The sequence below is a fragment of the Algibacter mikhailovii genome, assembly GCF_014651495.1.
Taxonomy (GTDB): Bacteria; Bacteroidota; Bacteroidia; order Flavobacteriales; family Flavobacteriaceae; genus Algibacter_E; species Algibacter_E mikhailovii.
The window spans coordinates 1-115,343 of the sequence record NZ_BMWZ01000004.1 but is presented as its reverse complement, the minus strand read 5'-3'; the positions used below and the strand labels follow the sequence as shown (position 1 = coordinate 115,343).

The window sequence follows — 115,343 nt, the reverse complement described above, 5'->3', positions numbered from 1 at the left end:
AATTCCATTTGAATCTTCTATTAAAATTTAAAGTCATTCTATTTTGCAATTATCCATAGTTATATTGAATTATAATGTTCGGTACTTTTTAGAGCTTTGCTTAAAAAGTGTTGAAGCGGCTATTCATGATATTGATGCTGAGGTTATTGTTGTTGATAATGATTCAAAGGATGGAAGCTGCACTATGGTGAGGTCCCTTTTTCCCAATGTTAAGGTTATTGCAAATACGTGTAATTATGGGTTTTCCAAAGGAAATAATATTGGAGTTTTACAAGCAAAAGGCGAGTATCTCTGTATTTTAAATCCAGATACTGTGGTGTCTGAAGATACCTTTTCTAAAGTATTAGAATTTGTAAAAACTAAAAATAACGTTGGCATTGTTGGTTGCGAATTAATTGATGGGCGAGGCGCTTTTTTACCAGAAAGTAAACGTAAAATACCTTTTGTAAAAGGGGCTTTAAAGAAATTAATAGGGCAAACTGATGAGTATTATGAAAATTCGATTAGCGCTAAGGAAAGTGGTGAAGTCGCTATTTTAGTAGGTGCTTTTATGTTCTTAAAAAAGTCGGTTTATAACGAAATAAAAGGCTTTGATGAAGATTATTTCATGTACGGTGAAGATATAGATATTTCATATAAGGCTTTAAAAGCTGGGTATTCAAATTATTATTTCGGCGAAACCACTGTTTTGCATTTTAAAGGGGAAAGTACTTTAAGAGATAAAAACTATGCCCAACGCTTCTATGGTGCCATGCAAATTTTTTATAAAAAACATTTTAAAAAGAATGTCCTTTTTGATTGTTTAGTTTGGGCAGGTATCAAACTTGTTTATGTGTTTAGAAAACCCGTAGAACAAAAAACAAAGCAGGTGAGTCAGTATGTTTATGTATCTGATAAAATGGATGAAGAAGTGAAATATGTATTAAACACTGATTTAGTTTTTAAGCCAGGCCTAAAGGACCTAGGTGTTCTTAAAAAGGAAACGGAGTTAATTTTTAATGCAAATGTGCTTAAGTACAAAGAAATTATAGAATTCATGAATACTAATTACGCTAATATGGGTAAATTAGTAACCTATAAAATACGCCCAAAAGGTTCTAATTTTATCATTGGAAGTGACAATGCCATCAGTAGAGGTGAAGTTGTTGTTTTTTGATTATTTGGAGTGTTTTGATGTGTATTTTTATTAATTTTGCAAAATTAAATTAAAAAACTAGTATTATTTTATTGATATGGCAAAGTTTGAGCTGAAGTTACCGAAAATGGGAGAAAGTGTTGCCGAGGCAACAATTACATCTTGGTTAAAAGAGGTAGGGGATACCATTGATATGGATGACCCTGTATTAGAAATTGCTACAGATAAGGTAGATAGTGAAGTGCCTAGTGAAGTTGATGGTGTTTTAATTGAACGTTGTTTTAATGTTGATGATGTGGTGCAGGTTGGTGAGGTTGTCGCTATATTAGAGATAGATGGTGATGAGAGTGAGACTGAATCCGCGGTTAGTGCAGAGGATGAAAAGCTTACGGAGGATGAGCAAAAAGCTGTTGAACAGGTGGAACAAACGATAGCCATAGTTAAAGATGCTGTGCAACCAGTGTTATCGAGTGGCGATAGATTCTATTCGCCTTTAGTAAAGAATATAGCCAAAGCAGAAGGTGTATCTCCGGAGGCCTTAGATGCTATTGTAGGGACAGGAAAGGATGGGCGTGTTACTAAGAATGATATTTTAGATTACATTCAAAACAACGACAATAACCAAAATAAGGCAGTTGTAAAAGAAGAGCAACCAGTTGTTGAAAGCAAGCCTGTTGAAAAAGTTAAGACCGAAGCACCAGCTCAGATTTCAAATGGAGAGGATGAGATTATTGAAATGACCAGAATGGGTAAGTTAGTAGCTAATCACATGGTTGATTCTTTACAAAAATCTGCGCATGTTCAAAGTTTTATCGAGGCTGATGTTACTAATATTTGGAATTGGAGGAAAAAAGCCAAAGCAAGCTTTTTAAAACGCGATGGTGAAAATTTAACATTCACACCTATATTTATGGAGGTTATTGCGAAATCTTTGCGTGATTATCCAATGATGAATATTTCCCTTCAAGGAGAGTCTATTATAAAAAAGAAAAATATTAACCTTGGAATGGCAGCAGCATTGCCTGATGGTAATTTAATAGTTCCTGTTATAAAAAATGCAGACCAACTTAATTTGGTTGGTATGACCAAACAAGTAAATGATTTGGCGCAAAGAGCTAGAATGAATAAGTTGAAACCAGATGAAATTCAAGGTGGAACATACACTGTAACCAATGTGGGGTCTTTTGGAAGTATTATGGGGACACCTATTATTAATCAGCCGCAGGTTGGTATTCTAGCATTAGGAGCAATACGCAAGGTGCCTGCAGTTATTGAAACGCCAGAAGGTGATTTTATTGGTATTCGTTACAAAATGTTTTTATCCCATTCTTATGATCACCGCGTGGTAAACGGAGCTCTAGGAGGTATGTTTGTTAAAGCAGTTAAAGATTATTTGGAAGCTTGGGATGTCAATAGGGAAATCTAAATTAAAAGAATAAACAAAAGTTAAACCTGACCTTTTAAAAGTTGGGTTTTTTTACTTTTACAAAAAATTATTTAACATTAGAATTAATGCAATTAAACCTTAGTAAGCCCATCTGTTTTTTTGATTTAGAAACAACCGGCATCAATATAACTCATGACCGTATTGTTGAAATTTCTATTTTGAAGGTATTTCCTAATGGCACTGAAGAAAGTAAAACGTGGTTGGTCAATCCTGAAATGCAAATTCCGGAAGAAGTAATTGCTATTCATGGAATTTCTAATGAGAAAGTTGCTAATGAACCTACCTTTAAAGTATTGGCTAAAGATATTTATAATATGATTAAGGATTCTGATTTGGGAGGATTCAACTCCAACCGATTTGATATTCCGTTATTGGCTGAAGAAATGTTGAGGGCTGATATAGATTTTGATATGAAAAATCGATTGGCAGTTGATGTACAGACTATTTTTCATAAAATGGAACAACGAACCTTAAGTGCAGCTTATAAGTTTTATTGTAATGAAAGTTTAGAGAATGCGCATAGTGCTGAAGCTGATACTAATGCCACTTATCAAATTTTGAAAGCTCAAGTTGCTAAGTATAAAGAATTAGAAAACAATACTAAGTTTTTAGCCGAGTTTAGTTCAAGAAAAAGATTTGCAGATTTTGCTGGATTTATAGCTTATAATAAGGAAGGCGTTGAATGCTTCTCATTTGGGAAACATAAGGGTAAATTGGTTACAGAGGTTTTAGAAAAGGAACCAGGTTATTTTGGCTGGTTGTTAAATGCTGATTTTCCGTTGTACACTAAAAAGGTGTTGACAGCAATTAAATTAAGAAGTTTTAATAATAAGTTAGGATAGGGGTGTGTAAATTGGCAAGCATATTAGAGATTTTATGTACTAAAAGCCAAATTTAAATTTTTAATCAAAATGAAGCTTATTTGCATTGGTAGAAATTATACCGAACACATAAAGGAGTTAGAAAATGAAAAGCCTGAGGATCCAGTAGTTTTTCTAAAGCCTGATACAGCAATTTTATTGAAAAAACAGCCTTTTTTTATTCCTGATTTCTCTGATGATGTGCATTATGAAGTAGAAATTCTAGTGAAAATAAATAGATTAGGTAAGCATATTGATAAAAGGTTTGCTCATAAGTATTATGATGAGATTGGCTTAGGCATAGATTTTACGGCACGTGATTTACAGCGCAAATTGAAAGAGAAAGGATTGCCGTGGGAAAAGGCGAAATCCTTTGATGGAGCCGCTGTATTAGGACAATGGATTCCAAAAAATGAGTTGCAGGATGTAAATGACATTCAATTTTCCTTAAAAAAGAATGATGAAATTGTACAAAATGGAAATTCGAGCCACATGCTTTGGAAAATTGATGAATTAATAGAATATGTTTCGAAATATTTTACTTTAAAGATAGGAGATATTATATTTACAGGTACACCAGCTGGAGTTGGCAAAGTGATGGCTAATGATAGATTAAAAGGATTTATAGAAGAAAAAGAATTGTTTTCAATAATAGTTAAATAAAAATGGAACAGCATTATAAATTATTTAGAGTGAGGGAATTGGCAGATAATGATGAGGATTTTGTGGGAGCTTTAGCGGCAGCTTTTATAGAAGAAGTCCCTGTTGATGCTGAACGTCTTAAAAAGGCCGTGGCTGCAGAAGATTATTATGACGCCTATCAAGCAGCTCATAAAATGAAACCAACGGTTGATTTATTTGAACTTGGGGTGTTAGATACATTAATAGAAGTACAAGACTGGGGTAAGTTTGAAAAAAAGGGCTTGGATATTTCAACCCAGTTAGCCATTGTTATTTCTGCGGTAGATAAAGCTACTGCTGAAATAAAAACTGATTTTGGTTTGTAATGTTAGCAGAAATCATCACTATAGGTGACGAGCTTCTTATTGGTCAAGTTGTAGATACCAATTCTGCCTTTATTTCCAAGCAACTTAATAAAATAGGGGTTTCGGTTTATCAAATTACTTCCATTCAAGATGATAAAGTACATATTTTGCAGGCTTTGGGAGAAGCCGAGCAACGGGCTGATATTATTATTTGTACAGGCGGTCTTGGGCCAACAAAGGATGATATCACAAAAAAAACAATAGCAGAATATTTTAATGATACGCTTATAAGAGATAGTAGCGTTCTAAAAAATATAGAATCTATTTGGAAACAACATGTGCGAACAGAGTTGCTTCAAGTCAATAAAGATCAGGCATTGATACCTTCTAAGTCCAAACCTTTAATGAATACCTTAGGTACCGCTCCCGGCATGTGGCTTGAAAAGGGTGAAAAAACATTTATTTCGTTACCAGGTGTGCCTTATGAAATGGAAGCTTTGGTATGTAAGCAAGTGATACCAAAATTGAAGGAGAGGTATAACTGTCCCTATATTCTTCATAAAACGCTAATAGTTTATGGCTTGGGCGAAAGTGCTTTAGCCGCAAGGATTGAGTCCTGGGAAGATGCATTACCAAAACATATTAAACTCGCTTATTTGCCAAACTTAGGAAAGATGCGCTTGCGATTATCTACAAAGGGCTTTGATGAGGCTCAATTGCAATTGGATGTTCAAGGTCAAATAGATAAAGTAATACCTCTAATAAAGGAGGAGTATGCCGGTCTAGAGGATGAAGATGGGTCTGTTGAGATTGTTATAGCAAAACATCTTACAAAACGCAATCGTACACTTGCTATCGCAGAAAGTTGTACCGGAGGTTCTGTGGCGGAACGATTTACTTCCAATTCGGGGGCGTCTACATTCTTTAAGGGTGGGGTTGTAACCTATTCAACGCAATCAAAAATTAATGTTTTAAAGGTTTCAGAAGCTGATATTGCATCCCATTCTGTGGTTAGTGCTCAAGTAGCTGAAGCTATGGCAATAAATTCTAAAGCATTATTTCAATCAGACTATGCTGTTGCAACCACAGGAAATGCTGGTCCAACAAAAGGAGATTCAGATGCTGAGGTTGGTACGGTATATATTGCTATTGCTACAAATGCTGAAGTTTACTCCAAAGAATTTAACTTTGGAAATTCAAGACTTAAGGTGATAAATAAAGCTGTAAATAAGGCCTTAGAAATGCTTCTAAAAGAAATTTTTAAAAATTGATAAAAATTAGGTTGTCATAATATAAAGAATTTGTATATTTGCACCTCGATTTTAAGCAACAAAGAATTTAAAGTTATATAGAATGTCAAGAGTTTGTGAACTTACAGGAAAGAAAGCCATGGTTGGAAACAACGTGTCTCATGCATTAAACAGAACTAAACGCAAATTTAACGCGAACTTAGTTAAGAAACGTTTTTACATTCCAGAGGAAGATAAATGGGTAACTTTAAAAGTTTCTACATCTGCATTAAAGACAATCAACAAGGTTGGTATATCTGCGGCAATTAAAGAAGCAAAATCTAAAGGGTTTTTAAAATAAAAGCTGTATTTAAAAGGAAAAAGACATGGCAAAGAAAGGTAACAGAATTCAAGTAATCTTAGAGTGCACGGAGCACAAAGAGTCTGGGCAAGCAGGAACTTCAAGATATATTACAACAAAAAACAAAAAGAATACGCCAGATAGAATGGAGATTAAAAAATTTAATCCTATTTTAAAGCGTATGACAGTTCATAAAGAAATTAAATAATTATAGATCATGGCAAAGAAATCAGTAGCATCATTACAAACAGGATCTAAAAGATTAACAAAGGCAATCAAAATGGTTAAGTCTCCAAAAACAGGAGCTTACATGTTTGTTGAGTCAATAATGAATCCAGATCAAGTTAACGACTTTTTGAAAAAATAAAAGGTATCGTTTTAAAATATTAAAAGCTGCTTTCTTTTTAGAAAGCAGCTTTTTTATTTTTATATTTGGGAGTTCACTGACATATGAGCAGTTAGCCTAGAATGGTAGGGTAATTGATGACTATAGGTTGAAGTTATGTCAATGATTATTCTTTTGATAAAGCCGTTTTCTAAGCTGAGTTTTATTAATAAGTGTACTTTCATTAAAGTGTAAAGTTTGAATTAAATAACCAACCAACAAAATGAGTTTTTTTAAGAAAATATTTTCCTCAGACAAAAAGGAAACGCTAGATAAAGGATTGGAAAAATCTAAAACTAGTTTTTTAGGTAAATTAGGTAAAGCGGTTGCAGGAAAATCGAAAGTTGATGATGACGTTCTTGATAATCTAGAAGAGGTTTTGGTTTCTAGTGATGTGGGGGTAAACACCACGCTTAAGGTTATTGAACGTATTGAACAGCGTGTAGCTCAAGATAAATATCTTGGTACTGATGAGTTAAATGGAATTCTACGTGAAGAAATTGCCGCTTTATTAAGTGAAACAAATTCAGGAGAGGAAACGGAATATACCATACCTGATTTACCGAAACAGGAAAATGGTAAGAAAACACCATATGTACTTATGGTAGTTGGAGTAAATGGTGTTGGTAAAACAACCACCATTGGTAAGTTGGCCTATCAATTTAAAAAACAAGGATTAAAAGTAGTTCTTGGTGCAGCTGATACTTTTCGTGCCGCAGCTATAGATCAACTTCAAGTATGGGCGGATCGGGTAGATGTAACTATGGTACGCCAAGATATGGGTAGTGATCCTGCGTCTGTAGCTTTTGATGCCCTTGAATCCGGGGTAAATCAGGATGCTGATGTTATTATAATCGATACCGCAGGTCGTTTACATAATAAAATAAATTTAATGAATGAGCTAACTAAGGTAAAGCGCGTAATGCAAAAAGTGGTGGGAGATGCACCTCATGATGTATTATTGGTCTTAGATGGTTCAACAGGTCAAAACGCTTTTGAGCAAGCGAAACAATTTACCGCAGCGACAGAGGTTACGTCTTTGGCAGTTACAAAACTTGATGGTACTGCTAAGGGTGGGGTGGTTATTGGTATTTCAGATCAGTTTCAAATCCCAGTGAAATATATAGGTGTTGGAGAAGGGATAGAAGATTTACAGGTGTTCAATAAGTACGAGTTTGTTGATTCTTTTTTCAAATAAATAATATTTTAATTCTAGACTTCTTTTAGAGACTTCATTTGTTCTCATGTTTTAGTATTTTTATAAAAAATGCTATAATATGAGAGATATGTTATTACTTCTTTGTTTTACAATGCTGATAGCGTGTAAAAATACAGAGGCAGAAAAGGTTAATACTGAAGGATCTAAAAATGCTTCAAAGGACTTACGAGAATTTAGAGTTTTAGATTCTAAAAATATTACTAAGAAAGAAATTTGGCTTACAATATCCCCTTTATTAGAGGATTTTGGAGAAGCTGATTATCTCCGTTTGGAATCTTATATTTTAGATAAGGAAATCTCAGATCTTCAAAAATTTAGAGCGGAAAATAAATTTACTTATGAAGAGTTAGTCAAATTTTATCTTTACCGAATCAGAAGATTTGATAGGGAAAATCCCTTGTCTTTAAATGCTGTAATAGCTATAGACCCCACTGCAATTGATGAGGCTAGGCTGAGAGATCGTGAATACTTAAATAAAAAGTTAAAGCACCCAATTCACGGTATGCCAATATTATTAAAGGATAATATAAATGCTGAAAACATGGCTACAACGGCTGGAGCAGTAGCTTTAAAATATAATATTACCTCAAATGCATTTATTACCACAAAATTAAAATCAAAGGGGGCTATAATTCTAGGAAAAGCAAATTTAAGTGAGTGGGCTAATTTCTTTTGTGAGGGGTGTCCAAATGGATATTCGGCTATGGGTGGACAGACCTTAAACCCCTATGGCAGAAGAGTACTTGATACTGGTGGTTCGAGTTCTGGAAGTGCCGTTTCGGTTGCTGCCAATTTTTGTGCGGCGGCCATTGGAAGTGAAACATCAGGTTCAATTTTATCACCGGCAAGCCAAAATTCTAGTGTTGGCTTAAAACCTACAATTGGATTGGTGAGTCGAAGTGGGATAATCCCGATTTCATCGACATTAGATACTGCCGGGCCGATAACTAAAACGGTCACCGATAATGCCATTGTACTTGATGCTATATATGGATTTGATCCATTGGACTCAAAGTCCATTGATTTTAAGAATATACAGACGTACTACAGTCACCTATCACCACAGTTTATTGCTCGTAAGCGTTTCGGAGCGCCTAAAGCATTATTTTCAGATGCTTTATACGCCAATGCTATAGAAGTGCTAAAAAAACTTGGCGCCGAAATAGTTGAAATTGAAGAACAAAAACTAGAGTTACCTCATTTTATAAGTTTGCTAAACTTAGACATGAAAAATGATTTACCTAAATATTTAGAAACCTATGCCAATAAGGACCTAACCCTGAAAACGGTATCTGATGTCATTGAGTTTAATTTAAAAGACTCTATAAAAAAGATGCCTTACGGCCAAAAACGATTCATAGGTATAATAAATGACCCAGGAGATAATCAATATTTGACGCAACTAAAAGATACATTAAAAACTATAGGTAGACTATTTTTTGATGGCCCAATGACTAATCATAAACTAGATGGTTTTCTTTCCATTAATAATTTCCATGCAGCTTATGCTGCTGTTGCAGAATATCCAGCGATAACTGTGCCTATGGGGTATACTGACGTAGGAGAACCAAAAGGACTGACTTTCATAGGGAGGCCTTTAACCGAATATGAACTATTGCAATATGCTTATGCATATGAACAAACTGCTTTAAAAAGAATTGGACCAAAGAATTATTATTGAATTGGTTGAAAGGGGCTATCTAAGTTTTTTGCATTAATTTATTTAGACTGCTAATCATATTTCATTCCGTATCTTTGCGCCCAGATTTATAAGATTTATGCGCACAAAAACTCTAAAGAAAAATAGAATCAATGTTGTAACACTTGGTTGTAGTAAAAACGTTTATGATAGTGAGGTGTTAATGGGACAGCTTAAGGCTAGCGGAAAAGACGTTGTACATGAAGAAGAAGGCAATGTGGTTGTTATAAACACCTGTGGTTTTATTAATAACGCCAAAGAAGAAAGCGTGAATACCATTTTGGAGTACATGCAGAAAAAGGAAGAGGGCGAAGTAGATAAGGTATTTGTCACGGGATGTTTAAGCGAGCGGTATAAACCAGATTTAGAGAAAGAAATCCCTAATGTAGATCAGTATTTTGGTACTACCGAATTGCCGGGATTACTAAAAGCATTGGGTGCAGATTATAAGCACGAATTAATAGGAGAGCGTTTAACAACTACGCCAAAAAATTATGCGTATTTGAAAATAGCCGAAGGATGTGATAGACCTTGTTCATTTTGTGCCATACCTATTATGCGTGGAAAACATAAAAGTACGCCTATTGAAGAGGTTGTAATTGAAGCGGAAAAATTAGCTGCAAATGGTGTTAAAGAATTGATTTTGATTGCTCAAGATTTAACTTATTATGGACTCGATTTATATAAAAAACGAAATCTAGCTGAATTGTTAGAGGCTTTGGTGAAAGTTGAGGGTGTGGAATGGATTCGTTTGCATTATGCTTTTCCAACGGGTTTCCCTCTGGATGTTTTGGACGTGATGAAGCGAGAACCAAAGGTTTGTAATTATTTAGATATACCATTACAGCATATTTCAGATTCTATTTTAAAAAGTATGCGTCGTGGAACCACTAAAGCTAATACTACTAAATTGATTGGTCAGTTTAGAGAAGCGGTCCCTGAAATGACCATACGCACAACGCTTATTGTGGGATACCCAGGAGAAACAGAAGAAAATTTTCAGGAGCTTAAGCAATGGGTTCAAGATATGCGTTTTGAACGTTTAGGCTGTTTTACATATTCCCATGAGGAAAATACGCATGCCTATAATTTAGAAGATGATGTGCCAGAAGAAGTGAAGATTGACCGAGCAAACCAAATCATGGAAATTCAATCTCAAATTTCTTGGGAATTAAATCAGCAAAAAATTGGGCAGACTTTTAAGGTTGTTATTGACCGAAAAGAAGGGAATAATTTTATTGGACGAACAGAATTTGATTCGCCAGATGTAGATAATGAAGTTCTAATTGATGCTACTAAAACATATTTAAAAACAGGAGAATATGCTAAGGTGAAGATTATAGAAGCTGAAGATTTTGATCTGTACGGCGAGGTTGTGAATTAATATTGAGACCATATTAATGCTGCCGGTAACTTGTATATTCCGAAGTACTTCTAAAGTTTCTTATCTTTTGGTATTAAATTTAATCTATGGATTTTTCGAAATTTCTATATAACATAAGTTCAGTGCCACTTAATCTTTTGGATGAATCTATTCCAAAATCAAAATATGTGCCAATAGATTTATCTGAATCTAATCAAGAGCTTAAGGCTATCGATGTGTCTTTGGTTTCAGAATTTGGCCAGTTTATAAATAATTATTTAAAAGAACATGATGCTGTGGTAGCTTATGGCGGTTATTTGGAGGAGCGCAACCTATACAAAAGAAGTGCCTATTTTAATAGCCAGGCGAACCAAGAAAGGAATATCCACCTAGGAATTGACTTATGGCGTGAAGATGGTACTTCAATTTATGCACCGCTAGAAGGCGAAGTTCAAGGTTTTAAAAACAATACCAATTATGGAGATTATGGTCCTACCATAATTTTAAAACATAATATATCTGGTGTTACCTTTTATACCCTTTATGGGCATTTAAGTTTGGCTTCTATCAAAACGCTTCAGATAGGAAAAACTTTTAAGCAAGGAGAAAAAATAGGAGCCTTGGGTGATGCTGCCATCAATGGAGATTATCCGCCACACTTACATTTTCAGATTATAAAAGATCTACAAGGTTTTACAGGAGATTACCCAGGGGTAGCAAATAAAGATAATTTGGAATTTTATAAAGAAAACTGTCCAAACCCAAATTTGTTATTGAAGTTTTAAACAAGACTTGATTTTTAAATCAGTTTATTTCGTTAAATATGAAATAGGCACTTCTAATAGCGCCTTCCATATACCCTGGAAATTTAGAAGCTGTTTCTGCACCAGCAATAAAAAATTTACCATTTAAATACGGCTGCTTGTATAGTTTATGTCCATTATTTTGATGTGGCAGCACATGACTATTGTAATCAGCATGTGTGTAAGAATCATTTCTCCAAACTTTTTCCTCGTAAGAAATAAAGGTGTTAACAATATCACCATAATATTTTTTAAGTTGCTCTAGTACCATCTTTAGGCGTTCTTCTTGCTTTAATGAATAGTATGAACTATTTAAAAAACCTTTTAAAGCAAAGAGATTATCTTCATAATTAGAGTGATCATAGAATTCAGGAATGGGTCCAACATTACTAAAAATTGTACCACTTGTATTGGGAGCACGCCAAAAAGGAACTTTATACCTCAAACCTACTTTGATTGATTCGCCCATCCAAGTATGGGTATGTTCCATGATATCTTGAATTTGTATAGGAAGAGGAGGAACCGTTTTTATAGTAGATTGTAATAAATATGGCGGCAATGTTGAAATAACCCATTTAGCCTTAAAGGTATTTTTATTTGTTTCGACAGTAAGCGTATTTTGATGTTCTACTATTTTCGAAACCCTTTGCTTATAATATATGTTATCTTCTGATATGGATTGGGATAAACGCTCAATGAGTTTAGAAGTCCCATCCTTAATTCTGTAACTAGAATCTTGGCTTTTAGGAAGTGTTACTAATTGATATGGGGCTAATGACGTTGGTTCATAAATAGCTTTATCTCCAAATTGTTGTTTAAAAGTATGAAGTTCAAGTTCTTCTAAAAGAGTTTTTAAATAGGTATGGCTATTTCCTAGCCATGTAGCACCCATTTCTATTGGAGTTTCTTTTAATTGACATACCGAATGAATTCTTCCTCCTTTTCTCCCTCTAGCTTCAATGATATTAATGGTGTACCGAGAATTCTTAAAGAGGTGACCAAGTGTTAATCCGGTTAAGCCTGCTCCAATTATTACGATGTCTGATTTTATAATATTCATAAAGTCCAAAGATTTATTGAAACAGGATTATTTGTTGAACGAAGGTAGATGTTATCGTCTAGATAATCAAGTTGGTGGAAAATAACAATCACAAAAAATCCTGATAGAACTCTATCAGGATTTTTAACTACTAAATATTTTGAGATTAAGGTTTATTTCAGAACTATTTTGTTATGTACAGCAGAACCATCTTTGGTTGTTAATGTTAATATATAGATATTACTCTTAAGGTTTGTCCCTAAATCAACCTTTATAGAATTATTAAATCTTTCAAAATTATAGCTTCCAATTTTTGCGCCAAGGTTATTGTACAATATAATTTCATCTATTTCTGTGTTTCCAACTTCTATGTTTACGATGTGATCTGCACTAGGGTTAGGGAATATATTAAATGAATACTTTTCATTTTTGTCAAGACTTAAACTTGACTCAGGTAAATCAAACGGATGCTGGAAACCTGTTACTCCTGTAAAATCAATTTTATAAAAATCATTTGGTGCTGTTACAAAGAGTGTGCTTAAATCACTTCCCCCAAAGGTGCAATTCGTAATGTTTTCGTCAAATGCAATCGAATTTATTTTGGTTCCAGAAGCGTCAAAAATTTGAAGTGATTTTTTGGCAGTAACATATAAGTTTCCATTAGTATCTATGGCCATACCGTCTGCGAGTGATCTAGTATCTGTATTGTCATAATCTGTTAATGTTGCAAAAACACTTTTATTGCTTATTAAACCTGTACTTGGGTTAATATCAAATTTATAAATATCATAGCTTTGAGAATCACTTACAATTAGAGTTTTACCGTCGTTTGAAATAATGACGCCATTCGGAAAATTAAGTGTGTTATCAATTAATGTCTTTGTTCTGTTTGGTTCAGGACTTATGTAATAAATTTCTTTTGTATTGGGCGTTGAAACATATATTCCTCCCTCTTTGTCAATACATAAGTCATTTGGATTAGTAAATCCGTTGGCATAAGTTTCAAGCAGAACTCCTGTGGTAGTTTTTTCAGTTACTTCGCCCCTTTGAAATTCGCAAACAATAAGATTCATGTCTTTATCAAACATTAAACCATTTGTTCTTCCTGTTGCGGTGTAAGCCGTGGAAAATGTGTTATCTGTTATAGAATATATTTCCACCTTTCGTGTTTGAATATCCGAAAAATAAATTTTATCATCTCTATCCCAAACAGGACCTTCTGCAAAACCAAATTGTCCGGAGCTTAATTTTACAGGGGTTTGAGCAAAAATTTGAAGACATGATCCTAATAGAATGGTAAGTAAGTGTAATTTTGTTCTCATAGTTAAATTTTTGTACGAAATTATACTTTTATGAAACTGCCTATTTATCATAAATTACCCCTTGGTAGATATTTTTTACCCTTGATTATTATAATATATAGGGCGATTTTTAAAAGAATCGAGAAGAATTCTTAATTAGTTTTTTTATGATGTTTTGGTTTTACCAGGCTATGTGATTGGTTTTAATTTTGGAGCCATTTGGGGTAAAATAAAAGTGTTTAGCACTTAATTATTTTGAATCCGAAGCAATTTTACATTAATATTTACAGTCATTTGTTATATCCTTTTAACCCCATTCTTAATAAAGGTCTTTCCTTTCCAGGAGTTAAATAATAGAGAATCATATTTACCATTATTAAATTCATAATTAATGAGAATAGGGTATAAAAAAATCCCGATAGATAATATCGAGATTTTTATTAGTAAAATTTCTATTTTTTCTAGAACACTAGTCTTCAACCAATACCCATTCTCCTTTGGCTATTAAAGGTTCTGCTTGTTTGTATTTAACGGTTTTACTTTCTCCGTTCATAACATGCTTTATTGTAACTCTATCATTACGACCAATTTTTGGTTTATCGCGAACAATCGTTTCAATAACCTCTTGTTGACGTTGGGTATTACCTGCAGCTCTATTTTGAGCCGAACGTTCATCCAAGTTCGGAATTTCGTCTTTTTGAGTTTGCAAGTTTTCTTTTTTACGCGTTTGTCTTGCTTCGTGAATGGTATCCTTAGTTTCTTGTGGTAATTCACCTTTAAATAAAAATGATATAACATCTTTATTGACTTGGTCAATCATGGCTTTAAATAATTCAAAAGCTTCAAACTTATAAATTAAAAGCGGGTCTTTTTGCTCATGAACGGCTAATTGTACCGATTGTTTTAACTCATCCATTTTGCGTAAATGCGTTTTCCAAGCATCATCAATAATGGCCAAGGTGATGTTCTTTTCAAAATCGGTGATTAACTGTTTTCCATTAGTTTCATAAGCTTTTTCAAGATCTGTAACCACATTTAAACTCTTGACACCATCTGTAAATGGAACAACAATACGTTTGAATTTATCACCCTGATTTTCATATACATTTTTAATAACAGGGAAAGCAATATCTGCATTACGAGTCATTTTTTCTCTGTAATGTTCAAAAGCAGCTTTGTAAATTTTTGATGTAATTTCTTGTGCCGAAAGTTTACCAAATTCTTCCTCAGAAATTGGTGAACTCATAGAGAAATAACGAATCAATTCAAACTCAAAGTTTTTATAGTCGCTAGCTCCTTTATTAGTTTCAGCGATACCCTCCGAAGTATCGAAAATCATATTAGCTAAATCTACTCGTAAACGTTCTCCGTTTAAGGCATTATAACGACGTTTGTAAACCACCTCTCTTTGGGCATTCATGACATCATCATATTCTAATAAACGTTTTCTAACACCAAATTGATTTTCTTCAACTTTTTTCTGAGCACGTTCAATAGATTTTGAAATCATAGAATGCTGAATCACTTCACCTTCCTTCAATCCCATTTTATCCATCATTTTTGCAATTCGCTCAGAGCCAAATAAACGCATTAAGTTGTCTTCAAGAGAAACGTAAAATTGAGAACTTCCCGGATCTCCTTGACGACCAGCACGACCACGTAACTGTCTGTCCACACGGCGCGAATCATGACGCTCTGTTCCTACAATGGCTAATCCACCGGCAGCTTTAACTTCGTCAGATAATTTAATATCTGTACCACGACCAGCCATATTGGTGGCAATTGTTACTTGTCCCGCATTACCTGCCTCAGCGACAATATCTGCCTCACGTTTGTGTTGCTTTGCATTTAATACGTTATGAGGAATTTTACGAATACTTAACATTTTGCCAAGTAATTCAGAAATTTCAACCGATGTTGTACCAATTAAAACAGGGCGACCAGCTTGAGATAGTTTTGTGACCTCGTCAATTACTGCATTATATTTTTCACGCTTCGTTTTAAAAACTAAATCATCTCTATCGTCACGAGCAATAGGACGGTTGGTTGGGGTTTCAACAACATCTAATTTGTAGATTTCCCAAAATTCTCCAGCTTCAGTAAGGGCCGTACCTGTCATACCAGATAACTTGCGGTACATTCTAAAGTAGTTTTGTAAGGTTACTGTGGCAAATGTTTGTGTAGCATCTTCAATTTTTACATTTTCTTTTGCTTCAATTGCTTGATGTAGACCGTCAGAGTAACGACGCCCATCCATGATACGACCTGTTTGTTCATCTACAATCATTACTTTATTATCGATGACTACATATTGGGTGTCTTTTTCAAATAAGGCATACGCTTTAAGTAATTGATTTAAGGTGTGTATACGTTCAGATTTAACGCCAAACTCTTTAAATAGGTTTTCTTTTAGCGTTGCTTCCTCTTCTACAGCAAGTCCTTGTCCTTCAATTTTTGCAATTTCAATACCTATTTCTGGTAAAATGAAGAAATCAGGATTGTCTTTACCAGAAATGTATTCAACACCTTTGTCTGTTAATTCAACTTGATTATTTTTCTCTTCGATAACATAGTATAATTCGGCATCAATTTTAGGCATTTCCCTATTGTTATCCTGCATATAAAAGTTTTCTGTTTTCTGAAGAAGTTGTTTCACACCTTCTTCAGATAAAAACTTAATAAGTGCTTTGTTTTTGGGAATCCCTCTGTAAACGCGTAATAATTGGAAGCCACCTTCTTTAGTATCTCCTTCTTTAATCAGTTTTTTCGCTTCTGCTAAAACTCCCGTTAAATATTTACGTTGTACCGATACTATATCATCTACTTTGGGTTTTAATTCTGTAAATTCATGACGATCACCTTTTGGGATTGGACCAGAAATGATTAAAGGTGTTCGAGCATCATCCACTAGGACAGAATCTACCTCATCAACAATGGCATAATTGTGCGGGCGTTGTACTAAGTCTTCTGGCGAATGTGCCATATTATCACGTAAGTAATCAAAACCAAATTCATTATTGGTGCCATAAGTGATATCCGCATTATATGCTTTTCTTCGCGCATCAGAGTTAGGTTGATGGTGGTCTATGCAATCAACACTCAAGCCATGAAACTCAAAAATAGGAGCCATCCATGCACTATCACGTTTTGCTAAATAGTCATTCACAGTTACTAAGTGCACGCCTTTTCCAGCTAAAGCATTTAGGTAAACAGGTAAGGTTGCTACTAATGTTTTTCCCTCACCAGTTTGCATTTCAGCAATTTTTCCTTGATGCATAGCAATACCACCAATAAGCTGAACATCATAATGTATCATGTCCCAGGTTATTGGTTTTCCGGCGGCATTCCAAGAATTTGCCCAAACGGCTTTATCTCCTTCTAATAAAACGTATTCTTTTTCGCCAGAAACCATTCTGTCAAATTCATTAGCCGTTACGGCTATAGCGGTATTGTTTACAAAACGCTTAGCAGTCTCTTTAACAACTGCAAAAGCTTCAGGTAAAATGTCATTTAATACCTCTTCACTAATTTTATATGCATCGTCCTTAAGTTTATCAATATCTTGATAGATATCTTCACGTCTGTCTATGTCTTCAGTGTTTTCAGCTTCTTCCGATAAATTTGCTATTTGATTATCGATATCTTTGGTTGCTTCTGCTATTTTAGCTTTGAATTCGGAGGTCTTTGCTCTTAACTCATCATGTGATAAAGCTTCTAATGCTGCTTCAAAGGTTTTGATTTTATTTACTATGGGATTGATGGCTTTGACATCTTGTTTGGATTTGTCGCCAACAAATACTTTTAATACAGAATCTAAAAAACTCATGGGTTATATATTATATGTTACACCTTGCTTTCGCATGGTATTCTTTATTTTGTTATTTCATTTTTGTTATGCCTAAATCTAAGCATTCAAAGATACATTTGTTTAAAGATTAGGGCAAAAAAAAAGCCTCAATTCGAGACTTTTTTAACTATTCTTTATGCTTTATTTAATATTCATCTTCATTCCAGAGGTAGTCCTCATCAGTGGGGTAATCAGACCAGATTTCTTCAATAGAGTCATAAGAATCTCCTTCGTCTTCAATGGATTGCAGATTTTCAACAACCTCGAGCGGAGCACCAGTTCTAATGGCGTAATCTATCAATTCGTCTTTCGTTGCTGGCCAAGGTGCATCACTTAAATAAGATGCTAATTCTAAAGTCCAATACATGTGATTAAGTGTTTAATTTTGTGCAAAAATAATTTTTTAGTTTAAACACACAAGAAAAAAATGAATTATTTAATCATTACTTATAAGAACGTATCTTTTTGTAATCCAAACATCTAAAATTATTCACATAGCCCTGTCTATAAGACTAAAGCTATTCACTTAAGATTTTAATGAGAAACAATAATTTGTCTTTTGGTACTGAAAATTGAGTTAGCAATTATTATGACAGCTTCTAGTCCCATTGCGTTACTATTAATTCTTTAAGTGTTCTACCGGAAACTTTAGAAAAATTATGCTATTCTTTCTCAGGAATCCATTTAATTTCATCTGCTTGCAAATCAAAAGTCAACTTTCGTGCCAACACAAAGAGGTAGTCAGAAAGGCGGTTTAAATACATCAAACTATTGGGGTCAATCGTATCTATTTCATTAAGAGCTGTGGCTAAACGTTCCGCCCTGCGGCAAACACAACGCGCAATGTGACAGAATGACACCGTTTGATGTCCACCTGGAAGCACAAAATGCGTCATTGGCGGTAATGCTGCGTTCATGATGTCCATTTCTGTCTCTAATCCTTCAATATCTTCTTTGGATATTTTTGGAATGGTTAAACGTGACTTTCCATTCTTTAAAGTGGCTTTTTCCGGGTCGGTAGCTAGAATAGCTCCAACCGTAAATAGTTTATCTTGAATTTGTATAATTAAAGCTTTGTAGGCCTCATTAATATCTTGGTCTCTTATTAGACCTAGATAAGAATTTAACTCATCAACCGTTCCGTAGCTTTCAATGCGAATATGATGTTTGGGGACGCGCGTTCCTCCAAATAATGCCGTGGTGCCTTTATCTCCAGTTTTTGTATATATTTTCATGTTACGAAGTTATGGTATTTCAGAGAGCTTTACAATGGGTTTGTTCGTGTATTACTTGTAAATGAGAGCTTTGGTAATTAAATTTTATTGGTCATATTTGCAAAATGTTATAAACGAACATAGGTTTTGTTAAAACGAGACGATCAAATTTAGTCATATGAAAAGAATTATTTTATTATTTCTATTTCTTTCAACAACTTTTATAGCTAGATCTCAATCTTATATTGGTTTTTTGTCAGATAACTACAGCGGTGTGCACGCGGTAATTTCTAATCCTGCCCAAATAGTTGGGACCCCCTATAAATTAGATATTAATCTTATTGGCGCAAGTGCCCTTCTGGGTAATGATTATTATGGTGTAAATGTATTTGATGCTTTAAAGGATGATTATGATATTAATTTAGAGGCCAATAAATACCCACTCGTTGATAATAGGGCAGGGGCAAATGTCGATGTTTTGGGGCCTGCAGTTATGTTTAACCTCAATAGAAACAGCTCTATGGCCCTTTTTACAAGAGGGCGGTCTTTTGGAAATGTTAACAATATTAGTGGTAGTACCATTGAGGCCATTGCAGATAGTTCAACAAATGATTTTTCTATCAGTGAAGATGACATCAATGGTTTAGGTAATGGCTGGCTGGAATTTGGTGTAACATATGCGCATATCATTTTAAATAAAAATCAACATGTCTTAAAAGGAGGTCTCACCCTAAAGTATTTAAAAGGTGCGGGAAGTGCTTATGCAGTAGGCGAAAATGTGACTCTTGATTATGATTCTGAAGGTACAGATTTAGGAGGGGGTGAAACTACAGGGAGTATCTCTTCAACAGGCTTTCTTAATTATGCACGTTTTGCTGAATTTGATAATGAAAATTACAATTATGATTTGCCTAGTGGGGCCGATGGTTTTGGAAGCGATTTAGGTTTTGTTTATGAATGGCGACCAAATTATTTAAATATTGATTTGGATATAGATAGTCCTAAAAACAAGCAAAGTTCCTATAAATTAAAAATAGGGTTGACTGTAACCGATATTGGTTATGTGGATTATAAAAATGGTATTCGGCAAGGTTTTAATATTACTAAGGAAAATGTAAGTGAAGAAGATTTTGATAATGCCGAGGATTTAGGGTCATTTTTAGAGGCTAATTACACACTTACAAATTCTAGTAGAGGTTATAAAATTGATTTACCTACGGCATTACATTTAAATATTGATTGGATGTTAAAAAGTAAATTATTTTTAAACCTGAACACAGATTATTCTTTAATGTCTAAAGATAGAAGAACGGCGAATTTTATTTCCAATATTGTATCATTAACACCGCGCTATGAAACCAAGAGCTTTAGCTTTTATTTGCCTTTAAGTGTAATTGATAATAGTGGCTTTAGAATGGGGGCTGGTATAAGAACGGGACCATTCTATATTGGTTCAGGTTCTATTATCTCAGCATTGACTAGTAGCAACAATAAAGAGGCTGATATTTATGCCGGTTTCAAAATTGGTGTATTTGACAAGGATAAAAGTGATAAGGATGGTGATGGAATCATTGATAAAGAAGATGACTGTCCTAATGTAGCCGGGCCTGTTGAAAATAATGGATGTCCTTGGGGGGATAAAGATGGAGATGCTGTTTTAGACAATGTTGATGCATGTCCTGATGAATTTGGACCAGAAGAAAATAATGGCTGTCCATGGGAAGATACCGATGGGGATGGGGTGCCAGACAAAGATGATAAATGTAAGTTTGATGTAGGTACCGTTGCTAACATGGGATGTCCTGAGGCAGAGGTTACCGAGGCTGTTCAGAAGGAATTAAATGATTATGCTAGAGTTATTCTATTTAATTTTGGTAATGCAGAAATTAAGGCAGAATCAACTCAAACCTTATTGGAGATTGTAAAAATTTTAAATGAATATCCAAGTGCCAAATTTACTATTGAAGGTCATACTGATAGTATTGGAAGTTATGAGGTGAATCAGAACGTATCAGATGAAAGGGCTAAAGCCGTTAAAGCTTTCTTAGTGGATAACGGTGTAGACTCGAGTAGATTAACGGCCATTGGGTATGGAGAAAGAAAACCAATAGCGACTAATATGTACAAAGCAGGTAGGGCGAAAAATAGGCGTGTAGAGATTAATTTGGTGAAGTAGGGAATTAGTAAGATTTAGCTTTTTAGAATGTTAAATTCTAATAGTGAAGTCTTCTTTTGCTTGTTCGGTTCTAAAAAAAACGAATCCCCAGAAAAACGTGTCTATTGTAACGGTTACTTTTGGGTGTTTCTTAATCATTTCCCAGGCTTCTGTCATGCCTTGAGACCAATAGATATCATCAAAAATAAATACAGAATTGTTATTTGTATTATCAAGTAGGCTTTCAAAATAACTTAGGGTAGCTTCTTTTTGATGGTTACCATCAAAGAATACTAAGTCGTAAGTATTTGTTTTTAGGTTTTTAATTTCATTATTAAAATCGCCTGTTATTATTGATACATTGTTGATGTTATATCTTTTTAATTGGTTCGTAGAAAAAGTTGCGGTAGCAGGACAGCCTTCAATAGATGTTATTTTTGTTTTAGGATTGCCTAAACTAATGGCGTGAGTTGCTATTCCTAATGAGGTGCCCAGCTCTAAAACCTTATCAGGTTCCAAGTAATTAGTCAGTCTATAAAGAAGTTTTGCTCTTTTATTACTTGTTCCTGCTTTAGCTGCTATATTAGAAATATGGCGTTCTTTTTGTTTCATAACACGAGAGCCAGCACCTAAGTCAGATACTACTATTTTGGAGGTGTTCGTGAGTAGGGATTTTCTATAGTTTTTCAGTAAAATATAATCTTCAAAATTTGTCTGATCATAAAAACATTGAGTAACGAGGTTATAAACAAAAGGAGAATGCACCCCATGCTGATTGCTCGACCTCAAAAGAAATTTAATGTACTGAATTGTTTGATAGATCATTTAAGAAGTGTTCTTAAAAAGAAACGCACACTGAGATAGTTTTTTAAGTGAACGAATATTTTTATTGCACAATAATTGTGGGTCACTAATAGGCTTTTATTCTTCAAGTTTTGATGATAATTCAAACCAACGCTCTTCCTTTAAATTTATGGTATCAATGATTTTTTGTAAATCTTCAGACATTTTATTGATCTCATCCTGCGTTAAATCGGGGTTGTTAAATTTGCCTTCTAATTCTTTTTTATCGTATGCTAACGAATTTAGTTTGCTTTCAATATTTTTAAGCTCCTTTTCTTCATTGTAAGATAGTTTTAAAGCTTCATTTTTCCTTTTTGATTTTTTCTCTTTTTTATCTTCCTTGGTATTCGCAATAGCAGGTTTGCTATCTTCATACACTCTATAATCTGTATAGTTTCCGGGGAAATCTTCAATAACACCTTCTCCTTTGAAAATAAAAAGATGGTCTATCACCTTATCCATAAAATACCGGTCATGAGAAACCACAATGACGCATCCTGGAAAATCTAATAAAAAGCTTTCTAATACATTAAGTGTAACGATATCTAAATCGTTTGTGGGCTCATCAAGTATTAAAAAATTAGGATTTTGAATGAATACCGTACATAAGTACAGGCGTTTACGTTCACCACCACTTAGTTTTTCAACAAAGTCATACTGCTTTTTTCTACTGAATAAAAAGCGTTCTAGAAGTTGTTGTGCGCTAATTTGTCGACCTTTTTTTAGGGGGATATAATCACCAAATTCTTTTATAACATCAATTACTTTTTGCTCGGGTTTAATGGTAATGCCGTTTTGAGTGTAATAACCAAATTTTATGGTGTCCCCCTTAACTACCTTTCCCGAATCGGGTTGTGCTGTTTGTGTTAGTATATTTAGAAATGTAGTTTTACCGGTCCCGTTTTTTCCAATAATTCCGACGCGTTCGCCTTTCTTAAAGGTATATTCAAAATTATCGAGAATGGTTTTGTTTTTGTATGCTTTAGATACTTTATGAAATTCAAGGATTTTACTGCCCAGACGTTCCATATTCAATTCTAGCTGTACTTCATGGTCATTGCGTCGTTGATGCGCTCTTTGTTTGATATCGGCAAAGTCATCAATTCTAGATTTAGATTTGGTAGTTCTAGCCTTAGGCTGTCTACGCATCCAAGATAATTCTTTTTTGAACAGTTGTTTAGCTTTTCCAACTTCAACAGCTTCTCTTTCAATTCTAGCATCTCGCTTCTCTAGGTAATAGGAATAGTTGCCTTTGTAGCTATACATTTGTCCTTCATCCAATTCCAAAATTTCATTGCAAACGCGTTCAAGGAAGTAACGATCATGCGTAACCATAAAAAGCGTAATGTTTTCCTTGGCAAAAAACGCCTCTAACCATTCAATCATTTCTAAGTCCAAATGATTTGTAGGTTCGTCCAAAACCAATAAATCAGGTTTGTTAATTAATGCATTGGCTAAGGCGAGTCGTTTTTTTTGTCCACCAGACAATGCACCAATCTTTTGATTTAAATCTTCAAGTTTAAGCTTAAATAAAATTTGTTTGTAAAGCGTCTCAAAGTCCCATGCTTGGTATTGCTCCATGGCTTCAAAAGCGGCTTGGTATGAGTCTGCATCATCCGGATTTAAAAGCGCCTTCTCATAATTTGAAATAATTTTAAGAATGGGATTGTTGCTTGTAAAGATCGTTTCTTCTATAGTTAAGTCTGGATCAAATTTAGGGTCCTGTGACAAAAAAGAAACTGTTATGTCTTTTCTAAAAATGATGCTGCCACTATCTGGCTGATCTTCACCTGAGAGGATATTTAATATGGATGTTTTTCCGGTACCATTTTTAGCAACGAAGGCTATTTTTTGATTTTTATGTACGCTAAAGGAAATATCTTCAAAAAGAGAAAGCTCTCCATAAGATTTTGAAATGTTTTCAACAGTTAAATAATTCAATGGACATAGTTTTTTGCAAATAACGGATAAAAAACCAAAATTCCCGTTATTAGTTTTATTGTTCAAGGTGAAAACTTATATTTGTGAAAAATCAAAAGGGCTTAAATGAAGAGAAGTTTTCTCGTACTCATAGTATTGTTACATGTTATATTGTTTTCTTGTATTCCTACAAAAAAACTGACGTACATACAGCCGCCGGAAGAGGTTGTAGATTCTTTAATGGTGATTCAAGAACAGCAAGCACCTTATCGTATACAAGTTCATGATATTCTGAATATTAGAGTAAAGGCTCTTGATCAAGAAAGTGTACAAATTTTTAACCCGGTAGGTGAAGAAAACTTAAATGCAAATGGTGAAGAACGGGCATATTTTGATGGTTTTTCTGTTGATGTCCATGGTAATATTAGAATCCCGATTTTAGGGTATGTGAATGTGTTGGGGTATACCACAGAAGAGTTAGAAAAGGTTTTAGAAAAAAAACTTTTAACTGAACAATTTAAGGAAACCGCGAATATATTTGTATCAGTAAAATTAACAGGGTTACGTTATACTGTAAATGGTGAAGTTGAGAGCCCTGGTTCTCAAACGATATATGAGAACCGATTAAACATTTTTGAAGCACTTGCAAACGCTGGCGATATTACAATGGTTGGTAATAGAGAAGATGTATTAATTATTCGTCAATATCCTGAAGGTCAAAAAGTCCATCATCTAAATTTATTAGAAGATCAGGTGATGTACTCGCCATATTACTATATTCAGCCTAATGACATCATATATGTAAAGCCCTTAAAGCAAAAATCATGGGGAACAGGTTCAACCGGTAGAGAGACTTTACTTACTATAGTATCGACGTTAACTCTTTTAACAACTACCTTATTACTAATTGATAGACTTTAAGTTATGTTAGATTATGATAGTCATAATACAAATGATGAGGGTTTACATTTCTCATTCGATTTTCAAGGGTTCTTTTTTAAGGTTTTGAATTTTTGGAAAATTATAATTATATGCATAGGCTTGGGGTTACTCGGAGCATACCTAATTAGTACGAGAAAGCAGAATATTTACAAGTTAGGTTCACTTATTTCTATAGAAAACGATAGAAGTCCTTTTTCTACGGCAACTACAAGTATTTCCTTTAATTGGGGAGGTGTATCTGGAAAAGTGGGGCAGGTCATGACTAGTTTAAAAACGAGAACCCATAATGAAAAGGTAGTCGATTCCTTAAAGCTTTATATAGAGTACCTCAAAGAGGGGAAGTATCAAAAAATAGACGTGTACAAAAAGGTACCATATATCTTTAAACCGAATATGAAGGCTCCTCAGCTCTTAAACCAGTTTATAGGCATTCGTTTATTAAATGAAACAACTTTTGAGCTATTTACAGAGTTTGAGCAAGATCAAGGAAAAGGACAATTATATGGCTCTAAAGATTTTGAAGCCATTTACAATTTGCCAGTAGGCCCTTATACTAAAACATTTAAATTTGGTGAACCTATAAGACTTCCATTTTTGAATGGCGTTTTAGAGCTGAACAGCCTTGATGTTATTAAGCCCAATGTAGAGTACTTTTTAAGATTTAAGAACTTTGATCAAGTGGTTAATAGCTTTCAAAAGAGCATTAAGGTTGGACCTTTTGAGAAATCTACATCCATTATTGAACTGTCAATTATAGGTTATAATAAGAGTAAAATTGTTGATTTTTTAAATGCCACATCAACTATTTTAAGTCATACGGATTTAGAAAGAAAAAATGCATACGCTACCAATACCATTAATTTTATAGACAGCACTCTGACTTCTGTAGACCTAAGCATTAAAGACATGAGTCAAAAAATGGATAGCTTCAGAAGACAAAATGATATTATTGATGTAGAGGCTGATATGGAAAAAATATCTACTAGTTTACAAGTCTCTCAAACCCAGCAGGAAGAAATTAGGATGAAGCTCAACTATCTAAATTCTTTAGAAGTTTACTTGAAAACAGAAAGTGACTATTCTGGCATTGCAGCTCCGACTTCAGTGGGTATTGAGGAGGGTAATATCATAACTAGTGTCAGTCGAATTATAACCTTATCTACAGAACGAAAGACAAGAGAATATACCACAAGAGAGGAATCTAGCATTTTTAAGAATATTGACCGACAAATTGAAGCGGAAAAAAATGTGCTCATGGCTACTATTACTTCAACCAAAAGTACCTTGCGTTCCCAGTTAGAAAGTCTTTTAAAAAATATTACAAGTTTAGAAGGACGATTGTCAGAACTACCTAATGATCAACAAGAATTTTTAAAAATACAACGTCAGTTAAATATTAGTCAAGCGGCTTATGATCAGTATGTTGCAAGGAGAAGTGAAGCGGCAATTGCAAGGGCTGCAAATATATCTGATATAACAGTAGTTGACAATGCTAAAGATATTGGAGGGGGTTTAATTGGTCCAGATACTTCATTAAACTATATGATGGGGCTTTTGGCAGGTTTATTTGTACCCTTGGTTATTCTTTTTATTATCTATTTTCTAGATAATACTATTCATGGAGCAGAAGAAGTGAAACGTTTGTCACAGATTCCTATTTTAGGGGTGGTAGGGAAGGATAAACATAGAAATAATCTGGTGGTTTTTGAAAAACCTAAATCAGCTGTTGCAGAATCTTTTAGAGCGATTCGTTCTAGCTTACAATTTGTAATTAAAAACAATAATACGAAGCATAACGCGAGAACCATTCTTCTCACCTCTTCTATAGGTGGTGAGGGAAAAACATTTTGTTCAATTAACATGGCAACTATATATGCTATGTCAGGTAAGAAAACCATCTTAGTAGGATTAGATTTAAGAAAACCCAAAATATTTGGTGATTTTAATCTCTCCAATAAAAAAGGGGTCGTCAATTATTTGATAGAAGAACGAAGCTTAGAAGAAATAACAAATGAAACAGCCATAAAAAATTTTGATATTATAACAGCCGGACCAATTCCTCCAAACCCATCGGAGTTGCTTATAAGTGAACGGATGAATACTTTAATAAATGAACTTAGAGCTAAATATGAGATAATTATTTTAGATACACCACCGCTTGGAATTGTTACAGACGCTCAGGATTTAACAAAGTTTGCTGATACAAATATTTTTATTCTAAGATTAAATTATACTAAAAAGGGCATGTTACAATTTATTAACGCCAAGTATAGGTCTAGAGAAATTAAGAATTTAAGTTTTGTTTTAAATTTCTATAAACACAATACGAGTAAGAAAATGGGGAATAGCTATGGCTATGGCTATGGTTATGGTTATGGCGTTTATGGGAATAGTTATCATGAGCAAGGTGAAAAGTTAGGTTTTATTAAGAAAATGAAACAGCTATTCAAGAAAAAATCGTAATTACATAATAATTACAAATAGATAAATCCATTTTACTTTGAATGACAAGTGGTTATATACAATATCTTCTAAAAAGAAATTAATAGACTTTAATTTTAAAGAAATTTGGCAGTACCGCGATTTGCTGCTACTTTTTGTAAAACGTGATGTGATTACCGTATACAAGCAAACCGTTTTAGGGCCGCTGTGGTACGTTATACAGCCTTTGTTTACCTCTGTTATTTTTACCTTGGTATTTAATACTATAGCTAATATTGATACGGGAGGTATCCCGCCATTTTTATTCAATCTAGCTGGTGTGGTGTCTTGGAATTACTTTAAAGAGTGTTTGACGGGTACAGCGGATATCTTTAAGAAAAACCAGGCCATTTTTGGTAAAGTGTATTTTCCTAGAGTTATCATGCCGTTGTCTATAGTATTATCTAATCTCATAAAATTTGGTATTCAATTGACCATTTTTGTCGTATTCTATCTGTATTTTATTACGCAAGGTAGTACCGTAAGACCAAATATGTTTGTCTTGTTTTTCCCTGTTATTGTTTTGGTTATGGGATTGTTAGGTCTAGGTTTAGGTATGATTATTTCGTCTATGGTAACAAGATATAGAGATTTATCCTTTTTATTAACCTTTGGCGTGCAATTACTTATGTATATCTCATTAGTCACCTTGCCCTATAGTTTATTTGCAGATAATAGTTTTGCTTGGGCTGTAGATTATAATCCGATGGCTTACGTTATAGAATTTTCTAGATATGTATTATTAGGAGAAGGGACCACCTCATTATTCGGGGTTGTATATACGCTGGTTTTTGCAGTAAGTGTTTTTCTGTTAGGTATTTTAATTTTTAATAAAACAGAGAAAAGCTTTATAGATACGATTTAGTATGAAGAAGGATGTAATTTTAAAGGTAGAAAACATATCAAAGCAATATCGTCTGGGGACCATTGGCACAGGAACCATTAGTCATGATTTGAATAGGTGGTGGCATGTTATTCGGGGTAAGGAAGATCCTTATTTGAAAATTGGAGAGACTAACAATAGGGCTACAAAAGGTGATTCTCAATACGCTTGGGCTTTAAAGGATATTAGTTTTGAAGTGGAACGTGGTGAGGTTTTAGGTATTATAGGTAAAAATGGGGCAGGGAAGTCAACACTGCTAAAAATTCTATCGAAAGTAACAGGACCAACCACTGGAGAAATAAAAACTAAAGGGCGAATTGCCTCTCTTTTGGAGGTGGGTACAGGTTTTCATCCTGAAATGACAGGAAAGGAAAATATCTTCCTAAATGGGGCTATTTTGGGTATGACAAAAGCTGAAATTAGTACCAAATTAGAAGAGATTATAGAGTTTTCAGGGTGCCAACGTTATATTAATACACCGGTGAAACGTTATTCCTCAGGTATGAAAGTGCGATTAGCTTTTGCAGTTGCGGCGTTTTTAGAGCCAGATATTTTGGTGGTAGATGAAGTATTGGCGGTTGGTGATGCCGAGTTTCAAAAAAAAGCTATAGGCAAGATGCAAGATATTTCAAATTTTGACGGGAGGACAGTTTTGTTTGTCAGTCATAATATGGGAGCTATTAAAAGTTTATGTTCTCAATGTTTAGTTTTAAAGAATGGACAAGTTCAAACTTTAACTAATACCGATAAAGCAATTAATGAGTATCTACTTCTTAATGAACAGGCTAATAGTGGAGTTAACTATTTTAACAGTGATAAACCTATTGTAAGAATGACAAAAGCCACTATTAAGAATGAAAACTTAATATGTACAAACTTTCATAGTGGTGATTCATTAACTGTAGAGGTGGAGTTGGAGAAGGAAACATTAGATGATATTAATCTTTTTATTGGTTTATATAATGAGTATGGCGAAAAAATAGCACATTTTGGAAATAGTTATGCTAAAAAACAAATTGCAAAAGATGCTAGCAAAGTTATTTTTAAAATAAAAAAACTACCCTTTGTTTCAGGACTGTATACAATTAACCTGTCCTTGCACTTAATGGGAAAACCTCATCACAGAGAATTAAGTGCTTTATCATTTCAAGTGGATCCTGGGGACTACTATGGCGTTGGTAAAAATGTAATTAGTGGCAATGGAAATTTCTTAATAGATAGTGTATGGACTTAAAAAAAAGTTTATACAAACTAAAGAGAAGGCTTTTTCATTTTGTTAGAATAACAGAAAAAAACAAACAAAGCCTAGTATTAAATATTTCCGGAAATACAATATTTATAGTTAAACTATATTATTTTCTTTTTGATCATAGTTTCGACAGGGAAATGCAAAGTGTGTTTTTAGGAAAAAAAATACATCATGAAAAGTTACAAAAAAAGCTTCCTAATATTTCAAAGTTAAGAAGAGAAATACATCGCATAGAAAAAGGGTTAATTATACCAAATAGAAAGTCTTTTTTCGCAAATGGCTACATAGATTCAACTGTTGATGCATTTATTAGTACTTATGAGTATTTAGATGATTTAAATAGAAAGTGGTCTAAAGAAGTTCTTGATTTGTATTTTAACGAAATAGGACTGGGGAACAAAAATATAGATTTAGCTCGGTCGAAATATTTAGACTTTTCAAAGTCATTGATGTCTAAGGAGAAGAACCATAAGAGTACGCCTTTCCCCTTTGCAGATTTATCAACTGTAACTATCGATGTGGAAGATTTATTTAGTTTGGCAAAGAGAAGACATTCCGTAAGGTTCTTTCAAGATAAGAAGGTTGAAAAAGAAGTTTTAGAAAGGGCCATAAGCATTGGGTTAGAAGCTCCAAGTGCTTGTAATAGGCAGCCATTTGAATTGTTGTTTATAGATGATAAAAGCTTAATTAAAAAAGCTGTAGAATTGCCTATGGGCGTGACAACGTTTAAGGAGGAAATTCAAAATCTGGCTATAGTTATAGGTGATTTAAGTTATTATTTTGATGAAAGAGATAGGCATTTAATATATATTGATGGATCTTTATTTACTATGGGCTTTTTATTAGGTCTAGAATCCCAGGGCGTATCGTCATGCGTAATTAATTGGCCTGATATAGAATCTCGAGAAAATGATTTTCATAAATTGTTTAATATCCCAAATCATAAAAGAGGTATTTGTTTTATAGCTTTAGGGTATGCAAAAAATGATGGGTTAATTCCTTTTTCAGAAAAAAAAGACTATTCTAAAATTTTAAGGATAAATGAGAAATATACAAATTGAAAATACGGGATTTGTCAATAAAGGTGCTGAGTTAATGCTTAGAGCAATTGTACATCATTTTAAAGATAAAAATACAAGATTGGTTTTTAAAGGATCTCAAAAGAATGCTAATAGAGCACAAAAAGCTTCTCTTAATTTATATTCTCCTTTTCAGTTACAACGTTTTAAAGTTGATTTCACTTCTCTTTTTCCAAAAGAAAAGTTTATTAATGAAGGACTTGTTAATGTTAAAGATGTTGATGTTGTTTTAGACGCTGGTGGATTTCGAATAGGAGATCAATGGATATATGAAGCCACAACAAAAGGAATAATAGATAATAAATTAAAACATTATAGAAAATTAAAAAGAAGGGGTTGTAAAATTATATTTCTTCCTCAAGCTTTAGGCTTATTCACAAAGCCTTTAGCTAAATATTATATGCAAGAATTGTACAAATTAGGTGATTTGTTTTTTGCAAGAGATAATAAATCATACATGGCTGTAAAAGAACTGGTAGATGATTCTTCAAAACTTGTTTTATCTCCCGATTTTACAAATTTATATAAACCACAATGCAGTATTGATTATTCTTCTTTGTCGGATAAGATATGTATAGTGCCAAATGTAAAAATGATTACCCATACTAATGGGGAAATAGCCCAGGAATATATTAGGTTTTTAGAAAAAATTGTTTGCTATTTGTCGGAAGAACTCAATGAACAAGTATTCTTCCTAAATCATGAAGGAAACAATGATTTAGAATTAATAAAAAAGATTAATAAAAATAATTTTGATGTTTACAACAATAAAAATGCAGATGAAATAAAGCTAATTATAGGGAGTTCGAAGATGTTGATTTCTTCAAGGTTTCATGGTGTAGTTAGTGGTTTGTCTCAAGCAACTCCTACGTTTTGTACAGCATGGAGTCATAAATATCAGGAGTTGATGAAGGATTATCAATCAGAAGATTGCATATTAGATATCTTGGATATTGAAGCATCGAAAAGAATTTTAAAGGAAATGTTAGAATTAGATAACTATAAACAAAAAGTTTCACTCTTAAAAGAAAAAGGAAAAGGAGAATGTCTAAAAACTATCCATATGTGGGATAGAGTCGATAGATTAATTTTTAAAAGCTAACGACCTACTAATTAGTTTGCGTATCTAGCATGATGAATTTATGGAAGATCTTGTTTCAATAATTATTCCTACTTATAATCGGGCTAACCTTATAGAGGAGACGTTAGATTCTATAATTAGGCAAACCCATCAAAATTGGGAGTGTATTGTAGTCGATGATGGTTCGGAAGATCATACCGATAAAATCATACTAAAATATCGTGAAAAAGACAAACGCTTTCATTTTTATAAAAGACCATTAAATCGATCGAAAGGAGGAAATGCAGCTCGAAATTTTGGGTTTAAAAAAAGTAGGGGAGCTTATATAAAATGGTTTGATTCAGATGATTTGATGGACCATGATTTAATAGAATCTCAATTAAATGATTTAATTAAAAAAAATAAGAAGATAAGTGTTTGTTTATTTGATAGATACTCTTCAGATTTTTCAAATATAGAGATAAAGGCTAAACCAAATTGTATAAAGTTGAATGCTTACTATGACTTTGTTACAACTAAGATTAAAATTAATTTGCCCACAGTATTATGGCATAGAACAGTAATAGAACCTTTTGAGTTGGATGAATCATTAACAAAATCACAGGAGTATGACTTTATACAAAAAGTTTTAAAGAATAATTATAAAGAAGTTCTTTTGCTAAATATGTCTTTAGTACGAGTTAGAAATCATGCAGATTCAATTACAGGAAATTACTTTTTACAAGACACAAAAAAAGTAAAATCAAGTATGGAGGTGAAATTAAGAGTATTGAATGACATAACTTCGGATACTCCTATTTTGGTAAAAACAGATCTTGTTAAGCTTTATTTTAAGGCGTTGTTTAAGGTGTTTAAGTTCAAAAAAACTAAGCTGTTATATTATTATCTTTTTAAGATATATGGTTTAAAAGAATTACAAATAAAGTTTATGGTCATTAAGGTTGGTATATTGTACTTTATTTATTTTTTTACTGGAAAAGGAGCGGTTTATTATAATAAAATACTATCCAATGAATAAAAGTGCCTTTGTAGTTTATGTTTTTGGTTCTTATCAGAAATATATTCCGTCATATATATATTTTATTAATTTAAATTACCCTGAAGCAGATATTTTAATTTTTTATCAAAATGAAATTGACTCAAAAATTAAGGAGGCCATTGTCAATCTATCCAACTATAAATTGTTTGAAAATGTTTTTCCTGAGCACAACAACATTAAAGGCGGGGGACCAAAATTGTTGCGTTGGGTTTTGCCAGAAGAATATTTTAGAGATTACAAATATATATATATTGGTGATGTTGATATACTTATATTAGATGAGAATAAATCTTTGTTTGATTTTCATAAACAACAAATGAAAGATTTCAATTTACCATTTAGTAATAAAGTAAGACCATTGCCGGGAGGAGGCTTGTCAAAAAGATTAACAGGATTGCATTTTTTCGAAGTTAGGCCTTATTATTATAAACTTGCTGCACTAGCTTCTAAGATTCTTGGTGATGTAGAGTTTTCTAATAATTATTTAACTGGTTTAGAAAGAAATGAGCACGTGCTATACAAATTAGTAAAAGATTCTTTTGGGTTTGAAGATGAAGAAGTCTTCAAAATGGAAAGGCCTTGGCATGGTTACCACATAGGTGTTGTTAGAGGAAGAAAAATCCTAAATAAGTATCAGATAGAAGAAAACTCAAGTCTAGAGTTTGAGGAAATTAAGCGTCAACTTCAAGTTGCTCTTAATGATAGCAAATTTATAAAACTATTTAAACAGATATATTGTTTTGAGTTGTATTGGTCATATAAGCAGTTTGGAATTAAACTGCCTTTAACCTTAAAATTTAGATATTCATATTATACTACAAACGAGAAGCTTTCTGAATTTATTTTTAAGGTTAAACGAAAACTGTTTTAATGCTCTTTAATTCCCTAGATTTCGCATGGTTTTTACCCCTAGTGTTTATACTTTATTGGTTTTTTGCTAACAAAAACCTAAAGTATCAGAACTTCTTAATTGTTGTTGCTAGTTACGTTTTTTATGGATGGTGGGATTGGCGTTTTTTATTTCTAATAGCGTTTAGTACTATTGTTGATTATTTAATAGGTAGAAAATTATCAACCGAAGGCAGGTTAAACAAACGAAAGGTTCTGTTATACTTGAGTATATTGGTTAATTTAGGCTTACTAGGTTTTTTTAAATACTATAACTTCTTTTTAGATAATTTTATAACAGCGTTTAAATTCTTTGGGAAGTCTCTTAGTATAAATTCATTAAATATTATCCTTCCGGTAGGTATAAGTTTTTATACGTTTCAAACCTTAAGCTATACAATTGATGTTTATAAGCGTAAATTAACACCTACACATAATTTTATTGCGTTTACAGCCTTTGTTAGTTTTTTTCCTCAATTAGTAGCAGGTCCTATTGAAAGAGCTACAAACCTTTTACCTCAATTTTATAAAAAAAGAGAATTTGTTTATGAAAAAGCCGTAGAAGGGCTGCGACAAATATTATGGGGCTTGTTCAAAAAAATGGTTATTGCCGATAATTGTGCGGTTTATGCCAATATGATCTTTAACAATTCAGATGATTATTCAGGTAGTACCTTAGTTTTAGGGGCCGTTTTCTTTTCATTCCAGATATATGGTGATTTTTCGGGATATTCAGATATTGCCATTGGTACATCCAAATTGTTTGGGTTTAGGCTCATCAAAAACTTTAGTTTTCCATATTTTTCAAGAGATATTGCTGAGTTTTGGAGAAGGTGGCATATCTCATTATCCACTTGGTTTAGAGATTATTTATATATTCCACTCGGCGGTAGTAAGGGGAGTATTTATAATAAGATAAGGAATGTTTTTATTATTTTTTTAGTTAGTGGGTTTTGGCATGGAGCAAATTGGACTTTTATTTTTTGGGGACTTTTAAATGCCTTGTATTTTATTCCGCTTATGTTGTTTAATAAAAATAGAAACCATGTAGAATCCATTTCATCAAACGTGCCTAGTATTTTGGAATGTATTAAAATACTTATTACCTATGGCCTTGTCGTTTTTGCTTGGGTCTTTTTTAGAGCAGAAAATATTCAACATGCAATAAGTTATTGCATAGCTATTTTTGACTATAATTTATTTTCATTACCCCCTTATAGTATAAGAAAATTAATCTACCCAACGTTGTTTTTATTAGTTTTGTTTAATGCTATTGAGTGGTTTGGTCGAAAAAAGGATTTTGCAATTGCTCAATTAGAAACGGTAATGGGAAGGCCTTTAAGATGGGTGTTTTATGCGATGCTAATTTTTTTAATTGGTATGTATATGCAAACAGAAGAAACGCCATTCATCTATTTTCAATTTTAAAATATTAATGAAGAAGTTTTTTGAAGATCTATTAAAATTAACTGTGATAGTATTTCTATTCTATTGTATTGGCTTATTTGTTTTTAATAGTCTTTTTTCGCAAAGAAGTAGACCAAACTTAATTACTAAACTTGGGCATAATAATGTTAGATTACAAGAAGTAAAGCAATGCAATGATTTGGATATTTTATTTTTTGGTTCATCTCATGCTTATAGAGGCTTTGATACAAGGAAGTTTATAGAGAAAGGTTATCGTGTTTTTAATTTAGGGTCTAGTGCGCAAACACCTTTGCAGACGGACGTGCTAATGGATAGATATTTAAACAGTACAAACCCAAAGCTGGTTATTATCGAAGTTTACCCTATGCTTATTATTGATGAAGGTGTTGAGTCTTCTATTGATTTAATTAATAATGATTTAAACGATTTTAATTCATTTGAACTTGTATTAAAACAAAAAAACATTAAGGTTTTAAATTCATTTTTATACCGTTCTTTACATGATTTGCTTTTTAGTAAAATAGATTTAGATACGTTGCCACTTGGTAAAGAGTATCATTACCATGAAGGTGGTTATATATCTAGAGATTTAAGCTATTATAAATATGAAAGGTTTGATAATGAAACTTTAAATTTTCCAGAAGATCAATTGAAGGTTTTTGATCGGGTTTTAGAAAAGCTAAACCAAAGTGAAATAAATTATATTTTAGTTCAAGCACCAATTACAAATGCAAAATATAATTCAATCTTAAATAATGCTTATTTTGACTCGTTAATGCAAACCAAGGGAAAGTATTATAATTTTAATGAACTTGTTAAGTTAGATGATTCATTGCATTTTTATGATTACCACCATTTAAATCAAAATGGCGTAGATGTTTTTAATAAAAAATTTATAGATTTAGTACTCAATGAGTAAGACTAAAAAAATAGATGTACTGCATGTAGTGCGTACCTTTGGTGATAAAAACCAGCCGTACACCACCCACTTATTGAATAGTATTAATAGTTATAGTAACTTAAAACATATTGTTGTTTCTGATCTTGTTTACGAATTACCAAGTAATATAGAGGTTCTATCAATTTCATCTTCTAGAATTAATAAGCTTCAGGTAGGGAGTATTCCTTATATCGTTAAAAGTCTTGCAGATAATAATTTAAAAGATTCATTAACGGGGCTTTCATTTAAAATGAAAATTAAATTTCTTTTAAAATGGAAAAAATTGATTCTAAGTGACTCAAGGCTGATTCATCTGCATCATTTACAAGTAGTCGATTCGCGAATCTTGACATATTTAAATACCAAAAACATTCCAATAGTATGTTCCTTGAGGGGGAGAGATATATTAATTAATACAAGAAATAAAGAAGGTAGCAAAGCTTTTAAAAAGAATCTTAATTCTATTAATCATATACATGTTATTAGTTCTTTCCTAAAAAAAAGATTATTTGAACTTACTAATAGTATAAGTACATCAGTAGTATACAGGGGAGGAAACTTGCCTTTAGAGGAAAACATTAAAAAGGTGTTTAATATTAACTTAAATAAGCCGATTAAGGTTATTGTAATTGGAAGACTTGTTTGGGAGAAAGGACATGTTTATTTACTTGATAGTATTAAACGATTAAGGGATAGCGGTATTGATATAAAAATGGATATCTATGGTGAAGGTATATTTTATGAATTCATAGAATATAGAATTTCTCAATTAGGACTGACTGAATATGTTTGTCTTAAGGGGTACTTGGAAAACGAATTACTTCGAAAAAAATATAAAGAATATGATTTTTCTATTCAACCATCACTATCTGAAGCATTATCTAACGGATTGCTAGATTTGACTTTTCATAATATACCTTGCGTTATTTCGAATGTAGGCGGGATGCCTGAAATTATAGAAGACGGTATTAATGGAATTGTATACGATATAAATAATACTGAGGCAATAGATGAAGCAATACTAAAAATTGTAGATTTAGATTTTGAAGCGTTGTGTTACCATAATGTAGGGCTAAGGAAGAAGTTTTCATTAGATAATGAAATAAAAGGTTTAGAAACGATTTACCAAGAATACTTAAACTAAATGAAAATTATCATTTTTGATGGCACCTTTAGAACAACAGCATTTATTAATCGATTAGTAGAGGGGCTAGTAAAATCTCATGAGGTTTATGTTTTAGGCTTTAATGAAAAGTTGACGCATAAGATAAATGGGGTACATTATGTAAAGTTGGGTTCAAACTCGAGTAAAATTGCATTTATAAAAACAGCTTTATCTATAGCTTTATCTCAAGGATCCATAAAATTACTGTTCTCTACATTATTGAATATTGTGAAATTTAAAAGAAAACGAATTCAAAATCAGAATTTTAATTTAGCGGTTCGTAAGATTAATCCAGATTTAATTCATGCACAATGGGTGTCTAATATCACTATTTTAGAGTCCATACTTTCTCAAAATAAATATGCAGTAGTTTTAAGCCAAAGAGGTTATCACATAAATGTACGCCCTTTTATTGACGATCAGAATTATAATTATTTAAAACAGTGGCTTCCTAAACTGACTGGGTTTCATTCGGTTTCAAAAGCCATCTCTAGAAATGGAGATTTAATTTATGCAAGTGCTTCTAAGATTGATCATATTGTGCATAGCGGTTTAAATTTATCGAAGATTACATTCAAAGATGCATACAAAAGAAGGGAACGGTTGAGGCTAATTTCTGTTGGAAGATCACATTGGAAAAAGGGATATTGTTATGCAATAAAAGCTTGCGAATTATTAAAAACTAGAGGTATTGATTTTAAATATACGATAATTGGAGCAGGCGAAAATGAAGAGTTAATTTATTTACGGGAGTTTTATAATTTAGGAGATAGGCTGGAGTTGTTGGATGCCTTGCCTCAACAAACCGTTTTCGAGGCTATTAAAAAGGCAGACGCCATGTTATTACCCAGTATAGAAGAGGGAATTGCCAATGTTGCCATTGAGGCCATGGCCTTAGGAACCTTAGTGATAAGTACGAATTGTGGTGGCATGCCAGAGCTTATAGAACATGAACAAGAAGGCTGGGTGGTGCCGGTAAGAAACCCAGAAGCACTTGTTGATGCCGTAATAGGTTTTAGTAAATGCTCTGATAAGAAATTGGATAGTATGCGCCTAAAGGCCAGAGAAAAAGTTGAAAAACAATTTACAGAAAAAAATATGCTGAAAGGCATGGAACTTTTATACAAGGCATGTTTGAATGAAAATAATTAAAACAGACATCATTCCCATAAAGCAGCAGTTTGCTAAAGTAAAAGCGCCACATGAGCTTAACTTGGAGGCTATTTGCGTGTTTACGGCTATTGGATTTTTTCTGGATCAAGACACGTATTGGAAAGATGAAGTGGTCTTAAAACCAGCAAGTATTCATACTATTGATGATGATGGGTTTTTAATTAAAAGCGAACCTTGGTTTACATGGCATTATACGCCCGCCGAAGTAACGTTTGATACTAGTTTAAATACGTTTGCTAGCTTGTTTGAAGATATTATTGATAGACAAACTAGGAATAAGCAGGTCATTCTACCGCTCTCTGGAGGTTTAGATAGTAGGACACAAGCTGTAGCGTTAAAGCAGCTTGGCAAATCTGTTAGCGCTTATAGTTATAGTTATAAAGGCGGGTATCCAGAGGCGAAACTATCAAAAGAAATAGCGAAGGCCTGTAGTTTTGAATTTCAAGAATTTGAGATTCCAAAAGGTTATTTGTGGGATAAAATAGAGGATCTTGCTAAGATTAACGGCTGTTATTCAGATTTTACACACCCACGTCAAATGGCCATTTTTGAAGATTTTGATGCTATGGGTGAGGTATTTTCTTTAGGGCATTGGGGAGATGTCCTTTTTGATACTATGTGCGATGCTAACTTATCTAAAGAAGAAGAACTTGAATTGGTTTTAAAAAAAATCATAAAAAAAGGAGGGGTAGAATTAGCAATTCTCCTTTGGGAAAATTGGAAACTAGAGGGGGATTTTGAATCTTATTTACGTCATAGAATAAAAAGCTTATTAAGTACGATAGACATAAGAAATTCAAGCGCAAAAATAAGGGCTTTTAAATCTATGTATTGGGCACCAAGATGGACTTCTGTAAATTTGGCTGTTTTTGAAGAAAAAAAGCCTATTACCTTGCCATATTATGACAATGCTTTATGTGAATTTATATGCTCGGTGCCTGAAACATTTTTGGTCAATAGACAGATTCAAATAGCCTATATAAAGAAAAGAAATAGAGAGCTTGCTAAAATTACTTGGCAGGAAAACAAACCATTTAATTTGTTTACCTACCATTTGAATAAGACACCTTTTAACTTGCCTTATCGCATATTGAACAAACTAAATCGAGGGTTCAGAGAAGTTTTTGGAGAAAAGTACATCCAAAGAAACTGGGAGCTACAGTTTTTAGGAAACAAAAATAAAAAGCTATTAAACACCTACCTTTATGATAACGTGTATTTATCTTTCATTCCAGAACATATTGTGAGGTCAGTCCAGGACAAGTTTCAAAATATAAACAGTGTATACTATGCGCACGCTATAAGCACACTATTAACTTTAAGTTTATTTAACAAATCACAAAAAAACAAGTAGTATTATGTGTGGTATACATGGTGAGTTTTTTAATAAAAGGAGTTTGACTCCAAAAGAGCAATTTCTTGTTTTTAATGATAAGAATTATCATCGTGGGCCAGATTTAAGTGGCTATTGGTCTAATAGTAGGAACTGTCAGTTAGGTTTTAGACGTTTATCTATACTTGATCTTTCCGCACTAGGAAACCAACCCATGAAGTCCCAAAATGGAAAATATGTAATGGTTTTTAATGGTGAGATTTACAATTTTGTAAAATTAAGAGAAACCTTAGTAAACCATGGTTATATCTTTAAGACAACAACAGATAGTGAAGTTTTAGTAAATTGCTTCGAACATTATGGAGTTTTAAAGACGCTCGACTTAATAGACGGCATGTTTGCTGTAGCACTATACGATACTGCAAAAGATAAATTAATTTTGGCCAGAGATTTTGCTGGTATTAAACCCCTATTTTATAGTTTTAAAGCAGGTCAGCTTGTTTTTGGTAGTCGTTACGATCAAATTTCAAAACATCATTTAAACAAGGACGCTAAAATTGACAAGCGCGTTTTAAAAACCTATCTGGCTAAACACTATGTGCCTGCTCCTTTAGGTATTCTTGAAAATACATATCAAGCGGAACCTGGTCAGATTGTTGAGGTAGAACAAGGCCAATTAAAGAAAACCTATTACTGGAGATTACCTGAAAAAATAGATGAGGCCGATTTGATTACAGATAAAGATGAGGCCTTAGAACTTATTAAAACGTCGCTTAAGGATGCGGTTTCGGCAGAATTGATGGCTGATGTACCACTAGGAAGTTTTTTGTCTGGAGGTATTGATTCACCATTAATTACGTATTTCGCTAAAAAACTTAAACCAGATGTAACAGCTTATAGTATAGGAAGTGATAGTGTTAAGCATGACGAATCTGAAGACGCTAGCGCATATGCAGCATTGATTGGTTGTGATTTTAACATTGATAACTTAGACTCCAAATTGGTTTCTAAGTTTTTCTTGGATGCGATGGCGCACTTAAAGGAACCTTTTGCCGATTTCTCACTTATCCCTGCCTATGCTTTAACAAAAGGAGCTAAAAAAAGAAGTACAGTAATGCTTTCTGGAGATGGTGGAGATGAATTGTTTTTTGGGTATGAACGTTTTTATTCTGTTATAAAAAATCTGCCTTATAAAAAAGTGCCTTTAAAGTTGAGATATTTCTTTTATGGTTTGGACAAGGCATTATTTAGAAATAAGCATGTAAATAGTTGTTTTTTGAGTTCTAATTTATCAAAGGCTCATGAAAACCTGCATTCACGCTTTAGGCCCGAAAAGATTCATGCCACTTTTCCTAATTTGAATGATATTGAGCTATATGATTTGGCATGCTATGATTATAAAAATTCATCAAAAATTTTGGACATGCTTCATGAGATGCGTAAGGCTGAGTTCTATGATATGATGCAAAAAACACTAACTAAGGTAGACCGGATGAGTATGGCTAACTCACTTGAAGTAAGAGTGCCTTTTTTGAAAAAATCTTTTATTGAAACGGCATTAAAGATCCATCCAAATTTATCTTATGGAGCGAATAAAAAGAAGCAAATTTTAAAGGATCTATTAAGATCAGTACTACCAAAATCACCTATTAATAACGTTAAAAGAGGTTTTTCTGTGCCTTTAGGTCAATGGATAAGGGAAGATTTAAAACAGGTCATTTATGATGCCATATTTGAGGATGGCTTTATTAAGACCTTTGAAATAGATAAAATAGCACTTAAACATATTTGGGATGCCCATCAAACAGGTGGTAAAGACAATAAATGGTCCATATTTACAATATATTCTTTAGCAGCATGGCACGACGATCTAAAAAAATAAAAATTCTTTTTACTATACCAAATTTTGATACTGCTGGTAGTGGAAAAGCACTTCTAAAAGTAGCTCTAGGTTTAAATAAAGATCTTTTTGAACCTCATATCTGTTGTATGCATAAAAAAGGAGCGTTTTTTAAAGAGGTTGAAAAAAGTGGCATTCCTGTTCATGTGTTTGAATATACAACTTTAATGAAACCTTATGTAAAGGGAATTATGAGATGTTTTCAGATAAGTAGGGTATTCAAAAAAATTAACCCCGATATCATTCATAGTTTTCATTACGCGGCAGATTATTCTGAGGCCCTTGCTGCAAAACTGGCGGGTATTAAATGGGTGTATACTAAAAAAAACATGAATTGGGGCGGTCGCTCCAAAAACGGATGGTTGCTGCGCTCTAAATTGGCAACGCGTATTTTAGCTCAAAACACGGATATGATTTCGGAGTTTTTTTCTAAATTTAATTCCGTTGACTTGGTGCCAAGAGGTGTAGATATCAATGAGTTTTTTCCAGCTGAAGTTAATAGTAACAAGGATTTTGAACCATACGGTATCCTAGAAAATGATAGGCTCATTATCTGTGTAGCTAACTTAGTACCGGTTAAAGGAGTAGAGTTTTTAATTAAGGCTTATATGCGACTTCAGCAGAAAACTGATGGTTGGAAATTATTGATTGTTGGTGATTATAACAATGATTATGGTAAGAGTTTATTAGAGTTGGCTTCAAAACAAATAGAATCGAAACATATTGTTTTTACAGGAAAGGTCTTGAATGTTAAGGGTTTTTTACACCGCTCTGAAATTTTTGTATTACCTACACTGGATAAGGGTAGAAAAGAGGGCTCTCCAGTGGCAATTCTTGAAGGAATGTCTTGTGGTTTAAATGTTATTGCATCAGATATCCCTGGTATTAGAGATCAATTAAAAGGGTTTCCTAATCATATTTTTAAAGCTGGTGAATTGGATGCTTTAACAGAGCGGTTAAGTATAGCAGTGAAGAATTCTGTCATAGAAAATAGATTAAAAGGAGAAGCGTTTGTTAAACATGTTCACAACCATTATACATTAAAACATGAAATACAACATACAGAAGCCGTGTATTTAAAATGTTAATTTTATGAGCTCATATACTAGAATACCGTCTTTAGATGGCTTACGTGCGGTATCTATACTGTTGGTGCTTATTGGCCATGCGTATGGACATTACTTTAAAGCTTATATAGATCTTGCAAATTTGGGAGTGCGCATGTTCTTTGTAATATCAGCATACCTCATAGTTGGTATTTTGTATCAAGATGTTCAAAAAAACAGGTTTTCAATTAAATGGTTTTATTTTAAAAGATTGATGCGAACATTTCCAGCATTTTATACGTATTTAGCGGTGATTCTAATTTTACTTGTAGGTGTTGGTTTTTTTGAACTCAATCAATTTTGGAGAGCTCCACTCTTTTTAGAAAATTACCACCCAAGATACTTATGGAAATATCAACAATGGTTTGTTGGACATTCCTGGTCTTTAGCCGTAGAAGAGCAGTTTTATATATTAATAGCATTCTTGTTTTACTTTTATAATAAAAGTAAAATTTCTAAGAATGGATTGATACTAATATTGTTTGCTTGTATGATTATTGCACCCATGGTAAGAAGTAGTTATATGATTATTGGAGGGATACCAAAGATATTGACAGGTTCAATTCATAGATCGTTTGAGACTGTGGTAGATTCCCTTGCCATTGGAGGACTTCTGGCTTTAGTGTCTTCCAAAACTATTGGTGAATATAAATGGGTAGGTTTTTTTAAACACAAAAACGGATATTTATTTTTAATTATAATAGCAATACAATTTTTAAACAGTTCCTTTGTAAGAGAGCTATTTGGTTTGAAAATTAGGTTTGTTTATAATCTATTTGGTTTGTCCATAATTAATGTTTTACTCGCTGTAATTGTATTTAATAGTATAAATTTTACAAGAAGGACAATGTATGTTCATCTGTTAAATTCAAGGGTAGTTGTATTTATTGGTATGTTAAGTTATTCCATATATTTATGGCAACAAGTATGGTTGTATAAATGGGATTTTCCTATCTATTGTAAAGGTATTGGAATACTAGGTTCGTCCTTAGTCTCTTACTATCTCATAGAAAATAAATTTATGAAATGGAGAAATCAAATACTTGTTAAAACTAATAGAAATAAAAAAGCATAATATGAAAATTGCGTTAGTGCTTTCTTCAACCCCAGCATATTCGGAAACCTTTTTTCGTTCAAAAATAAGAGGCTTACAGATAAGTGGGCATCAGGTTTTATTAATTACGGCAAAAAAAGATGTAAACTTTGATTTATGTGAGCAGTATGTGCATCCAAAAGTTTATAAAAATAAAGTTCTACAACTTATTATGATGATAAAGGTGTATTTAGGTTTAAGTTTTTATATTAAAAATGTTCTGAATTACTTTAAATCAGAAAGAGAAGAACATACACCTTTTAAACGCATTCTTGAGAAAATATACATAAATGCGTCGTTGCTTAAGCTTAACGTAGATTGGTTACATTTTGGCTTTGCTACAATGACTAAAGATCGAGAATTGGTAGCACAAGCTATTGGCGCTAAAATGGGTGTAAGTTTTCGAGGTTTTGATATTAATGTGTACCCACTTAAAAACGCAGATTGTTACACAAAGTTATGGAAGCATGTTGATGCAGTACACAGTATTTCAATAGATTTATGGCAAAAGGCATGCGGCTTAGGTTTACTTAAAACAACACCTTACCAAATAATAGCTCCTGCAGTAGATAAAAGTATAACGGCCAAAGAGGCTAAGGTAGAACAGGGTAATGCTCCAGTTGAAATTATTACTATTGGACGGTTGCATTACATTAAGGGTATAGACTTATTAATAGAGACAGCGAAACGCTTGAAGGATTACGGACTCGTTTTTAAGTGGCGCATTGTGGGTGGAGGTGATAGCTCTGATTTTGAGCGTTACCGTTACCATATTTATCAGTCTGGATTGAAAAACATAGTTGTTTTAGAAGGAAAAAAAATACACGAAGACAGCTTAATACTTTTAGAACAGGCCAATTTATACGTACAAACTAGTTATGACGAAGGATTTTGTAATGCGCTTTTAGAAGCGCAGGGCAAAGGCAAAATTTGTATTGCCTTTAATGTGGGAGGTATACCGGAAAATATAATACATGGAAATACCGGTTTTTTAGTTGATAAGGTTTCATCGGATGCTTTAATGAGTCAAATTATTAAAACTATAGCTTTACCTTTACAAGAGAAAAAAACGATTTCGAAAAATGCCGTTAATAGGGTGAAACGAGAATTTACTTTAGAGAATCAGCAACAGGCTTTTTTAAACTTCTACAACGCTTTTATCTAGTATTTATGTTAAAAATTTATTTTGATAACTCACATTATGACGCTAGGTTTAGAGGTCAGTTGTTCCCTCTTTTAAAGCCCTTTCTTAAGGTACCAAACTTTACGGATAGTGAGCGTATTGTAACTTATGGTGTTTCAGAACAAGATTATCTATTGGTAGATAGTTTAGCGAAATCTGATATTGCTGTATTAACCATGTCGTGGGATTATTATGCCCAACAAAAAAAAATGGATTTAGCAAATCTGTTTATTAATGAAGTAGCAAAACTTGATAAAATAGTTTGGACAGTAAGTTTAGGAGACTTAGGTTATAAATTACCACTTTATGAAAATGTCCTTGTATTTCGCATGAGTGGTCTAAAATCAAAATTGCCGACCACTCATAAAGGTATGCCGGTTTTTATTGATGACCCATTAAAAAAACAGTTTGACCAAGATGACATATTTCCTATATCATACAACAAGACACCTACAGTTGGTTTTTGCGGTTATGCTGACAATGATAAAAAGGAAGTCATTAAATATACGGCCAAAGAATATTTGAAGAAAGGAGTTAATAGTTTTAGAAAACAACCCTTTGAAAGGCAACCTATATTTGTGGCGCCATTAGAGCGATTTAAGTTATTGAGAATCTTTGTTGAAGCTCATGTAATTAAGAGTTCTTTTATTTATAGAAAGAAATACCGAGCAGGAGCAAATACCGAAGTATTAAGAAAAAAAACTACCCTAGAATATTTTAATAATATAAAACAATCGCAATATATATTGTGTATAAGAGGGGCTGGTAATTTTTCAGTACGTTTTTATGAAACTTTGGCTATGGGTCGTATTCCAGTTTTTATAAACACCGATTGTTTAATGCCTTTAGAGCATATCATTGATTGGAAAAAGCATGTGGTTTGGTTAGAGGCGCATGACAGGGATAACGTTGCTCAAAAAGTTTTAGCTTTTCACAAAGCTTTATCAAAAGATCAATTTGAGAACATCTGCAGAGGTAATAGGAAATTATGGCAAGATAAATTGAGTTTAGGAGGGTTTTTTAAACTACAAAAATTAAAAAATTAGAGAGAATTAATATGCCTTTTAAGTTTTTAAAATATATACAGCCAACACATTATTTCAGATTAAAAAGCCGATATGGTAAAACAGTTTTTCCAAAGGTAGAGCATTTGCCCAAAGCAATACTTGATCGATTAGAGGTTGATAATAATTATAAAAGTAAGTTGGCTAGAGATTATGATTTATCCTGGCAAGCCATCCAAAAAGGATACATTGGAGATGGAGAAACTTATACCGATTTTGAAAGGTTACCTGTGGTTGATGAATATCGATTTATTCGCAAAAATTTTCATGCCTTCTGGGTGATTCATGTATTAGTATTACGCTTATTAAGTTTTAAAAACCCGTTTGTTGAATTATCGGCATTCTTTAAAACAACAGATGTAAAAAGGAACCACATTGTAAAGGGAGCATTTCCTTATGATTTGTATGATACTTTTAAGTCTCCGTTAATTGAAACAAACCCCTTAATTAGTGTTATTATACCCACACTTAATAGGTATGATTATTTAAACGATGTTTTAAAAGATTTAGAAAATCAAACATATTCTAATTTTGAGGTTATTGTGGTAGATCAATCGGATGCATTTGATAGTCGGTTTTATGAATCGTTTAACCTAAGGATTCAATTAATTCATCAAGAAGAGAAGGCGCTTTGGTTAGCAAGAAATACGGCTATTAAAAAATCTAAAGGCGATTTACTTTTATTGTTTGATGATGATTCTCGTGTCGCTTCGAACTGGATACAGGAACATATAAAAACGTTGGATTATTTTCAAAGCGATATGTCTTCTGGGGTCTCTATTTCTAAAGTAGGAGCAAAGGTTCCTGATAATTATACTTTTTTTAGAATAAGTGATCAATTAGATACAGGAAATGTATTAATAAAAAAGGAGGTTTTTAAACAGATTGGACTATTTGATAGACAGTTCGAAAAACAACGTATGGGTGATGGAGAATATGGCTTAAGGGCCAATTTATTTGGGTGTTTAAATATTTCTAATCCCAAAGCAGAGCGTTTACATTTAAAAGTAGGAAGCGGTGGCTTAAGAGAAATGGGCAGTTGGGATGCTTTTAGAACAAAAAATATATTTTCACCTCGACCAATACCTAGTGTATTATACCTCTATAGAAAATATTTTGGAATAAAATCGTCTTTATTTGCCTTACTAAAAACAGTACCTATTTCGCTCGTGCCATACAAGTTTAAAAATAATCAAAAACTATTAATTTTAGGATACTTGATATTAGTATTGTTGTTTCCTTTAATTTTCTTCCAGATTTTAAAATCATGGAAGTTGTCTTCAATTAAATTAAGAGAAGGCGCAAAAATTGAAAAACTATAAGGTATGATCCAATTAAAGTTTTTATCCCAGGATGTTCTGAGACTAATTGGTAAAAGAAAAGTGAGATATCTTTATTTTTTCTTTACTCGAGGTTTTGCTGGTGTTTTATTATACCGCATGGAGCGACTATGTTATCTGATTTTTAAAGATTTGTATCCAGGGATTAGATTGCTTTTTCTTCCTATTATTCTATTGTTTCAGTCTTATTCGAATATAGATATACATTATAAGGCTAATATTGCAGGTGGATTGTTAGTTTTACATCCTTCAGTGGGTTGCGTTATTTCTGGACAAGCCATGATAGGGAGTAACTTGACCGTTACAGGAGGCAATGTAATAGGCATTAATAAATCAAAAAAAGGAATTTTTAGCATTGGAAATAATTGTACGTTGGGCGCTAATGCCACTATAATAGGACCATTAGTTATAAATAATAATGTTAGGATTGGAGCTAACGCTTGCGTTACTAAAAGTTTCGATAAAAGTAATATTGTATTGGTAGGGGTGCCAGCCAAAGAATTAATAGGTTAATGAAGACAACGGGGTTGAAAGTAATACATGTTATAGACACTTTAGAGATTGGAGGGGCTGAAAAAATGGCGATTTTAGGTGTCAATTCCCTGTTTGATAAGAACATCAATTCAGCATTATTGTTATTAGTTGATAGAGGTGCACTATATAATGAGGTGCATAAAGGAGTGAAGCTTTTTGAATTAAAACGAACCAAGTTGCTATCCTACCAATATTTGAATAAATGTTGTGAATTCATTAAGACTTTCGATATTGTTCATGTACACATGCGATATAATTATAAATATATAAGACTGGTACAAGTACTTTTCAATCTTAAAATAAAAGTTGTTTTACATGATCACTATGGTAGTATAGATAAAGAGGTTAGCGTCCCCATGTTTCTTAAAATTTTTAAGCCAAGATATTATATTGGTGTTAGTAAGAGTCTAACCTCTTGGGCAGGACTTAGTTTAAACATTCCCGAAAAAGGCATCTTCTTGTTACCAAATTGTATTTCGAAAAAAAAAGTTAAACATTTGGTTGGCAAGAACAAAAAAGGATTGGTGGTGGTTGGCAATATTAAGCCTATAAAGAATCAATTATTTGCCATTCAGTTGGCCCATGCACTGAATAAACATGTAACCATATATGGTAAAAATCAAGACGACGCTTACTTTGAATTATTAAAAAAGGAAATAGCCTTATTAAATTATAAGGATTATGTGCACTTTAATGACCATACCACAGATATTCAAGGCGAGTTGTATAAATATGAGTTAGCACTTCATACAGCAAAATCTGAAAGCGGCCCCTTAGTCCTCATTGAATATCTTGCCCAAAACTTAAGGTTTCTTAGTTATAGTACGGGTGAGGTCTTTAAAACTATAGGTGAAGAATATCCTGATTTATTTATGGATAATTTCGCGATAACAGAATGGAAGAGGGAAGTTTTGAAGGAGATCGAGCCTTATGATTTAAATGCCATATACAAAAACCATTTCAGTGAAACGAAATATACTCAGGACTGTATTAATATTTACTCGAAAATTATGATGTAATGAAGCTTTTAATAATATCACATACAGAACATTATACCGATAATAATGGTGTTATAGTGGGGTGGGGGCCAACCTTAACTGAGATTAATTACTTAGCTACAATTTTTGATGAAGTATATCATATTGCAACACATCTTGATAGTGTTCCCCCTCCTAGTTCATTACCTTATACTTCAAGTAACATTCATTTTATTGCAATACCTTACACGGGTGGAAAAAGATTAATAGATAAGTTTGATATAGTGTGGAACGCACCATGTACTATTTTAAAAGTATTTAAAACTCTAAAAAAGGTTGATGTATTTCAGCTTAGAGCGCCTACGGGTATTGGTGTTTATTTAATTCCAATACTCATGTTTTTTTCCAATAGGAAAGGATGGTTTAAATATGCAGGCAATTGGAGTCAAGAGAACCCGCCGTTTGGTTATGCCATTCAGAGGTGGTTTTTAAAACGACAAAAAAGAAAAGTAACCATTAATGGAAAATGGCCAAAACAACCTGAACAATGTTTAACCTTTGAGAATCCGTGCATAACAGAAAAATATCAAGATGAAGGTGTAAAAGTACTGGTTGAAAAGGAATTTAAGCCCCCCTTTATTTATTGTTTTGCTGGGCGGTTAGAAGACGAGAAAGGGGTGAGGCGAATAATAGAAGCCTTCGCTTTGCTTGAGGATAAGACAAAGGTTAAAGAAGTTCACTTAATAGGAAATGGTGAAAATATACAAGAATACAAGGTTTTAGCAAGAAAAACGGAGATTGCATTTGTTTTTCATGGGTTCTTAAATTTTAATGATGTATTTAAAATCTTTAAAAAAGCACATTTTTTCTTATTACCCTCCTCGGCATCTGAGGGATTTCCAAAGGTCATTGCAGAGTCCTTGAATTTTGGTTGTATACCTATAGTGTCGGACGTCTCATCAATTGGACAATATATAAAAAATGGTGAGAATGGATTTGTTTTAGACCCAAATACCGTAAATAATTTAAAGGACATCCTTGAAGAGATTCATAGATTTAAACCACATGAACTTAAAGAAATGCAAAGTGAACAGGCTTTAATAAAGTTATTTACATATCAGTACTACCTTCACAGAATTAAAACTGATATTATTTAATTTCTGAAATTTTAAAGTTAGGTTATACTAAATAGATAAACCATATTATTAAATATCAAGCATTATATTTGCTCAATAATTTAGTGTTTTAATATTAATTTGAAAAATAAATTCAGTTATACAGCTTTAGTTGGTTTTCACCTTTTTTTAGGAACGCTCATTTTTATCAATAAAGGTTTAGGTAAAATCTATTTTATTGCAATCTTGATTTATTTTCTGCGGAAGATAATTTTAGCATCAAATGAGGATAAGGATAAATATATCCTTATGGGCTGTGCCTATTTTGTAGGAGCCGAGGTGTTTTTTAGAATGACTAAGAGTGCGCTGTCCTACGAAGCTTGTAAGTACATTGTAATATTATTTTCTTTGATTGGCATTATATATAAAGGGGCTTCAGGACGAGCTTACCCTTACTTTATTTATCTTATTTGCTTAGTGCCGGCTATTTTTGTGGCCTCCATGACTTTGAGTTTAGAGGCTAATTTTAGAAAAAATGTTTTATTTGTATTAAGTGGCCCAATTTGTTTAGGTATTGCTAGTATTTTTTGTTTTGATCGAAAAATTTCAAGACATCAACTAGAAGATATACTGTTGTATGCTCTTTTGCCATTAATTTCCCTAACAACCTATGTTTTCTTGTATAATCCTAGTGTAAAAGATGTGCTTTCGGGAACAAGTTCAAATGCTGCGACATCAGGTGGCTTTGGGGCAAATCAAGTATCAACAGTTTTAGGTTTAGGTATGTTTATTATTGGAGCTAGAATAATTTCGGGGTCTTCAAAATTATTGGTCACTATACTGAATGTATTAATTTTTGTGGCTATTTCTTTTCGTGCAGTTGTTACTTTTAGTAGGGGTGGGGTAATTGTTGGCTTGCTATGTATTGTATTCTTTTTACTAACGTATTTTGTAAGTTCGCCAGGACGTATTAAGGGAGCTTTGTTAAAAAGAGTGGTCTTTTTTTTTACTATTATTCTAATAACATGGGGTATTAGTTCAAATCAAACCGAAGGCTTGATAGACAAACGATATGCTAATGAAAATGCTCTAGGTGTAGAAAAGGAAGATGTGACTACCGGTCGTTTTACACTTTTTATGGATGAGATTGAAGGATTTGTGAAAAATCCATTTTTAGGACTCGGCGCTAGTAGGACAAAAGATAAAAGAATTGAAGAGCAGAGAGAGAGCCTCCCAACCCATAATGAGGTGGGACGTGTTTTAGGTGAACATGGATTTTTAGGTATTGTGATTCTTCTCATTTTAATATTTACACCTTTAATATATAGGTCTCAAAATAAAAGAAACTATTATTTCTATGCTTTTTTATGCTTCTGGTTTGCTACTATTAATCACTCTTCTATGAGAATTGCAGCACCTGGCTTTATTTACGCTTTGGCCTTATTAAATATTACCAATGAAAAACCTGCTTTACATAGGAAATAACTTATCTGCTGATAATAAAACGCCAACAACAGTTGAAACTTTAGGGCGGCTTTTAACCTTAGAAGGTTTTCAGGTAAAAATGGCATCTAGTAAACCTAATAAACTAAGCCGGTTAGCTGACATGCTTCTTTCCGTTTATAGATCGAAAAATAATGTTGATTTTGTGCTTATTGATACCTATAGCACAGTAAATTTCTACTACGCTTTGCTGGTAAGTCAATTGTGCAGAATATTAGGGTTGAGGTATATACCAATTTTACATGGTGGTAACCTGCCAGAGCGATTAAAATCTTCTGAAAAGCTGTCTAAATTAGTTTTTAAAAATGCCTATAGAAACGTTGCACCATCTCTATTCACAAAATCAAGATTTGAAATAGAAGGTTATACTAATGTTATTTGTATACCTAATTCTATTGAGCTTGAAAATTACACGTTTTATGAGAGGCCTATAGATTCAATTAATTTACTTTGGGTACGTTCATTTTCTAAAATCTATAATCCAAAATTAGCTATTGATGTTTTAAAAACTTTGAAAGACGAGGGCTTTAGCTCTAAACTTTGTATGATAGGTCCTGACAATGATGGAAGTTTAGAGGAAACCAAAAACTATGCTGAAAAACTTAACCTAAATGTTGAATTTACAGGTAGGTTAACTAAAAAAGCATGGCATGATAAAGCCAAGGACTATAATGTATTCATTAATACTACAAATATTGACAATACTCCTGTTAGTGTCATTGAAGCCATGGCTTTGGGTTTGCCAGTAGTATCCACTAACGTAGGAGGTATGCCTTTTTTAATTGAGGATGGGGTAGATGGCATATTAGTAAAACCAAATAATGTTAATGTTTTTAAAGAATCTATTCTGAGGCTAACTAAGAACTCCGAAGATCCCAAAAGAATGGCTGAAAATGCTAGAAAAAAAGTTGAACAATTTGATTGGGACATGGTTAAAGAAAAATGGATTTCTCTATTGTCTTAACATTTGTTATCAAGATTAACTTGTTATCTTAGCAAAAAAAAAAATGATCTTGTTATAATGCATAATCAAAGTATTCATTTTAATATCTCTGAACGTAAAGTTCTTCTGCGTATTTTTGATATTCTTTCAATGCTTTCGGTCTTATATTTAGTAAGTCATTTGTTTGATTTTGATTATTTTACCATAACAAAGGAGAATTGGACTTGGGTTTTCGTATTGATTCTTTATCTTTTTGTTTTCGGTGCTATTTTTGAACTTTATGACTTGCAGAAGGCTAGTAAGGTGGAAAAAACAGCTACTAGTATTGTTTTTACAGTCTCTACCACTGTATTGTTTTATTTATTAACACCCTTTTTTACGCCAGTTCTTCCTAGTAATAGGTTACAAATTTTGTTTTTTTATTTCGCCATATTAGTAGCCCTTTTTTTATGGCGATTGGTATATATTAATTTCATAGTCTCACCTCGATTTTATAAGAAAGTATTAATCATTGGGGAAACTTCAAATATTCAGACTGTAGTTGAGACGTTAAGAGAATCTGATCCTAATTATAAAATTGTTGGGTTCATCAACTGTGATACCACTAAGTCTGAAGCTATAAAATTTAAAGGAGTTATTGAGTACGATGCGAATCAAATGGATAAGGTGATTCACACGGAGAATATTTCTGAGATTGTAGTTGCTAGTTATAGTGCCGAATTGATCACTTCAGACTTATATTATAAACTTTTACGACTTTTGGAAAATGGTTTTCCGATAAATGAGTATACACAGGTTTATGAAGACATGACTCAGAGTGTACCGGTAAAATTCGTAGGAAAGGATTTTTATCGTTATTTTCCATTTAGCAGAAACAACCAAAATAAATTATACATCTTTTTTCATAGATTATTTGATGTTCTTATATCCGTATTTGGTTTATCCGTTGGACTATTGCTTTTACCTTTAATTATGATGGGTAACATGCTTGGGAATAAAGGCGCTTTGTTTTATTCACAGAATCGTGTTGGTAAAAACGGCAATGTATTTAAAATTTTAAAGTACAGAACAATGGTGGAGAATGCGGAAGAATTAGGTGCTGTTTGGGCTAAAAAAGGCGATTCTAGAATAACATCTTTTGGCCGGTTTTTGAGGAATACAAGGCTTGATGAAATTCCACAATTTGTAAATATATTGAAAGGTGAGATGAGTCTTATCGGACCAAGACCTGAACGACCACATTTTGTTAAGGAGTTATCTCAGATGTTGCCGTTTTATGAAACAAGGCATATGGTTAAGCCGGGACTTACTGGTTGGGCACAAGTGAAGTCAAAGTATGCTTCAAGTATTGATGATAGTTTGATTAAGCTACAATATGATTTGTATTATATAAAACATCGTGGCTTTTTACTCGATTTAAATATCTTAATTAAAACCTTAAGTACCGTGATTTTCTTCCGTGGACAATAGTTATTTAGAGTAAAACCAGACCAAAAAGAGATATCTTACAAAAAGGGCTATTAGAAGGGGTATTAAGCCTATAGCATAAACTTGGACTCCAATAGTCCAATGCAAAACGAGAAGGCAGAGTAGAATAATTAAAAGTTTAATATACTTGATAAACCAGAGACTTACTTTGTTTTTTAAAAGTTGAGGAATACAGAGAACATTAAGGGCAAAAGCCCATAGTAAATTGTAATTCTGGTGAGTACCTTTATGATCTGTAGCAAACCATAATAATAATATAAGAATACCTATACAACCAGTAACACTAAATAATGTTAGATCCAACCATTTGCTTTGTTTATGACTGTTATAATCTTTATAAGTTATAAAGAGAATAAGCAGACCTAAAATTCCAAGAATGCATAAGGGACTGGTTACAAAAGAACTACTTTTCCATTTGTTCTTTTTAGCATATAACACATGGTTTTGCTTAACCAATGCTTCACCGTTTGGTCCTTTGGAGGCCACCTCAAAGAATTTATAAATATTCTCAGGCAGAAACATATGATCTTCAGTTGTAGCCTGTCTATCGATAACAGAACCTAAAGCCAAGTCAATGCCAAAGCTTCCCCAAGAATTTTTATTGAGCTTATTGTGTATTAATGTTCTAAAAGAGGCATCTTTAAAATCAGCAGGTTTTTTAAATATTATCGTGTTATTGAGTGTTGCATTGGTGACATCTTTAATCTTGGTAGCGCAATTATCGAAAAAGAATTCATATAAATAGCCCCTGTTTTCAGGTTTATAATTAAAGATTAAATAATCAAAAAGCTTTTGTTTCTCCTCCGTGGTAAGGTTTAAAACTTGTTCATAGATACTTCTGTCAAAATAACTATAGATATTATAAAACCTGTTAAAATCTGTTTTACTCAATAAGTAATTAAGTTTTCCTTGAGCAAACTTTAAATAGAAATTTGGAGCTCCAAAGTCATATTCGCCATAGCCGTAAACCACATCAATATTATTTTGACGGTCTTTAATTCTAAATGCACTATGACCAAATGCATCATTTAAAGAGGCTCCTGGCCCCACCGTAAGCACACTAATTTCAGCGTTTTTCGATAACTTTAATTGTTGGGCTACCGAAACATTAAAAAAAAATATAATTGAGACTAAAAGTATTATTTTTTGCATTACCTAAAGATACTAAAATCAAGTTTTAATGAGAACACATTGGAATATAGAGCTACACTTTGGTCTCCAATATCAGTAAAAGCATAATCTATTTGGATACCACTATATTTAAAACCTAATCCAAAACTAGGTTGAAAGGTTAATTGATCAGTATTGTTGAATTGTAATTCATTTTGAAAATTCCCCATCCCCGCTCGTAAATAAACCATATCAATATAACCAAATTCAAATCCTAATGCAGGATTGATACTTGCAAAAGAAGTAGATATAACATCATTGGTTTCGGCAAATCTCATGTTTAAATTTACAGAGGTGAGTAAGGTGTAATCATAATTAAAATCTATTAATTTTGAAATACCGATTTGTAATTTTGGAATAGTGATTTCTGTAGTTTCAGGTAATTCTTGATTTTGACCAACCACAGCGCCTTGAATTTTAGAAAATTCATCTTCGTCAATAGCCCAAGTATTGAATGTTGTGGTAATGTCTCTTGCCATTAAGCCAAATTTCCATTCATTAGGCGTTTGAAACTGAATACCAAAATCTAAACCAAAACCCCAAGAGGATGCAAAATCTCCAATAATACGTCTAATCACTTTCGCATTTATACCATAATTAAGACCCTGTACAGGCAAGCGACGCGCATAAGAGAAAGTTAATCCATAATCAGCGGTAGAAAATAAACTAATTCTATCGTAATTAATGTTGCCCTGCTCATCAATAAGTTGTGTTGTATTTAAAATGTCATCTACTGCAAAGCGAATTAAGGAAAATGCAACAGCACTGCGGTCATCTAAAGGCATGGCAAAGGCGGCATAATCATAATTTGCTATGTTCGCAAAATAACTAGAATGCATCAACGATAATTGATTGTCTTCCAAATGTACTAACCCAGCTGGGTTCCAATACCCTGAGTTTACATCGCTAGTATGGGAAGTCACGGCATTACTCATTCCTAATGCCGCAGCATCTACACCAATATTCATAAACTCATTAGAATACTTTCTAACAGTTTGACTGAACAGGGACATAGATAAAACACAAAATAATGTGGTAAAGCAAAGTCTCAATCGCAATTTTTTTACAAAGATGCACATAATTTATAAACCTATAAACTTCAAATTGCCATAGATATTGTTTAATACTTATTTAATACTAATTAGAGGCTCATCCATAAGGTAAAATACCAGAATCTGTCAACTATTATCATAATAACATTGGCCTTGTTACATGTGTCTTTTTTTATTAGGTTTTGGCATAAGAGGAAAAATTTATTTCATTTTAATTTATAATTGGCATTGGGCGAAAATTGTTTGTTATTTTTACAAAATATATTCTCAATATGGTGGTGGTTTATGCAAGAATATCTTGTTTAAACTCAACTATTTTAAAACTGTAAGTACGGCTAGATGAAAAAGCACATTCCGAATATTTTGACACTTTTAAATCTTTTCTGTGGTAGTATAGCCGTTATTTTAGCTGTAAATAACAATTTTGTTGCCTCTGCTTTGTTTGTTTTTCTAGGAATTTTCTTTGATTTTTTTGATGGTTTTGCTGCGAGAAAACTTAATGTTTCAAGTGAATTAGGGTTGCAACTTGATTCATTGGCAGATATGGTGACTAGTGGTTTGGTTCCCGGAATTGTGATGTTTAAATTATTGGAACTTTCTATTTCAGACTGGACTGTTACGGGAATGGCCAATGACTATAGTGTTCCATGGTTACCTTCCCTAGGCCTTCTTATAACACTTGCTTCAGCTTACCGATTAGCTGTGTTTAATTTAGACGATGAGCAACAAGCTTATTTTAAAGGGCTGCCTACGCCGGCAAATGCCTTATTAATTCTCTCTCTGCCTCTAATATTGGAATTTCAAAATAATGATTCGATAAATTCAATCATTCTTAATAAATGGTTTTTAATAGGCTTAACGCTAGTGAGCTCTTATATATTAAATTCAGGTATTAAGCTTTTTGCTTTAAAATTTAAGACGTTCAATTTTAAGGATAATAGCACGCGTTACATTTTTATGATTTTATGTGTTGTGCTCCTCGTTGTTTTAAAATTTGCTGCGATTCCTGTAATTATATTGCTTTATATATTAATGTCGGTCTTAGATAATTTAACTACAAAATAAATGGCGTCAGGTTTTTTTGCACTACTAGATGATATTGCTGCTTTAATGGATGATGTGGTGGTAATGAGTAAAATATCCACTAAGAAAACAGCAGGTATTCTTGGTGATGATTTAGCGGTAAATGCCGAAAAAGCTACAGGGTTCCTTGCGTCAAGGGAATTACCAGTGTTGTGGGCCATTACAAAAGGTTCTGCGCTTAATAAGCTTATTATTTTGCCAATAGCTTTTTTACTTAGTGCCTTTGCGCCTTGGGGAGTTACCTTAGCATTAATCTTAGGTGGGGTTTATTTGGCTTATGAGGGCGTGGAAAAAATTTATCATTTTATCTTACATAGGAGGGATGACAAAAATCTTCAGGATGAAGCCGGTGATGTCAACTTAAATTTATCAGAAGAGGAAATGATGCTTGAGGAAAAAGCAAAAGTGAAATCGGCTATTTTTACGGATTTTATTTTATCTGTTGAAATAGTGATTATAGCGCTGGGAACCGTTATAGGTAAACCTATATTGTTTCAAATTATGGTTGTTTCAATAGTTGCGATTATTGCTACCGTTGGTGTTTATGGTATTGTGGCGCTAATTGTTAGAATGGATGATTTTGGTTTGAAACTCGTTAAAAAGAATAATAATAAAAGAAGTGTGTCATATTTAACGGGGAATCTATTAATTAATACGTTGCCATGGGTGATTAAAAGTTTATCCGTAATCGGAACTATTGCATTATTATTAGTTTCGGGCGGTATATTTGTTCATAATATTGATTTTTTTCATCACTTCTTAATTGCTATACCCAGTTTTTTAAGAGATTTTATAGTTGGCTTACTAGTAGGTTTTGGCGCATTATTAATTGTAAATGCGTTTAGCTTTATTAAGAAGCGATTAGCTTAGAATAACTTGAATATTTCAATATCATCAGGCTAGAGTTAATAATTGAAGTTTTTATTCTGTTTTCTTGTTTTTTGGCAAACGTTTAGCCTTTTTAAGGCTTTCATTAAGGATCCATTCAATTTGACCATTAGTGCTGCGAAATTCATCAGAGGCCCATTTTTCAATGGCCTTCATCATATCTTCATTTAACCGTAATGCAAAAGCCTTCTTTTTGGCCATAGTCAAGTTTAATAAATTGTCACAAAGCTGTTATTTATTGGTTCAAAGTGCCAGTGTTTAACACAGGGGAAGCGTCTTTGTCTCCACAAAGAATAACCATTAAATTACTAACCATAGCAGCTTTTCGTTCTTCATCTAGGTCTATTATTTGTTTTTTTCCAAGTGCCTCGAGTGCCATCTCTACCATGCTAACGGCGCCCTCAACAATTTTATGTCTTGCAGCGACTATTGCCGTTGCTTGTTGTCTTTTTAACATAGCGTTTGCTATTTCTTGAGCATAAGCGAGATAGCCTATTCTGGCTTCCAAAACTTCAATTCCAGCAATAGACAATCGTTCATGAATCTCTTTCTCTAATGCCTCGCTAACTTCATTTACACTTGATCTTAATGTAATGTCTTCAGTGTGACCTTCATCAGCAAAATTATCATAGGGATACATACTGGCTAGTTTACGCACCGCAGCATCAGTTTGTACACGTACAAAATTTTCGAAATTATCCACATCGAAAGCCGCTTTATAGGTGTCTTTTACACGCCAAACTAAAATGGTACTAATCATAATAGGATTTCCCAGTTTATCGTTCACTTTTAAACGTTCACTGTCAAAATTACTCGCTCTTAAAGATATCTTCTTCTTTGTGTAAAACGGATTGGTCCAATAGAAACCGTTTATATCTATGGTGCCTACGTATTTACCAAAGAGAAGTAAAACCCTCGAATTGTTCGGTTGTACCATTATAAATCCTGGTGCGATAAGGATGGCCATAAATATGGATATTAGAAAAGTGAAATTTTTACTGATCACCAAAGCTATAATACCTCCAATAAATAACAAGAAAAACACAAATAGCATTAAGTAGCCGTTGGCGGGTGTAATCTTTTTTTCTTCTTTCATAGCGTATGGATTTAAAATGATATTATTTTGATATCATAAAGATATAATAAATTTAGTTATATATACAACTTATAAACAAGATATTTTGAATTGTAGAGATTACATTAAACGATTAAATAGGAGTATTCAGGCAGTGGTCCTATAGCAATAAAACGTTGCTTTATTGGATAAGGACTAGAAATTTATGGGAAAGATAATAGTAAAACTTTCAGCTGAAAGCTTTTGAAATAGGCTAATATAGCGACAGGACCTAATGTTCTTTAGTCGCGGACCTTCTTCCTACGAAGCTCAAAGTTTTGACCTAAATATACTTTTCTTACCATTTCATCATCGGCAAGTTCTTCTGGCTTACCTGCCTTAAGAATACTGCCTTCAAACATTAAATAGGTTCTGTCTGTAATGGCTAGTGTTTCTTGAACGTTGTGATCGGTAATAAGAATGCCTATGTTTTTTTTGGTAAGTTGTGCTACAATTCGCTGAATGTCTTCAACAGCAACGGGGTCAACCCCTGCAAACGGTTCATCTAAGAGAATAAAATTGGGATCCGTAGCAAGCGCTCTAGCAATTTCGGTACGTCTTCTTTCGCCTCCAGATAATAAATCCCCTCTACTTTTTCTAATGTGACCTAAACTAAACTCGTCTATTAAAGATTCCATTTTGTATTCTTGCTCCTTTTTACTCAGTTTCGTTAGTTGCAATACGCTCAAAATATTATCCTCAATACTTAATTTTCTAAAAACGGAAGCTTCCTGAGCTAAATAGCCTATACCATTTTGTGCGCGTTTGTACATAGGGTATTTAGTAATCTCAGTGCTATCTAAGTAAATATGGCCTCCATTAGGCTTAATTAAGCCAACTATCATATAAAAGGAAGTGGTTTTTCCTGCGCCATTAGGTCCCAAAAGACCTACAATTTCACCTTGATGAACTTCAAGAGAAACATCCTTTACCACTTTACGTCCTCCATAGGACTTCATTAAATTGTCAGCTTTTAAAATCATAATTGCAATAACGTGAAATTATATTAATTGTAAAAATAATATATTCCGTATAACGGTCTATTTCTCTTGAAATTGTATACTTTCTGACTATGTTGTAAATCCAAGATATTTAAAGAAATACAAAACGTTTCTTTTAATCAGTTTCATTTCTATTTCACAAAAAAAAATACTATTCCTGCCATGTTAGGCTTGTTTTTTTTCTGCTCTTTCTTGATTTCTAACAACAATTTTAGAAATATAAATACTTACTTGATAAAGAATTAGAATTGGTATGGCCACTATAACTTGACTCGCTATATCTGGTGGTGTAATTATAGCCGATAGTATAAGTACTATTACCAAGGCATATTTTCTATACTTTCTTAAAACCGCAGGAGTAACCAAACCTATTTTTGTTAAAAAGTAAATTATTATGGGTAACTCAAAAATTAAACCTGATGCCAAAGCTGAAGATCTAACAAGCGCAATATAGGAGCTAATATCTATTTGGTTGTCCACTTTAGTTGAAATGCTATAGTTAGCTAAAAAGTTTAAAGACAATGGCGTTACAATGAAATACCCAAAAAGTACGCCAATGAAAAATAGACATGAAGAAATAATTATAAAGCCACGTGAATGTTTCCGCTCATTACTGTGTAAACCTGGACTAATAAATTTCCAAAGTTGGTAAATAACATAAGGGAAAGATATAATAAAACCGCCTAATATGGCAGTCCAAATATCAGCTGAAAACTGACCTGCCATAGTTCTGTTTTGTAATATCATGGGCATTTCTTCGGCACAAAAGGTTGTGTCAATACCTATTAAATTAGACGTTTTACACAACATGTCATAAGTTGGAAAACTCATGTCTAGCGGTGCGAAAATTATCGAGTCAAAAATAAATCGGCTAAAAATAAAGGCAAAGGTAGCCACTATAACTACGGCCAAACAAATTCTTATTAAATGCCAGCGTAAATCCTCTAGATGGTCTAAAAAAGACATCTCATTAATATCTTTTTTTGCCATTATATTATACCTTCTTTTATTAAATGATGTAAGTGTACAACACCTTTGTATTTACCGTTGTCTTCTACTAATAAGTGAGAAATATCATTGTTTTCCATAATCTCTAAAGCATCTACAGCCATGGCGTCAACATCTATACATATGGGGTTTTTACCCATGATATCTTTAGCTTTTAATTTTGAAAAATCGGGCACTGTGCTTAGCATTCGTCTTAAATCACCATCCGTAACAATGCCTATAACCTTATCATTTTCTGTGACTGCAGTTACACCCAACATTTTGTTCGATATTTCAATAATAACATCTTTAATACTTGTCTCTGCGGTTACCTGTGGTTTTTCATTTGCAGAGGAAATATCATGTACTCTTAAGTATAATTTTTTACCTAAAGCACCGCCTGGATGATACTTAGCGAAATCTTTACTTGTAAACCCTCTTAATTTTAATAAGCATACGGCTAACGCGTCTCCCATGACTAGTTGAGCAGTGGTGCTCGTTGTAGGGGCTAGATTGTTAGGGCAAGCTTCTTTTTCAACAAATGTATTTAATACATAATCGGCTTGTTTGCCTAAAAATGATTCCACGTTTCCTGTTATGGCAATCATTTTATTTTTTGCACTTTTAATTAACGGAACAAGTACCTTTATTTCTGGCGTATTGCCACTTTTAGAAATGCAAATAACAACATCGTCTTCAAGAATTAGACCCAAGTCACCATGAATTGCATCGGCAGCATGCATGAATACAGAGGGCGTCCCTGTAGAGTTTAAGGTAGCCACAATTTTGTTTGCAATAATAGCACTTTTACCAACGCCTGTTATGATAACTCGGCCTTTTGAATCGTAAATAAGTTTTACCGCCTCTGAAAAATCATTGGTGAGTAAAGTAGTTAAATTTGAAATAGAATTACTTTCCATTTTTATGGTGTCCTTGGCTATTTCAATAATAGATACATTCTCTTTCAAAATTTACTATTTTTGGTTTGATGTTTAAAGAATTTATTATCTTTAGTGATAATGAAATTGAACATTATTATAATTTAGCTACAAAACTAAGGAAAAAAAAATGAGGGGTCTTGAAATACAATATTAATTTGTAGGTAACAATTTATTGTATTTTTTGAAGTTTAATTAGTAATAAATTTTTTTTAAAAATTGATGTTAATAGCAAAAGAAGAATTACACGCTGCACTTAAAAAATACTTTGGATTTACAAAGTTTAAGGGGTTGCAAGAAGATGTAGTTGAAACCATTTTATCAGGAAAACACGCATTCGTTATAATGCCTACAGGTGGCGGTAAATCACTGTGCTACCAATTGCCAGCATTAATGCAGGAAGGTACAGCAATAGTTGTATCGCCGTTAATTGCTTTAATGAAAAACCAAGTAGATGCCATAAGAGGAATTTCAAAAGAGAATGGTGTTGCTCATGTTTTAAACTCTTCACTTAATAAAACTGAAATAAAACAAGTTAAGGAAGATATCGTTAATGGTGTGACAAAACTATTATATGTTGCGCCTGAATCGTTAACCAAGGAAGAGAATGTAGAGTTTTTGCGTACAGTAAAAATTTCATTTATGGCTATAGATGAAGCACACTGTATAAGCGAATGGGGACATGATTTTAGACCAGAATACAGGAATTTAAGACATATAATAAAGCGTATTGGAGAGCACATTCCAATAGTAGGTCTTACGGCTACTGCTACTCCAAAAGTTCAGGAGGATATAATTAAAAATTTAGGTATTGGCAATGCCAAAACGTTCAAAGCATCATTTAATAGACCCAATCTGTATTATGAGGTAAGACCGAAGACTAAAGATGTTGATGCTGATATTATTAGATTTATAAAACAGCATGAAGGGAAATCGGGAATTATTTATTGCCTAAGTAGAAAACGGGTTGAAGGTTTGGCTCAAGTTTTACAGGTAAATGGCATAAATGCCGTGCCATATCATGCCGGGTTGGATGCAAAGACAAGGTCTAGTCATCAAGATAAATTTTTAATGGAGGATGTAGACGTTGTGGTCGCAACTATTGCTTTTGGAATGGGTATTGATAAACCTGATGTCCGATTTGTGATTCATCATGATATTCCTAAGAGTATTGAGAGTTATTATCAAGAAACAGGTAGAGCTGGTAGAGATGGCGGAGAAGGGCATTGTTTAGCATTTTACAACTACAAGGATATTGAAAAGTTAGAGAAATTCATGTCAGGCAAACCTGTTGCTGAACAAGAAATTGGTCAAGCTTTATTGCAAGAAGTTGTTGCATTTGCCGAAACATCTATTTCAAGGCGAAAGTTTATTTTACATTATTTTGGAGAGGAGTTTGATAACGCTACTGGAGAAGGTGGCGATATGGATGATAATGTTAGATTCCCTAAGAAGCAGACTGAGGCTAAAGATGATGTGAAATTATTATTAGAAATTATTAGTAAGACCAATGAAAAATATAAGTCAAAAGATTTAGTTAATGTTATTATTGGTAAGGAAAATGCTTTAATTAATTCGCACAAAACGAATGAACAACCTTTCTTTGGGAGTGGGAAAGGAAAGGATAACAAATACTGGATGGCGCTTCTTAGACAGGTTTTGGTTTCTGGATATTTAAGGAAAGATATTGAAACTTATGGCGTTATAAAACTTAAGGACTCAGGTAAAGCATTTATTAAGAAACCTGAATCTTTTATGATGACTGAAGATCATATTTTTGAAGGAGAGCAAGAAGATGGTACTATTATAACAGCGGCAAAAGCGGGTCCGGCGATTGCAGATTCTGTTCTAATGGGTATGTTAAAGGATTTGCGAAAAAAGAACGCAAAAAAACTAGGTGTACCGCCATTTGTTATTTTTCAAGACCCTTCTTTAGAAGATATGGCATTAAAATATCCCATAAGTTTAGCAGAGCTAGGTAACGTGCATGGGGTAGGCGATGGTAAGGCTAAAAAGTACGGAAAAGACTTTGTTAATCTTATAGCCAAATATGTAGAGGAAAACGATATTGTTCGCCCGGATGATTTGGTTGTAAAATCAACCGGCAGTAACTCCGCTAATAAATTGTATATCATTCAGAATGTAGATAGAAAATTACCTCTTGATGATATTGCAGCTTCAAAGGGTATGACTATGGAAGAATTCATCAAAGAAATGGAGGTCATAGTATATTCTGGTACAAAATTAAATATTGATTATTGGCTCCATGATATTCTAGACGAAGATCAACAGGAAGAGATTCATGAGTATTTTATGGAATCAGATTCTGATAATATTAACGATGCTATTGATGAGTTTGATGGAGATTATGATGATGAAGAACTGCGATTATATAGAATTAAGTTCATTAGTGAGGTAGCTAATTAATGGCCCTTTATATAGGTTGATTTCCCCAATCTTAAAATTTAATAGGCCTGAAGGTGCATTCAAGGACGTTATTTGTCAGTCGTTATAATTACATATGAATTTGGAGGCTTTTGGGCCATGGTCTATAGGTTACTTAATAGGGAGCAATGAGAACCAATTTTGCGCAAGATTTCTACAACAAAAGGAATAGTGTTTTTTACGATGGATTTTCTTTTCTCTATTTATATCAAAAAGTCCTTCGGTGTTAAAACATTTTTTTTTCCATAAATACTTCTTAAAGCAATATTCATACTTCTCACTTAGTTTCATATCTTTGCACTTTCTTAAAAATTAGAATCATGCAAGACGGATTATACGCAAAATTTAATACAACAAAAGGAGAAATCTTGGTAGCTCTGGAATACAAAAAAACACCAGGAACAGTTGGTAACTTTGTAGCATTAGCAGAAGGAAATTTGGAAAACTCTGTAAAACCTCAGGGTACACCATATTACGATGGCTTAAAATTTCACAGAGTAATTCCTGATTTTATGATCCAGGGTGGTTGTCCACAAGGGTCTGGAGCAGGTAATCCAGGTTATCAATTTGATGATGAATTTCACTCAGATTTAAAACATGACGGTCCTGGAGTATTGTCTATGGCAAATGCTGGTCCCGGAACAAATGGGAGTCAGTTTTTTATCACACATGTTGAAACGCCTTGGTTGGATAATAAACATACCGTTTTTGGAAAAGTTGAAAAAGGGCAAGATGTGGTTGATGCTATTGCTCAAGGTGATAAAATAGAATCATTAGAAATTGTGCGTGTTGGTGAAGAAGCCGAAGCCTATAATGCCATTGAGTCATTTAGAACTTTTGAGGGATCAAGGGAAAAAAGATTGGCAGAAGCTAAAGCTGCGGCAGAAGCTGAATTGGATAAAATTGCTGCTGGATTCAAAAGTACAGATAGTGGATTACGTTATCAAATTCTTCAAGAAGGTGATGGGGTGAAAGCAGAAAAGGGAAAAACAGTTTCAGTGCATTATAAAGGGCAATTATCTGACGGCACTGTATTTGATTCATCTTATAAGCGTAATGAACCTATTGATTTTCCTTTAGGTGTTGGACAAGTTATTCCGGGATGGGATGAAGGTATTCAACTTTTAAATGTTGGATCGAAAGCACGATTAGTAATTCCTAGTCATTTAGGATACGGTAGTGCAGGAGCTGGAGGGGTTATTCCTCCCGATGCTACTTTAATTTTTGACGTGGAGTTGGTAGGTGTAAAGTAAAACCGAAGCCTTTTTTGATTTGTCAAAACTGTAAGGCGAACAACTTAGTTAAATCTAAAGTTGAAAATTTTTAAAGCAATTATAATAGAAAAGCACCTATTTTGTAGGTGCTTTTCTATTTTTTTATAGTATTCACACTTATAGACCGTTTTTTTTATTATTTAACGACTTTATTTTTCCTTATTAGTGTATTACCGTAATTTCGCGTGGTGAAAAGTGTAAAGCAGACCAATTTATATCCTAAGGTTTTAAAAGAATTGAATTATTCCTTTGCGGATGTATTCATTTTTGATGGTTTCATTATATCAGAAATTAAACAAGGGGTTAATTTTAGTTGGAATAATCATGCAAAATATATTGTTGATGATATCACTTGTTTCCTTGGCACTGATGGGACTGAACTCATTTATATATCAAACCGTATTCATTCATATTCGGTAGTGGCCATAGATTGGTTAAAGTTTTTTAAACAGCAATATGGTCTAAAGGGCTATTATGTAGTTTCTAACAGTCAAATGAGTAAGCTTAATCTATTAGTAGAACAATTATTTTTTAAGGAAAAAATAATGCATTTTGATTCTTTATTTTCTGCAGTGCATTGGGTACGAACTGAATCTCTTGAAATTGCGTAGTCATTCTTATATTTGTAAGTATGATAAATCAAGAAATAGAAAAACTTAAATACCCTATTGGACAGTTTACTTGTCCAAACCCAATTACAAAGCAACATCTTGAAGACTGGATTTCAATTTTAGAACATTTTCCAAGTCGATTAGAGCATCTCGTTAAAGGACTAAACAATGAACAGCTGGATACACCTTACAGAGCGGGTGGTTGGACAATAAGACAAGTTGTTCATCATATTTCAGATAGTCATCATCACAGTTATACTCGCTTTAAATGGGCTTTAACCGAAGATAAGCCGGTTATTAAGGCTTATTTTGAAGATCGCTGGGCAGAGTTAGTAGATTCCAAGACGGCGCCAATTGGGATGTCTTTAGACCATATAAAGGCTATTCATTTCAAATTAGTGTATTTGATAAAAAAATGTTCGTCAGAAGACTTGAAAAAAAGTTTTATTCATCCCGAAACGAATGATGAAGTCAAACTTGTTTATAATATTGGTAATTACGCATGGCATAGCAATCATCATTATGCACATATTGAGAATTTAATGAAACGAAAAGGTTGGCTTTAGATGATTAGATCGGTGCATTTAAATGATGCTCAGGCATTATTAGATATTTATAATTATTATGTACTTCATACTACAGTGACTTTTGATATTGAACCGCTATCAATTGATGCGTTTATTAACAAGTTAAATCATATCAATAAAGATTATCCCTTTATTGTTTTTGAGGTGGATGATGAAATTTTAGGATTTGCCTATGGCAGCCGATTCAGACCTAAACCAGCTTATAATTATGTCGCCGAATCTACAGTGTATGTAAAGCATGGGGCTCAAGGTAAGGGGATAGGTTCAAAATTATATGCTCAACTTTTAGAAGAACTAAAACGAACTGAACTTCACACCGTTTTGGGCGTTCTTACAATTCCTAATGAGGCTAGTGTTAAACTGCATGAAAAATTCGGGTTTAAAAATGTAGCTCTGTTAAAAGAAGTAGGCTTCAAATTTGAGGCATGGCAAAATGTTGGCATTTGGCAGTTACATTTGCGCTAATTTTTCCACTTTATGTTACAGCCAATACTAGGTTTTTGATTGACCGTATTTTGTTTATTCTCTAGTAGGCAATCTAAAGCATGTCTTAAGTCTTTTCCGTTCACAGGCAGATTATTGCCAGGTCTGGAATCATCAAGTTGCCCCCTATAAACTAATTCCAAATCCTTATCAAAAATATAAAAATCTGGTGTACATGCCGCATTATAGGCGTTCGCTACTTCCTGGGTTTCATCGTATAAATATGGAAACGCATAGTTCTCAACTTCTGCATGCACTTTCATTTTATCAGGTGAATCTTGTGGATAATTAATAGCATCATTACTTGAAATAGCCACAAATGAAATACCTTTTGAAATATAGTCATTAGATAATGCAACCAGTTCTTTATTAACATGAATCACGAAAGGGCAGTGGTTGCATATAAACATAATGACTGTGCCTATATTGCCTTTTAGATCGTTTAGACTCACATGTTCTCCTGATACTGTATCTTGTAAATTAAAATGAGGTGCTTTTGTTCCAAGAGGAAGCATATTTGATTGTGTACGTGCCATAGTTTAGAATTTTATTCAAAGTTCGTGATTATTTGTATTTTTAAGCAATGCAAGATATAATATCTTTTGAAGAATTTAAGAAAATAGACTTTAGGGTAGGCACTATTCTTGAAGTTTATGACTTTCCAGAAGCCAGAAAGCCAGCCTATAAAATGACCATTGACTTTGGTCCATTGGGCATCAAAAAGACCTCCGCTCAAATTACCACACTTTATAAAAAAGAGGATTTGGTTCAAAGACAGATTATAGCAATAGTCAACTTTCCAAGAAAACAAATTGGTAAATATATGAGTGAATGTTTGGTTTTGGGAGCAGTAGATGGCAAAAAGGTTATACTTTTGAAGCCGAATTCAGAAGTAAAAAATGGAACCCCGGTAAATTGATTTATGCAAGAATTAGATAAGGTTAGAATTAACTTTGACAGTAATGGTTTATGGGTTTTAAATATAGCCTTAGGTATAGTAATGTTTGGCGTGGCATTAGGGATAACTTTTGATGATTTTAGTGCGCTAAGAAAACAACCAAAACCAGTTTTAATTGGTGTTTTAAGTCAATTCGTTTTATTGCCATTTATTACATTCATTTTGGTCGTTTTATTACAACCACAACCAAGTATTGCCTTAGGAATGTTTATGGTTGCAGCCTGCCCAGGAGGTAATATTTCTAATTTTATGACACATATGGCAAAAGGTAATACGGCGCTTTCAATTAGCCTAACTGCCATCGCAACATTTTTAGCGATAGTAATGACACCCTTTAATTTTCAGTTTTACAGCGGCTTGTATGGGCCTACCGCTGAAATATTACGTACTGTTCAATTGAATTCATATGAGCTAATTAAGCTAGTTGTTTTGATTTTGGGGATTCCTTTGATTTTAGGCATGTTATTGAGATATAAATATGAATTGTTGGCTTTAAGAATATCGAAGGTCTTGAAGCCTTTGTCTATACTTATTTTTGTCGCGATTGTTATTATTGCCTTTTCCAAAAACCTGGATGTTTTTAATACTTATATTCACCATGTTTTAACTATTGGAATATTACATAATATTATAGCTATTCTTTTAGGATATTCGGTTGCCCGATTATTTTGTTTGTCTTTTAAAAACAGAAAAACCTTAGCCATAGAAACAGGTATTCAAAATTCAGGACTTGGTTTATTACTGATTTTTACTTTTTTTGATGGTTTAGGAGGCATGGCTATTTTAGCTGCCTTTTGGGGTATTTGGCACATTATTTCTGGGTTATTATTAGCGCTATATTGGTCTAACAAAAATGAAGTAAAGTGAAAATTATTTGGTTGACTTTTATTAAATCCTATGTGAGTCTGGGATTATTCTTCTACTTTAAGAAAATACACGTTTTTGATGTGGCTCATATTCCTAAAAAACAACCGGTTTTACTTTTAAGTAATCACCAAAATGCTTTGCTAGATGCCTTAATTATAGCTGTAAAATGTGACCGTTTTGCTTATTTTTTGACCAGAGCAGCAGTATTTAATAAGCCTGTCATAACTGCAGTTTTAAAAAGTTTACAAATGTTGCCAGTATATAGGATTCGAGATGGTTGGAGTAATTTATCCAATAATAATGTCATTTTTGAGACTTGTTCTAAATTGTTGAATAATAATGAAACGGTTGTTATATTTCCAGAGGGCAATCATAATTTAAAAAGAACAGTAAGACCGTTAAGTAAGGGGTTTACACGTATTATAATGGATACTTTAGAGAAATATCCCAATATCAATTTACAGTTGGTTCCTGTCGGGTTAAACTTTAGGAATCCCAGTAAATTCCCGGATGAATGTGCTATTTATTTTGGAGAGCCCATTCAGGCAAAAGATTATATGGTTAAGAATAGGAACAATGGCGTAGCAGAGCTGAAAACAAAAGTGCAATTTGAAATTTCTAACTTAACAACACATATTCCTAATGATGACTATAAAAATAAACTTGAAAGATTAGAGGCATTACGGGTTGATTTTCTGGATCCACATCGCGTAAATCAATGTTTGGCGTCAAATTTTGTTAATTGTACGGTTGGAAAAAAGAATAGCTTAAGTACACTCAGTAAAATATTTAAGTTTTTACTAATATGTAATACACTACCGCCGTACCTAATTTGGAAGTTTATTGCTGAACCGAAAGTTAAGGAAAAGGAGTTTCTGTCTACGTTTAGGTTCGCCATGGCTATTACCATATTTCCACTTTATCTGCTTATTGTATTCATGGTTCTAGGTTCAATAGTTGGCTTTGGGGCTATATTGCCGTATATAGTATTCGTTTTATTATTGGCACTAGGAACCATAAAGTTATAGTTGTTTTCTGAAGTATGCCCGAGGTATTTGAAGCCTGTTAGATTGTTTCGAATCATTAGTGGTTTTTTATTAATAGCAATTTTGAAGTGAATCTATAGGCAAAAAAAAACCGTTACATACTGATGCAACGGTTTTTAGTAATATTTATGTTTTAATTAGATATCATCAAAATCAATATCCGTGAAACTTTCAGGTGTTTTTGTTTTAACTTCAGCTACAACCTCATCTTCATTAGTATTATAGTCTTTCTTGAAATCTTTTTGATGACGTTCACTTATAACCTCATCGCCTTTTTCATTAATGATATAGTCAGTCATTTCAGCAAGAATCTCTTTAAATTCTGAAAAGTCTTCTTTGTAAATATATATTTTATGCTTTTTGTAATGAAATGATCCGTCATCATTAGTGAATTTTTTACTTTCTGTAATCGTTAAGTAATAATCCTCTGCCTTTGTAGCTCTTACATCAAAAAAATAAGTGCGACGTCCTGCTCTTAATACTTTTGAAAAAATTTCCTCTTTCTCCATCATACCGTTATTATACATAGTTGAATTTTAGTTTAAACAATTTCATTTGTTTATCAAAAATCCATAAAAAAACGTAACTAAACAACAATTTTTATAGTTTCTTTTTAAAACATTGATTTTACTAATTGTTTATTAAATGTAATTTTTTGTAAAATATTATTGGACAATAGGTTATGTTTATTTCGATGTGTTTTCGCTTAATTGTTTTAAATAAAGGTCTTTGTAATAGCCATCAATAGTAATCAGTTTCTCATGGGTACCTTCTTGCACAATTTCGCCATCTTCTAATACAATAATTTTGTCAGCATTTTTAGCTGAAGAGACCCTGTGACTAACAATAATAGACGTTCTACCCTTTGAAATTTTATTAAGATTCGTAAGGATTTTTTCTTCAGTCTCAGTGTCAACAGCAGATAGACAATCATCAAATAAAAGAATTTTAGGCGATTTAAGAATGGCCCTTGCTATGGATACACGTTGTTTTTGTCCACCCGAAAGTGTAATACCACGCTCGCCGAGAACAGTATCATAACCTTTATTAAACTTAATGATGTTTTTGTGTACTTGGGCATTTTTAGCTGCTGCAATGACTTCATCATCCGTAGCATCTTGATTACCAAATTTAATATTAACTTTTATGCTATCTGAAAATAAAAAGGCATCTTGAGGCACATATCCAATACTATTTCTTAATTCGTTTAAATTAAGTTGATCAATTGCCGTATGATTGACCACAATTGAACCTTTATCCACATCATAAAGTCTACCAATTAAATCAAGAATAGTAGATTTTCCAGACCCAGTTTTTCCTAATATAGCTATGGTTTCACCTTGTTTAATATCAAAACTAACACCTTTTAATGCTAGAATGTTGGTGTCATCATATGTAAAGTAAACATCTCTAAAACTTATATCACCTGTTATTTCTGTATGCGTTTTTGTATTGTTTTTAATCTCGGGCTCTATTTTTAAAAACTCATTAATTCTTTTTTGTGAAGCTTCCGCTTGTTGCACGATAGATGTTACCCAGCCAACGGTAGCCACTGGCCAAGTAAGCATGTTTACATATATTATAAATTCAGCTATAGTACCAATGCTTTCTATTTCCCCATTTATGTATTGTGTACCACCTACATAAATGACAAGTAAATTACTGGTGCCAATAAGTAAAATCATCATAGGGAAAAACCACGCTTGTACTTTGGTGAGGTCTATTTGTTTTTCTTTACTTTCGGCCGCTAATGTTTTAAAGTTAACCGAGGTTTGCGGTTCAATACCGTAGGCTTTTATAACCGATATCCCACTAAAAGATTCTTGAGTAAATGTAGATAGTTTTGATAGATACTCCTGCACTATGGTACTACGCTTATGTATTTCCTTGCTTAATTTGTAAATTATAACAGAAAGAATAGGTAATGGTAGTATGGTGTAAAGTGTCAATTTTGGCGACGCACTAATCATATAAATAATGACTATAACAAACAGAGCAATAGTATTAATACTATACATAATGGCTGGTCCTGCATACATTCTTACCCTACCAACATCTTCAGTGATTCTATTCATTAAATCTCCTGTTCTGTTTTTTTTGTAAAAATTTAAGGAGAGTTTTTGATATTGTTCATAAATCTCATTCTTTAGATCAAACTCAATATAACGAGACACGTTAATAATGGTTTGCCTCATAAAAAAGGTGAGAATACCACCAATGATTGCAGCTCCAATTATTAATAATATAACTTCCATTAATTCAGATTTCACGGTAGCTATAGAAATATCGTCCTTAAAATAAGTTTCAATAATTACAAAGATTTCTTTTACATATCTTGGTGTATACAACAAAAATATTCTGGCCACAATGGTAATAATGATACCAATAATAAGATGTGTTTTATATTTTAAGAAGTATTTATTTAAATGCCGTAATTCTATCATTTATTCGATTGTAAAAAGAAGGACAAATATAGGGCATAATTGATAAGTATGTTTATTGAACGGAACTGCTATTTGTTAAAAATAGCTTAAAGTATAGCGGTTACAATAAAATGAATAATTAGCTAAATATTTTTAAATATAGTGTTATTTTTGCGCCAGAATAAATGAAATACTTTTAGTTTTTTTTAATTAAAGTTCTTTGTAATGATGTTAAACAGACGACATATTCGTGTAAAAGTAATGCAAACTTTATATGCTTTTAAAGGCAGTGAGAGTGATGATTTAGCAAAAGATCAGAGGTTTTTACTTTTTAGTATAGACAATATGTATAATTTGTATCTTTTATTATTATCACTATTAATTGAAGTACAGAAAAGAGCTGAAAACGACTTAAAAAAGAAACAAAACAAACACCTAGCAACTAAAGAGGATAAAGATCCCAATAAAAAGTTTGTTAATAACCAATTACTTGCACTTTTAAAGGATAATCAAGGTTTAAAGGAACAATTGGAGACACACAAAATATTCAACTGGGAATTAGATGGGGAATATGTGGATGTGATTTTTAAGGCTATTGTGGCTAGTGAATTGTATAGTGAATACATGGAAACTAGAGTGTCTGATTTTAAGGAAGATAAAGATTTTGTTGTAGATATATTTAAAGAGATTATTGCACCAAATGATAAACTCTATGATTATCTAGAAGATAAGAACCTAACTTGGTTAGATGATCTGCCTACTGTAAATACTACAATTTTGAAACTTTTGAGGAAAGCTAAAGCATCAACTGTTGATAGCTATTTTATACCTAAATTATATAAAGACATTGAGGATAAGCAGTTTGCTATTGATTTATTTAGAAAAACGCTTTTAAACAGAACAGCCCTAAATAAGGAGATAGAACAAAAAACAAAAAACTGGGATGCCGAGCGTATTGCTAATGTTGATTATGTGCTTTTACAAATGGCCATATGCGAATTGAAAAACTTTCCATCTATCCCTGTAAAGGTTACCATTAATGAGTATCTAGAAATTTCAAAAGAATATTCAACACCAAAGAGTAGCATCTTTATTAATGGAATCTTGGATAAAATTGTTAAAGAATATGAAGCCTCAGGCGAATTAAATAAGATAGGTAGAGGTTTAATGTAAAATTCTGTTAAGAACAATACAAAAATTTTTAATAGACCAAATAATTCCTATTTTTACCAACGAAAAATTTAAAATTTAAGACCATGAACAAATTAATTTTAGGATTAGGTGCCTTATGTTTAGTTGCCTTTACCTCATGTAAAGAAAATGCAGCAAAAAAAATCGAAGCAAGTAATGTGGCAGCAGCAGCTGAGCGTGATGCAAGTGCTTCTAAATTTCCAGTTATTGAATTTGACAAAAAGGAACATGATTTTGGAGAAATAGAATCTAGAGCTGCAGTAGAGACTACCTTTAGCTATACTAATTCTGGTGATGCACCATTAGTAATTACTGATATTAAAAGTTCTTGTGGATGTACAGTTCCTCAAGATTGGAGCAGAGAGCCATTAGCACCTGGAGCATCTGGAAAATTTACGGTTAAATTTAATGGTAGTGGATCTAATAAAATAACAAAAACAATTACTGTTACGGCCAATACAGAAAAAGGTTCAGAGGTAGTTAAAATTACGGCTTTTGTTAAGCCAGACCCGAACAAAGCAAAACCAACAAGCTAAAAGCTAAATTTAAATTAAAATGGGAGAAGGAATAGGTAGTTTATTGCCGTTTGTATTAATGTTTGTAGTAGTGTATTTCTTTATGATTGCACCACAAATGAAAAGAGCAAAAAAAGAAAAGAAATTTGCGGCTGAATTAAAACGCGGTGATAGAGTGATAACTAAAAGTGGTTTGCATGGCAAGATTGCTGAGTTAAATGATAAAGATAATAGCTGTGTTATTGAGACTATGGCAGGAAAACTTAAATTTGACAAGTCCTCAATTTCAATGGAAATGAGTACAAAACTCAATGCGCCAGCTAAGTAATAATTAACCTTAGGTTAGAAACAAAAAGAGCTTCCAATTATGGAAGCTCTTTTTGTTTTTATATTAACTCTAGAAATGTATTAAAACAGACCATCAATGGATAAGTACCGTTCTCCAGTGTCATAATTCATGGTAAGAATAACATCTGTTGATTTAAAATCGGATAGTTTTTTTCTAACAGCAGCCAAGGATGCCCCTGAAGAAATTCCTACTAAAATACCTTCTGTTTTTGCTATGTTTTGAACTTCAGAAAACGCCTCTTCTTTAGTTATAGGTATAGCACCATCCAAGGTCTCTCTATTTAATACTTCTGGAAAGAAGCCCGGACCAATACCTTGAAGTGGGTGAGGACCAGCCTCACCGCCTGAAAGGACTGCTGAATCCTTTGGCTCAACGGCAAATACTTTTAAATTAGGAAAGGTCGCTTTTAAAACTTCAGACATACCTGTAATATGTCCCCCTGTTCCTACACCAGTGATTAAATAGTCAAGGCCGGTTGAGAAATCTTTTAGTACTTCTTTTGCTGTGGTCTGCCTATGAATTTCTGGGTTAGCCTGATTAGTAAATTGGGAAGGCATCCAAGCATTTTTATTATTTTCTACCAGTTCATTGGCCTTTGCTATGGTACCTCCAAGACCTTCTTCCTTAGGCGTTAAAACAAGGTTTGCCCCATAGGCGGCCATGAGAGCGCGTCTTTCAATAGACATTGATTCAGGCATAACCAAAGTAAGCTTGTATCCTTTAACAGCGCATACCATAGCTAAACCCACCCCTGTATTACCAGATGTAGGTTCAATAATGTCCGTCTTTTTTGATATCAATTCCTTTTTTTCAGCATCTTCAATCATGGCAAGGGCTATTCTATCTTTTATACTACCTCCAGGATTCGATTTTTCTAGTTTCATCCAAACATTGGCATCTGGAAATAATTTACTTAACCTTACTGTCGGCGTGTTTCCAACGTTTTCAAGAATATTATTTAGTTTCATTGTTATATTTTTTAATTAACAGTTTTTGTACTTGTCGTATAGTCCCTTAGATGCACTAATCAAAGGAATAATTTTGCTTATTCTATTTTGCTTTGTAGATTCTCGTTTAGCCGTCATAATATATTCACAATACTCTCTTTGTTTTGAGTTTGACAAGGATTCAAAACAATTGTTCAATGTTTTATCAGAGTTAAGCATTGTTTGAAGTTCAGATGGTATGACAACTTGCTTTTTTGTGCGGTCAGGTTTTATCTCCTTATTTAGTTTTTGATTTTGAATGGCTTCAAGTATATAGGTGTTTATAATGTTGGTATTTATATCCTCAATTGAGTTAAAACGTATTTGACGCATGGCTTTTGTTTTTCCTTCCTCAATATTTTTTATTAGGTTATATGGGTCTGTTAAAAAGACCCCATTAAAAAAACAGATGGCCAAGTGATTTTTGAAAGCCCCTAAACTAATTACATTTTTATTATTAATAGAATACTCTGGGGCACCCCATTTAATATGCTCCTTTAATTCAGTCTTAAGTATTACCGCGCGCAAAAGGGTTAGAGCATCACTAAAGTTTTCATGCAATTCAATATATTCTTCAACGGAATTCACTTTTTTCATAGTTTATCAAAAGATCATTTAAATATAACCAATAAAATTAATTTAGGCAGCTCATAATTTAGGACTTAACGCGTTTTTAGAGATTTAACCATGGCTTAAGATGGCATATTGAAGATATAAAAAAAGGAAACATTTGTGTTCCCCTTTTTATCATTTGCTTAAAATAAAACTATGGTGTCATCATAATGCGTTTAGCTTCTGCTTCCAAATCTATATAAGGTTTGCCTTCAACCGCACCATCTACACCTTCAATAGTGCCTCCTTGAAATTCTCCAGGGGATTTAAACAAGTCACTAACATTGTCGCCACTAGAAAAGCCCACACATAATCTTTCTCCTGACAAAGTGAATTTTTTATTTTTTATATTGTGTAATAGGTGTTTGATTAATAGCTAAATAACGAGTTATAAATTTAGTAAAAATCAAAAGAAAGCTTCTGGTGCTGGACTAAAAAGTTGTGTAGAATTCTATTTTACAAAGGTTTAAAAATAAGTCAACCTTAATTATCTTTAGCTGCAACTAATTCCGCAATTTTGCATATTACTTCAGTAGCTTTAATCATACTTTCTACAGGAACATATTCATAGCGTCCATGAAAATTGTGACCTCCAGCAAATATGTTTGGGCAAGGAAGCCCCATATAGCTGAGTTGAGAACCATCAGTACCACCACGAATTGCTTTAATTAAGGGTTTGATTCCTACTTGAATCATGGCTTCTTCCGCCAAATCAACGATATGCATTACTGGTTTGATTTTTTCAAGCATATTGTAATATTGGTCCTTAATTTCTGTAGTAATAACTTCTCGTCCGTATTGCTGATTAAGTTCTTTGGTGAGTTTCATCATCACTTCTTTGCGTGCTTCAAAATGACCTTTATCGTGGTCTCTTATAATATATTCTAAAGTCGTTTCTTCAACATTACCAGATATATCATGTAAATGAAAGAAGCCTTGATAGCCTTCAGTGTGCTCAGGTGTTTCCATTCTAGGAAGCGAGTTAATAAACTCTGTTGCGATATACATGGAGTTTATCATTTTTCCTTTTGCATAACCAGGGTGTACAATTTTCCCCTGCACTCTTATTACCGCTCCGGCGGCATTAAAATTCTCATATTCAAGTTCTCCAATTTGACTACCATCCATGGTATACGCCCAATCAGCGCCAAATTTAGCTACATCAAATTTATGAGCCCCTCTTCCAATCTCTTCATCTGGTGTGAAACCTACTTTTATAGTTCCGTGTTTAATTTCTGGATGATTTATTAAATATTCAATCGCTGAAACGATTTCGCAAATACCGGCTTTATCATCCGCACCCAAAAGGGTAGTCCCATCTGTAGTAATTAAAGTTTGTCCCTTATATTGTAATAAGTCTTCAAAATAATCTGGAGATAATATGATATTTTCCGCTTCATTTAGAATAATGTCTTTACCATCATAACATTCCACAATTTGCGGTTTAACATTTGCACCAGTAAAATCAGGAGAGGTGTCAAAATGCGAAATAAATCCTATGGTTGGAACTTCATGATCAACATTACTTGGTAATGTAGCCATGATATAGGCGTGCTCATCAATACTCACCTCTTGCATACCAATACTCTTGAGTTCATCAGCAAGTTTGTTGGCTAAATTCCATTGTTTTGCTGTACTTGGTGTTTCGTTAGACGAAGGATCAGACTCTGTGTCAACGGTAACATAACTCGTGAAACGTTTGATGATTTGTTCTTTTGAAATCATAATGTGATGATTGGTAATAATGAGAAATTAATGGCTTTTGATAGAGTTAAAAATACAATTAATAATTTTTTTGAGCTTAAAAAAACATTGATTTTTTAATTACCCAAATAAGGACTATTTTTGCACAAATAATACAGATGTATAAACAATTTCTTCGTCCATTATTTTTCTTGTTCGATCCTGAAAAAATTCACCATTTTACGTTTTCATTAATTAAATTTAGCTCAAAGATTCCAGGTATATCCGGCTTGTTTAGAAGCTTATATGTGCTTGAGGATAAAAGTCTGGAAAGAAAACTCTTTGGATTGACCTTTAAGAACCCTGTGGGATTAGCCGCCGGATTTGACAAAAATGCCGTGCTTTTTAACGAATTGGCCGATTTTGGTTTTGGTTTTATTGAAATAGGAACAGTTACCCCAAAAGGTCAGGCAGGAAATCCTAAAAAGCGATTGTTTAGATTGAAAGATGATCAGGGTATTATTAACCGTATGGGCTTTAATAACAAAGGCCTAGAGGCAGCGGTTGAGAAATTAAAGAAAAATAAAGGAAAACTGGTTATCGGCGGAAATATTGGGAAGAATACAGATACCAAGCCAGAAGATTATACAAAAGATTACTTAGCTTGTTTTAATGCCCTGCACCCATATGTTGATTATTTTGTTTTGAATGTGAGTTGTCCAAACGTAGGAAGTCATGCCAAGCTAAAGGATAAAGATTATTTGGAAGAGTTGATACGTGCTGTCCAAAATGCCAACGCTACTTTTAATGTTGAAAAGCCTATAGTTTTAAAAATTGCGCCAGATTTGAATACTAATCAGTTGGATGAAATTATTGAACTGGTCATGGATACAAAGTTAGATGGTGTTATTGCAAGTAATACATCAATAGATCGATCTGGTTTAAAAGCCTCAGAAGATTTACTTAAAAGTATTGGTAATGGTGGACTTAGTGGGCAACCTATAAAAGATAAGAGTACTCAGGTTATTAAATACCTCTCAGAACAAAGTGGAAAAGCTTTCCCTATAATAGGTGTTGGAGGGATTCATTCAGCAGATGATGCACTTGAAAAGATCAATGCAGGAGCTGATTTAGTCCAAATTTATACTGGATTTATTTATGAAGGTCCCAGTTTGATTAAACAAATTAATAAGGCTTTACTCAAAGCCTAAGCTCTTACTTTATAAACCTTTTAATTATTCTGGAGTCGGCATTTGTTAATACTAGAATGTAGCTACCAGATGAAAGGTTTTCAATACTAATTTGACTATTGCTTATCGTACCACCATAAAGGGTTTGGCCCTGTAGATTCATAATTTTAAACGTAAGGGAACTAAATCCTTGGGCATCTTTTAACTGAATTTTATGGCCAATAACAGGATTTGGATAAATAGAAATCGTTTTTAAATCATGTTCTATTACCGAGTAGTCTTCGTTTAATTCAATGTTATTGTCAGATTGTATAAATCCATTGATATCCGCTTGAAAAAAAGCATACATCCGCGCTAGTTGTTGCGTTGAGAAATAACTGCGACAAGCTTTTCTTGAGTATGACATAATGTTTTCAGTATCTGGACTGAATAAATCACCATTGGCATCAGTAAGTCCACCTATATATTCGCAATTACTATTCGTGTTTTTAGTGGACAATCTAGGATCGGCAGGGGTGTCACAGATTCCATCACCATCTGTATCGCAATTACTACCATCAACCAATTCAGTAGTTAAGGTAGAACTGGAAGGTCCGTGTGTATGAACTAAAGAGAAAATATGGCCCATTTCGTGCGCTAACGAAGAATTGTTTGTCGCACAGTTGTTTTTCATTAATATAAGCTTCTTATTATCTTGATTAATGCCATAACCACAGATACTTTGTTCTGAAGCATTTTCTATATAATTCGTAAAATAGATATTAATAATGCCAGCAGCATAATTTGTTTCTAGTAGGTTTTTTTCATCACCTTTTATAAAATGATCATAACTATTAGTTTCATCGATATAGTTTATTTCCTCAAAAACATAAAATTGCATATTAGCATTAGCATAAATACTATTTAAATTTTCAATGGCATCTTCTAATTGATATTGGTCTAATCCGTTAGAGCCATTAGAATTTCTAATGATATGTATTTTTACGGGAATTTTGTTAATTGTTTTGCCAGACTTAGAAGATTTAGCATATTGCTTATTATAAAAGTCTTGCTCATAGGGTTTCATCTCCAAACGCAAACTTTTGAGGTGCTCAATATTGTCCTTAGTAGTTACTGTTTCGCAATTATTCTCAATTAGATTTTGAGCAAATAAACTCGTACTCCATATTAGAAGAATGAATAGTGTTGCAAAATATTTAGTAAAAGATAGTTTCATTTGGGACAAAACATTTCTCCAAATGTATCTCATTACTAAGGCCCTAAATAATAAAAACGTTAAAGGCTAGAATAAAATCGACAAACCTATGAAGGGTAGGTTTTATAGGATTATTGGCAGTATCTGCATAAATTATTTAATAATCAATTTTTGAGATTTACTTAAGCCTAATTCATCGTTTATTCTAAGTATATAAATTCCCCTGTTAAGTCCTGACACGTCTATTTGTAGATTAGAATCTTTGTCTGCGATTAAATATTGCTTGACTAATTGACCAAGTTTAGAATAGATTTCAATAGTTTCAATCTTACTGTTTTTTAAGTTTGAAATAGAAACCGTACCGGTGGTAACAGGATTTGGGAATACATGAAATCCTGAAGTGTTTTCAAAACTAGCACTACTCAAGGTTGAATTTAATGTAAATGTAACGGTGGCTATTTTAAGACCATTCAACGGGGCACCGTTTATCATAAATACACCAACTTTTGGATTACTAGCAGCATTAGCAGATGCATAGTCTAATCCATCATCTGTACCAGCATCATACGTAAATAGGTCTAGGCTGTAGGTTGCTTTCCAACCATTGTTACTCGTGCTTCCAGATCTTAATGATTCACTATTCACCCCAATAAACCAATCTGGGCTAGGGGCCACCATAGATAAAAATGTAACTAAAGGAAATGCTTCATTAATGGTTACATTATTTATACTGGCAGAACTAATGGCGCCTCGGGGGCTAAAGCCTGCCTGTTTGTATTGATCAGCCGTATTAGCTGCAATTGCTGAACTTACTTCACTTTGAAAACTTGAGGTCCCTCCAGTTTCAGCAATATTTTGTACCCCTTGACTTGCGATGTCTCCTAAACTAAAAAACTCATTTTCATTCTTATGTGTAACAAAGGCCAGCGGAGACCAATGCGGATCATTTGGTAAATTATTATCTAGGATGCTCCCATGATCTGCAGCGTTCCAAGTAGTGGTTACTGTTATAGTGTAATTTGCCGTTGATTGACTGTAGGATAATGTGCTCGCAAAAACGGTTAATATAGTCGTTAAGAAATACAATGTAGTTTTTTTCATATTGAATGCTTTGGAAATTAGGTCGAACATTGCTTGTCCTACTTACAAAAAATGATGTTTTACTTTCCGGATGTGATTATTGGTTGTTGGCGTTAACTTGAGACTCTAAAATTGAATTATTAGTATTATTTTTATCCCTTGTAATAGATGTTATGCAGAAGCCAGTAAAAATAATTGAATGTCCAAGGGACGCCATGCAGGGTATAAAGGAATTTATACCAACCAAGCAGAAGGTACAGTATATTCAATCTTTATTACGTGTGGGGTTTGACACTATTGATTTTGGGAGTTTTGTATCTCCAAAAGCAATTCCTCAAATGGCTGATACTGCTGAGGTTTTGGCGAATTTAGATTTGAGTAAGACATCTAGTAAACTGCTTTCCATTATTGCAAATACCAGAGGAGCGAGGGATGCTTGTTTACATGCCGAAATTGATTATTTAGGATATCCATTTTCTATTTCTGAAAATTTTCAAATGCGAAACACGCATAAAACCATTGCGCAATCTGTAACTACACTTTCTGAGATATTAGAAATTGCAGAAAAGGTAAATAAAGAAGTAGTTGTATACGTATCTATGGGCTTTGGTAATCCTTATGGTGATCCATGGAATGTCGATATTGTAGGGGAGTGGACTGAAAAATTATCAAAAATGGGTGTTGAAATATTATCATTAAGTGATACAGTTGGTACATCTTCACCTGAAACCATAGATTATCTGTTTAAAAATTTAATACCGCTTTATCCTCAAATTGAATTTGGGGCTCACCTACATACAACCCCTAATACTTGGTACGAAAAAGTTGATGCCGCCTACAAAGCGGGATGTAATCGTTTTGATGGTGCCATTCAAGGTTTTGGTGGTTGCCCAATGGCTAAGGATGAATTAACAGGTAATATGCCTACCGAAAAGCTATTATCATACTTCACGGCGCAAAAAAGTAATTCGTTAAATGCCTTAAGTTTTGAGAGTGCACATAACGAAGCGTCTAAAATATTCAAATTTTATCATTAATTTTTTTCTTACTAAATAGATGCTTTTCAGGTGTTTATATTTATTTAGGAAAGTTTATTTAAATTTAATCTAAATAAACTTTGTGTAAGTAATAATGAGTTTTATATTTGCAGCTGAAATAAATTATTATTTATATTAAGTCTAAATAAAAGCCAAAAAACAAGTTAAAAATGAAGAAAATAATACTTAGCCTATTTGTAGTTTCAGCCTTATTTCAATCATGTTCAAGTGATGATGATAATACTGGAGGAAATGAGAACGTAATAGCCCCAGCAACATATAATTTTACAAGAAATGGAAGCACAACCGTGAGTTACTCTGGTCAAACCACGAGAATCGCAATGGCTGAAGAATTAGTTTCTGGTTTTAAAGTTACTTCTAATTCAGAAGCGGTATTAGACGCTATGTTTGCTCATGAAGCAGGTAATTCTGATTTTTCAGATGCAGATTTAAACGCATCTGACAAAAATGTAAGAAGTAAATCAGCTGCTTCAACTGATTATTTTGCATCAAATACTACAGATGCAAATGCAATAAAAGCAGATTTTGATTCTTGGATCAAATTACAGGTAGATGAGGTGTTCCCTAATTGGGCCAATATCGCTACTGCTGGTAATGCTGGTCAACTCCAAGAAGGCGGTGGCGGATCAACAAGGTATATTAATGCCAAAGGCTTAGAGTACAATCAAGCCTTTGCGAAAGGATTAATTGGAGCCTTAATGACCGATCAAATTCTCAATAATTATTTAAGTGTTGCAGTTTTAGATGCAGGTTCTAATGTTGAAGACAATAATAATGGTGTTTTAGCAGAAGGCAAGGTTTATACAAATATGGAACATAAGTGGGATGAAGCTTTTGGTTATTTATATGGAGCTGAAGCTGACCCAGAATTGCCAACCTTATCTGCAGATAGTTTTCTAAACAAGTATTTAGGAAGAGTAGAAGGTGATGCCGACTTTGCGGGCATTGCACAAGATATATATGACGCATTCAAATTAGGACGCGCCGCCATTGTAGCCAAGAATTATGACGTAAGAGATGAGCAAGCCGAAATTATTAGAGAGCTAATATCAGAAGTTATCGGAGTACGAGCCGTTTATTATTTACAACAAGGAAAAGGGAGTTTGACTACTGATCCAGCAGCTGCATTTCATGATTTGTCAGAAGGTTTTGGTTTTGTTTACAGTTTACAGTTTACAAGAAAGCCGAATTCAAACGACCCATATTTTACAAAGTCTGAAGTAGATGCTTTTATTACAACATTAATGACAAATAATGGATTCTGGGATGTTGCTCCAGAAACATTAGATGTTATCGCAGCAGCAATTGCAGCACAATTTGATTTTACAGTTGATGAAGCTAAAGAATAAAATTAGAAATTATTAATTTATAAAAAAGTAGTTTTTGAGTGTAACCACTCAAAGGCTACTTTTTAGTACTTTTGCAAATATTTTAAAAAGGATATGTTTACATTAAGAAAAGTGTTTTGGTCAGTATTTGTTATCTGCTGCATGGTGGCATGTAGTTCTTCAGATGATAATCCCGGAGGAGGTAATAATGGTGATGGGTATAATAGAGGAGCTCTATTGATAAATATGGCCGATAACATTATTATTCCAGCCTTTCAAGATCTTGATGCTAAGCTAGAGGCTTTAAAGTCTTCTAAAAACACTTTTATTGCTGCACCTAATCAAGTTAATTTGGGTGAAGTAAGAACTGCTTGGTTAGAGGCTTACAAAGTGTGGCAATATGTAGAAATGTTCAATATAGGTAAAGCTGAAGCGATAACTTATGCTTTTCAAATGAACGTGTATCCAACGTCAACTCAAGATATTGAGGCCAATGTAGCTTCTGGTTCTTATGATTTAGAGCATCCTAACAACAATGATGCTGTAGGTTTTCCCGCATTAGATTATATGCTTTTTGGTGTAGATGTTGATGACGCAGCTATTCTTACAAAATATGCTGATGCAAAATACGCAACATACCTATCAGACTTGGTAGATCAAATGAAATCTTTAACATCTATTGTGTTGAGCGATTGGAATACAACCTACCGCGACGAATTTGTGAATTCAACCGATAATACGGCAACCAGTGCCTTAAATAAGTTTACTAATGATTATGTATTCTATTTTGAAAAAGGCTTACGTGCAAATAAAATTGGGATTCCAGCAGGGAATTTTTCTGCAACTCCACTTCCTGAAAAGGTAGAAGGACTTTATAGCGACGTATATTCGAAAACTTTATCGCTTGAAGCGCTAAAGGCTGCAGAGCAATTGTTTCAAGGTGAAGCGTATTTAACGAATGCGAAAGGTGAAAGTTTTAAAACCTATTTAGAATTTTTAAAAAGAGAAGATTTAGTGTCAACCCTCAATACACGATTTGTTGAGGCCGATGCTAAACTACAAGTATTGAATGATAGTTTTTATGATCAAGTAAATACGGATAATACAAAAATGACACAGGCTTATGATGCCCTTCAAAAAATAGTAGTTCTATTAAAAGTAGATATGCTTCAGGCATTCAATATTAGTGTGGATTATGTGGATGCCGATGGCGATTAAGCAAAAATAAAATTAACAATTAGGTTGTCTTCATGACAACCTTTTTTTGTGTTTATGATTTCTAGTATAGCAACATATTTAAATAGGCAAACTAGTGCTGCGCCCCTTGCAGTATTTAGAATGTTTTTTGGTATTATGATGTGTTATGGAATGATTAGGTTTGCTTATCATGGGTGGATAGATACCCTGTATATTCAGCCAAAATTTCACTTTTCTTATTTTGGGTTTGAATGGGTAAAACCTTTAGGTAATTATACATACCTCTTATTTATAATATGTGGTCTGTCGTCCTTAATGGTAGCTGCTGGTTATAAATATAGATTGGCCATCATTACTTTTTTTCTCAGTTTTACCTATATTGAATTAATGGATAAAACCACCTATCTTAACCATTACTATTTTATAAGTTTATTGAGTTTTGTTATGATTTTTTTACCGGCAAATGCTCATTTTTCCATTGACAATATTAAAAGAGGGACATCCTATGAAAATATACCTAATTGGACCATCGATGCAGTGAAGCTTTTATTAGGAATCGTTTATTTTTACGCTGGATTGGCAAAAATTAATAGTGATTGGTTATTTCGTGCTATGCCCTTAAAAATATGGTTACCCTCAAAATATGATTTACCTTTAATAGGAAACTCACTGATGCATCAAGATTGGTTTCATTTTGCTATGAGTTGGTGTGGAATGCTCTATGACTTAGCCATACCATTTCTTTTATTATACAAACGAACACGGTTATTTGCCTTTGTAATGGTGCTCTTTTTTCACATTTTTACTAGAGTACTATTCCCTATTGGAATGTTTCCATTCATTATGATTGTTTCTACTTTAATATTTTTTGATTCCGGATTGCATAAAAATATCATTAATGCGATTAAAAAAGTATTGGGTAGCATAACCGCAAAGGTAGGTATCCATTATAAGGCATATTATACATATAAGTTCAGAAAGCCTGTTATCATGCTTTTTACCTTGTTTTTTACTTGGCAACTATTATTCCCTTTTAGGTATGTCTTATATCCTGGAGAATTATTTTGGACAGAAGAAGGGTTTCGGTTTTCATGGCGCGTGATGCTTATGGAGAAAATGGGGATAGCGACATTCAAAATTGTAGACGGCGAAACAGGAGATTATTTTTATGTAGAAAATAGTGACTTTTTAACAGATTTTCAAGAGAAGCAAATGAGCTTTCAACCCGATTTTATTTTGGAATACGCCCATTATCTGGGGAATCATTTTAAAGGACAGGGACATCAAAATATTCAGGTTTATGTTGAAAGTTTTGTAGCGCTTAACGGAAGGTTGAGTCAGCCCTATATAGATGATAAGGTTGATTTGTACCAACAAAAGGAATCACTAAAATCGAAAGATTGGATATTACCATTTAATGATGAAATTAAAGGATTGTAAACTTGTTTTTGCGCTATTGTTTGGCGTAATACTTTATGCACAGAATAAGGTGAGTGGGGTTGTATTATTCGCTGGGAATAATACACCGGTAGCCGAAGTGAATATTTATGATAAAACATCTGGGCTAATAACAACTACTAACGCCAATGGTGAATTTGAATTTTTAACTTCAAAGGAAAGATTAACCTTAATATTTTTCTCTTTTGAATACGAGGTAAAGGAAATGCTTATAGAGGCTTCAAATAGCGAAAATTTGAGTGTTGTTTTACAAGATTTAACTACGCAATTAAGTGAAGTTGAAATCACAGCTAGAAAACGGAAATTATTCGAATTACAACGTTTAAAAGACATAGAAGGGACTGCAATTTATGCCGGAAAAAAAACAGAAGTGGTTTTGGTAGAACAATCTATGGCTAATTTAGCGTCAAATAATGCCAGACAAATCTATAGTCAGGTAACCGGCCTGAATATTTATCAAAATGATGACGCCGGCTTACAGCTTAATATAGGAGGTAGAGGTTTAGACCCAAACAGAACTTCAAACTTTAATACTAGGCAAAACGGATATGACATTAGTGCTGATGTATTGGGTTACCCTGAAAGTTATTACACGCCGGCTTCTGAAGGTATAGAGCAAATTCAAATTATTAGAGGCGCGGCTTCCTTACAATACGGAACGCAATTTGGAGGATTAATTAATTTCAAAATGAAATCCCCTAACCCTAATAAACCTGTTGAGTTTGTGACACGGAATACGCTGGGTAGTTTTGGTTTGTACACTAATTTTACTAGTTTGAGTGGAACCAAAGACAAGTTTAGTTATTATACGTTTTTTAATTATAAGAAAGGTGATGGTTTTCGCCCGAATTCCGAATTTGAATCTAAAAATGTATTTGCACATTTAGGATATCAATTTAGTGATAATACTAAGTTGGAAGGAGAAATCACTTATCTAAATTACCTAGCGCAGCAAGCAGGAGGGTTAACGGATACCATGTTTGAGCAGGATCCTTTGCAAAGTAATAGAACTAGAAACTGGTTTGAAGTTAATTGGTTGCTTTACAATTTAAAATTTAAACATGAGTTTAGTGAAAAAACTAATTTTACGTTTAACTTTTTTGGCTTAGATGCGTCCAGAAAAGCCGTAGGCTTTAGAGGAGATCCTTATCCAACCGGGTTAAATAAAAACCCTATTGTTACTGAGGATATTCAAAACAATGATGGTACATTTTTTTATAATAGAGATGTCATAGAGGGTACTTTTAAAAACTGGGGTGCTGAAGCTAGATTGCTAACCAAATATAATTTTTTGAACCAAGAATCAGCATTGCTAGTCGGTACAAAATATTATCATGCTAATAATGCAAGTCTACAAGGAGCAGGTAACAAGGGAACAAATGCAGATTTCACCATCTATAATAATGATTTCCCAGAGTACCCCAATGAATCAGATTTTAAGTATCCAAATAGAAATTTTGCTGTTTTCGGCGAGAATATTTTTAGATTTTCAGAAACGTTTTCTGTGACACCTGGATTTAGATTTGAACAAATTAAAACAGAGAGCGATGGGGTTTATTATCAAAAGAATTATGATAATGCAAATAATTTAATATCTTCCGAAGCTTTTGATGACAACCGTGTTTTTGATAGAGCCTTTGTGCTATTGGGAGTAGGAACAAGTTATAAACCTAATGATTTTCTAGAGTTATATGGCAATATTTCTCAAAACTATAGATCGGTAACATTTAGTGATATAAGAACTGTTAGTCCTACATTTATTATAGATCCCAATATCACAGATGAGGAAGGGTTTACGGTAGACGTTGGGTTGAGAGGCCGTTATAAAAATGCTTTTTCATATGATGTAGGTGTTTTTATGGTAAACTATAATGGAAGAATTGGTAACGTACTTGATGACCGTGCAAATTGGGTTAGAACTAATGCTGGAGATGCCCTTATTTATGGTTTGGAAAGTTTTATAGATTGGAATGTCATGGATGCCATAGGCGGCAATTCTAACTATAAGTTAAATCTCGGGTTAAATTTAGCCTATATAGACTCTGAGTATACCAATTCAAAGGTAAATGGTATTACAGGGAATAAAGTTGAGTTTATCCCAGATATTAATTTGAAGACAACCCTACATTTTGGTTATAAAGATTTGTTGGGTAGTATTCAGTATACGTATTTGTCTGATCAATTCACAGACGCCTTTAATTCTCAAAAGGATACGCCTGGAGGATTAAGAGAAGGTATCATTGGAGAAATTCCAGCTTATGATATTTTGGATATTTCATTATCCTACACATATAAACGGTTTAAATTAGAAACAGGAGTTAACAATGTTTTAGATAATAGTTACTTTACACGTCGGGCCACCGGATATCCTGGACCAGGAATTATACCATCGGCACCGAGAAATTGGTATGCCACACTTGAAATTAAAATATAATAAAAATGAAAATAGTTAAGAAAGTACTCGTTGGGTTATTAATCGCATTAGTATTAATACAATTTTACAGACCAGACCAAAATAATGCAGCTACAAGAAATGTGACTGCTTTTGAAGATGAGACAAAGCCAAGCGCTGAAATAGTTGCCATTTTAGAAGCCAATTGTTATGATTGCCACAGTGATAAAACAGCGTATCCTTGGTATTCAGAAATAGCACCAGTTTCTTATTGGATAAACGATCATGTGGAAGATGGTGTTAAACATTTTAATGTATCTAAATGGAGTTCTTATAGCCTTAAAAAGAAAGACCATAAACTTGAGGAATTAATAGAAGAGGTTGAAGAAGGGAAAATGCCTTTAGATTCTTATACTTGGCTACATGGCAGCATGACAGCATCTGAAACGGAAGCCCTATTAGCTTGGGCAAAAAAGGCGAGGGAGTCATATAATATAGAATAGATAATTGTTTTACTTCTGTATTAGCTAACACCCTTAATTTCTTAACAGAATTTAAGGATTAAAATCCGTAATTAAATTGTATATTTGCACGCAATTATAAACGTAATTGCAATATGACTGCACATCAAAACAAAATAGTAGGAGAAGGTTTAACCTACGATGACGTTCTATTAGTTCCGGCTTTTTCAGAAGTTTTACCAAGAGAAGTTAGTATTAAAACCAAATTCACCAAAAATATTTCTATTAACGTACCTATTATTTCCGCTGCAATGGATACGGTTACAGAAAGCAAAATGGCTATTGCTATGGCGCAAGAAGGTGGTATTGGTGTGTTACATAAAAATATGACCATTGAGGCGCAGGCCATGAAAGTAAGAAAGGTGAAGCGTGCAGAGAGTGGTATGATTATCGACCCTGTTACTTTACCGCTAACCGCAAAAGTGAAACATGCTAAGAAATACATGTCTGAGTATGGTATTGGTGGTATTCCTATTGTTGATGAAGATGGTACTTTAAAAGGTATAGTGACCAATCGTGACTTACGATTTGAGCATGAAAATAAAAGACCAATTACCGAGGTTATGACTAGTGAAAACCTGGTAACTGCTGCGGTTGGAACTTCATTACAAGACGCAGAAATTATTTTACAAAATCATAAAATAGAAAAGTTATTAATTGTTGATGATACATTTAAATTGTCTGGATTAATAACCTTTAGAGACATAACAAAACTAAGTCAAAAACCAAATGCTAACAAAGACCAGTATGGACGCTTACGAGTAGCTGCTGCTATTGGTGTTACAGGAGATGCTGTTGATCGAGCAGAAGCTTTGGTAAAAGCTGGTGTAGATGCTGTTGTCATTGATACGGCACATGGGCACACAAAAGGTGTGGTTAGTGTTTTAAAAGAAATAAAATCTAAATTCTCTGGTTTAGATGTGATTGTAGGAAATATAGCTACGGGAGCAGCGGCTAAATATTTGGTAGAAGCTGGGGCAGATGCCGTAAAAGTAGGTATAGGTCCAGGATCTATCTGTACTACGCGTGTGGTTGCGGGTGTTGGTTTTCCCCAGTTTTCAGCGGTATTAGAAGTATCTGCAGCAATTAAGGGTACAGGTGTACCGGTTATTGCTGATGGTGGTATTCGCTATACTGGTGATATTCCAAAAGCTATTGCTGCTGGAGCAGATACGGTAATGTTAGGGTCACTTTTGGCAGGAACAAAGGAGTCACCGGGAGAGACTATTATTTACGAGGGTAGAAAATTCAAGTCTTATCGCGGAATGGGATCTGTTGAAGCTATGAAACAAGGGAGTAAAGATCGTTATTTCCAAGATGTTGAGGATGATATAAAGAAATTGGTACCAGAAGGTATTGTTGGACGTGTGCCCTATAAAGGTGATTTATTTGAAAGTATACATCAGTTTATTGGCGGTTTAAGGGCTGGTATGGGATACTGTGGTGCTAAAGATATTGAAACTTTAAAGGAGACAGGGCAGTTTGTTAAGATAACCGCTAGTGGTATTAACGAGAGTCATCCCCATGATGTGACCATCACCAAAGAATCTCCTAATTATTCAAGATAATTTTAGAAAACAATAAAAAAAACCATACATCATATGTGTGGTTTTATTTATAAAATTTGTTCGTCAAAGACTTCATTAATGATGTTTGGCTCATCCCAAAATTTTTGCTTTCATTAATCTAGCATGCATTTCAGCAATATTCACAATTGAAATGTTTTCTGGGCACTCTACTTCGCAGGCCCCTGTGAAGGTACAGCTGCCGAATCCTTCTATGTCCATCTGTGCGGTCATTTCTTCTACCCGTTTATGCTCTTCTGCTTTGCCTTGAGGTAAGTTATTTAAATGATTAATTTTTGCAGAGGTAAATAAGGCTGCAGATGAATTTTTGCAGGTAGCTACGCATGCACCACAACCAATGCATGACGCTGCATCCATAGCGCTTTCTGCCACGGCTTTAGGAATGGGAAGGGCATTTGCCTCAGGTGCAGAACCTGTATTGGTACTGATGAAAGCACCATGTTCAATAATGCGATCAAAAGCACTGCGATCTACAATGAGGTCTTTAATAACCGGAAAGGACTTTGCTCTCCAGGGTTCTACAAATATGGTATCGCCATCATTAAAACTGCGCATATGCAATTGGCATGTAGTAATATTGTTGATGGGGCCATGAGCCCGACCATTAATAAATACGCCGCATTGCCCACAAATACCTTCTCTGCAATCATGCTCAAAAGCGATGACCTCCTCGTTCTTTAGTACGAGCTGTTCATTAAGATGATCCAAAGCTTCTAAGAATGACATTTCCTCAGTCAGGTCATTTACAGTATACTCTTTAATGGCGCCTTTATCTTCAGGACCTTCCTGTCTCCAGATTTTGAATTTTATTTTCATAATATCCTACTTGTAGCTTCGTATTGAAGGTTTAACAAATTCAAAGAATAATTCTTCCTTGTGTAATTTAAAGTTGCCTTTTTCAAATTCCCAGGCAGAAACATAGGAGAAATTTTGATCTTTCCTAACCGCTTCGCCGTCTTCGGTTTGGAATTCTTCTCTAAAATGGGCGCCACATGATTCTTCTCGTTCTAAGGCATCCATACACATCAGAATGCCTAGTTCTATGAAATCAGCCAAGCGTAGGGCCTTTTCTAGTTCTGTATTAAGTTCATCTTTGCCACCTGTAATTTTGACATCAGACCAAAATTGATCCCGTATTGCTTTGATTTGTACGATCGCTTTTTCTAGGCCAGACCTGTTTCTGCTCATAGCACATTCTTGCCACATCACTTTACCAAGTACTCTATGAAAATGGCCTACCGTTTTTGAGCCATTTATCGCTAGTAATTTATCTATATGTTGGGAGGTCTCAAGTTCCGATTTTTCAAACTCAGGATGGGAGGTGTCAGGTCGATCTACTTTCATTTCGGAGGCCAAGTAATTATTGATGGTATTGGGTAGTATAAAATAGCCATCAATACTAGCCTGCAATAATGAATTCGCGCCTAAACGGTTTGCCCCATGATCTGAGAAATTGCACTCTCCTATGGCATATAACCCAGGAATACTTGTCATCAATTCATAGTCTACCCAAAGTCCCCCCATAGAAAAATGAGCGGCAGGAGAAATCTGCATTGGTTCTTTATAGGCATCAATACCGGTGATTTTTTGATACATTGAAAAAAGGTTGCCATAGCGGTCTTTTATGGTTTCTAATCCCAATTTGTCTATGGCAGTTTTAAAATCTAAATAAACGGCGTTGTTTAGTTTACCGCAACCATAACCAGCATCTATGCGCTCTTTTGCCGCACGTGATGCAATATCTCTCGGGGCTAAATTTCCAAAACTTGGGTAGCGCCTTTCTAAATAATAATCACGGTCCTCCTCCGGAATATCATTCGCTTTTCGAGGGTCTCCTTTTTGTTTTGGAACCCATATACGGCCGTCATTACGTAGTGATTCTGACATTAAAGTGAGCTTTGATTGCGCTTCACTTGTTTGCGGTAGGGCGGTTGGGTGTATTTGAGTAAAGCTAGGTGCTGCAAAAAATGCTCCTTTTTTATGGGCTTTCCATATGGCACTTCCATTACAGCCTACGGCTAATGTTGATAATCTAAAGACACGAGAATAGCCACCTGTAGCAAGTACGACCGCATCAGCTGCAAATCGTTTTAATTCACCAGTAACCAAGTCTCTTGTTATAATTCCTTTTGCTTTTCCTTCAATAACAACTAAGTCAAGCATTTCGTGACGTGGATACATTTTGACTTTCTTAGCCCTTACCATTTTGTATAATTGGGAGTAGGCTGCTAACAGTAATTGTTGACCTGTTTGACCTCGTGCGTAAAAAGTACGTTGTACCTGTACCCCACCAAAACTACGATTGACTAAGGTTCCACCATATTCTCTAGCAAAAGGAACGCCTTGTTGCACAAAATGATCGATTAGTGGGGCCGATAATTGTGCTAGTCGATAGGTGTTGGCTTCACGTGATCTAAAATCACCTCCTTTTAAAGTATCATAAAACATACGATAAACACTATCCCCATCATGTTGATAGTTCTTTGCCGCATTAATGCCTCCTTGAGCAGCCACAGAATGCGCCCTTCTGGCAGAATCTTGATAACAAAAGCACTGCACATCATATCCCAATTCAGCGAGGGTAGATGCTGCTCCGGCACCAGCTAATCCTGAGCCAACAACGATGATGTTGAGTTTTTTCTTGTTTGCAGGATTTATTAGTTGAGAATTAAGTTGGTAGTTGGACCATTTATCTTCGAGTTTTCCTTCTGGAATTTTTGAATCTAATGTCATCTTTTTGCAGTTATTTGAAATAAACAATTATTGGTATGAGACCAAAACCAACACTAATTATTAAGGCATAGATTAAGGATACTTTGGCTAAAAGTTCTAAGCCTTTTTTATGATAGAAGCCCAAAGTTTTGAAAGCACTTTTTAACCCATGGTGTAAATGTAAACCCAGAGGAAATGCCAGTAGTGAATAGAAAATCACAAAATAGAAATTCTGAAATAGGCTATACGTTACTTCATAAACGTCTTTATTGCCATGTTTATCTAATAAAACTTCTTCACCCAAACCAAGCTTTATTCTTGCCCAGAAATTTGCTAAATGAACAACAATAAAAAGTAAAATTAGTATTCCAATTAATCCCATATTTTGAGAAGACCAAGTGCTGTTTTCATTAGTACGATTAACAACATATTTTTGAGGTTTAGATTTTCGATTGCTTATTGTTGTTAATAGGGCGTACCACACATGGAGTATAATGGATGCGTATAAAAAATATGAGATCACCTTAATAAAAGTGCTTTCTCTTAATGTCGTGGAGTAGGTGTTGTATAAAACTCTAGCTGTAGCTTCTGGAAATATTAAAAGGCAATTTGCTGAAAGATGAACAATTAAGAACAGGCAGAGAAAAAGACCTGATAGAGCCAAAATTAATTTTCTGATGAATTTTAGATGCATTAAGCCATTAGATTTTAATTCTTAGCCTCTAATTTAGTAAATACATAGCAAAAGAGCATAGGTTTAGAATTCTAAGTGGTGGTAAAAAGCCAATTTAAATAGTGCTATTAATGTAAAAGCTTTGATCACTTTTTACATTATTTTTCCAGCTAAGTATTTCTGTACTTCATAGACGTCAATACTTTTATTAAACTTCTTACTCACTGAAGGTGCGTTTTCACTTGAAACCCAAATTTTTAATTCGGCCTCCAAATCAAATGTTCCGGCTGTTTCTAAGGAGAATCTAGATATGTTTTTATAAGGCAAGGATTTGTATTCAACTTTACTTCCTGTTAAGCCCTGCACGTCAATTAATATCAGTCTTTTATTGGTGAACATAAATGTATCACGCACAAGTTTAAAGCCTAATTCAATATTTTCATGTTCAATTAAAAGACGACCATATTTTTTATTCAACTTTTCAGAAGAAACTTCACTGGCGTTTCCTATTAATTTATTTAAGAGTCCCATAATTAATGTTTCAATTTATTGTGTACTAAGGGGGATTGTTATGTAGCGGTATATTTTATAAAGCTTTGTGTGTTATCTTAATTGAAGGTAAAGAAAAGATATTAACTAAAAAAACCGCTTAACGTTTTGAGATTGTTAAGCGGTTTCTAACTAACCAAACTAACCATATGAAAAAAACTTACTATTATCTTATGTTTAACGAGCTAAGTACTCGAAACGTTATTTTTAAACTAACTACTTATTCTTTTGTTTACCCAAAGATAATGGTATACTCAGAGTTAGATTGTAGCAAAAGTACCCAAGTGACCTTAGTTAACCCTGAAATGACCTTAAACCTAAGTGAACTGTCAATAGAATTTTGAAATAAAGTAGAAACTATGATATTTATTCAATTAATTCATTAATTTTATTTCATACTAACATTAAAATCAATCTTTTATGGAATTATTTGTACGCAGATTTTGTTATTTTATTTTATGTTCTTTGTTTGTTGTGGTTACCAGTTATGCCCAACAATCTGAAACTGAACAAAAGGCTGTTTTGGTCACAGGCGCTAGTAGTGGTATAGGGTTAAAAATTACAGAAGAACTTTCAGCTAAAGGCTATTTTGTTTACGCAGGAGCTAGAAAACAAGCCGATTTAGATAGACTAAATACCATGGATAATGTGCAAGCCATTAAGCTTGATGTCAATAATTGGAGTGAAATCAATGCTGCCGTGGACATTGTTAAAAAAGAGGGTCGAGGACTTTACGGACTAGTTAACAATGCGGGGGTTGCTATTTTTTCCCCTTTAATTGAAGTCAAGGAAGAGGATTTAGATTTTATTTTTAATGTTAATATATATGGACCTTACCGTATAACTAAAGCATTTGCACCTTTAATAATTGAGTCTAAGGGGCGAATTACTACAATAAGTTCAATTTCTGGCATATTAGCCGGGAGGTTTTTTGGTCCTTATAGTATGAGTAAGCATGCCATGGAGGCCTTTACAGATGCATTAGCAGTAGAGATGGAAAAGTTTGATGTTCAAGTTAGTGCCATTGAACCAGGTAATTATAATTCTAAAATAGTTGAATCGTTAGTTAAAAGAATGAAATCAAAAGATATTAGTTTTGAGAATTCCTTATATAAAGAGGAATTTGAGAGTCTAATAACATCATATGGTGCCGATAGAAGTCGATACAAGGATCCAAAGGAAGTTGCTGACGCTGTAGAAAAGGCACTCTTTTCAAGTAACCCTAAGCGCAGATACATGGTTGTTCCTAATGAGAATGAAGCCAACTGGACTATTACTCAAATCCTTCGTGAGATGGTGCAGCTTAATGAAAACCAGGCTTATAAGTATAACAGGGAAGAATTAATAAAAAAGCTTGACAAGATATTGGCCGAAACCGAATAATGTTATTCCAGAAATCTATAGCTTGTTTAAATATAAAGAAAACCGCTCTATCTTGGGGAGGATTGAGCGGTTTCAAACTAACCAAACTAACTATATGAAAAAAACTTTACTTCTTGATTTGTAAATAGCCCGCTATAAATAGTGTGTTTATGCTATTATTTGTTCTTATTTCTATTCAAATATACAGGCTATAGATTGTTTTGTTTGACGGAAATATGTTCAAACGTCAATATCCTTAGGTGAAGCGACCTAAAGTGTTAATCAACTATTTTTAACTAAGAAACTGCTTAAATGCTCTTTTTATTCATAGAGACCGAGCCTTGTTTTTACGAGCTGGAGTTCATTGTTAAGTATTTCTACACGCTCTAATAAATTAAGAACAACATCAATACCTTCAATGTTTACTTGCAATTCCTTATGAATTCGTATAATCTTTTCAAAAGTTGCTAAATTATTTTGATGCAAGCATTGGGTTTTTTCGACATATTGAATCTCAACTAGGCCAGCGTCCTGTAATTGCTTGAAAAATGAGACTTCAATGGTGTAGTGGTTACACAGTGTGCTAATGGGTATAAAATCGTTATCTGCCATGATTATCTTAATTTAGAAAGTTCTTCAAATAGTTCTTGTTCCTTAGTGCTAAGATTTGTTGGGATATCTATTTGATAGCTTATAAATAAATCTCCAAATTGCCCTTCCTTTTTATATTTGGGAAACCCTTTACCTTTTAATTTTACTTGAGCGCCATTTTGCGTTCCCGGTTTCACCTTAAGTTTCACCTTGCCCATAAAGGTATCTTTAATTAATTCACCGCCTAGAACTGCCGTATAAAGATCAAGATTAGCGGTAGTGTGGAGGTTGTCTCCATCACGTTTGAACTTGGTATTATTAAGGATACTAAATTTAATATGTAAATTGCCTTTAGGTCCGCCATTAACTCCTTCACCACCATATCCTTTTATTTTAATTATTTGCCCGTCATGCACGCCGGCGGGAATGGTGAGTCGGATATTTTTGCCATTTATAGTTAAGGTACGTTTATGGGATTCGTAAATATCTTGAATTGACAATTGGAGCTCCGCATTATAGTCTTGACCTCGGTATTGCACATTTTTTTGACCGCCTTGAAAACCAGATCCACCAAACATGGAACTAAAAAAATCAGAGAAATCATCTTCAGTGTTTGAATACTTACCATGACCAGAATATCTGCGTTGATAAGCGCCCTGTTTCTGCTGTTGTTTTTTTGCTGCTTCAAAGGCTTCAGCATGTTGCCAGTCCTTGCCATATTCATCATACTTGGCTCGATTTTCTTTATTACTAAGCACCTCATTGGCCTCGTTAATTTCTTTGAATTTTTTTTCAGCTTCCAAGTCATTGGGATTAACGTCTGGATGATATTTACGCGCCAACTTACGATAGGCTTTTTTGATATCAGTTTCTGAGGCTGTTTTATTAATACCTAGAACTTTGTAATAATCTATATAGGACATAATATGTTTTATTTAATGCAAGTCCTGCTAATTTACAGATTTTGGACTTGGAAGTCAATAGTTTACTTCTAGATGAACGAAATATTATGATGCTATTAGGTGACTTGTTCAGGGTAGAAAACTTTACTAAAAAAAAAGCTCAGTATTTAAGAATACTGAGCAATTTCAAACTAACAAACCAACCAAACTTTCTAAAATTAATCCCTTATTAATTTTAGGCGTTCTTTTTAAATATTTTTACTTTTCTAATCATTTCTTTTTATCATACAGCTAATTTACTACTGATAAGTGGTAAGCAGAGGTAAAATTAGTTGATGCACCTTGAAGTGTAGTTAAAACGCGCTTTACTGTAGATGAATGGTTTTTGACCAGCTAAACGAAACCAGGGAATGGTTGTCTTTTTGACTTAGTTTTGATTAGACAAGGAATTCAATGTGTTGTATGTGAATTGATTAGTTGATTTTTGTGCAACTTAAATGAATTGATTTTACAAAAGTTTACATGGGCAAGTAAAAATTGAAACGCTTTAAAATTGACAAATAAATTCGATGTTATTGCATTAATGCCATGAGTAGAAGTAATGCGTCTTTTTATGAATGCAATATTCAAGTTTATGCCGTTTTACCAATAATTTAATTACTTTTATCCTTGTAGAAAACTACAACAAAAACTATGAATTTATTTATTAAAATTACAGTGTTATTTATGTTTTTAGTAGCACTCAATGAAAAGCAGGAAGCAAAAACTTTTGATATTAAAGTTATAGTTAAAAATGCTGAGAGTGATAAGGGAAAAATGTTTTTTGGATTACATGATAATGAAGATGATTTTTTGAAAAAAGAGGTTAGAGGCGAAATCGAACTAATATCGAAAAATACCAGTAGCACTATTTTTAAAAATGTACCTGTTGGTACATATGCTATTTCTGTTTTTCATGACGAAAATGATAATGGTCAATTGGATACAAATAGTTTTGGTATTCCAAATGAGTCTTACGGCTGTTCTAACAATGCGAGAGGTTTTATGGGGCCTCCAAAATGGAAAAATGCCAAGTTCGAGCTACGAGATAAAAATCTTACTTTAACAATTGACTTATAATAGATTCCAATAGTTATTAGGCGTTGGTCTATATCAATTTAAACTTCTGTTGGTATTTGATGAAGGCTTTCTATTTCACAGGATTGCCATAGCCAAGGAAAATGACATAGAGTCTAACCCTAACTTTAATACTTGGAATAAAAGTTCAAAGTTTCATTGATGGTCTCAATGCGCGGTTCATCTTTTTCTATGAATAACTCGTGATTCGCATTTTCAATTTCATAGGCTAAACAATTTTTACCTAGTTTTTTTGCTTCAGTTATAAACTCTTGATGGGCATAGGGATAGACGATTTTCTCATGTTCTGCCGAAAAAATTATAAACGGGGTTTTAATTTTTTCAATATTACTAAATAGGTATTTAAATTGCTGACAGGATTTATATACCCATTGGTAGGTGGCACCGCCAAGGGCGGCTTGCGGTACTTTAGCAAAAGCGTCAACCATTCTATCATATCGTATTTCTGAAGTTGTTAGCGTATTACCTTCAAACAAGGTTTTATCATCCTTATAAGCCGATTCGCCTATGGCATATTTAGGTTTATCTGTGTTAAGTATTTTTACAATACCACATATGGGCGGCATTAAACCTAACATGGGTGAAGAAAAGGCTGCTGCATCAAAATCATTAGGGAATTGTTCCAAATAGGTCATGCCTATTGCTCCACCCATCGAGTGGGCTAGGAGGTAGATTTTGGAATAGTTATTATGTTTGACATATTGATTATAGAATAACTTCATATCGTCAACATAAAATTGAAACGAGTCAATATAGCCCATTTGTAGATCTTCGGTCATTCTTCCAGATAGACCTTGTCCCCGGTGATCATGAATGTATATGGAATACCCGTTTTTATAAAGATCAAAAATGAGTTCTTTATATTTTATGGCAGCTTCCGTTCTACCAGAGGCTATAACTATAGCTTTTTCCGTATTGGCCTGCTCAAAAATTTTATAGTATATAGGTACATTATCAGCGCCATTGAAAAAACCTGATTTGCCACCTTCATAAAAGCTATCAATCTTTTTACTATACGTACTATTTCTTAAATCTTGTTCTGTTGAAAGGGCATAGGTATTGGGCTGCTCTTTTAAGGTATTGAAATTTCGTTTACACGAAGCTAGTAAAATACTTAAAGCTAAAAAGGTGCATTTGAAATAACTTGATATTACAGTGTTTTGTTTCATATATCATCAAGTTAATGAATTCGTATGGTTTGTGCAAAAGTGATTAGGTTGAGTTAGGACAAAAGAGGTGTAATTATAATAAATGATAACAATACTTTAATAAAAAACCGCTCTGTTTTTTGAGATAACAGAGCGGTTTTTAAACTAACCAAACTAACCATATGAAAAACTTACTATTTTATCTCTTGTGTTATAGAGTTAAGGCTCTCTTTTAAATTGACTTTTTATATTGTGCTTTTTATTTCTATTCAAATATACTCCTGGTTTGAAAGTTATTTTGAGTGAAATAGATTGAAACGACTTAATTACCATGTGAAATGACCTAAAGCATATCTGATATATGAAGTCCAAATTGTTATTGTCATGCATGATTAGTTATTCGAAATTTGTCCATATTCCTATGTGATTATATTGAAATATTTTATTTCGTTTTACTATCTTTATTGACTTAATTAAAACCTTTTATAATGAAGAAATTATTATTACTTGTTAGCTTTCTATTTGTTGGGATTACCAATTATGCACAAACCAATGAATACATTGAAATGGCTAGAGCCATATTAGAAAAAGACACTAAAGAAGCCATTGCTGAAATTGTGGAATTAGATGACTCTCAGAAGGAAGAATTTTGGCTTTTAGTTAATGAATATGAGGATTTTAGTTATTTTGTAAAGGATAAAAGAATTGCCATAATTAAAGAATATGCCGAAAATTATGAGAACTTGACTGATGAGAAAGCTGATGAACTTATAAATCAAGCCTTTGATTTTAAAATGGAAGATTTAAAACTTAAGAAGAAATATTACAAGAAAATGAAGAAGATTATTCCTGCCACTGAAGCCGCAAAATTTATTCAGGCTGTGAATAAAATTGATGATTTGGTTAATGCAGAGCTAGCTACAGAAATTCCATTAATTGAATAGATACAACTAGCATAATTCAAAATAACAAAAGACCTTTATTTATTAAAAAGGTCTTTTTTTTTTTGACTTAAATAAAAAAACCGCTCGGTCTTTGAGGGACGGAGCGGTTTCAACTAACCAAACTAACCATATGAAAAAAACTTTTACTTAAGATCTAATTTTTAAGAGTTTAGCATCTCTGTATAATTTATTATTTCTACTCAAATATACGTTGGGATTCAAAAAGTATGAGATACTTTTCATGCGAAACGGCATTATATTGGTTTGAAGCTGCCCAAAGGGATATTGAATTAATTGACCTTAGTATTTGAATATAAAAAAGTCATTTTAGAATGAGTATTTAATGCTTAAATTAGGTCAGTATTTTGACCTACAGTGAAAAGCATAACAAGAACAGTTAATTTTGTAATTATGGAAATATATAAGCTAACTACGGTAACTGATGATATTGCTCAGTCTTTTGAAAATTTAATTCCTCAATTATCCTCTAGTTGTAAGGTGCCTTCAAAAGAAGATCTTCAAGCTATTGTAAACTCTGAAACATCGGTATTATTTGTCGCTCAAGAGGACAAGCAAATTTTAGGGACATTTACATTAGTATTTAATAAAATACCAACCGGTAATAAAGTATGGGTAGAAGATGTTGTTGTTGATAATGCTGCCAGAGGCAAGGGACTTGGAAAAGCATTAATGTTGTATGCTATTAATTATGTTGCTAAAAAAAATATTAGCAGTATTAATTTAACTTCTAGTCCAGAGCGGGTAGCTGCCAATAAATTATATCAAAAGTTAGGTTTTGTAAAGCGCGAGACAAACGTTTATAGGTTAACCCTTGAATAGGTTTATTGTGCAATGCATATTTTAAGCAAAAAAAACCGCTCTGTCTTTTTGAGATGACAGAGCGGTTTTTAAACTAACCAAACTAACCATATGAAAACCTACTATTTTATCTTGTTTTATAGAGTGAACTTCTCTTTTTAAAAGTAACTATCTGTTTTTTATTCTATTCAAATTTACTTTGCTGAGCACTTTTTTTAGCAACTAAAACAAGTGAAACGACTAAATAACAAATTGAAATAACTTTTTTATAAGTTGAGTCACATGCTATAAAATAGCCATTAGATCCAATGGTTTTTCTAATATATGATTGGCTCCATTTTCAATAAGTTCTTCTTTATTTCTAAAGCCCCAAGACACGCCTACAGCCATCATGTTTGCATTTTTGGCAGTTTTTATATCAATGCCTGTATCGCCAACATAGATGACTTGTTCAGGATCAAGGCCTAATGTGGCACATATTTCAAGAGCAACAATAGGGTTTGGTTTTTTATGAGCTTCAATTTTTAATCCTAAAACAGGATTGAAATAATCTGAAAATAGGGTGGAGACTACTTTTTTTGTTAGTGCGTCTGCTTTGTTAGATAGGATACTCATTTTAAGATCTGTTGACTTTAACGCATCCAATAGTTCTACAATACCATCATACGGTTTTGTTTTATTGGTACATTGGTTTTTATATATGTTCATCATAGCAGTATGGCAGTTCTTAACCTGATTGTCTTGGCGTTCACCTTCTGGTAAGGATTTAATAACCAAACTCTTTACGCCGCTGCCAACAAATGTTTTATAAGTGTCATAGTCATGTGTAGGGAAGTTATATGTTTGAAGTACTGTATTCATTGCATCTGCAATGTCTTCAATTGAATTTACAAGTGTACCATCTAGGTCAAATATTACAGCTTTATAGGTCATCTTAGTAGTATTAAATTGTGTTTTAACTTTGTTTTTACCTTAAATTATTTAAAAGTGAAAAGTATATAAAAAGTAAAACAATACTGTCCTGTTTTTCTTTTTTACTTTACTCAAAAAAACACCACTCAGCCTTTTGAGATTGCTGAGCGGTTTCTAAACTAACCAAACTAACCATATGAAAAATATTTACTCTATCTTATGTTTTACGAGTTAAGTACTCGACATGTTATATAAACTATATTATTTGTTTTTATCTCTATTCAAATTTACATCTCAGATTAGTGTACTTTGAGATAAATAGCTTTGAAACCTCTAAAATATGAGGTGAAACGTCTAAAAGCGCATATGTAATATTCAAATATGACAGAATCCATTAAACTTAGTGTCAAAACATTTAAACATGATATATGAGATAATCTTATAATTGTTGTTTTTGTATTACATTTGATATTAATAAAATATTCAATTACTTTAATAAGCGTTAATTATGAAGAACATGTTTTTAAAAGGCATTGCATGTACAGGTCTACTTTTATTGATGGGATCATGCAATATGGATTCAAAGTCAGCAGCAACGGTAATTGATAAAGACCAAATAAAAAGGGATATTCAAGATCGAGAGAATGAATATGCAGCCATTTATAATAGTGGTGAAATTAAAAAGATAGGGTATTATGCAGATGATGCCATAACCTTTTATCAAAACCATAAGCCTATAAGAAATAAGGCAGAGCGCTTGGAGTTTTTAAAACTAGATTTACAATCAAATAGGAATAAAATATCCTTTACAACCACTGAAGTGTTCCCTTCAAACGATGGATTGCAGGTGTTAGAAATTGGTTATTATACTGTGGTTGATAGCACCAATACAGCCATTAATACGGGTAATTATATGAGTTTTTTCGAAAAAAGAAATGGTCAGTATGTTTGTTTAAGAGACATGAGTGCCTCTGATTTACCTTTAGAATAAAGGTGTAAAGTCTAAATAAAAAAAATAAGGTTCTTTCCATTGAAAGAACCTTATTTTTTTTATTTAGGAGCGTTATTTGAATACATTATCTTCTTCTTCCGCCTCCCATTCTACCACCAAAAGAACGCCCTGCGCTAGAAGATGGGTATGCCCCCATAGACCTAGATGCCGATGATCTATTTGATGTACTAGGTGATGTTGATCTTTGGGTCGTGCTGGGAGCGGTCGACCTATTATTTGTCGCTCTGTTAGATGAGCCTACATTATTTGAAGTACGTCCTGCTTGTGATTTTGCAGTTTGCGTAGAAGCGCGATTACCGTTTGATGCTCGGTTAGAACCTCCTCCGTTTTGAGTAGTTACCGGTTTTGCTCCTCTCTGCCCAGCAGTCTTAAAGTTTCCGTTTTGGATATTATTGTTTACCGTAGTCGAAGCGCGTCTGCTGTTTCTATTATAATTGTTATAGTGGTGGTGATGGTGCACATGAACAGACCTGTGACCATAACCGCCGTGATAATGATGGTGATGATACCAATGGTTATGTCTATAAATAGCAATACTCATGACTGCTATAGGTCGCCAATAAGGTGGGTAAAACCCATAGTAATAAGCGGGGTAATATGGTACATATGCTGGAGAATATACATATTGCACTACAGGAGCTGCTTCAACCACAATAACTTCAGTATTTGCCTCTACATTTACCGTAACTGGTTCTTTACCGGTATATGCCGGATTAGGCGTTACAGATGCAGTAGGCTCTGTGCGCGGTTCTACAACATAATCTTTACCATATAAAGCTTCATCACCAATGATTTGCAAATAAACTTTTCCATCATCATCCTTGGCTACTGAAATAACGGCGACGTCTTGAGTTTCTTTTTCATTGATAGGATCTTGAAGAATAAACAAGAAATTATTGCCATCCTGTTCTGTGACCACTTTGATGAAATCAACATTGCCATCATTATTTAAATCTAAATTAACTATACCATCTGCTGTATTATTTAAAGATTTTTCAAAGTCTTCAATAGTTTTTGATTTCTGAAAAAGGTCTAATACGGCGTAAAGATCTAAATCATCACCAGGCAATCCTAATAAAGGCGTGTCATTCTCAGATTGTGCAAAACAAACCGAACTTAGAGTACTTATGGTAACGAGTAATATTGATAAATATATTTTTTTCATAATCCTTAATTTTAAAATCTATTTAAATGGAAAGGTCGGTTATTCTTTAATTATTTGAACCCAAGTTTGATAGTCAAAAAGAATGCCAAAGTAAGTGACTATTTTGTAAAGATAAAAGAACTTGGGGTATATATGGTTTAGTTCCAAGTTATATTTACTACTCTCTAAATAATGGTTCTTTATAAAAATAGGGCTTAATATTCTTATCAATTTACATTAAATATTCTAGCGGAAAGGCTCTTTAAATGAGCGTATATAAGTGTTTTAAAGTGCCGTTTTTCTTTAAAATAATGTGACTTTTTTTTGTAGTAGGATATTTCCTGAACTATATTTATAAAAAATTATAAAATCCATTTAAATGAAAAAATCACTACTAATTTTTGCTGCACTAATATTGAGTATAGCAAGCTTTGCACAATCAAATGAGTATATTGAATTAACACGTTCAGTGTTAAAAACCGAAACCAAAGCAGCCATTGCTGGCGTTATGAATTTAACCGAAGCTCAAAGTGCTCCATTTTGGGATTTGTATAACGAATTTGAAACTCAGAATTATAATGTTCAAAACAAAAGAATTGCTTTAATTAAGGATTATGCTAAAAATTATGAGAATCTAACTGATGATAAGGCCAATGAATTAGTCAATCAGTATTTTGCATATAAGCAAGAAGATTTAAAGCTAAAAAAGAAATATTACAAAAAAATTAAGAAAGTAGTACCAGCTACTGAGTCAGCTAAATTTTTACAAGCCATTAATAAAATTGATGATTTAATTAATGCTGAATTAGCTTTAGATATTCCGTTAATTAAAACAGAATAAAGAATAATACATAACGGATAAAAAAGACCTTCTTAATTAAGAAGGTCTTTTTTTTATGCTATTATTTTACATTTAATTGGAGCGATTCAAAGCCGTCTGATTGAATTCCAATCAATCCAAATTTGGTTTCCCCTTTTTTAATTACTGATCCATAGATTTTATTATCAAGTAACTCACTTTTAAATTTTTTGTTTGCCGAACTTGCAGCTATCATATTTCCTCCAGCTAAAGCAGGGCCTAGTACAAGACCAATTGGCGTAGAACTTGTATTAGTTGTAAAGCCATTAGAATCGGTACTTGTGGTATAAAAATTAATTGGTGTTAGTGATAAATATAGAAGGTGAGTTGCTGGACTTTGCTTTAACCTTTTATAGGTTTTTTCTGGTTCCATGATATGCATTTCAGTACGGTTGGAAAATGCAAGTGTTACATCCCTTCCAAAGGTTATGTCCTTGTCAGAATTATTGGTTACTTTAATGGCAACAAGCTTTATCCCTTTTTTAATTTCTTTTTTTCGTACTTTTTATGTAACAGGTCATATTTGTATTCTAATGTAATACTATCTGTTTTTTAGGTGGACAAGTAGTTAATGGCTTTAGGTTCAATTAATTTATAACCGGAAGCGCAATTAACTAAAAAACTTGTTAGTATAAACATTATACTAATGCGCAAAATTTTCATAAGATGTATAGGTTAAGTTATTTGGGGTAATTAATATTTGGGCTCAAATATATGTAATAGGTAAGTAAAATACTATATTTAAAAATTGTATTTTACAATGCGTCCATTAAGCGGCTGTTCAATTCTGTAGTTGTTAATTGGCATATTACTTTTTAAAGTGAGTACCTCTTCAACTGATAGAATAAAAGGTTCTTTAAAGACCACCCAATTCACGCTCTCAGTACACGGAGGAGTCGTTAAAGATCCTTTATAGGTATAATAGCTTTTTTTGTCAAGTTGTAAATAAGATAAATCAATTTGCTCATTAATGGTTTTGGTTTCACCATTTTCAAGGGGTAAAAAACTTTGAAAGAACTCAAATAAATCACTCTCAGCGCCCTCTTCTCCTAAGATACCTAAGACGGTATACTTACCACTGGCACTTTGATGTACTAAGTGCATTTCAATGGGATATATAAGTCCATTAATCTTATGCTCTGCAGGCTCATGAAAATGTATTTGTTTTAAATAATAAATATCCTTTTTGTAACGAATAGAATCTATAGATTTAAATGCAAACTTTATGGAATGACCATCGTTTTGAACCTCACTTAGAAATGTATTTGGTGTATAAAACATTTCGAATTTATTACTAATCTTAATAGAATCGGCACTCCTATGAATGATGTTGATAGGCGATTGTAGTTCGCCATCGCAGTCTGAGTTTTTTTCTATTTCAGCCCAATGCCGTGGAGATGTTTCTCCAGAATAGCCCCAATGCTTTTCATCTGTAGCATGTACTTCAGTTTTTTCAATGTTTTTTTTTGGAGAATTAGGCGCCTGAATACAAGCACTTAATAATATAAGTAAAATACTAGGCAATAGCATAGTTTTCATTGTCATGATACCTTGGTTTCTTATGGTTTGTTGGGACAAATTTAAAGAGACTAAAGTTTTAAAAAGCTTACTTTTGTCAGCTTTTTATTGTAGCAGACAAATTTATCGCCTTCTTCCAGAAAACTCCATGGCTTCACCTTTACCAAAACCGTAGCTCACACCAAAAGAAACGAATCGCCCACGTTGGCGGCTATTATAAACAAAAAATTCTGGTTGTATGGTTGTATTTTCAGAAACTCGAGACGCAAAGACATCGCGTACACTCATGTTTAAAATGATTTTTCCTTTGAATACTTTTTTTCTCAAGCCAAGATCTGCAAAATAAATATCGTCAACTTCACCTTGTACGGTAAGGTATTTTGACCTGTAGTCGCCTGACACTTCTAAATCAAACTCAGCAGGTAGTTTAAATTTTGAAGTTATTCTAGTAGACCATCTATTACCTTTAAAATCAAACGAAGTCATTTCAAAATCACCATCCCTATTAAAGTAATTCAAATTAAAATCACCATTTATTGAAAACCAATTTAGGGGAGAATATTTTCCATTTAACTCAATACCTGTAGTTGTGTTACTTCCAACATTTTCAGGCCTGGAGACACTAATGTTGTCTTCAAAATAAGTGATACGCTCAATAACATCAACGGTGTAACGGTTGTATAAACTCCAATTTAAAGAGGCCTTGCCAAATTTATGAATACTAGTGATTTCAAATGAATCTGTATATTCAGGTTGTAAATTGGGGTTACCGGTAGAAATACTATAGTTATTTCGAATATTTGAAAATGGATTAAGTTCTCTTAGTCTTGGTCTTCTTATTCTTCGAGAGTAGCCGGCTTGCAAAGAAAAATTGTCACTAACTTTATAAGAGGTATGTCCGCTCGGGAAAAAATCTGTGTAATTTTTTTTATTTATTTCATTGGTATTCTCCAAGAGGGTTTTTAAATCGGTGTTTTCAGCTCTCAGTCCTAATTTTACACCCCATTTTTCACCTTCAAAAGCGACTGTAGAATACAGGGCTAGAACATTCTGATCTAAGTCAAAAATATTAGTCAAATTAGGATTGTTTACCCATTCGCCATTTTCAAACTCACTTACCGCAAAATCATTAGTAACCCCATTTAATACATATTGAGATCCTGTTTCTAAGGTATATTTGTCTAAAAATGGATGGACATAATCTAATTTGAAAGTATAGTCTTCTAAGGAATAGTCTGTTCGCGTTCTTTGTTGAAAATCTTCAATATCTCCAAAAGTTGTCATGTTCTGAAAAGACGAAGACTGATCTTTACTGAAGGAACTCCCCAAGGCACTAAACAATAAGCTTTGCTCTTTATGTCTTTTGAAATCTTTCTTGTATTGTAGTTCATAACGCAACTTAGGATTAGTAGCCTCGGTAACCTCGGTTCTTGTCCAACGATCTGTTATGGTATTAGACGCATCACTTTGATTGAAATAAGCCAGTGCATTTTGATCTTCAACTTCATAAGCTATAGCTGCCGAAAGTGTTATAATATTATTATCGTTTAAATGATAATCAGTTCCAATGAGTAGGTTTCCAAATTTTTCATCAAACTCACCTTCTCCCGTACTTGTTATGGTAATATTATTTACTAAATCTTTATTGATATACTCAGATTCTGATGGGTAGGTCCGTATGCCAAAACCCATTTGGCTAAATAAATTAAACTTTTCGGTACGCTTATTTAAACTTAAACCAAAACTATTACTATTGGGTACGCCAACATTTAAAGTTGCTGAACCATTTAAGCCTCTTTTTTCAGACTTTTTTATTATGATATTAATGATTCCTGTTGACCCTTCGGCATCATATTTGGCTGAAGGATTTGTAATCACCTCTATTTTTTCGATCATATCCGCCGTTATTGTACCTAATGCATTTCCATCAGCACTAGCTAGAATAGACGGTTTACCATTAATTAATATTTGAACACCTTGGCTGCCTCTCAAACTTATTTCTCCTTCTATATTAACATTAACTGATGGTACATTATTTAATACTTCATAAGCACTAGCGCCTGTAGAACTCAAATCAGCCCCTACATTAAACACGCGTTTGTCTAGCTTAAATTCAAGTTGTGATTTTTCTGCCCGAATGACAACTTCATCCAGTGCTTCATTATCTTCATTGAGAATAACAGTTTTTAAATCAACCGTATTATTCATTATTTTGAAATCTTTAAAACGTCTTGTTTTAAAGCCAATAAAACTTACTTCAATATAGAAATTAGATGCCTCTGTTCTTATTGAAAAAGAACCGTCCTCACTGCTTATCGTTCCGGTGATAGGTTCTTGAGAATCTGAATTTAAGATGGATATAGTAGCGTATTCAATAGCTAAGTTGTTGGTGCTTTCTACAACCTTTCCTTTAATTTCAATGTCCTGATTCTGAGCAGAAACGTAGTTTAAATTGAAAAGTATTATTGTAATAAATAGTAAAGGTTGACGCATATGGGGATTCTGATTAATCGTACTCCGCAAAAATAAGGATAATTACCCCTGAACTATTAGCACTAATTATTAAAGTATTCTTAATTTTTCTTTCTACTTGCCTTTGCCAAAGGGTTAAATGCAATGCATAAATCTAGCCAATAGGATAGGTCTTTTTCGGCGTCAAAACCCTCGGGTGTTATAAAAATATAGCCCTTCATTGGACGGCCTGTAAAATCCATGGGTAGGCAAACAGGTTTTGTAAGTTCATCCAGGTATACATGTTCACCAATTCGAGCCATTAATAAGCTATCACCATATTTTTTGTCAATGTGAATTCCACAAAGCATTTTATTATCTAGTTTAAAACATAAGCCTCCCATCATTTTTAGTTCAGTGAAATGTACTTGTTTTTCATTTAACTGTTGCCGTATTCTATCGGCTAAATACTCGTCATAAGCCATAGTTTTAATTTTTAAATTTGTCTATTGTTTTTCTAATTAAATTATAAACAAAAGTATTGGGCTTGGCATAATGAAAGGCTAGAAAACATACTGTAATCATAAAGAGTATGGCCCCTATTATGGCCTCATAAGGTTCTAACGATTTGTTTAAATAACGCTTCAAACCAAAACCTGTAAAACTTCCGTAAAGCAATATAAAGTGGATGACATAAATAGATAAGGTTTTTTCTCCAATTTTTGAAATTATGGATTGCTTTGAAACCCTTTCTAAGGCATAGAATACCCCGAGTAATAGAAGCACATTTCCGAGCCTAGTGAATAAATAATTATAATTGGCACTTTGTTTTAATAATTCAAAATCCGTTAAACTATAAATTTCTAATAATAACCATGATGAACAAAACATTAGAAAAACGCCCACTATTATAAAGGTAATTACAGTAAGTAATTGAAACCTATGGCGATGTAAATGTCTATAAAAAACAGTTGAAATAAACGCGCCAAAGGCGGCATAGCCAAACCAGGGTAAAATAGTGAAAACAGATCCGTTAGATTTTGTCATGTAATTAGCAATAAATAAAGGTGTGTTTTCCAATGTTAAATCCCTATACAGTGGTTCTGTAATGAAACAAATACATCCAATGCTAAAAAGGACTATAGAAAAAATATAACTGTGTTTTCTAAAAAGGGCGTGCAGCCCTACTAAGAATATGAGCGATAAACCTATACACTGCAGAACATCTATTACCAAAAAGTACGTATTGAAATACCCCGATAACCAACTAAAAATATTAATGCGAAGGCTATACCCAATGCCTATAAGAAGTAGTCCTCTAAACAGCCCTTTTTTCATCCTTTGATGGTCATTACCCTTTTCAAATGCTCTAAGTAAAAGGTATATAAATACGAGCCCTGATATTGTAAAAAAGACTGGAGCCGTAATACCTCTAAAATAGGTCCAAATAGCGTAGGCCGTATTTGAGTTGTCTCTATATATGGGGTCTAATAAGGTGTCAATAAAATGACCTTGAAGCATCATTAAAATGGCGAAAGCTCGAACAGCATCTATAAAATATAAACGATTAGATTTAGGCATCATTAGTTTTAAGAAGGCTAAATATACTTTTAATTAATTGAAACATAATGTAAGTAAAATGATATATTTATAATTTTATGAGCTAATAGATGGAACATTTTATAAAAACTTTTGCTGATTATGCATGGGGACTTCCCTTAGTAGTTTTATTGATTGGAGGGGGTGTTTATCTTTTAATATTGTCAAAATTTTTGCCGTTTCGTTATTTTGGTCATGCACTTGAAATATTAAGGGGCAAGTATGATGACCCCAATGATCCTGGACAAATATCACACTTCAAAGCATTGACAACCGCTTTATCATCTACTATTGGTATGGGTAATGTCGCGGGGGTAGCTGTGGCTATTTCGGTAGGAGGTCCTGGGGCCATGTTTTGGATGTGGGTTAGTGCTATTGTAGGGATGTCTACCAAGTTTTTTACCTCTACCTTGGCCATTATGTATCGTGGAAAAGATAGTACTGGAACATTACAAGGCGGACCAATGTATTTCATTGTTGAAGGGTTAGGGGCATCCTGGAAACCTTTAGCCATTATGTTTAGTTTATTTGGGATGCTTGGGGCGCTGCCTGTTGTAAATGTTAACCAACTCACCCAGGCTATAAACGATATTGTTTTACTTCCAAACGACGTTGAGGTAGGGCTAAAATCAAATCTAATTTTAGCAGTCGTTTTGGTTTTGTTGACCTCAATTATTATTGCAGGCGGACTGCGGCGCATTAGCACTGCAACTTCTAAATTGGTGCCATTTATGGTCTTGTTGTATTTTGGTTTGGTGTTGATAATATTAATTTCTAATTATGATCTAGTACCCAAATATTTTGTTTTGATTTTTACGGATGCGTTTTCCGCAAATTTTTATAATGGTGACGCCTTTATGGGCGGCGTATTAGGTGCTTTAATTTTATTAGGGATTAGACGGGGTGCTTTCTCTAACGAAGCTGGAATTGGTACCGCTCCTATGGCACATGGCGCTGCAAAAACAGATGAGCCTGTTAGAGAAGGTTTGATTGCCATGCTAGGTCCTGCTATTGATACTTTAGTGGTATGTACACTTACAGCATTGGCTATTTTAGTTACTGGTGTTTGGGAAACAACATCTAATAATGGGGTAAGTTTAACAGCAGCAGCTTTTAATAAGGTCATGCCCAACTATGGAAGCTATTTATTAATGGTTTGCGTGTTAATCTTTAGTGTTTCTTCTTTGTTTTCATATGCTTATTATGGTTCAAAATGTATGTCTTTTCTGTTTGGAGATCGAAAAAAGCATTATTATAATTTCATATACATAGGTAGTATAGTGATTGCTGCGACATCACCGTTTAGTGCCATGCTTAATTTAATTGATGGTGTTTTTGCTCTAATGGCTATTCCAACTATGTTAGCAACACTTATATTGGCGCCAAAGGTTGTACTAGAAATGAAAGCGTATTTTATTAAAATTAAAGAAAACTGAATTTGTGAAGCTTCCTAGTTTTAACGCATTTGAAAAACATTTTGTTACTAAAAGAGGTTCTGAAATTTGAATAGGATTATTTTTATAAATTACAATGCAATTAACAAACTAAACCAATGCTAATTAAACTAAAATTATGACCAACAAAAAGAAAGCAAAAGCCTATTGGAAAGAAAATATCAGATATGTACTCATATTATTATCAATATGGTTCCTAGTATCTTTTGGAGCTGGAATAGTATTTAAAGACGCGCTCAACACTTTTAAATTAGGAGGGTTCAAACTAGGGTTCTGGTTTGCACAACAAGGTTCTATGTATGTTTTTGTAGTACTCATTTTTGTTTATGTACGTTTAATGAATAAACTAGATAAAAAATATGGTTATGATGTATAGTTTATTTGTTAGCGGTATAGGTGTGCAAAATTGGACCTATATCTTAGTAGGTATAACCTTTGCTTTGTATATAGGAATAGCCATTTGGTCTAGGGCAGGGTCTACTAAAGAGTTTTATGTTGCAGGAGGCGGTGTGTCACCCTTAGCAAATGGTATGGCTACAGCCGCTGATTGGATGAGTGCTGCATCATTTATTTCAATGGCCGGAATTATCTCGTTTGCCGGATATGATGGCGCAGTATATTTAATGGGATGGACTGGAGGTTATGTCCTATTGGCTCTATTATTGGCCCCTTATTTAAGAAAGTTTGGAAAATTTACTGTGCCCGACTTTATAGGCGATAGATATTATTCAAAAACAGCACGAATAGTAGCGGTGTTCTGCGCCTTACTCGTTTCCTTTACATATGTGGCAGGGCAAATGCGCGGGGTAGGTATTGTGTTTTCCCGTTTTCTTGAAGTTGATATTAATACTGGCGTTATTATAGGTATGTTAATTGTTTTGTTTTATGCCGTATTAGGTGGGATGAAGGGTATAACATATACGCAAGTAGCCCAATATTGCGTGCTTATTTTTGCTTTTATGGTGCCGGCTATTTTTATATCCATTCAAATGACTGGAAATCCTATTCCGCAATTGGGGTTTGGAGGAGAACTAGTGGATGGGTCTGGGACTTATTTATTGGATAAATTAGATGGACTGAGTACAGAATTAGGTTTTGCTGAATATACTGAGGGCTCTAAATCATTGATTGATGTCTTTGCTATTACCTTAGCCCTAATGGTTGGTACCGCAGGACTTCCGCATGTCATTGTGCGTTTTTTTACGGTTAAGCGTGTTAAGGATGCTCGAAAATCAGCAGGCATTGCTTTACTATTAATAGTACTATTGTATTCTACGGCACCAGCAGTAGCTGTTTTTGCTAGAACCAATATGATTGAAACGGTTTCCAATCAACCTTATGATAAGGTGCCAGAATGGTTTAAAAAATGGGAAACAACAGGGTTGATAGCTTTTAACGACAAGAACAATGATGGTTTGATTCAATATGTAGCCGATAAACAAAATAACGAATTAGTAGTAGATCGGGATATTATGGTTTTAGCGAATCCTGAGATTGCGAACTTACCAGATTGGGTTATAGCCCTAGTGGCTGCAGGAGGCTTGGCAGCAGCGTTATCAACTGCAGCAGGCCTGTTATTAGTGATTTCGGCGTCAGTATCTCATGATTTAATAAAGAAAATTATCAATCCAAAGATTTCAGAAAAAGGAGAATTAATCGCAGCGCGTTTGTCTGCTGTTGGAGCTGTATGTGTTGCAGGGTATTTTGGGATTAACCCACCAGGTTTTGTTGCGGCAGTAGTCGCTTTGGCATTTGGATTGGCTGCCGCGTCTTTTTTTCCGGCTATTATTTTAGGTATTTTTTATAAAAAAATGAATAAGGAAGGTGCTATTGCAGGAATGGTTATTGGTACCATAACTATGTTATTGTATATGATAAAATATAAATTAGGTTGGTTTGATGCGGTAGTACCAGATAAAAGTGAATGGTGGTTTGGTATTTCACCTGAAGGTTTCGGGGCAATTGCTATGATGCTTAATTTTATAGTATCTATAATAATTATGAAGTTTACACCAGAGCCTCCCGAGGATGTGCAAGACATTGTTGAGAATATTAGAATTCCAAGTGGCGCCGGCCAAGCAACCCATTAATCTCTAGAATGCTTTTTTCTGTAGATAATCTGATGTTGTTTGTAGAAAAAAGTAGAACAACTAACCATAATTTTGTTATTTTAGAACACCACAAAATTGAATTAAACTATTAAGATCTTAAAAGAAAATAATGAGTAACTACCACATAAAACATCTGGAAGAATATTATCAAGTATATCGTAAATCTGTGAGGGAACCTGAAAATTTTTGGGAAGAAATTGCTGAGGAACATTTTATGTGGCAACGTAAATGGGATAAAGTCTTAAGTTGGGATTTTTCTAAGCCAGAGGTAAAATGGTTTGAGGGAGCTCAATTAAATATTACTGAAAATTGTATAGATAGACATTTAGCTACACGAGGTGATAAAACGGCCATTCTTTTTGAACCGAATAACCCTGAAGATCCAGCTGAGCACATTACCTATAAACAACTTCATGAACGTGTTAATAAATTTGCAAACGTTTTA

108 protein-coding genes (1 of these 108 running past the window's edge) are annotated in these 115,343 nt (G+C 33.4%); 71 read left to right on the top strand and 37 right to left on the bottom strand.

Features of this window, described 5'->3' with window-relative positions; all coding sequences use genetic code 11:
• The 14 genes from recR to IE051_RS09165 all read left to right on the top strand — a co-directional run.
• A protein-coding gene (recR, locus tag IE051_RS09230; protein ID WP_189360498.1) for a recombination mediator RecR crosses the window boundary here: on the top strand, positions 1-31 show its end. 587 nt of this gene lie to the left of the window's left edge; the window shows 31 of its 618 coding nt (coding positions 588-618); its start codon lies off the left edge, out of view; it ends in the stop codon at positions 29-31.
• Positions 32-43: 12 nt separating this feature from the next.
• The gene (locus IE051_RS09225; RefSeq protein ID WP_189360497.1) at positions 44-1,156 is read left to right on the top strand and encodes a glycosyltransferase family 2 protein; all 1,113 of its coding nucleotides are present in this window, start codon (positions 44-46) and stop codon (positions 1,154-1,156) included.
• A 76-nt stretch (positions 1,157-1,232) separates the two neighbouring features.
• Positions 1,233-2,561 (top strand): dihydrolipoamide acetyltransferase family protein, encoded by a 1,329-nt coding sequence (locus IE051_RS09220; RefSeq protein ID WP_189360496.1) that lies wholly within the window; start codon positions 1,233-1,235, stop codon positions 2,559-2,561.
• A gap of 86 nt (positions 2,562-2,647) precedes the next feature.
• Entirely contained in the window at positions 2,648-3,424 is a 777-nt protein-coding gene (locus IE051_RS09215; protein ID WP_189360495.1) for a 3'-5' exonuclease, read from the top strand.
• A gap of 69 nt (positions 3,425-3,493) precedes the next feature.
• Entirely contained in the window at positions 3,494-4,105 is a 612-nt protein-coding gene (locus IE051_RS09210; protein ID WP_189360494.1) for a fumarylacetoacetate hydrolase family protein, read from the top strand.
• A gap of 2 nt (positions 4,106-4,107) precedes the next feature.
• A complete protein-coding gene (locus tag IE051_RS09205) occupies positions 4,108-4,449 on the top strand; it encodes an Hpt domain-containing protein (protein WP_189360493.1) in 342 nt (113 codons plus the stop codon).
• Positions 4,449-5,699 (top strand): competence/damage-inducible protein A, encoded by a 1,251-nt coding sequence (locus tag IE051_RS09200; RefSeq protein ID WP_189360492.1) that lies wholly within the window; start codon positions 4,449-4,451, stop codon positions 5,697-5,699. The genes IE051_RS09205 and IE051_RS09200 overlap by 1 nt, the downstream gene beginning before the upstream one ends.
• A gap of 82 nt (positions 5,700-5,781) precedes the next feature.
• A complete protein-coding gene (gene rpmB / locus IE051_RS09195; RefSeq protein ID WP_189360491.1) occupies positions 5,782-6,018 on the top strand; it encodes a 50S ribosomal protein L28 in 237 nt (78 codons plus the stop codon).
• A 25-nt stretch (positions 6,019-6,043) separates the two neighbouring features.
• A complete protein-coding gene (gene rpmG, locus IE051_RS09190) occupies positions 6,044-6,226 on the top strand; it encodes a 50S ribosomal protein L33 (RefSeq protein WP_129016606.1) in 183 nt (60 codons plus the stop codon).
• Between the two features lie 9 nt (positions 6,227-6,235).
• On the top strand, positions 6,236-6,385 hold the full coding sequence (locus IE051_RS09185; RefSeq protein WP_189360490.1) for a DUF4295 domain-containing protein: 150 nt from the start codon (positions 6,236-6,238) through the stop codon (positions 6,383-6,385).
• Between the two features lie 241 nt (positions 6,386-6,626).
• Positions 6,627-7,601, top strand: coding sequence for a signal recognition particle-docking protein FtsY (ftsY, locus tag IE051_RS09180; protein WP_189360489.1), 975 nt, complete (start codon positions 6,627-6,629; stop codon positions 7,599-7,601).
• Positions 7,602-7,680: 79 nt separating this feature from the next.
• Entirely contained in the window at positions 7,681-9,303 is a 1,623-nt protein-coding gene (locus IE051_RS09175) for an amidase family protein (protein WP_189360488.1), read from the top strand.
• A gap of 97 nt (positions 9,304-9,400) precedes the next feature.
• Complete coding sequence (gene rimO / locus IE051_RS09170; RefSeq protein ID WP_189360487.1) at positions 9,401-10,705, top strand: 30S ribosomal protein S12 methylthiotransferase RimO; 1,305 nt, start codon at positions 9,401-9,403, stop codon at positions 10,703-10,705.
• 86 nt (positions 10,706-10,791) lie between these two features.
• Complete coding sequence (locus tag IE051_RS09165; protein WP_189360486.1) at positions 10,792-11,469, top strand: peptidoglycan DD-metalloendopeptidase family protein; 678 nt, start codon at positions 10,792-10,794, stop codon at positions 11,467-11,469.
• Positions 11,470-11,488: 19 nt separating this feature from the next.
• On the opposite strand, the gene IE051_RS09160 is transcribed toward IE051_RS09165, so the two are convergent.
• From IE051_RS09160 to IE051_RS09140, 5 genes are all read right to left on the bottom strand, one after another.
• On the bottom strand, positions 11,489-12,547 hold the full coding sequence (locus IE051_RS09160; protein WP_229796769.1) for a flavin monoamine oxidase family protein: 1,059 nt from the start codon (positions 12,545-12,547) through the stop codon (positions 11,489-11,491).
• 152 nt (positions 12,548-12,699) lie between these two features.
• Positions 12,700-13,848 (bottom strand): SMP-30/gluconolactonase/LRE family protein, encoded by a 1,149-nt coding sequence (locus IE051_RS09155; protein ID WP_189360485.1) that lies wholly within the window; start codon positions 13,846-13,848, stop codon positions 12,700-12,702.
• A gap of 448 nt (positions 13,849-14,296) precedes the next feature.
• Positions 14,297-17,653 (bottom strand): preprotein translocase subunit SecA, encoded by a 3,357-nt coding sequence (gene secA, locus IE051_RS09150; RefSeq protein WP_189360484.1) that lies wholly within the window; start codon positions 17,651-17,653, stop codon positions 14,297-14,299.
• A gap of 166 nt (positions 17,654-17,819) precedes the next feature.
• Positions 17,820-18,041 (bottom strand): DUF2795 domain-containing protein, encoded by a 222-nt coding sequence (locus IE051_RS09145; protein ID WP_019387375.1) that lies wholly within the window; start codon positions 18,039-18,041, stop codon positions 17,820-17,822.
• Between the two features lie 295 nt (positions 18,042-18,336).
• On the bottom strand, positions 18,337-18,909 hold the full coding sequence (locus IE051_RS09140; RefSeq protein WP_189360483.1) for a cob(I)yrinic acid a,c-diamide adenosyltransferase: 573 nt from the start codon (positions 18,907-18,909) through the stop codon (positions 18,337-18,339).
• Between the two features lie 157 nt (positions 18,910-19,066).
• Between IE051_RS09140 and IE051_RS09135 the strand changes: the two genes are divergently transcribed.
• Positions 19,067-21,064 (top strand): DUF5723 family protein, encoded by a 1,998-nt coding sequence (locus tag IE051_RS09135; RefSeq protein ID WP_189360482.1) that lies wholly within the window; start codon positions 19,067-19,069, stop codon positions 21,062-21,064.
• A gap of 30 nt (positions 21,065-21,094) precedes the next feature.
• Here the strand turns inward: IE051_RS09135 and IE051_RS09130 are convergent, their stop codons facing one another.
• Together IE051_RS09130 and IE051_RS09125 are read right to left on the bottom strand one after the other, a co-directional pair.
• Positions 21,095-21,868, bottom strand: a complete 774-nt coding sequence (locus IE051_RS09130) for an O-methyltransferase (protein ID WP_189360481.1) — start codon at positions 21,866-21,868, stop codon at positions 21,095-21,097.
• A 96-nt stretch (positions 21,869-21,964) separates the two neighbouring features.
• A complete protein-coding gene (locus IE051_RS09125) occupies positions 21,965-23,827 on the bottom strand; it encodes an ABC-F family ATP-binding cassette domain-containing protein (protein WP_189360480.1) in 1,863 nt (620 codons plus the stop codon).
• A gap of 105 nt (positions 23,828-23,932) precedes the next feature.
• Here IE051_RS09125 and IE051_RS09120 point away from each other — a divergent pair, with 105 nt between their 5' ends.
• The 25 genes from IE051_RS09120 to IE051_RS09000 all read left to right on the top strand — a co-directional run bounded on the left by IE051_RS09120 (position 23,933) and on the right by IE051_RS09000 (position 53,715).
• Positions 23,933-24,727, top strand: coding sequence for a polysaccharide biosynthesis/export family protein (locus IE051_RS09120; protein WP_189360479.1), 795 nt, complete (start codon positions 23,933-23,935; stop codon positions 24,725-24,727).
• Between the two features lie 3 nt (positions 24,728-24,730).
• Positions 24,731-27,211, top strand: coding sequence for a GumC family protein (locus IE051_RS09115; RefSeq protein WP_189360478.1), 2,481 nt, complete (start codon positions 24,731-24,733; stop codon positions 27,209-27,211).
• 37 nt (positions 27,212-27,248) lie between these two features.
• Complete coding sequence (locus IE051_RS09110; protein ID WP_189360477.1) at positions 27,249-28,094, top strand: ABC transporter permease; 846 nt, start codon at positions 27,249-27,251, stop codon at positions 28,092-28,094.
• Position 28,095: 1 nt separating this feature from the next.
• Complete coding sequence (locus tag IE051_RS09105) at positions 28,096-29,346, top strand: ABC transporter ATP-binding protein (RefSeq protein WP_189360476.1); 1,251 nt, start codon at positions 28,096-28,098, stop codon at positions 29,344-29,346.
• Entirely contained in the window at positions 29,337-30,422 is a 1,086-nt protein-coding gene (locus tag IE051_RS09100) for a nitroreductase family protein (protein ID WP_189360475.1), read from the top strand. The genes IE051_RS09105 and IE051_RS09100 overlap by 10 nt, the downstream gene beginning before the upstream one ends.
• On the top strand, positions 30,403-31,542 hold the full coding sequence (locus IE051_RS09095) for a polysaccharide pyruvyl transferase family protein (protein WP_189360474.1): 1,140 nt from the start codon (positions 30,403-30,405) through the stop codon (positions 31,540-31,542). The genes IE051_RS09100 and IE051_RS09095 overlap by 20 nt, the downstream gene beginning before the upstream one ends.
• A gap of 40 nt (positions 31,543-31,582) precedes the next feature.
• Positions 31,583-32,539 carry a glycosyltransferase family 2 protein gene (locus IE051_RS09090; RefSeq protein ID WP_189360473.1) on the top strand — a complete coding sequence of 319 codons (957 nt, stop codon included), beginning with the start codon at positions 31,583-31,585 and terminating at the stop codon, positions 32,537-32,539.
• On the top strand, positions 32,532-33,431 hold the full coding sequence (locus tag IE051_RS09085; protein WP_189360472.1) for a hypothetical protein: 900 nt from the start codon (positions 32,532-32,534) through the stop codon (positions 33,429-33,431). Before IE051_RS09090 ends, IE051_RS09085 begins: the two co-directional genes overlap by 8 nt.
• Positions 33,431-34,876 (top strand): MBOAT family O-acyltransferase, encoded by a 1,446-nt coding sequence (locus IE051_RS09080; RefSeq protein WP_189360471.1) that lies wholly within the window; start codon positions 33,431-33,433, stop codon positions 34,874-34,876. The genes IE051_RS09085 and IE051_RS09080 overlap by 1 nt, the downstream gene beginning before the upstream one ends.
• A gap of 7 nt (positions 34,877-34,883) precedes the next feature.
• Positions 34,884-35,795, top strand: coding sequence for a hypothetical protein (locus IE051_RS09075; protein ID WP_189360470.1), 912 nt, complete (start codon positions 34,884-34,886; stop codon positions 35,793-35,795).
• Positions 35,788-36,960, top strand: a complete 1,173-nt coding sequence (locus tag IE051_RS09070) for a glycosyltransferase family 4 protein (RefSeq protein WP_189360469.1) — start codon at positions 35,788-35,790, stop codon at positions 36,958-36,960. Before IE051_RS09075 ends, IE051_RS09070 begins: the two co-directional genes overlap by 8 nt.
• The gene (locus tag IE051_RS09065; protein WP_189360468.1) at positions 36,961-38,133 is read left to right on the top strand and encodes a glycosyltransferase family 4 protein; all 1,173 of its coding nucleotides are present in this window, start codon (positions 36,961-36,963) and stop codon (positions 38,131-38,133) included.
• The gene (locus tag IE051_RS09060; protein WP_189360467.1) at positions 38,120-39,508 is read left to right on the top strand and encodes an asparagine synthase-related protein; all 1,389 of its coding nucleotides are present in this window, start codon (positions 38,120-38,122) and stop codon (positions 39,506-39,508) included. Before IE051_RS09065 ends, IE051_RS09060 begins: the two co-directional genes overlap by 14 nt.
• A gap of 4 nt (positions 39,509-39,512) precedes the next feature.
• Complete coding sequence (gene asnB / locus IE051_RS09055) at positions 39,513-41,369, top strand: asparagine synthase (glutamine-hydrolyzing) (protein ID WP_189360466.1); 1,857 nt, start codon at positions 39,513-39,515, stop codon at positions 41,367-41,369.
• Positions 41,345-42,475 (top strand): glycosyltransferase, encoded by a 1,131-nt coding sequence (locus IE051_RS09050; RefSeq protein WP_189360465.1) that lies wholly within the window; start codon positions 41,345-41,347, stop codon positions 42,473-42,475. Before asnB ends, IE051_RS09050 begins: the two co-directional genes overlap by 25 nt.
• Positions 42,476-42,479: 4 nt before the next feature.
• Positions 42,480-43,568 carry an acyltransferase family protein gene (locus tag IE051_RS09045; RefSeq protein ID WP_189360464.1) on the top strand — a complete coding sequence of 363 codons (1,089 nt, stop codon included), beginning with the start codon at positions 42,480-42,482 and terminating at the stop codon, positions 43,566-43,568.
• 1 nt (position 43,569) lies between these two features.
• Positions 43,570-44,751 (top strand): glycosyltransferase family 4 protein, encoded by a 1,182-nt coding sequence (locus IE051_RS09040; protein WP_189360463.1) that lies wholly within the window; start codon positions 43,570-43,572, stop codon positions 44,749-44,751.
• Positions 44,752-44,756: 5 nt separating this feature from the next.
• Positions 44,757-45,815, top strand: a complete 1,059-nt coding sequence (locus IE051_RS09035) for an exostosin domain-containing protein (protein ID WP_189360462.1) — start codon at positions 44,757-44,759, stop codon at positions 45,813-45,815.
• Positions 45,816-45,826: 11 nt separating this feature from the next.
• Positions 45,827-47,155, top strand: a complete 1,329-nt coding sequence (locus IE051_RS09030) for a glycosyltransferase family 2 protein (RefSeq protein WP_189360461.1) — start codon at positions 45,827-45,829, stop codon at positions 47,153-47,155.
• Positions 47,156-47,158: 3 nt separating this feature from the next.
• Positions 47,159-47,686, top strand: a complete 528-nt coding sequence (locus IE051_RS09025; RefSeq protein ID WP_189360460.1) for an LbetaH domain-containing protein — start codon at positions 47,159-47,161, stop codon at positions 47,684-47,686.
• On the top strand, positions 47,686-48,726 hold the full coding sequence (locus IE051_RS09020) for a glycosyltransferase (RefSeq protein ID WP_189360459.1): 1,041 nt from the start codon (positions 47,686-47,688) through the stop codon (positions 48,724-48,726). The genes IE051_RS09025 and IE051_RS09020 overlap by 1 nt, the downstream gene beginning before the upstream one ends.
• Positions 48,726-49,841, top strand: coding sequence for a glycosyltransferase (locus IE051_RS09015; protein WP_189360458.1), 1,116 nt, complete (start codon positions 48,726-48,728; stop codon positions 49,839-49,841). The genes IE051_RS09020 and IE051_RS09015 overlap by 1 nt, the downstream gene beginning before the upstream one ends.
• A 99-nt stretch (positions 49,842-49,940) precedes the next feature.
• Positions 49,941-51,284, top strand: coding sequence for an O-antigen ligase family protein (locus IE051_RS09010; RefSeq protein ID WP_229796768.1), 1,344 nt, complete (start codon positions 49,941-49,943; stop codon positions 51,282-51,284).
• On the top strand, positions 51,256-52,266 hold the full coding sequence (locus tag IE051_RS09005) for a glycosyltransferase family 4 protein (protein ID WP_189360457.1): 1,011 nt from the start codon (positions 51,256-51,258) through the stop codon (positions 52,264-52,266). Before IE051_RS09010 ends, IE051_RS09005 begins: the two co-directional genes overlap by 29 nt.
• A gap of 57 nt (positions 52,267-52,323) precedes the next feature.
• Positions 52,324-53,715, top strand: coding sequence for an exopolysaccharide biosynthesis polyprenyl glycosylphosphotransferase (locus IE051_RS09000; protein ID WP_189360456.1), 1,392 nt, complete (start codon positions 52,324-52,326; stop codon positions 53,713-53,715).
• On the opposite strand, the gene IE051_RS08995 is transcribed toward IE051_RS09000, so the two are convergent.
• Together IE051_RS08995 and IE051_RS08990 are read right to left on the bottom strand one after the other, a co-directional pair.
• On the bottom strand, positions 53,716-54,885 hold the full coding sequence (locus tag IE051_RS08995) for a lipoprotein N-acyltransferase Lnb domain-containing protein (RefSeq protein WP_189360455.1): 1,170 nt from the start codon (positions 54,883-54,885) through the stop codon (positions 53,716-53,718).
• The gene (locus tag IE051_RS08990) at positions 54,885-55,982 is read right to left on the bottom strand and encodes a putative type IX sorting system protein PorV2 (RefSeq protein ID WP_444541865.1); all 1,098 of its coding nucleotides are present in this window, start codon (positions 55,980-55,982) and stop codon (positions 54,885-54,887) included. Before IE051_RS08990 ends, IE051_RS08995 begins: the two co-directional genes overlap by 1 nt.
• A gap of 312 nt (positions 55,983-56,294) precedes the next feature.
• Between IE051_RS08990 and IE051_RS08985 the strand changes: the two genes are divergently transcribed.
• Both IE051_RS08985 and IE051_RS08980 read left to right on the top strand, forming a co-directional pair.
• Positions 56,295-57,020: a CDP-alcohol phosphatidyltransferase family protein gene (locus tag IE051_RS08985; RefSeq protein ID WP_189360454.1), complete on the top strand. Its 726-nt coding sequence runs from the start codon at positions 56,295-56,297 to the stop codon at positions 57,018-57,020.
• Positions 57,021-57,908, top strand: coding sequence for a DUF808 domain-containing protein (locus IE051_RS08980; protein WP_189360453.1), 888 nt, complete (start codon positions 57,021-57,023; stop codon positions 57,906-57,908).
• Positions 57,909-57,959: 51 nt separating this feature from the next.
• Here IE051_RS08980 and IE051_RS08975 read toward each other — a convergent pair whose 3' ends face one another.
• The 5 genes from IE051_RS08975 to IE051_RS08955 form a co-directional block, all read right to left on the bottom strand.
• Complete coding sequence (locus tag IE051_RS08975; protein ID WP_189360452.1) at positions 57,960-58,127, bottom strand: type II toxin-antitoxin system antitoxin; 168 nt, start codon at positions 58,125-58,127, stop codon at positions 57,960-57,962.
• A 34-nt stretch (positions 58,128-58,161) separates the two neighbouring features.
• Positions 58,162-59,022, bottom strand: coding sequence for an SPFH domain-containing protein (locus tag IE051_RS08970; protein WP_189360451.1), 861 nt, complete (start codon positions 59,020-59,022; stop codon positions 58,162-58,164).
• Positions 59,023-59,282: 260 nt separating this feature from the next.
• Positions 59,283-60,023, bottom strand: coding sequence for an LPS export ABC transporter ATP-binding protein (gene lptB, locus IE051_RS08965; RefSeq protein WP_189360450.1), 741 nt, complete (start codon positions 60,021-60,023; stop codon positions 59,283-59,285).
• A 183-nt stretch (positions 60,024-60,206) separates the two neighbouring features.
• Complete coding sequence (gene tatC, locus IE051_RS08960; RefSeq protein WP_189360449.1) at positions 60,207-61,031, bottom strand: twin-arginine translocase subunit TatC; 825 nt, start codon at positions 61,029-61,031, stop codon at positions 60,207-60,209.
• Entirely contained in the window at positions 61,031-61,948 is a 918-nt protein-coding gene (locus IE051_RS08955) for a KpsF/GutQ family sugar-phosphate isomerase (protein ID WP_189360858.1), read from the bottom strand. The genes tatC and IE051_RS08955 overlap by 1 nt, the downstream gene beginning before the upstream one ends.
• Before the next feature lie 240 nt (positions 61,949-62,188).
• On the opposite strand from IE051_RS08955, the gene IE051_RS08950 reads away from it, so the two are divergent.
• The 5 genes from IE051_RS08950 to IE051_RS08930 all read left to right on the top strand — a co-directional run bounded on the left by IE051_RS08950 (position 62,189) and on the right by IE051_RS08930 (position 67,348).
• Positions 62,189-64,393: an ATP-dependent DNA helicase RecQ gene (locus tag IE051_RS08950; protein WP_189360448.1), complete on the top strand. Its 2,205-nt coding sequence runs from the start codon at positions 62,189-62,191 to the stop codon at positions 64,391-64,393.
• A gap of 338 nt (positions 64,394-64,731) precedes the next feature.
• Entirely contained in the window at positions 64,732-65,664 is a 933-nt protein-coding gene (locus IE051_RS08945) for a peptidylprolyl isomerase (RefSeq protein WP_189360447.1), read from the top strand.
• 206 nt (positions 65,665-65,870) lie between these two features.
• A complete protein-coding gene (locus IE051_RS08940; protein ID WP_189360446.1) occupies positions 65,871-66,296 on the top strand; it encodes a hypothetical protein in 426 nt (141 codons plus the stop codon).
• Positions 66,297-66,316: 20 nt separating this feature from the next.
• Positions 66,317-66,862, top strand: coding sequence for a YfiT family bacillithiol transferase (locus tag IE051_RS08935; protein ID WP_189360445.1), 546 nt, complete (start codon positions 66,317-66,319; stop codon positions 66,860-66,862).
• On the top strand, positions 66,863-67,348 hold the full coding sequence (locus IE051_RS08930; protein WP_189360444.1) for a GNAT family N-acetyltransferase: 486 nt from the start codon (positions 66,863-66,865) through the stop codon (positions 67,346-67,348). It abuts the gene before it with no gap.
• Here IE051_RS08930 and IE051_RS08925 read toward each other — a convergent pair.
• Entirely contained in the window at positions 67,345-67,902 is a 558-nt protein-coding gene (locus IE051_RS08925; RefSeq protein WP_189360443.1) for a thioredoxin family protein, read from the bottom strand. The two genes, IE051_RS08930 and IE051_RS08925, sit on opposite strands and share 4 nt — an antisense overlap.
• A 47-nt stretch (positions 67,903-67,949) precedes the next feature.
• On the opposite strand from IE051_RS08925, the gene IE051_RS08920 reads away from it, so the two are divergent.
• From IE051_RS08920 to IE051_RS08910, 3 genes are read left to right on the top strand one after another with little or no spacing between them, the layout of a single operon-like run.
• Positions 67,950-68,285 carry a tRNA-binding protein gene (locus IE051_RS08920; RefSeq protein ID WP_189360442.1) on the top strand — a complete coding sequence of 112 codons (336 nt, stop codon included), beginning with the start codon at positions 67,950-67,952 and terminating at the stop codon, positions 68,283-68,285.
• Between the two features lie 3 nt (positions 68,286-68,288).
• On the top strand, positions 68,289-69,191 hold the full coding sequence (locus tag IE051_RS08915; protein ID WP_189360441.1) for a bile acid:sodium symporter family protein: 903 nt from the start codon (positions 68,289-68,291) through the stop codon (positions 69,189-69,191).
• Positions 69,188-70,219: a 1-acyl-sn-glycerol-3-phosphate acyltransferase gene (locus IE051_RS08910; RefSeq protein WP_229796766.1), complete on the top strand. Its 1,032-nt coding sequence runs from the start codon at positions 69,188-69,190 to the stop codon at positions 70,217-70,219. The genes IE051_RS08915 and IE051_RS08910 overlap by 4 nt, the downstream gene beginning before the upstream one ends.
• A 155-nt stretch (positions 70,220-70,374) precedes the next feature.
• On the opposite strand, the gene IE051_RS08905 is transcribed toward IE051_RS08910, so the two are convergent.
• Complete coding sequence (locus tag IE051_RS08905; protein WP_189360440.1) at positions 70,375-70,764, bottom strand: PUR family DNA/RNA-binding protein; 390 nt, start codon at positions 70,762-70,764, stop codon at positions 70,375-70,377.
• A gap of 159 nt (positions 70,765-70,923) precedes the next feature.
• A complete protein-coding gene (locus IE051_RS08900; RefSeq protein WP_189360439.1) occupies positions 70,924-72,681 on the bottom strand; it encodes an ABC transporter ATP-binding protein in 1,758 nt (585 codons plus the stop codon).
• A 204-nt stretch (positions 72,682-72,885) separates the two neighbouring features.
• Here IE051_RS08900 and nusB point away from each other — a divergent pair, with 204 nt between their 5' ends.
• From nusB to yajC, 3 genes are all read left to right on the top strand, one after another.
• Entirely contained in the window at positions 72,886-73,833 is a 948-nt protein-coding gene (gene nusB, locus IE051_RS08895) for a transcription antitermination factor NusB (RefSeq protein ID WP_229796765.1), read from the top strand.
• Between the two features lie 83 nt (positions 73,834-73,916).
• A complete protein-coding gene (locus IE051_RS08890) occupies positions 73,917-74,387 on the top strand; it encodes a DUF1573 domain-containing protein (protein ID WP_189360438.1) in 471 nt (156 codons plus the stop codon).
• A 19-nt stretch (positions 74,388-74,406) separates the two neighbouring features.
• Complete coding sequence (gene yajC / locus IE051_RS08885) at positions 74,407-74,694, top strand: preprotein translocase subunit YajC (protein WP_189360437.1); 288 nt, start codon at positions 74,407-74,409, stop codon at positions 74,692-74,694.
• A gap of 80 nt (positions 74,695-74,774) precedes the next feature.
• On the opposite strand, the gene cysK is transcribed toward yajC, so the two are convergent.
• The 4 genes from cysK to pepT all read right to left on the bottom strand — a co-directional run bounded on the left by cysK (position 74,775) and on the right by pepT (position 78,038).
• Positions 74,775-75,683 carry a cysteine synthase A gene (gene cysK / locus IE051_RS08880; RefSeq protein ID WP_189360436.1) on the bottom strand — a complete coding sequence of 303 codons (909 nt, stop codon included), beginning with the start codon at positions 75,681-75,683 and terminating at the stop codon, positions 74,775-74,777.
• Positions 75,684-75,698: 15 nt separating this feature from the next.
• Positions 75,699-76,298, bottom strand: coding sequence for a YdeI/OmpD-associated family protein (locus IE051_RS08875; RefSeq protein WP_189360435.1), 600 nt, complete (start codon positions 76,296-76,298; stop codon positions 75,699-75,701).
• Between the two features lie 169 nt (positions 76,299-76,467).
• On the bottom strand, positions 76,468-76,641 hold the full coding sequence (locus IE051_RS08870) for a hypothetical protein (protein WP_189360434.1): 174 nt from the start codon (positions 76,639-76,641) through the stop codon (positions 76,468-76,470).
• Between the two features lie 155 nt (positions 76,642-76,796).
• The gene (gene pepT, locus IE051_RS08865; RefSeq protein WP_189360433.1) at positions 76,797-78,038 is read right to left on the bottom strand and encodes a peptidase T; all 1,242 of its coding nucleotides are present in this window, start codon (positions 78,036-78,038) and stop codon (positions 76,797-76,799) included.
• A 137-nt stretch (positions 78,039-78,175) separates the two neighbouring features.
• On the opposite strand from pepT, the gene IE051_RS08860 reads away from it, so the two are divergent.
• Positions 78,176-79,207 carry a quinone-dependent dihydroorotate dehydrogenase gene (locus tag IE051_RS08860; protein ID WP_189360432.1) on the top strand — a complete coding sequence of 344 codons (1,032 nt, stop codon included), beginning with the start codon at positions 78,176-78,178 and terminating at the stop codon, positions 79,205-79,207.
• A gap of 4 nt (positions 79,208-79,211) precedes the next feature.
• Here IE051_RS08860 and IE051_RS08855 read toward each other — a convergent pair whose 3' ends face one another.
• Positions 79,212-80,402 (bottom strand): zinc-dependent metalloprotease, encoded by a 1,191-nt coding sequence (locus IE051_RS08855; protein ID WP_189360431.1) that lies wholly within the window; start codon positions 80,400-80,402, stop codon positions 79,212-79,214.
• A gap of 132 nt (positions 80,403-80,534) precedes the next feature.
• Positions 80,535-81,482: a T9SS type A sorting domain-containing protein gene (locus tag IE051_RS08850; RefSeq protein WP_189360430.1), complete on the bottom strand. Its 948-nt coding sequence runs from the start codon at positions 81,480-81,482 to the stop codon at positions 80,535-80,537.
• 152 nt (positions 81,483-81,634) lie between these two features.
• On the opposite strand from IE051_RS08850, the gene IE051_RS08845 reads away from it, so the two are divergent.
• From IE051_RS08845 to guaB, 7 genes are all read left to right on the top strand, one after another.
• Positions 81,635-82,498, top strand: coding sequence for a hydroxymethylglutaryl-CoA lyase (locus IE051_RS08845; RefSeq protein ID WP_189360429.1), 864 nt, complete (start codon positions 81,635-81,637; stop codon positions 82,496-82,498).
• A gap of 170 nt (positions 82,499-82,668) precedes the next feature.
• Positions 82,669-83,868, top strand: coding sequence for a DUF4856 domain-containing protein (locus IE051_RS08840; RefSeq protein WP_189360428.1), 1,200 nt, complete (start codon positions 82,669-82,671; stop codon positions 83,866-83,868).
• Between the two features lie 93 nt (positions 83,869-83,961).
• The gene (locus IE051_RS08835) at positions 83,962-85,065 is read left to right on the top strand and encodes an imelysin family protein (protein ID WP_189360427.1); all 1,104 of its coding nucleotides are present in this window, start codon (positions 83,962-83,964) and stop codon (positions 85,063-85,065) included.
• Positions 85,066-85,119: 54 nt separating this feature from the next.
• Positions 85,120-86,484, top strand: a complete 1,365-nt coding sequence (locus IE051_RS08830; protein WP_189360426.1) for an HTTM domain-containing protein — start codon at positions 85,120-85,122, stop codon at positions 86,482-86,484.
• Entirely contained in the window at positions 86,462-88,936 is a 2,475-nt protein-coding gene (locus IE051_RS08825) for a TonB-dependent receptor domain-containing protein (protein WP_308427713.1), read from the top strand. The genes IE051_RS08830 and IE051_RS08825 overlap by 23 nt, the downstream gene beginning before the upstream one ends.
• A 5-nt stretch (positions 88,937-88,941) precedes the next feature.
• Positions 88,942-89,397 carry a heme-binding domain-containing protein gene (locus IE051_RS08820; protein ID WP_189360425.1) on the top strand — a complete coding sequence of 152 codons (456 nt, stop codon included), beginning with the start codon at positions 88,942-88,944 and terminating at the stop codon, positions 89,395-89,397.
• Positions 89,398-89,510: 113 nt separating this feature from the next.
• Positions 89,511-90,983, top strand: coding sequence for an IMP dehydrogenase (gene guaB / locus IE051_RS08815; RefSeq protein WP_189360424.1), 1,473 nt, complete (start codon positions 89,511-89,513; stop codon positions 90,981-90,983).
• 90 nt (positions 90,984-91,073) lie between these two features.
• Here the strand turns inward: guaB and IE051_RS08810 are convergent, their stop codons facing one another.
• From IE051_RS08810 to IE051_RS08795, 4 genes are all read right to left on the bottom strand, one after another.
• Positions 91,074-91,817, bottom strand: a complete 744-nt coding sequence (locus IE051_RS08810; protein WP_189360423.1) for a succinate dehydrogenase/fumarate reductase iron-sulfur subunit — start codon at positions 91,815-91,817, stop codon at positions 91,074-91,076.
• 6 nt (positions 91,818-91,823) lie between these two features.
• Positions 91,824-93,734, bottom strand: a complete 1,911-nt coding sequence (locus IE051_RS08805) for a fumarate reductase/succinate dehydrogenase flavoprotein subunit (RefSeq protein WP_189360422.1) — start codon at positions 93,732-93,734, stop codon at positions 91,824-91,826.
• Positions 93,735-93,744: 10 nt separating this feature from the next.
• Positions 93,745-94,407 (bottom strand): succinate dehydrogenase cytochrome b subunit, encoded by a 663-nt coding sequence (locus IE051_RS08800; RefSeq protein ID WP_189360421.1) that lies wholly within the window; start codon positions 94,405-94,407, stop codon positions 93,745-93,747.
• 132 nt (positions 94,408-94,539) lie between these two features.
• Complete coding sequence (locus IE051_RS08795) at positions 94,540-94,917, bottom strand: PH domain-containing protein (RefSeq protein ID WP_189360420.1); 378 nt, start codon at positions 94,915-94,917, stop codon at positions 94,540-94,542.
• Positions 94,918-95,355: 438 nt separating this feature from the next.
• Between IE051_RS08795 and IE051_RS08790 the strand changes: the two genes are divergently transcribed.
• On the top strand, positions 95,356-96,318 hold the full coding sequence (locus IE051_RS08790; RefSeq protein WP_189360419.1) for an SDR family oxidoreductase: 963 nt from the start codon (positions 95,356-95,358) through the stop codon (positions 96,316-96,318).
• A 300-nt stretch (positions 96,319-96,618) separates the two neighbouring features.
• Here IE051_RS08790 and IE051_RS08785 read toward each other — a convergent pair whose 3' ends face one another.
• Together IE051_RS08785 and IE051_RS08780 are read right to left on the bottom strand one after the other, a co-directional pair.
• Entirely contained in the window at positions 96,619-96,909 is a 291-nt protein-coding gene (locus IE051_RS08785) for a chaperone modulator CbpM (protein WP_189360418.1), read from the bottom strand.
• A 2-nt stretch (positions 96,910-96,911) separates the two neighbouring features.
• Positions 96,912-97,811, bottom strand: coding sequence for a DnaJ C-terminal domain-containing protein (locus IE051_RS08780; protein WP_189360417.1), 900 nt, complete (start codon positions 97,809-97,811; stop codon positions 96,912-96,914).
• 672 nt (positions 97,812-98,483) lie between these two features.
• Here IE051_RS08780 and IE051_RS08775 point away from each other — a divergent pair.
• Entirely contained in the window at positions 98,484-98,909 is a 426-nt protein-coding gene (locus IE051_RS08775; protein ID WP_189360416.1) for a DUF2141 domain-containing protein, read from the top strand.
• A gap of 125 nt (positions 98,910-99,034) precedes the next feature.
• Here IE051_RS08775 and IE051_RS08770 read toward each other — a convergent pair whose 3' ends face one another.
• A complete protein-coding gene (locus IE051_RS08770) occupies positions 99,035-100,096 on the bottom strand; it encodes an alpha/beta fold hydrolase (RefSeq protein WP_189360415.1) in 1,062 nt (353 codons plus the stop codon).
• Positions 100,097-100,563: 467 nt separating this feature from the next.
• On the opposite strand from IE051_RS08770, the gene IE051_RS08765 reads away from it, so the two are divergent.
• The gene (locus IE051_RS08765) at positions 100,564-101,019 is read left to right on the top strand and encodes a hypothetical protein (protein WP_189360414.1); all 456 of its coding nucleotides are present in this window, start codon (positions 100,564-100,566) and stop codon (positions 101,017-101,019) included.
• Positions 101,020-101,430: 411 nt separating this feature from the next.
• Positions 101,431-101,859, top strand: a complete 429-nt coding sequence (locus IE051_RS08760) for a GNAT family N-acetyltransferase (RefSeq protein WP_229796764.1) — start codon at positions 101,431-101,433, stop codon at positions 101,857-101,859.
• A 264-nt stretch (positions 101,860-102,123) separates the two neighbouring features.
• Here IE051_RS08760 and IE051_RS08755 read toward each other — a convergent pair whose 3' ends face one another.
• Positions 102,124-102,771: an HAD family hydrolase gene (locus IE051_RS08755; RefSeq protein ID WP_189360413.1), complete on the bottom strand. Its 648-nt coding sequence runs from the start codon at positions 102,769-102,771 to the stop codon at positions 102,124-102,126.
• Positions 102,772-103,258: 487 nt separating this feature from the next.
• Between IE051_RS08755 and IE051_RS08750 the strand changes: the two genes are divergently transcribed.
• On the top strand, positions 103,259-103,741 hold the full coding sequence (locus IE051_RS08750; protein ID WP_189360412.1) for a YybH family protein: 483 nt from the start codon (positions 103,259-103,261) through the stop codon (positions 103,739-103,741).
• Positions 103,742-103,826: 85 nt separating this feature from the next.
• Here IE051_RS08750 and IE051_RS08745 read toward each other — a convergent pair whose 3' ends face one another.
• The gene (locus IE051_RS08745; protein WP_189360411.1) at positions 103,827-104,927 is read right to left on the bottom strand and encodes a hypothetical protein; all 1,101 of its coding nucleotides are present in this window, start codon (positions 104,925-104,927) and stop codon (positions 103,827-103,829) included.
• Positions 104,928-105,285: 358 nt separating this feature from the next.
• Between IE051_RS08745 and IE051_RS08740 the strand changes: the two genes are divergently transcribed.
• A complete protein-coding gene (locus tag IE051_RS08740; RefSeq protein ID WP_189360410.1) occupies positions 105,286-105,747 on the top strand; it encodes a hypothetical protein in 462 nt (153 codons plus the stop codon).
• 61 nt (positions 105,748-105,808) lie between these two features.
• On the opposite strand, the gene IE051_RS18590 is transcribed toward IE051_RS08740, so the two are convergent.
• From IE051_RS18590 to IE051_RS08715, 5 genes are all read right to left on the bottom strand, one after another.
• Positions 105,809-106,138: a hypothetical protein gene (locus tag IE051_RS18590; RefSeq protein ID WP_229796763.1), complete on the bottom strand. Its 330-nt coding sequence runs from the start codon at positions 106,136-106,138 to the stop codon at positions 105,809-105,811.
• A 368-nt stretch (positions 106,139-106,506) separates the two neighbouring features.
• On the bottom strand, positions 106,507-107,310 hold the full coding sequence (locus tag IE051_RS08730; protein WP_229796762.1) for a carbonic anhydrase: 804 nt from the start codon (positions 107,308-107,310) through the stop codon (positions 106,507-106,509).
• A gap of 96 nt (positions 107,311-107,406) precedes the next feature.
• The gene (locus IE051_RS08725) at positions 107,407-109,776 is read right to left on the bottom strand and encodes a TonB-dependent receptor (RefSeq protein WP_189360409.1); all 2,370 of its coding nucleotides are present in this window, start codon (positions 109,774-109,776) and stop codon (positions 107,407-107,409) included.
• An 80-nt stretch (positions 109,777-109,856) separates the two neighbouring features.
• Positions 109,857-110,219 (bottom strand): TfoX/Sxy family protein, encoded by a 363-nt coding sequence (locus tag IE051_RS08720; RefSeq protein WP_189360408.1) that lies wholly within the window; start codon positions 110,217-110,219, stop codon positions 109,857-109,859.
• Between the two features lie 4 nt (positions 110,220-110,223).
• Positions 110,224-111,318 (bottom strand): heparan-alpha-glucosaminide N-acetyltransferase domain-containing protein, encoded by a 1,095-nt coding sequence (locus tag IE051_RS08715; protein ID WP_229796761.1) that lies wholly within the window; start codon positions 111,316-111,318, stop codon positions 110,224-110,226.
• Between the two features lie 86 nt (positions 111,319-111,404).
• On the opposite strand from IE051_RS08715, the gene IE051_RS08710 reads away from it, so the two are divergent.
• The 4 genes from IE051_RS08710 to IE051_RS08695 form a co-directional block, all read left to right on the top strand.
• The gene (locus tag IE051_RS08710; RefSeq protein ID WP_189360407.1) at positions 111,405-112,769 is read left to right on the top strand and encodes an alanine/glycine:cation symporter family protein; all 1,365 of its coding nucleotides are present in this window, start codon (positions 111,405-111,407) and stop codon (positions 112,767-112,769) included.
• Between the two features lie 136 nt (positions 112,770-112,905).
• Positions 112,906-113,163: a DUF4212 domain-containing protein gene (locus IE051_RS08705; RefSeq protein ID WP_189360406.1), complete on the top strand. Its 258-nt coding sequence runs from the start codon at positions 112,906-112,908 to the stop codon at positions 113,161-113,163.
• Positions 113,164-113,179: 16 nt separating this feature from the next.
• Positions 113,180-114,877 (top strand): sodium:solute symporter family protein, encoded by a 1,698-nt coding sequence (locus tag IE051_RS08700; RefSeq protein WP_189360851.1) that lies wholly within the window; start codon positions 113,180-113,182, stop codon positions 114,875-114,877.
• A 130-nt stretch (positions 114,878-115,007) separates the two neighbouring features.
• A partial coding sequence (locus tag IE051_RS08695) for an acetyl-coenzyme A synthetase N-terminal domain-containing protein (RefSeq protein WP_308427712.1) occupies positions 115,008-115,343 on the top strand: 336 nt, incomplete at its 3' end.

Excerpts from the sequence above, each read along its gene's own strand:
- IE051_RS08745 (WP_189360411.1), bottom strand. The coding sequence starts at position 104,927 with ATGAAAAAAATATATTTATCAATATTACTCGTTACCATAAGTACTCTA.
- IE051_RS08705 (WP_189360406.1), top strand. The coding sequence starts at position 112,906 with ATGACCAACAAAAAGAAAGCAAAAGCCTATTGGAAAGAAAATATCAGA.
- IE051_RS09100 (WP_189360475.1), top strand. The coding sequence starts at position 29,337 with ATGGACTTAAAAAAAAGTTTATACAAACTAAAGAGAAGGCTTTTTCAT.
- IE051_RS08770 (WP_189360415.1), bottom strand. The coding sequence starts at position 100,096 with ATGAAACAAAACACTGTAATATCAAGTTATTTCAAATGCACCTTTTTA.
- IE051_RS09115 (WP_189360478.1), top strand. The coding sequence starts at position 24,731 with ATGTTAGATTATGATAGTCATAATACAAATGATGAGGGTTTACATTTC.
- IE051_RS08860 (WP_189360432.1), top strand. The coding sequence starts at position 78,176 with ATGTATAAACAATTTCTTCGTCCATTATTTTTCTTGTTCGATCCTGAA.
- IE051_RS09040 (WP_189360463.1), top strand. The coding sequence starts at position 43,570 with ATGAAAATTGCGTTAGTGCTTTCTTCAACCCCAGCATATTCGGAAACC.
- IE051_RS08900 (WP_189360439.1), bottom strand. The coding sequence starts at position 72,681 with ATGATAGAATTACGGCATTTAAATAAATACTTCTTAAAATATAAAACA.
- rpmB (WP_189360491.1), top strand. The coding sequence starts at position 5,782 with ATGTCAAGAGTTTGTGAACTTACAGGAAAGAAAGCCATGGTTGGAAAC.
- IE051_RS09120 (WP_189360479.1), top strand. The coding sequence starts at position 23,933 with ATGAAGAGAAGTTTTCTCGTACTCATAGTATTGTTACATGTTATATTG.
- IE051_RS08835 (WP_189360427.1), top strand. The coding sequence starts at position 83,962 with ATGTTTACATTAAGAAAAGTGTTTTGGTCAGTATTTGTTATCTGCTGC.
- IE051_RS08875 (WP_189360435.1), bottom strand. The coding sequence starts at position 76,298 with ATGAAAAAAGTGAATTCCGTTGAAGAATATATTGAATTGCATGAAAAC.
- IE051_RS08820 (WP_189360425.1), top strand. The coding sequence starts at position 88,942 with ATGAAAATAGTTAAGAAAGTACTCGTTGGGTTATTAATCGCATTAGTA.
- IE051_RS08985 (WP_189360454.1), top strand. The coding sequence starts at position 56,295 with ATGAAAAAGCACATTCCGAATATTTTGACACTTTTAAATCTTTTCTGT.
- IE051_RS08975 (WP_189360452.1), bottom strand. The coding sequence starts at position 58,127 with ATGGCCAAAAAGAAGGCTTTTGCATTACGGTTAAATGAAGATATGATG.
- IE051_RS08810 (WP_189360423.1), bottom strand. The coding sequence starts at position 91,817 with ATGAAAATAAAATTCAAAATCTGGAGACAGGAAGGTCCTGAAGATAAA.
- IE051_RS08915 (WP_189360441.1), top strand. The coding sequence starts at position 68,289 with ATGCAAGAATTAGATAAGGTTAGAATTAACTTTGACAGTAATGGTTTA.
- IE051_RS09140 (WP_189360483.1), bottom strand. The coding sequence starts at position 18,909 with ATGAAAATATATACAAAAACTGGAGATAAAGGCACCACGGCATTATTT.
- IE051_RS08905 (WP_189360440.1), bottom strand. The coding sequence starts at position 70,764 with ATGTATAATAACGGTATGATGGAGAAAGAGGAAATTTTTTCAAAAGTA.
- IE051_RS08980 (WP_189360453.1), top strand. The coding sequence starts at position 57,021 with ATGGCGTCAGGTTTTTTTGCACTACTAGATGATATTGCTGCTTTAATG.
- IE051_RS08800 (WP_189360421.1), bottom strand. The coding sequence starts at position 94,407 with ATGCATCTAAAATTCATCAGAAAATTAATTTTGGCTCTATCAGGTCTT.
- IE051_RS08775 (WP_189360416.1), top strand. The coding sequence starts at position 98,484 with ATGAATTTATTTATTAAAATTACAGTGTTATTTATGTTTTTAGTAGCA.
- IE051_RS08840 (WP_189360428.1), top strand. The coding sequence starts at position 82,669 with ATGAAGAAAATAATACTTAGCCTATTTGTAGTTTCAGCCTTATTTCAA.
- IE051_RS09095 (WP_189360474.1), top strand. The coding sequence starts at position 30,403 with ATGAGAAATATACAAATTGAAAATACGGGATTTGTCAATAAAGGTGCT.
- IE051_RS08990 (WP_444541865.1), bottom strand. The coding sequence starts at position 55,982 with ATGTGCATCTTTGTAAAAAAATTGCGATTGAGACTTTGCTTTACCACA.
- rimO (WP_189360487.1), top strand. The coding sequence starts at position 9,401 with ATGCGCACAAAAACTCTAAAGAAAAATAGAATCAATGTTGTAACACTT.
- IE051_RS08740 (WP_189360410.1), top strand. The coding sequence starts at position 105,286 with ATGAAAAAATCACTACTAATTTTTGCTGCACTAATATTGAGTATAGCA.
- IE051_RS08730 (WP_229796762.1), bottom strand. The coding sequence starts at position 107,310 with ATGACAATGAAAACTATGCTATTGCCTAGTATTTTACTTATATTATTA.
- IE051_RS08945 (WP_189360447.1), top strand. The coding sequence starts at position 64,732 with ATGCAAGACGGATTATACGCAAAATTTAATACAACAAAAGGAGAAATC.
- IE051_RS08930 (WP_189360444.1), top strand. The coding sequence starts at position 66,863 with ATGATTAGATCGGTGCATTTAAATGATGCTCAGGCATTATTAGATATT.
- lptB (WP_189360450.1), bottom strand. The coding sequence starts at position 60,023 with ATGATTTTAAAAGCTGACAATTTAATGAAGTCCTATGGAGGACGTAAA.
- IE051_RS08805 (WP_189360422.1), bottom strand. The coding sequence starts at position 93,734 with ATGACATTAGATTCAAAAATTCCAGAAGGAAAACTCGAAGATAAATGG.
- IE051_RS08795 (WP_189360420.1), bottom strand. The coding sequence starts at position 94,917 with ATGGGACTCTTAAATAAATTAATAGGAAACGCCAGTGAAGTTTCTTCT.
- IE051_RS09155 (WP_189360485.1), bottom strand. The coding sequence starts at position 13,848 with ATGAGAACAAAATTACACTTACTTACCATTCTATTAGGATCATGTCTT.
- IE051_RS09165 (WP_189360486.1), top strand. The coding sequence starts at position 10,792 with ATGGATTTTTCGAAATTTCTATATAACATAAGTTCAGTGCCACTTAAT.
- tatC (WP_189360449.1), bottom strand. The coding sequence starts at position 61,031 with ATGGCAAAAAAAGATATTAATGAGATGTCTTTTTTAGACCATCTAGAG.
- IE051_RS09005 (WP_189360457.1), top strand. The coding sequence starts at position 51,256 with ATGAAAAACCTGCTTTACATAGGAAATAACTTATCTGCTGATAATAAA.
- IE051_RS08720 (WP_189360408.1), bottom strand. The coding sequence starts at position 110,219 with ATGGCTTATGACGAGTATTTAGCCGATAGAATACGGCAACAGTTAAAT.
- IE051_RS08925 (WP_189360443.1), bottom strand. The coding sequence starts at position 67,902 with ATGGCACGTACACAATCAAATATGCTTCCTCTTGGAACAAAAGCACCT.
- IE051_RS09215 (WP_189360495.1), top strand. The coding sequence starts at position 2,648 with ATGCAATTAAACCTTAGTAAGCCCATCTGTTTTTTTGATTTAGAAACA.
- IE051_RS09185 (WP_189360490.1), top strand. The coding sequence starts at position 6,236 with ATGGCAAAGAAATCAGTAGCATCATTACAAACAGGATCTAAAAGATTA.
- IE051_RS08765 (WP_189360414.1), top strand. The coding sequence starts at position 100,564 with ATGAAGAAATTATTATTACTTGTTAGCTTTCTATTTGTTGGGATTACC.
- IE051_RS08760 (WP_229796764.1), top strand. The coding sequence starts at position 101,431 with ATGGAAATATATAAGCTAACTACGGTAACTGATGATATTGCTCAGTCT.
- IE051_RS18590 (WP_229796763.1), bottom strand. The coding sequence starts at position 106,138 with ATGGAACCAGAAAAAACCTATAAAAGGTTAAAGCAAAGTCCAGCAACT.
- IE051_RS08920 (WP_189360442.1), top strand. The coding sequence starts at position 67,950 with ATGCAAGATATAATATCTTTTGAAGAATTTAAGAAAATAGACTTTAGG.
- ftsY (WP_189360489.1), top strand. The coding sequence starts at position 6,627 with ATGAGTTTTTTTAAGAAAATATTTTCCTCAGACAAAAAGGAAACGCTA.
- secA (WP_189360484.1), bottom strand. The coding sequence starts at position 17,653 with ATGAGTTTTTTAGATTCTGTATTAAAAGTATTTGTTGGCGACAAATCC.
- IE051_RS09030 (WP_189360461.1), top strand. The coding sequence starts at position 45,827 with ATGCCTTTTAAGTTTTTAAAATATATACAGCCAACACATTATTTCAGA.
- guaB (WP_189360424.1), top strand. The coding sequence starts at position 89,511 with ATGACTGCACATCAAAACAAAATAGTAGGAGAAGGTTTAACCTACGAT.
- IE051_RS08725 (WP_189360409.1), bottom strand. The coding sequence starts at position 109,776 with ATGCGTCAACCTTTACTATTTATTACAATAATACTTTTCAATTTAAAC.
- IE051_RS09220 (WP_189360496.1), top strand. The coding sequence starts at position 1,233 with ATGGCAAAGTTTGAGCTGAAGTTACCGAAAATGGGAGAAAGTGTTGCC.
- IE051_RS08780 (WP_189360417.1), bottom strand. The coding sequence starts at position 97,811 with ATGTCCTATATAGATTATTACAAAGTTCTAGGTATTAATAAAACAGCC.
- IE051_RS08785 (WP_189360418.1), bottom strand. The coding sequence starts at position 96,909 with ATGGCAGATAACGATTTTATACCCATTAGCACACTGTGTAACCACTAC.
- IE051_RS08995 (WP_189360455.1), bottom strand. The coding sequence starts at position 54,885 with ATGCAAAAAATAATACTTTTAGTCTCAATTATATTTTTTTTTAATGTT.
- IE051_RS08755 (WP_189360413.1), bottom strand. The coding sequence starts at position 102,771 with ATGACCTATAAAGCTGTAATATTTGACCTAGATGGTACACTTGTAAAT.
- IE051_RS09020 (WP_189360459.1), top strand. The coding sequence starts at position 47,686 with ATGAAGACAACGGGGTTGAAAGTAATACATGTTATAGACACTTTAGAG.
- IE051_RS09175 (WP_189360488.1), top strand. The coding sequence starts at position 7,681 with ATGAGAGATATGTTATTACTTCTTTGTTTTACAATGCTGATAGCGTGT.
- IE051_RS09035 (WP_189360462.1), top strand. The coding sequence starts at position 44,757 with ATGTTAAAAATTTATTTTGATAACTCACATTATGACGCTAGGTTTAGA.
- IE051_RS09050 (WP_189360465.1), top strand. The coding sequence starts at position 41,345 with ATGGCACGACGATCTAAAAAAATAAAAATTCTTTTTACTATACCAAAT.
- IE051_RS09025 (WP_189360460.1), top strand. The coding sequence starts at position 47,159 with ATGATCCAATTAAAGTTTTTATCCCAGGATGTTCTGAGACTAATTGGT.
- IE051_RS09075 (WP_189360470.1), top strand. The coding sequence starts at position 34,884 with ATGAAGAAGTTTTTTGAAGATCTATTAAAATTAACTGTGATAGTATTT.
- IE051_RS08935 (WP_189360445.1), top strand. The coding sequence starts at position 66,317 with ATGATAAATCAAGAAATAGAAAAACTTAAATACCCTATTGGACAGTTT.
- IE051_RS09105 (WP_189360476.1), top strand. The coding sequence starts at position 28,096 with ATGAAGAAGGATGTAATTTTAAAGGTAGAAAACATATCAAAGCAATAT.
- IE051_RS09060 (WP_189360467.1), top strand. The coding sequence starts at position 38,120 with ATGAAAATAATTAAAACAGACATCATTCCCATAAAGCAGCAGTTTGCT.
- yajC (WP_189360437.1), top strand. The coding sequence starts at position 74,407 with ATGGGAGAAGGAATAGGTAGTTTATTGCCGTTTGTATTAATGTTTGTA.
- IE051_RS08830 (WP_189360426.1), top strand. The coding sequence starts at position 85,120 with ATGATTTCTAGTATAGCAACATATTTAAATAGGCAAACTAGTGCTGCG.
- IE051_RS09015 (WP_189360458.1), top strand. The coding sequence starts at position 48,726 with ATGAAGCTTTTAATAATATCACATACAGAACATTATACCGATAATAAT.
- IE051_RS09210 (WP_189360494.1), top strand. The coding sequence starts at position 3,494 with ATGAAGCTTATTTGCATTGGTAGAAATTATACCGAACACATAAAGGAG.
- IE051_RS08715 (WP_229796761.1), bottom strand. The coding sequence starts at position 111,318 with ATGATGCCTAAATCTAATCGTTTATATTTTATAGATGCTGTTCGAGCT.
- IE051_RS09205 (WP_189360493.1), top strand. The coding sequence starts at position 4,108 with ATGGAACAGCATTATAAATTATTTAGAGTGAGGGAATTGGCAGATAAT.
- IE051_RS08970 (WP_189360451.1), bottom strand. The coding sequence starts at position 59,022 with ATGAAAGAAGAAAAAAAGATTACACCCGCCAACGGCTACTTAATGCTA.
- IE051_RS08890 (WP_189360438.1), top strand. The coding sequence starts at position 73,917 with ATGAACAAATTAATTTTAGGATTAGGTGCCTTATGTTTAGTTGCCTTT.
- IE051_RS09045 (WP_189360464.1), top strand. The coding sequence starts at position 42,480 with ATGAGCTCATATACTAGAATACCGTCTTTAGATGGCTTACGTGCGGTA.
- IE051_RS08825 (WP_308427713.1), top strand. The coding sequence starts at position 86,462 with ATGATGAAATTAAAGGATTGTAAACTTGTTTTTGCGCTATTGTTTGGC.
- IE051_RS09070 (WP_189360469.1), top strand. The coding sequence starts at position 35,788 with ATGAGTAAGACTAAAAAAATAGATGTACTGCATGTAGTGCGTACCTTT.
- IE051_RS09085 (WP_189360472.1), top strand. The coding sequence starts at position 32,532 with ATGAATAAAAGTGCCTTTGTAGTTTATGTTTTTGGTTCTTATCAGAAA.
- IE051_RS09130 (WP_189360481.1), bottom strand. The coding sequence starts at position 21,868 with ATGATCTATCAAACAATTCAGTACATTAAATTTCTTTTGAGGTCGAGC.
- IE051_RS08750 (WP_189360412.1), top strand. The coding sequence starts at position 103,259 with ATGAAGAACATGTTTTTAAAAGGCATTGCATGTACAGGTCTACTTTTA.
- IE051_RS09200 (WP_189360492.1), top strand. The coding sequence starts at position 4,449 with ATGTTAGCAGAAATCATCACTATAGGTGACGAGCTTCTTATTGGTCAA.
- IE051_RS08950 (WP_189360448.1), top strand. The coding sequence starts at position 62,189 with ATGTTAATAGCAAAAGAAGAATTACACGCTGCACTTAAAAAATACTTT.
- IE051_RS08850 (WP_189360430.1), bottom strand. The coding sequence starts at position 81,482 with ATGAAAAAAACTACATTGTATTTCTTAACGACTATATTAACCGTTTTT.
- IE051_RS09065 (WP_189360468.1), top strand. The coding sequence starts at position 36,961 with ATGAAAATTATCATTTTTGATGGCACCTTTAGAACAACAGCATTTATT.
- IE051_RS08790 (WP_189360419.1), top strand. The coding sequence starts at position 95,356 with ATGGAATTATTTGTACGCAGATTTTGTTATTTTATTTTATGTTCTTTG.
- pepT (WP_189360433.1), bottom strand. The coding sequence starts at position 78,038 with ATGATTTCAAAAGAACAAATCATCAAACGTTTCACGAGTTATGTTACC.
- IE051_RS09090 (WP_189360473.1), top strand. The coding sequence starts at position 31,583 with ATGGAAGATCTTGTTTCAATAATTATTCCTACTTATAATCGGGCTAAC.
- cysK (WP_189360436.1), bottom strand. The coding sequence starts at position 75,683 with ATGAAACTAAATAATATTCTTGAAAACGTTGGAAACACGCCGACAGTA.
- nusB (WP_229796765.1), top strand. The coding sequence starts at position 72,886 with ATGATGTTAAACAGACGACATATTCGTGTAAAAGTAATGCAAACTTTA.
- IE051_RS08955 (WP_189360858.1), bottom strand. The coding sequence starts at position 61,948 with ATGGAAAGTAATTCTATTTCAAATTTAACTACTTTACTCACCAATGAT.
- IE051_RS09000 (WP_189360456.1), top strand. The coding sequence starts at position 52,324 with ATGCATAATCAAAGTATTCATTTTAATATCTCTGAACGTAAAGTTCTT.
- rpmG (WP_129016606.1), top strand. The coding sequence starts at position 6,044 with ATGGCAAAGAAAGGTAACAGAATTCAAGTAATCTTAGAGTGCACGGAG.
- IE051_RS08710 (WP_189360407.1), top strand. The coding sequence starts at position 111,405 with ATGGAACATTTTATAAAAACTTTTGCTGATTATGCATGGGGACTTCCC.
- asnB (WP_189360466.1), top strand. The coding sequence starts at position 39,513 with ATGTGTGGTATACATGGTGAGTTTTTTAATAAAAGGAGTTTGACTCCA.
- IE051_RS08855 (WP_189360431.1), bottom strand. The coding sequence starts at position 80,402 with ATGAAACTATCTTTTACTAAATATTTTGCAACACTATTCATTCTTCTA.
- IE051_RS09145 (WP_019387375.1), bottom strand. The coding sequence starts at position 18,041 with ATGTATTGGACTTTAGAATTAGCATCTTATTTAAGTGATGCACCTTGG.
- IE051_RS08845 (WP_189360429.1), top strand. The coding sequence starts at position 81,635 with ATGCAGAAGCCAGTAAAAATAATTGAATGTCCAAGGGACGCCATGCAG.
- IE051_RS09135 (WP_189360482.1), top strand. The coding sequence starts at position 19,067 with ATGAAAAGAATTATTTTATTATTTCTATTTCTTTCAACAACTTTTATA.
- IE051_RS09160 (WP_229796769.1), bottom strand. The coding sequence starts at position 12,547 with ATGAATATTATAAAATCAGACATCGTAATAATTGGAGCAGGCTTAACC.
- IE051_RS09080 (WP_189360471.1), top strand. The coding sequence starts at position 33,431 with ATGCTCTTTAATTCCCTAGATTTCGCATGGTTTTTACCCCTAGTGTTT.